The organism is Pantoea sp. SGAir0184 (assembly GCF_043544755.1).
The window spans coordinates 3,940,232-4,055,574 of the sequence record NZ_CP028050.1; the positions used below are offsets into that span (position 1 = coordinate 3,940,232).

At 58.8% G+C, this 115,343-nt stretch carries 90 protein-coding genes, 9 tRNA genes, 3 rRNA genes and 5 other RNA genes (2 of these 107 running past the window's edge); 25 read left to right on the top strand and 82 right to left on the bottom strand.

The window, feature by feature from the left end:
• From tuf to C1N60_RS18640, 5 genes are all read right to left on the bottom strand, one after another.
• Positions 1-1,123, bottom strand: partial view of an elongation factor Tu gene (gene tuf, locus C1N60_RS18620; protein WP_022547082.1) — the 5' portion only. Its footprint begins 62 nt before the window's first position; only the first 1,123 of its 1,185 coding nucleotides appear in the window; the start codon lies at positions 1,121-1,123; the stop codon falls past the left edge of the window.
• A gap of 106 nt (positions 1,124-1,229) precedes the next feature.
• Positions 1,230-1,305 (bottom strand) — tRNA-Thr (locus C1N60_RS18625).
• Between the two features lie 5 nt (positions 1,306-1,310).
• Positions 1,311-1,385 (bottom strand) — tRNA-Gly (locus C1N60_RS18630).
• A gap of 189 nt (positions 1,386-1,574) precedes the next feature.
• Positions 1,575-1,659: transfer RNA gene (locus C1N60_RS18635), tRNA-Tyr, on the bottom strand.
• A 7-nt stretch (positions 1,660-1,666) separates the two neighbouring features.
• A tRNA-Thr gene (locus C1N60_RS18640) sits at positions 1,667-1,742 on the bottom strand.
• Between the two features lie 396 nt (positions 1,743-2,138).
• On the opposite strand from C1N60_RS18640, the gene coaA reads away from it, so the two are divergent.
• Positions 2,139-3,089, top strand: coding sequence for a type I pantothenate kinase (coaA, locus tag C1N60_RS18645; protein ID WP_058759911.1), 951 nt, complete (start codon positions 2,139-2,141; stop codon positions 3,087-3,089).
• Between the two features lie 53 nt (positions 3,090-3,142).
• Here coaA and birA read toward each other — a convergent pair whose 3' ends face one another.
• From birA to pepQ, 10 genes are all read right to left on the bottom strand, one after another.
• On the bottom strand, positions 3,143-4,105 hold the full coding sequence (gene birA / locus C1N60_RS18650; RefSeq protein ID WP_021508689.1) for a bifunctional biotin--[acetyl-CoA-carboxylase] ligase/biotin operon repressor BirA: 963 nt from the start codon (positions 4,103-4,105) through the stop codon (positions 3,143-3,145).
• Positions 4,102-5,139 carry a UDP-N-acetylmuramate dehydrogenase gene (murB, locus tag C1N60_RS18655; protein WP_238561272.1) on the bottom strand — a complete coding sequence of 346 codons (1,038 nt, stop codon included), beginning with the start codon at positions 5,137-5,139 and terminating at the stop codon, positions 4,102-4,104. Before murB ends, birA begins: the two co-directional genes overlap by 4 nt.
• Before the next feature lie 150 nt (positions 5,140-5,289).
• A 5S ribosomal RNA gene (gene rrf, locus C1N60_RS18660) occupies positions 5,290-5,405 on the bottom strand.
• 222 nt (positions 5,406-5,627) lie between these two features.
• Positions 5,628-8,530: ribosomal RNA gene (locus C1N60_RS18665) — 23S ribosomal RNA — on the bottom strand.
• A 215-nt stretch (positions 8,531-8,745) separates the two neighbouring features.
• A tRNA-Glu gene (locus tag C1N60_RS18670) sits at positions 8,746-8,820 on the bottom strand.
• An 88-nt stretch (positions 8,821-8,908) separates the two neighbouring features.
• Positions 8,909-10,450, bottom strand: a 16S ribosomal RNA gene (locus C1N60_RS18675).
• The 16S, 23S and 5S rRNA genes sit together here with 1 tRNA gene alongside, the layout of an rRNA operon.
• Before the next feature lie 396 nt (positions 10,451-10,846).
• A complete protein-coding gene (gene hemG / locus C1N60_RS18680) occupies positions 10,847-11,395 on the bottom strand; it encodes a menaquinone-dependent protoporphyrinogen IX dehydrogenase (protein WP_058781596.1) in 549 nt (182 codons plus the stop codon).
• 17 nt (positions 11,396-11,412) lie between these two features.
• On the bottom strand, positions 11,413-12,864 hold the full coding sequence (gene trkH, locus C1N60_RS18685; protein ID WP_021506935.1) for a Trk system potassium transporter TrkH: 1,452 nt from the start codon (positions 12,862-12,864) through the stop codon (positions 11,413-11,415).
• A 27-nt stretch (positions 12,865-12,891) separates the two neighbouring features.
• On the bottom strand, positions 12,892-13,509 hold the full coding sequence (locus tag C1N60_RS18690; RefSeq protein ID WP_394521181.1) for an IMPACT family protein: 618 nt from the start codon (positions 13,507-13,509) through the stop codon (positions 12,892-12,894).
• Entirely contained in the window at positions 13,509-14,840 is a 1,332-nt protein-coding gene (gene pepQ / locus C1N60_RS18695) for a Xaa-Pro dipeptidase (RefSeq protein ID WP_058758128.1), read from the bottom strand. The genes C1N60_RS18690 and pepQ overlap by 1 nt, the downstream gene beginning before the upstream one ends.
• 185 nt (positions 14,841-15,025) lie before the next feature.
• Between pepQ and fadB the strand changes: the two genes are divergently transcribed.
• Together fadB and fadA are read left to right on the top strand one after the other, a co-directional pair.
• Positions 15,026-17,209: a fatty acid oxidation complex subunit alpha FadB gene (gene fadB, locus C1N60_RS18700; RefSeq protein WP_394521182.1), complete on the top strand. Its 2,184-nt coding sequence runs from the start codon at positions 15,026-15,028 to the stop codon at positions 17,207-17,209.
• A gap of 10 nt (positions 17,210-17,219) precedes the next feature.
• Positions 17,220-18,383, top strand: coding sequence for an acetyl-CoA C-acyltransferase FadA (gene fadA, locus C1N60_RS18705; RefSeq protein WP_141497098.1), 1,164 nt, complete (start codon positions 17,220-17,222; stop codon positions 18,381-18,383).
• Between the two features lie 88 nt (positions 18,384-18,471).
• Here the strand turns inward: fadA and fre are convergent, their stop codons facing one another.
• The 3 genes from fre to pepE all read right to left on the bottom strand — a co-directional run bounded on the left by fre (position 18,472) and on the right by pepE (position 21,494).
• On the bottom strand, positions 18,472-19,173 hold the full coding sequence (gene fre / locus C1N60_RS18710) for an NAD(P)H-flavin reductase (protein ID WP_021506940.1): 702 nt from the start codon (positions 19,171-19,173) through the stop codon (positions 18,472-18,474).
• 31 nt (positions 19,174-19,204) lie between these two features.
• Positions 19,205-20,689 carry a 4-hydroxy-3-polyprenylbenzoate decarboxylase gene (gene ubiD, locus C1N60_RS18715; RefSeq protein WP_021506941.1) on the bottom strand — a complete coding sequence of 495 codons (1,485 nt, stop codon included), beginning with the start codon at positions 20,687-20,689 and terminating at the stop codon, positions 19,205-19,207.
• A gap of 73 nt (positions 20,690-20,762) precedes the next feature.
• Complete coding sequence (gene pepE, locus C1N60_RS18720; protein ID WP_058758126.1) at positions 20,763-21,494, bottom strand: dipeptidase PepE; 732 nt, start codon at positions 21,492-21,494, stop codon at positions 20,763-20,765.
• Positions 21,495-21,703: 209 nt separating this feature from the next.
• Here pepE and rfaH point away from each other — a divergent pair, with 209 nt between their 5' ends.
• Entirely contained in the window at positions 21,704-22,192 is a 489-nt protein-coding gene (gene rfaH / locus C1N60_RS18725; RefSeq protein ID WP_394521183.1) for a transcription/translation regulatory transformer protein RfaH, read from the top strand.
• Here rfaH and tatD read toward each other — a convergent pair.
• The 10 genes from tatD to udp form a co-directional block, all read right to left on the bottom strand.
• The gene (gene tatD / locus C1N60_RS18730; RefSeq protein ID WP_058758125.1) at positions 22,189-22,971 is read right to left on the bottom strand and encodes a 3'-5' ssDNA/RNA exonuclease TatD; all 783 of its coding nucleotides are present in this window, start codon (positions 22,969-22,971) and stop codon (positions 22,189-22,191) included. The two genes, rfaH and tatD, sit on opposite strands and share 4 nt — an antisense overlap.
• Before the next feature lie 107 nt (positions 22,972-23,078).
• Positions 23,079-23,840, bottom strand: a complete 762-nt coding sequence (gene tatC, locus C1N60_RS18735; protein ID WP_021506945.1) for a Sec-independent protein translocase subunit TatC — start codon at positions 23,838-23,840, stop codon at positions 23,079-23,081.
• A gap of 2 nt (positions 23,841-23,842) precedes the next feature.
• Complete coding sequence (tatB, locus tag C1N60_RS18740; RefSeq protein WP_127833538.1) at positions 23,843-24,352, bottom strand: Sec-independent protein translocase protein TatB; 510 nt, start codon at positions 24,350-24,352, stop codon at positions 23,843-23,845.
• Between the two features lie 9 nt (positions 24,353-24,361).
• Positions 24,362-24,604, bottom strand: a complete 243-nt coding sequence (gene tatA, locus C1N60_RS18745) for a Sec-independent protein translocase subunit TatA (RefSeq protein WP_010618194.1) — start codon at positions 24,602-24,604, stop codon at positions 24,362-24,364.
• A gap of 110 nt (positions 24,605-24,714) precedes the next feature.
• Positions 24,715-26,352 (bottom strand): ubiquinone biosynthesis regulatory protein kinase UbiB, encoded by a 1,638-nt coding sequence (ubiB, locus tag C1N60_RS18750; protein WP_021506947.1) that lies wholly within the window; start codon positions 26,350-26,352, stop codon positions 24,715-24,717.
• Complete coding sequence (locus tag C1N60_RS18755) at positions 26,349-26,954, bottom strand: ubiquinone biosynthesis protein UbiJ (protein ID WP_058758122.1); 606 nt, start codon at positions 26,952-26,954, stop codon at positions 26,349-26,351. The genes ubiB and C1N60_RS18755 overlap by 4 nt, the downstream gene beginning before the upstream one ends.
• 6 nt (positions 26,955-26,960) lie before the next feature.
• Positions 26,961-27,719 carry a bifunctional demethylmenaquinone methyltransferase/2-methoxy-6-polyprenyl-1,4-benzoquinol methylase UbiE gene (ubiE, locus tag C1N60_RS18760; protein WP_125310335.1) on the bottom strand — a complete coding sequence of 253 codons (759 nt, stop codon included), beginning with the start codon at positions 27,717-27,719 and terminating at the stop codon, positions 26,961-26,963.
• Between the two features lie 75 nt (positions 27,720-27,794).
• Positions 27,795-29,306, bottom strand: coding sequence for a DNA recombination protein RmuC (gene rmuC, locus C1N60_RS18765; protein WP_021506950.1), 1,512 nt, complete (start codon positions 29,304-29,306; stop codon positions 27,795-27,797).
• Positions 29,307-29,423: 117 nt separating this feature from the next.
• Positions 29,424-30,695 carry a tetratricopeptide repeat protein gene (locus C1N60_RS18770; protein WP_031279608.1) on the bottom strand — a complete coding sequence of 424 codons (1,272 nt, stop codon included), beginning with the start codon at positions 30,693-30,695 and terminating at the stop codon, positions 29,424-29,426.
• A 100-nt stretch (positions 30,696-30,795) separates the two neighbouring features.
• On the bottom strand, positions 30,796-31,557 hold the full coding sequence (gene udp / locus C1N60_RS18775; RefSeq protein ID WP_021506952.1) for a uridine phosphorylase: 762 nt from the start codon (positions 31,555-31,557) through the stop codon (positions 30,796-30,798).
• Between the two features lie 301 nt (positions 31,558-31,858).
• Between udp and C1N60_RS18780 the strand changes: the two genes are divergently transcribed.
• On the top strand, positions 31,859-32,698 hold the full coding sequence (locus C1N60_RS18780) for a dienelactone hydrolase family protein (RefSeq protein WP_021506953.1): 840 nt from the start codon (positions 31,859-31,861) through the stop codon (positions 32,696-32,698).
• Positions 32,699-32,751: 53 nt separating this feature from the next.
• Here C1N60_RS18780 and metE read toward each other — a convergent pair whose 3' ends face one another.
• The gene (metE, locus tag C1N60_RS18785; protein ID WP_394521184.1) at positions 32,752-35,022 is read right to left on the bottom strand and encodes a 5-methyltetrahydropteroyltriglutamate--homocysteine S-methyltransferase; all 2,271 of its coding nucleotides are present in this window, start codon (positions 35,020-35,022) and stop codon (positions 32,752-32,754) included.
• 226 nt (positions 35,023-35,248) lie between these two features.
• On the opposite strand from metE, the gene metR reads away from it, so the two are divergent.
• A complete protein-coding gene (metR, locus tag C1N60_RS18790; protein ID WP_021506955.1) occupies positions 35,249-36,181 on the top strand; it encodes an HTH-type transcriptional regulator MetR in 933 nt (310 codons plus the stop codon).
• Positions 36,182-36,271: 90 nt separating this feature from the next.
• Positions 36,272-36,754: a YehS family protein gene (locus C1N60_RS18795; protein ID WP_021506956.1), complete on the top strand. Its 483-nt coding sequence runs from the start codon at positions 36,272-36,274 to the stop codon at positions 36,752-36,754.
• Here the strand turns inward: C1N60_RS18795 and C1N60_RS18800 are convergent.
• The gene (locus C1N60_RS18800) at positions 36,751-37,629 is read right to left on the bottom strand and encodes a carboxylate/amino acid/amine transporter (protein WP_088516577.1); all 879 of its coding nucleotides are present in this window, start codon (positions 37,627-37,629) and stop codon (positions 36,751-36,753) included. The genes C1N60_RS18795 and C1N60_RS18800 overlap by 4 nt on opposite strands.
• Positions 37,630-38,033: 404 nt before the next feature.
• On the opposite strand from C1N60_RS18800, the gene glpT reads away from it, so the two are divergent.
• On the top strand, positions 38,034-39,374 hold the full coding sequence (glpT, locus tag C1N60_RS18805; RefSeq protein ID WP_021506959.1) for a glycerol-3-phosphate transporter: 1,341 nt from the start codon (positions 38,034-38,036) through the stop codon (positions 39,372-39,374).
• Positions 39,375-39,408: 34 nt separating this feature from the next.
• Here glpT and yigL read toward each other — a convergent pair whose 3' ends face one another.
• Positions 39,409-40,209 (bottom strand): sugar/pyridoxal phosphate phosphatase YigL, encoded by an 801-nt coding sequence (yigL, locus tag C1N60_RS18810; RefSeq protein WP_058758117.1) that lies wholly within the window; start codon positions 40,207-40,209, stop codon positions 39,409-39,411.
• Positions 40,210-40,241: 32 nt separating this feature from the next.
• Entirely contained in the window at positions 40,242-41,237 is a 996-nt protein-coding gene (gene pldB / locus C1N60_RS18815; RefSeq protein WP_394521185.1) for a lysophospholipase L2, read from the bottom strand.
• 103 nt (positions 41,238-41,340) lie between these two features.
• Here pldB and rhtB point away from each other — a divergent pair, with 103 nt between their 5' ends.
• On the top strand, positions 41,341-41,964 hold the full coding sequence (gene rhtB / locus C1N60_RS18820) for a homoserine/homoserine lactone efflux protein (RefSeq protein ID WP_021506962.1): 624 nt from the start codon (positions 41,341-41,343) through the stop codon (positions 41,962-41,964).
• A gap of 81 nt (positions 41,965-42,045) precedes the next feature.
• Here the strand turns inward: rhtB and rhtC are convergent, their stop codons facing one another.
• From rhtC to pldA, 3 genes are read right to left on the bottom strand one after another with little or no spacing between them, the layout of a single operon-like run.
• A complete protein-coding gene (rhtC, locus tag C1N60_RS18825; RefSeq protein WP_021506963.1) occupies positions 42,046-42,669 on the bottom strand; it encodes a threonine export protein RhtC in 624 nt (207 codons plus the stop codon).
• Between the two features lie 12 nt (positions 42,670-42,681).
• Entirely contained in the window at positions 42,682-44,505 is a 1,824-nt protein-coding gene (recQ, locus tag C1N60_RS18830; RefSeq protein WP_058758115.1) for an ATP-dependent DNA helicase RecQ, read from the bottom strand.
• Between the two features lie 20 nt (positions 44,506-44,525).
• A complete protein-coding gene (gene pldA, locus C1N60_RS18835; RefSeq protein WP_021506965.1) occupies positions 44,526-45,404 on the bottom strand; it encodes a phospholipase A in 879 nt (292 codons plus the stop codon).
• Positions 45,405-45,568: 164 nt separating this feature from the next.
• Between pldA and C1N60_RS18840 the strand changes: the two genes are divergently transcribed.
• The gene (locus tag C1N60_RS18840; protein ID WP_031279610.1) at positions 45,569-46,039 is read left to right on the top strand and encodes a thioesterase family protein; all 471 of its coding nucleotides are present in this window, start codon (positions 45,569-45,571) and stop codon (positions 46,037-46,039) included.
• A 43-nt stretch (positions 46,040-46,082) separates the two neighbouring features.
• On the top strand, positions 46,083-46,982 hold the full coding sequence (gene rarD / locus C1N60_RS18845) for an EamA family transporter RarD (RefSeq protein ID WP_021506967.1): 900 nt from the start codon (positions 46,083-46,085) through the stop codon (positions 46,980-46,982).
• Here rarD and C1N60_RS18850 read toward each other — a convergent pair.
• The 9 genes from C1N60_RS18850 to C1N60_RS18890 form a co-directional block, all read right to left on the bottom strand.
• Positions 46,953-48,005 (bottom strand): AbrB family transcriptional regulator, encoded by a 1,053-nt coding sequence (locus tag C1N60_RS18850; protein WP_058775517.1) that lies wholly within the window; start codon positions 48,003-48,005, stop codon positions 46,953-46,955. The two genes, rarD and C1N60_RS18850, sit on opposite strands and share 30 nt — an antisense overlap.
• Before the next feature lie 255 nt (positions 48,006-48,260).
• Positions 48,261-49,214: a magnesium/cobalt transporter CorA gene (corA, locus tag C1N60_RS18855; protein ID WP_010617090.1), complete on the bottom strand. Its 954-nt coding sequence runs from the start codon at positions 49,212-49,214 to the stop codon at positions 48,261-48,263.
• Positions 49,215-49,535: 321 nt separating this feature from the next.
• Positions 49,536-51,698: a DNA helicase II gene (uvrD, locus tag C1N60_RS18860; protein ID WP_141497107.1), complete on the bottom strand. Its 2,163-nt coding sequence runs from the start codon at positions 51,696-51,698 to the stop codon at positions 49,536-49,538.
• A 173-nt stretch (positions 51,699-51,871) separates the two neighbouring features.
• Positions 51,872-52,588 carry a 5-amino-6-(5-phospho-D-ribitylamino)uracil phosphatase YigB gene (gene yigB / locus C1N60_RS18865; RefSeq protein WP_394521186.1) on the bottom strand — a complete coding sequence of 239 codons (717 nt, stop codon included), beginning with the start codon at positions 52,586-52,588 and terminating at the stop codon, positions 51,872-51,874.
• Positions 52,585-53,496, bottom strand: coding sequence for a tyrosine recombinase XerC (gene xerC, locus C1N60_RS18870; RefSeq protein WP_021506971.1), 912 nt, complete (start codon positions 53,494-53,496; stop codon positions 52,585-52,587). The genes yigB and xerC overlap by 4 nt, the downstream gene beginning before the upstream one ends.
• Positions 53,493-54,197, bottom strand: a complete 705-nt coding sequence (locus tag C1N60_RS18875) for a DUF484 domain-containing protein (RefSeq protein ID WP_058781631.1) — start codon at positions 54,195-54,197, stop codon at positions 53,493-53,495. Before C1N60_RS18875 ends, xerC begins: the two co-directional genes overlap by 4 nt.
• Positions 54,194-55,018, bottom strand: a complete 825-nt coding sequence (gene dapF, locus C1N60_RS18880; protein ID WP_031279612.1) for a diaminopimelate epimerase — start codon at positions 55,016-55,018, stop codon at positions 54,194-54,196. The genes C1N60_RS18875 and dapF overlap by 4 nt, the downstream gene beginning before the upstream one ends.
• A gap of 29 nt (positions 55,019-55,047) precedes the next feature.
• On the bottom strand, positions 55,048-55,254 hold the full coding sequence (locus C1N60_RS18885) for an LPS translocon maturation chaperone LptM (protein ID WP_022548017.1): 207 nt from the start codon (positions 55,252-55,254) through the stop codon (positions 55,048-55,050).
• Between the two features lie 125 nt (positions 55,255-55,379).
• On the bottom strand, positions 55,380-57,938 hold the full coding sequence (locus C1N60_RS18890; protein ID WP_021506974.1) for a class I adenylate cyclase: 2,559 nt from the start codon (positions 57,936-57,938) through the stop codon (positions 55,380-55,382).
• A gap of 317 nt (positions 57,939-58,255) precedes the next feature.
• Between C1N60_RS18890 and hemC the strand changes: the two genes are divergently transcribed.
• From hemC to hemY, 4 genes are read left to right on the top strand one after another with little or no spacing between them, the layout of a single operon-like run.
• Positions 58,256-59,197 (top strand): hydroxymethylbilane synthase, encoded by a 942-nt coding sequence (gene hemC / locus C1N60_RS18895; protein ID WP_031279613.1) that lies wholly within the window; start codon positions 58,256-58,258, stop codon positions 59,195-59,197.
• Positions 59,194-59,934: a uroporphyrinogen-III synthase gene (gene hemD, locus C1N60_RS18900; protein WP_394521187.1), complete on the top strand. Its 741-nt coding sequence runs from the start codon at positions 59,194-59,196 to the stop codon at positions 59,932-59,934. Before hemC ends, hemD begins: the two co-directional genes overlap by 4 nt.
• A gap of 23 nt (positions 59,935-59,957) precedes the next feature.
• Entirely contained in the window at positions 59,958-61,088 is a 1,131-nt protein-coding gene (gene hemX, locus C1N60_RS18905; RefSeq protein WP_058758109.1) for a uroporphyrinogen-III C-methyltransferase, read from the top strand.
• A gap of 2 nt (positions 61,089-61,090) precedes the next feature.
• Positions 61,091-62,287, top strand: coding sequence for a protoheme IX biogenesis protein HemY (gene hemY, locus C1N60_RS18910; protein ID WP_058775512.1), 1,197 nt, complete (start codon positions 61,091-61,093; stop codon positions 62,285-62,287).
• A gap of 627 nt (positions 62,288-62,914) precedes the next feature.
• Here the strand turns inward: hemY and C1N60_RS18915 are convergent.
• The 23 genes from C1N60_RS18915 to trxA all read right to left on the bottom strand — a co-directional run bounded on the left by C1N60_RS18915 (position 62,915) and on the right by trxA (position 79,354).
• A non-coding RNA gene (locus C1N60_RS18915) (RtT sRNA) lies at positions 62,915-63,044 on the bottom strand.
• 36 nt (positions 63,045-63,080) lie between these two features.
• Positions 63,081-63,210, bottom strand: a non-coding RNA gene (locus tag C1N60_RS18920) — RtT sRNA.
• 36 nt (positions 63,211-63,246) lie between these two features.
• Positions 63,247-63,376, bottom strand: a non-coding RNA gene (locus tag C1N60_RS18925) — RtT sRNA.
• Positions 63,377-63,411: 35 nt separating this feature from the next.
• Positions 63,412-63,541, bottom strand: a non-coding RNA gene (locus C1N60_RS18930) — RtT sRNA.
• Positions 63,542-63,578: 37 nt separating this feature from the next.
• Positions 63,579-63,708: non-coding RNA, RtT sRNA (locus tag C1N60_RS18935), on the bottom strand.
• A gap of 38 nt (positions 63,709-63,746) precedes the next feature.
• A tRNA-Pro gene (locus C1N60_RS18940) sits at positions 63,747-63,823 on the bottom strand.
• A gap of 36 nt (positions 63,824-63,859) precedes the next feature.
• A tRNA-Leu gene (locus C1N60_RS18945) sits at positions 63,860-63,946 on the bottom strand.
• Positions 63,947-63,962: 16 nt separating this feature from the next.
• Positions 63,963-64,038 (bottom strand) — tRNA-His (locus tag C1N60_RS18950).
• A 90-nt stretch (positions 64,039-64,128) separates the two neighbouring features.
• Positions 64,129-64,205, bottom strand: a tRNA-Arg gene (locus C1N60_RS18955).
• A 159-nt stretch (positions 64,206-64,364) separates the two neighbouring features.
• Positions 64,365-65,099 carry a lipopolysaccharide N-acetylmannosaminouronosyltransferase gene (gene wecG / locus C1N60_RS18960; RefSeq protein WP_021506979.1) on the bottom strand — a complete coding sequence of 245 codons (735 nt, stop codon included), beginning with the start codon at positions 65,097-65,099 and terminating at the stop codon, positions 64,365-64,367.
• 28 nt (positions 65,100-65,127) lie between these two features.
• Complete coding sequence (gene wzyE / locus C1N60_RS18965; protein WP_394521188.1) at positions 65,128-66,477, bottom strand: ECA oligosaccharide polymerase; 1,350 nt, start codon at positions 66,475-66,477, stop codon at positions 65,128-65,130.
• A complete protein-coding gene (locus C1N60_RS18970) occupies positions 66,474-67,544 on the bottom strand; it encodes a TDP-N-acetylfucosamine:lipid II N-acetylfucosaminyltransferase (RefSeq protein WP_058775511.1) in 1,071 nt (356 codons plus the stop codon). The genes wzyE and C1N60_RS18970 overlap by 4 nt, the downstream gene beginning before the upstream one ends.
• Complete coding sequence (gene wzxE, locus C1N60_RS18975; protein WP_394521189.1) at positions 67,541-68,794, bottom strand: lipid III flippase WzxE; 1,254 nt, start codon at positions 68,792-68,794, stop codon at positions 67,541-67,543. The genes C1N60_RS18970 and wzxE overlap by 4 nt, the downstream gene beginning before the upstream one ends.
• Positions 68,794-69,924, bottom strand: a complete 1,131-nt coding sequence (rffA, locus tag C1N60_RS18980; protein ID WP_394521190.1) for a dTDP-4-amino-4,6-dideoxygalactose transaminase — start codon at positions 69,922-69,924, stop codon at positions 68,794-68,796. Before rffA ends, wzxE begins: the two co-directional genes overlap by 1 nt.
• The gene (gene rffC, locus C1N60_RS18985) at positions 69,924-70,619 is read right to left on the bottom strand and encodes a dTDP-4-amino-4,6-dideoxy-D-galactose acyltransferase (RefSeq protein WP_394521191.1); all 696 of its coding nucleotides are present in this window, start codon (positions 70,617-70,619) and stop codon (positions 69,924-69,926) included. The genes rffA and rffC overlap by 1 nt, the downstream gene beginning before the upstream one ends.
• Entirely contained in the window at positions 70,597-71,478 is an 882-nt protein-coding gene (gene rfbA, locus C1N60_RS18990) for a glucose-1-phosphate thymidylyltransferase RfbA (RefSeq protein WP_021506985.1), read from the bottom strand. Before rfbA ends, rffC begins: the two co-directional genes overlap by 23 nt.
• 23 nt (positions 71,479-71,501) lie before the next feature.
• Positions 71,502-72,578 carry a dTDP-glucose 4,6-dehydratase gene (gene rfbB, locus C1N60_RS18995; RefSeq protein ID WP_394521192.1) on the bottom strand — a complete coding sequence of 359 codons (1,077 nt, stop codon included), beginning with the start codon at positions 72,576-72,578 and terminating at the stop codon, positions 71,502-71,504.
• On the bottom strand, positions 72,575-73,834 hold the full coding sequence (gene wecC, locus C1N60_RS19000; protein ID WP_394521193.1) for a UDP-N-acetyl-D-mannosamine dehydrogenase: 1,260 nt from the start codon (positions 73,832-73,834) through the stop codon (positions 72,575-72,577). Before wecC ends, rfbB begins: the two co-directional genes overlap by 4 nt.
• Before the next feature lie 2 nt (positions 73,835-73,836).
• Entirely contained in the window at positions 73,837-74,961 is a 1,125-nt protein-coding gene (gene wecB / locus C1N60_RS19005; protein WP_058758100.1) for a non-hydrolyzing UDP-N-acetylglucosamine 2-epimerase, read from the bottom strand.
• A 10-nt stretch (positions 74,962-74,971) separates the two neighbouring features.
• The gene (gene wzzE, locus C1N60_RS19010) at positions 74,972-76,021 is read right to left on the bottom strand and encodes an ECA polysaccharide chain length modulation protein (RefSeq protein WP_264249800.1); all 1,050 of its coding nucleotides are present in this window, start codon (positions 76,019-76,021) and stop codon (positions 74,972-74,974) included.
• 37 nt (positions 76,022-76,058) lie between these two features.
• A complete protein-coding gene (gene wecA / locus C1N60_RS19015) occupies positions 76,059-77,135 on the bottom strand; it encodes a UDP-N-acetylglucosamine--undecaprenyl-phosphate N-acetylglucosaminephosphotransferase (protein WP_021506990.1) in 1,077 nt (358 codons plus the stop codon).
• A gap of 280 nt (positions 77,136-77,415) precedes the next feature.
• Entirely contained in the window at positions 77,416-78,675 is a 1,260-nt protein-coding gene (gene rho / locus C1N60_RS19020; protein WP_021506991.1) for a transcription termination factor Rho, read from the bottom strand.
• Positions 78,676-79,021: 346 nt separating this feature from the next.
• Entirely contained in the window at positions 79,022-79,354 is a 333-nt protein-coding gene (trxA, locus tag C1N60_RS19025; protein ID WP_021313352.1) for a thioredoxin TrxA, read from the bottom strand.
• Between the two features lie 116 nt (positions 79,355-79,470).
• On the opposite strand from trxA, the gene rhlB reads away from it, so the two are divergent.
• Both rhlB and ppx read left to right on the top strand, forming a co-directional pair.
• Positions 79,471-80,766, top strand: coding sequence for an ATP-dependent RNA helicase RhlB (gene rhlB, locus C1N60_RS19030; RefSeq protein ID WP_031279615.1), 1,296 nt, complete (start codon positions 79,471-79,473; stop codon positions 80,764-80,766).
• A gap of 6 nt (positions 80,767-80,772) precedes the next feature.
• On the top strand, positions 80,773-82,257 hold the full coding sequence (gene ppx, locus C1N60_RS19035; RefSeq protein WP_031279616.1) for an exopolyphosphatase: 1,485 nt from the start codon (positions 80,773-80,775) through the stop codon (positions 82,255-82,257).
• A gap of 138 nt (positions 82,258-82,395) precedes the next feature.
• Here ppx and rep read toward each other — a convergent pair whose 3' ends face one another.
• Complete coding sequence (gene rep, locus C1N60_RS19040; protein ID WP_058758096.1) at positions 82,396-84,417, bottom strand: DNA helicase Rep; 2,022 nt, start codon at positions 84,415-84,417, stop codon at positions 82,396-82,398.
• A gap of 166 nt (positions 84,418-84,583) precedes the next feature.
• Between rep and ppiC the strand changes: the two genes are divergently transcribed.
• The gene (gene ppiC / locus C1N60_RS19045) at positions 84,584-84,865 is read left to right on the top strand and encodes a peptidylprolyl isomerase PpiC (RefSeq protein ID WP_058758095.1); all 282 of its coding nucleotides are present in this window, start codon (positions 84,584-84,586) and stop codon (positions 84,863-84,865) included.
• On the opposite strand, the gene C1N60_RS19050 is transcribed toward ppiC, so the two are convergent.
• Together C1N60_RS19050 and pdeH are read right to left on the bottom strand one after the other, a co-directional pair.
• A complete protein-coding gene (locus tag C1N60_RS19050; protein WP_058775505.1) occupies positions 84,866-86,926 on the bottom strand; it encodes an AsmA family protein in 2,061 nt (686 codons plus the stop codon).
• 61 nt (positions 86,927-86,987) lie between these two features.
• A complete protein-coding gene (pdeH, locus tag C1N60_RS19055) occupies positions 86,988-87,761 on the bottom strand; it encodes a cyclic-guanylate-specific phosphodiesterase (RefSeq protein WP_152391576.1) in 774 nt (257 codons plus the stop codon).
• Positions 87,762-88,044: 283 nt separating this feature from the next.
• Here pdeH and C1N60_RS19060 point away from each other — a divergent pair, with 283 nt between their 5' ends.
• Complete coding sequence (locus C1N60_RS19060) at positions 88,045-88,983, top strand: 2-dehydro-3-deoxygluconokinase (RefSeq protein ID WP_058775504.1); 939 nt, start codon at positions 88,045-88,047, stop codon at positions 88,981-88,983.
• A gap of 396 nt (positions 88,984-89,379) precedes the next feature.
• Complete coding sequence (locus C1N60_RS19065) at positions 89,380-90,252, top strand: alpha/beta hydrolase (RefSeq protein WP_058771051.1); 873 nt, start codon at positions 89,380-89,382, stop codon at positions 90,250-90,252.
• A 135-nt stretch (positions 90,253-90,387) separates the two neighbouring features.
• Here C1N60_RS19065 and C1N60_RS19070 read toward each other — a convergent pair whose 3' ends face one another.
• From C1N60_RS19070 to bcsE, 6 genes are all read right to left on the bottom strand, one after another.
• Entirely contained in the window at positions 90,388-91,902 is a 1,515-nt protein-coding gene (locus tag C1N60_RS19070; protein ID WP_058771050.1) for a M16 family metallopeptidase, read from the bottom strand.
• A 242-nt stretch (positions 91,903-92,144) separates the two neighbouring features.
• Positions 92,145-93,425, bottom strand: coding sequence for a dicarboxylate/amino acid:cation symporter (locus C1N60_RS19075; protein WP_031279619.1), 1,281 nt, complete (start codon positions 93,423-93,425; stop codon positions 92,145-92,147).
• A 232-nt stretch (positions 93,426-93,657) separates the two neighbouring features.
• Positions 93,658-95,670 (bottom strand): biofilm formation regulator HmsP, encoded by a 2,013-nt coding sequence (gene hmsP, locus C1N60_RS19080; RefSeq protein WP_021507002.1) that lies wholly within the window; start codon positions 95,668-95,670, stop codon positions 93,658-93,660.
• A gap of 204 nt (positions 95,671-95,874) precedes the next feature.
• Complete coding sequence (gene bcsG, locus C1N60_RS19085; protein WP_136547553.1) at positions 95,875-97,512, bottom strand: cellulose biosynthesis protein BcsG; 1,638 nt, start codon at positions 97,510-97,512, stop codon at positions 95,875-95,877.
• Positions 97,505-97,693 (bottom strand): cellulose biosynthesis protein BcsF, encoded by a 189-nt coding sequence (locus C1N60_RS19090; RefSeq protein ID WP_058781641.1) that lies wholly within the window; start codon positions 97,691-97,693, stop codon positions 97,505-97,507. Before C1N60_RS19090 ends, bcsG begins: the two co-directional genes overlap by 8 nt.
• On the bottom strand, positions 97,690-99,234 hold the full coding sequence (gene bcsE, locus C1N60_RS19095) for a cellulose biosynthesis protein BcsE (protein ID WP_394521194.1): 1,545 nt from the start codon (positions 99,232-99,234) through the stop codon (positions 97,690-97,692). The genes C1N60_RS19090 and bcsE overlap by 4 nt, the downstream gene beginning before the upstream one ends.
• Positions 99,235-99,432: 198 nt before the next feature.
• On the opposite strand from bcsE, the gene bcsR reads away from it, so the two are divergent.
• The 5 genes from bcsR to bcsC are packed head-to-tail and all read left to right on the top strand — an operon-like array spanning position 99,433 to position 108,644.
• A complete protein-coding gene (bcsR, locus tag C1N60_RS19100) occupies positions 99,433-99,627 on the top strand; it encodes a cellulose biosynthesis protein BcsR (RefSeq protein ID WP_394521195.1) in 195 nt (64 codons plus the stop codon).
• The gene (gene bcsQ / locus C1N60_RS19105) at positions 99,627-100,358 is read left to right on the top strand and encodes a cellulose biosynthesis protein BcsQ (RefSeq protein WP_088516562.1); all 732 of its coding nucleotides are present in this window, start codon (positions 99,627-99,629) and stop codon (positions 100,356-100,358) included. Before bcsR ends, bcsQ begins: the two co-directional genes overlap by 1 nt.
• On the top strand, positions 100,355-102,958 hold the full coding sequence (gene bcsA / locus C1N60_RS19110; protein WP_394521196.1) for a UDP-forming cellulose synthase catalytic subunit: 2,604 nt from the start codon (positions 100,355-100,357) through the stop codon (positions 102,956-102,958). Before bcsQ ends, bcsA begins: the two co-directional genes overlap by 4 nt.
• Positions 102,959-102,973: 15 nt before the next feature.
• Positions 102,974-105,271 carry a cellulose biosynthesis cyclic di-GMP-binding regulatory protein BcsB gene (gene bcsB, locus C1N60_RS19115; RefSeq protein ID WP_394521197.1) on the top strand — a complete coding sequence of 766 codons (2,298 nt, stop codon included), beginning with the start codon at positions 102,974-102,976 and terminating at the stop codon, positions 105,269-105,271.
• Positions 105,264-108,644, top strand: a complete 3,381-nt coding sequence (gene bcsC / locus C1N60_RS19120; protein WP_394521198.1) for a cellulose synthase complex outer membrane protein BcsC — start codon at positions 105,264-105,266, stop codon at positions 108,642-108,644. Before bcsB (C1N60_RS19115) ends, bcsC begins: the two co-directional genes overlap by 8 nt.
• Before the next feature lie 5 nt (positions 108,645-108,649).
• Here the strand turns inward: bcsC and C1N60_RS19125 are convergent, their stop codons facing one another.
• From C1N60_RS19125 to bcsB (C1N60_RS19150), 6 genes are all read right to left on the bottom strand, one after another.
• A complete protein-coding gene (locus C1N60_RS19125) occupies positions 108,650-108,952 on the bottom strand; it encodes a BrnA antitoxin family protein (RefSeq protein ID WP_058775497.1) in 303 nt (100 codons plus the stop codon).
• Positions 108,933-109,232, bottom strand: a complete 300-nt coding sequence (locus tag C1N60_RS19130; RefSeq protein ID WP_058771045.1) for a BrnT family toxin — start codon at positions 109,230-109,232, stop codon at positions 108,933-108,935. Before C1N60_RS19130 ends, C1N60_RS19125 begins: the two co-directional genes overlap by 20 nt.
• A 222-nt stretch (positions 109,233-109,454) precedes the next feature.
• Positions 109,455-110,459 (bottom strand): glycosyl hydrolase family 8, encoded by a 1,005-nt coding sequence (locus C1N60_RS19135; protein WP_031279620.1) that lies wholly within the window; start codon positions 110,457-110,459, stop codon positions 109,455-109,457.
• Positions 110,460-110,468: 9 nt separating this feature from the next.
• Positions 110,469-110,915, bottom strand: coding sequence for a cellulose biosynthesis protein BcsD (gene bcsD, locus C1N60_RS19140; RefSeq protein WP_058758083.1), 447 nt, complete (start codon positions 110,913-110,915; stop codon positions 110,469-110,471).
• Positions 110,915-114,718 carry a cellulose biosynthesis protein BcsC gene (locus C1N60_RS19145; RefSeq protein WP_394521199.1) on the bottom strand — a complete coding sequence of 1,268 codons (3,804 nt, stop codon included), beginning with the start codon at positions 114,716-114,718 and terminating at the stop codon, positions 110,915-110,917. The genes bcsD and C1N60_RS19145 overlap by 1 nt, the downstream gene beginning before the upstream one ends.
• A gap of 11 nt (positions 114,719-114,729) precedes the next feature.
• Positions 114,730-115,343 carry the 3' end of a cellulose biosynthesis cyclic di-GMP-binding regulatory protein BcsB gene (bcsB, locus tag C1N60_RS19150; protein WP_394521200.1) on the bottom strand. 1,906 nt of this gene lie beyond the right edge of the window, so the window shows 614 of its 2,520 coding nt (coding positions 1,907-2,520); its start codon lies beyond the right edge, outside the window; the stop codon is at positions 114,730-114,732.

The window sequence follows — 115,343 nt, forward strand, 5'->3', positions numbered from 1 at the left end:
AGCGCAGACCTTCGTCCATTGCGATTGGATGGATCAGGGTAACAACCATTTTGATGTTGTCGCCTGGCATTACCATCTCAACGCCTTCTGGCAGCTCTACTGAACCGGTTACGTCAGTGGTACGGAAGTAGAACTGTGGACGGTAGCCTTTGAAGAACGGAGTATGACGGCCGCCTTCGTCTTTAGACAGAACGTAAACTTCTGACTCGAACTGGGTGTGTGGCTTGATGGTACCTGGCTTAGCCAGAACCTGACCACGCTGGATCTCTTCACGCTTGATACCGCGCAGTAGAACACCACAGTTCTCGCCTGCCTGACCCTGGTCCAGCAGTTTGCGGAACATTTCAACACCGGTACAGGTAGACTTGGCAGTCGCTTTGATACCTACGATTTCTACTTCGTCGCCCACTTTCACGATGCCGCGCTCAACACGACCGGTAACAACGGTACCACGGCCAGAGATTGAGAATACGTCTTCGATTGGCAGCAGGAACGGCAGGTCGATAGCACGGACTGGATCCGGGATGTAGTTATCCAGGTGCTCAGCCAGCTCAACGATTTTCGCTTCCCACTCAGCGTCGCCTTCCAGCGCTTTCAGCGCAGAACCGCGTACGATTGGGGTATCGTCGCCAGGGAAGTCGTAAGCAGACAGCAGGTCACGCACTTCCATCTCAACCAGTTCCAGCAGCTCTTCGTCATCAACCATGTCGCACTTGTTCAGGAACACGATGATGTAAGGAACGCCAACCTGACGACCCAGCAGGATGTGCTCACGGGTCTGAGGCATTGGGCCATCAGTCGCAGCAACAACCAGGATCGCGCCGTCCATCTGCGCAGCACCGGTGATCATGTTTTTCACATAGTCGGCGTGGCCTGGGCAGTCAACGTGTGCGTAGTGACGGGTCGGGGTTTCATATTCAACGTGAGAGGTGTTGATGGTGATACCACGAGCCTTCTCTTCTGGCGCGTTATCGATCTGATCGAATGCACGTGCCTGGCCGCCGTAGGTTTTTGCCAGAACGGTGGTGATTGCCGCAGTCAGAGTGGTTTTACCGTGGTCGACGTGACCGATGGTGCCCACGTTTACGTGCAGTTTGTTACGTTGAAATTGCTCTTTAGCCATCGCTTGTCCCTCTAAGACACGGATATATCAAAGATATCGTCACATTAACCAGGCAAAACCTGATGTTAGTTTTACAGAGAGAGAATCAGGAGAGAGATAAAGGAAGTGGTGCTGATACCCAGAGTCGAACTGGGGACCTCACCCTTACCAAGGGTGCGCTCTACCAACTGAGCCATATCAGCACATCTGGAGCGGGCAGCGGGAATCGAACCCGCATCATCAGCTTGGAAGGCTGAGGTAATAGCCATTATACGATGCCCGCATCCTGGAACTCGGCTACCTGTTCTTTCTGTAGCTTATGAATAATAAAAGAAGACCTTCTATTATTCGAGCCAGTCAGAGTTTCTGACTGACGGTGATCACGCTACTGCGCAATCTGAATTCGAAGGTGAGAGAGTTGAACTCACCCATCAGACAAGCCTTTATCTGACGCTCAACCGAGAGGTTGAGATGGTGGTGGGAGAAGGATTCGAACCTTCGAAGTCTGTGACGGCAGATTTACAGTCTGCTCCCTTTGGCCGCTCGGGAATCCCACCTACTTGATGGTGCCGGCTACCGGAATCGAACTGGTGACCTACTGATTACAAGTCAGTTGCTCTACCAACTGAGCTAAGCCGGCATCAAGTGACGCGCATTCTAGGAAGACCGGGTTCAGGATGCAACAAAAAAATTGCTAAATTTGCACTACCGCTTACTATTTGTGCAAATCCTCGCAAAACGCCCCGCCAGCGCAGCAAAAAGCAGCAAACATGGTGTGTTTTTCCGCCAGCCCACAGCCTGATTATTCTTTGATACCGCGTTAGCCTCATACTGTGATTATAAAAATGCGGGCCTGCTTACGAAAGCGTGCTCAGGTTTATCATTTTACTTCTTTTTAAAGTCACACTGGTGTTACCCTCCTGCCCATTGTTCTCGTTAAATTACCCCTGTGACGTGCAACTGAGTTCGACACATCGCTGTATGCCTGTTGCTGCAAGGTGTTGATGAGCCAGAATTTGCGGTCAGATGCATGCTTATGAGTAAAAAAACGACGCCACTGACGACGCCCTACCTGCAGTTTGATCGCCAGCAATGGGCTGCGCTGAGAGATTCCGTACCGATGACGCTGGCCGCCAGTGAAATTGAACGGCTGCGCGGTATCAATGAAGATCTTTCGCTGGAAGAAGTTGCCGAGATCTATCTGCCGCTATCACGTCTGCTGAACTTCTATATCAGTTCAAATCTGCGCCGTCAGGCGGTGCTGGAGCAGTTCCTTGGCACCAATGGCCAGAAGATCCCTTACATTATCAGTATTGCCGGCAGTGTCGCCGTCGGTAAAAGCACCACCGCGCGCGTGTTACAGGCGCTGCTTAGCCGCTGGCCCGAGCACCGCAAGGTGGAACTCATCACCACCGATGGCTTTTTGCACCCTAATGCGGTGCTGAAAGAGCGCGGCCTGATGAAAAAGAAAGGCTTCCCGCAGTCGTATGATATGCATCGACTGGTGAAGTTCGTATCCGATTTGAAATCGGGTGCCAGTCAGGTCACCGCACCGGTGTATTCACACCTGATTTACGATGTCATCCCGGATGGCGATAAGGTGGTGCAGCAGCCGGACATCCTGATTCTGGAAGGGCTGAACGTCCTGCAGAGCGGTATGGATTATCCGCACGATCCGCATCATGTATTTGTCTCAGATTTCGTCGACTTTTCAATATATGTCGATGCGCCAGAAAACTTATTAGAGCGCTGGTACGTTAATCGCTTTCTTAAATTCCGCGAAGGTGCCTTCAGCGATCCGGACTCTTATTTCCACCACTATTCTCAGCTGCCTGAAGAGGAAGCAGAGAGTATTGCACGTGGGTTATGGAAAGAAATTAACTGGCTGAATTTAAAAGAAAACATCTTACCTACGCGAGAGCGGGCCAGCCTGATCATGACCAAGTCTGCGGATCATGCCGTGCAAAGCGTGCGGTTACGAAAATAGTATTAAAAACGCCCTGCTTTATCAGGGCGTTTAATGCGTCACTGTTTACTGTGTTAATTAGCGGGACGTAATGAGATCTCGCCACCGACCCAGGATTTAATCTCACCATCCTGTTCCAGCAATAAACCGCCCTGCTTATCAATTCCGCGCGCAATGCCATGCACTTCACGATCGCCAATCAGCAGTTTCACCGGACGATGGATAAAGTTATCCAGCGCTTCCCAGCGGCCGACAAACGGCGCCAGCCCATCCCGTTCAAATAGAGGTAAAGCTTCACGCAGACGGTTTATCAACCTGGCGGCGAGTTCGTTACGATTGATCTCGATGCCCGCTTCCTGCAGATTGATCCAACCCTGATTGATTTCCGCCGTGCCTTCGCCCCGCATCACCAGGTTGATCCCCGCGCCCATCACAATTTGCGCCGCATCGCCGGTTTTACCGGTGAGCTCAACCAGAATACCCGCCAGTTTACGATCCTGCAAATAGAGGTCATTTGGCCACTTAACGCGAACGTCTGCCGCGCCCAGCGACTGGATAACCTCTGCCATCACGATACCAATCACCAGACTCAGGCCCATTGCCGCAGCTGGCCCCTGCTCCAGTCGCCAGTACATGGACATGTAGAGATTGGCGCCAAACGGCGAGAACCATTTCCGTCCGCGCCGGCCGCGCCCGGCCTGTTGATATTCCGCGATGCACGCATAACCGGAGTTCAGCTGGTCCATGCGATCGAGTAAATACTGATTCGTTGAGTCAATAACCGGAATCACCGCCAGATCCGGCTGATGCAGATGCGCCAGTATCGCCTCTTCATTCAGCAGCTGAATCGGCGCTGGCAGGCTGTAGCCTTTCCCTGTCACGGTGTAGACATCCAGACCCCAGCTTTTCAGCGTCTGAATATGTTTATTCACGGCAGCGCGGCTCATACCGAGCGCTTCACCCAGCTGTTCACCAGAGTGAAATTCGCCATCGGCCAGCAGGGCGACCAGTTTTAATGGAACGCTATGATCTTTCATGAAATCACCTCGACGGCGTTACGCTCGCCCTGCGCGCCAATGAAACGTACTTCTGGCTCCAGCCACACGGCAAATTTTTTCCCCACCTCCTGACGCACATGATGGGCCAGGGCGACAATATCCTGCGGTGTGGCATTGTCTTCATTGATCAGTACCAGTGCCTGCTGCCGATGCACCGCAGCGCCGCCAAGACGATAGCCTTTCAACGCACACTGATCGATCAGCCAGCCCGCGGCCAGCTTGACCTCACCACTGTGCTGTGGATAGTGCGGCATAGCAGGATAGTGCGTGAGCAATGCCTCTGCCTGCTGAGTGGAAATCAGGGGGTTTTTAAAGAAACTGCCTACATTGCCTGTTATGCGCGGATCGGGCAGCTTACTTTGCCGCATATGGCACACCGCATTGAATACGTCCCACGCGCATACGGTAGCGGGATTGAGCTTCGCCAGATCGCCATAGCTCAGCACCGGTTTCCACTGCTTGGCCAGACGCAGACCGACGGCCACAATCACATAGTCGTGCTTCATCGCGTGTTTGAAGATGCTGTCGCGATAGCCAAACTGGCACTCATCACGGTGCAGACGCGTGACTGTGCTATCCGGCAGGTGTAACACTTCGACGTACTGGCAAATATCTTTAAATTCAACACCGTAAGCGCCAATGTTCTGGATGGGTGCCGATCCCGTCACGCCTGGAATTAGCGCCAGATTTTCCAGCCCGGTGAGGCCTTTCTTTAGAGTGTGCTCAACCAACTGATGCCAGTTTTCGCCAGCACCAACGTGCAGATGCCAGGCTTCGTCGTGCTCTTCCAGGGTGATGCCTTTAATCGCGTTAATCACCACGCAGCCGGCAAAATCTTCGAGGAACAGGACGTTACTGCCCTCGCCAAGCACCATAAACGGCTGATTATTTTGCTGGCTGGCGTGCCAGGCAGAGGAAATGGCTTCTGCGCTATCCGCAACAACAAGCTTTTCAGCCGCGATTGCAAGACCCAGTGTGTTGAACGCTTTCAGGGAAGTCTGAGGGCTGGACATGTTACGGCCTTTACTGATTAATCTGGCGGTAGTTTACCCGATTGCACGGTTTTACAGTGGGGAGTTTTCGCGTTTTTAGCGGTAAATTTGCTGAAGTACGGGCGCAAAAAAGCCCCGGACTTTCGTCCGGGGCTTCTTCACTGGTTTGATGCCTGGCAGTTCCCTACTCTCGCATGGGGAGGCCCCACACTACCATCGGCGCTACGGCGTTTCACTTCTGAGTTCGGCATGGGGTCAGGTGGGACCACCGCGCTGTTGCCGCCAGGCAAATTCTTTGTGCCCTGTCCCGCGTCTTTCGCACTGATGCCGCGTTGGCTGCGCTCGCAAAGTCAGTCACATACTCGTGTATGCTCCTTCCTTTCCTTCGCTTGCCGCCTCGCCTCAGCGCAAAATCCTCCGGACTCGCGTCCGCAGAACAAAGCTGATTCTTTATCCGTCACAAGCTGAAAATTCTCCGGTCTCTCGGACCAAAACGCCTCTGGCGTTGTAAGGTTAAGCCTCACGGGTCATTAGTACCGGTTAGCTCAACGCATCGCTGCGCTTACACACCCGGCCTATCAACGTCGTCGTCTTCAACGTCCCTTCAGGACCCTCAAGGGGTCAGGGAGAACTCATCTCGGGGCAAGTTTCGTGCTTAGATGCTTTCAGCACTTATCTCTTCCGCACTTAGCTACCGGGCAGTGCCATTGGCATGACAACCCGAACACCAGCGGTGCGTTCACTCCGGTCCTCTCGTACTAGGAGCAACCCCCCTCAATTCTCCAGCGCCCACGGCAGATAGGGACCGAACTGTCTCACGACGTTCTAAACCCAGCTCGCGTACCACTTTAAACGGCGAACAGCCGTACCCTTGGGACCTACTTCAGCCCCAGGATGTGATGAGCCGACATCGAGGTGCCAAACACCGCCGTCGATATGAACTCTTGGGCGGTATCAGCCTGTTATCCCCGGAGTACCTTTTATCCGTTGAGCGATGGCCCTTCCATTCAGAACCACCGGATCACTATGACCTGCTTTCGCACCTGCTCGAGCCGTCACTCTCGCAGTCAAGCTGGCTTATGCCATTGCACTAACCTCCTGATGTCCGACCAGGATTAGCCAACCTTCGTGCTCCTCCGTTACGCTTTGGGAGGAGACCGCCCCAGTCAAACTACCCACCAGACACTGTCCGCAGCCCGGATTACGGGCCTACGTTAGAACATCAAACATTAAAGGGTGGTATTTCAAGGTTGGCTCCACGCAGACTGGCGTCCACGCTTCAAAGCCTCCCACCTATCCTACACATCAAGGCTCAATGTTCAGTGTCAAGCTATAGTAAAGGTTCACGGGGTCTTTCCGTCTTGCCGCGGGTACACTGCATCTTCACAGCGATTTCAATTTCACTGAGTCTCGGGTGGAGACAGCCTGGCCATCATTACGCCATTCGTGCAGGTCGGAACTTACCCGACAAGGAATTTCGCTACCTTAGGACCGTTATAGTTACGGCCGCCGTTTACCGGGGCTTCGATCAAGAGCTTCTCCTTGCGGATAACCCCATCAATTAACCTTCCGGCACCGGGCAGGCGTCACACCGTATACGTCCACTTTCGTGTTTGCACAGTGCTGTGTTTTTAATAAACAGTTGCAGCCAGCTGGTATCTTCGACTGGCCTCGGCTCCGGGAGCAAGTCCCTTCACCTACGCGCCAGCGTGCCTTCTCCCGAAGTTACGGCACCATTTTGCCTAGTTCCTTCACCCGAGTTCTCTCAAGCGCCTTGGTATTCTCTACCTGACCACCTGTGTCGGTTTGGGGTACGATTTCGTGTTACCTGGAGCTTAGAGGCTTTTCCTGGAAGCAGGGCATCAGTTACTTCACCGCCGTGGCGGCTCGTCATCACGCCTCAGTGTTAAAGAAGACCGGATTTACCTGGTCTTCACACCTGCACGCTTAAACCGGGACAACCGTCGCCCGGATAACCTAGCCTTCTCCGTCCCCCCTTCGCAGTAACACCAAGTACAGGAATATTAACCTGTTTCCCATCGACTACGCTTTTCAGCCTCGCCTTAGGGGTCGACTCACCCTGCCCCGATTAACGTTGGACAGGAACCCTTGGTCTTCCGGCGAGCGGGCTTTTCACCCGCTTTATCGTTACTTATGTCAGCATTCGCACTTCTGATACCTCCAGCATGCCTCACAGCACACCTTCAGCGGCTTACAGAACGCTCCCCTACCCAACAACACATATTGTCGCTGCCGCAGCTTCGGTGCATGGTTTAGCCCCGTTACATCTTCCGCGCAGGCCGACTCGACCAGTGAGCTATTACGCTTTCTTTAAATGATGGCTGCTTCTAAGCCAACATCCTGGCTGTCTGTGCCTTCCCACATCGTTTCCCACTTAACCATGACTTTGGGACCTTAGCTGGCGGTCTGGGTTGTTTCCCTCTTCACGACGGACGTTAGCACCCGCCGTGTGTCTCCCGTGATAACATTCCTCGGTATTCGCAGTTTGCATCGGGTTGGTAAGCCGGGATGGCCCCCTAGCCGAAACAGTGCTCTACCCCCGAGGATGAGTTCACGAGGCGCTACCTAAATAGCTTTCGGGGAGAACCAGCTATCTCCCGGTTTGATTGGCCTTTCACCCCCAGCCACAAGTCATCCGCTAATTTTTCAACATTAGTCGGTTCGGTCCTCCAGTTAGTGTTACCCAACCTTCAACCTGCCCATGGCTAGATCACCGGGTTTCGGGTCTATACCCTGCAACTTAACGCCCAATTAAGACTCGGTTTCCCTTCGGCTCCCCTATGCGGTTAACCTTGCTACAGAATATAAGTCGCTGACCCATTATACAAAAGGTACGCAGTCACCTAACAAGTAGGCTCCCACTGCTTGTACGTACACGGTTTCAGGTTCTGTTTCACTCCCCTCGCCGGGGTTCTTTTCGCCTTTCCCTCACGGTACTGGTTCACTATCGGTCAGTCAGGAGTATTTAGCCTTGGAGGATGGTCCCCCCATGTTCAGACAGGATACCACGTGTCCCGCCCTACTCGTCGGACTCACAGCTCATGCATCTTCGTGTACGGGGCTGTCACCCGGTATCGCGCGACTTTCCAGACGCTTCCACTGATGCACAAGCTGATTCAGGTCCTGGGCTGCTCCCCGTTCGCTCGCCGCTACTGGGGAATCTCGGTTGATTTCTTTTCCTCGGGGTACTTAGATGTTTCAGTTCCCCCGGTTCGCCTCGTTAACCTATGTATTCAGTTAACGATAATGCACAAGTGCATTGGGTTTCCCCATTCGGACATCGACGGCTGTAGCGGTTCATATCACCTTACCGTCGCTTTTCGCAGATTAGCACGTCCTTCATCGCCTCTGACTGCCAGGGCATCCACCGTGTACGCTTAGTCGCTTAACCTCACAACCCACAGGCGTTTTGCAACGCTGTCTGTTGTAAGCATTTGAGAGACCCGAACGCATCGTAAATTTCATTCTTATTACGGAGAATGAATACGACGCGTCGTTTCAAATTTTCAGCTTGTTCCGGATTGTTAAAGAGCAATATCTCAAACACGACGTTACCGTCAGTTTTGAGATATTCTGTGGAGACACCTTTCACCTGTCACCAAGCAGTGGCGTCCCCTAGGGGATTCGAACCCCTGTTGCCGCCGTGAAAGGGCGGAGTCCTAACCGCTAGACGAAGGGGACACAAAGTGTCACGACTTCGCAGCCGTCCTGCTCGTTACTTTTCTATCAGACAATCTGTGTGAGCACTTCGCGGGAAGGTATCTTCAGGTAAGGAGGTGATCCAACCGCAGGTTCCCCTACGGTTACCTTGTTACGACTTCACCCCAGTCATGAATCACAAAGTGGTAAGCGCCCTCCCGAAGGTTAAGCTACCTACTTCTTTTGCAACCCACTCCCATGGTGTGACGGGCGGTGTGTACAAGGCCCGGGAACGTATTCACCGTAGCATTCTGATCTACGATTACTAGCGATTCCGACTTCATGGAGTCGAGTTGCAGACTCCAATCCGGACTACGACGCACTTTATGAGGTCCGCTTGCTCTCGCGAGGTCGCTTCTCTTTGTATGCGCCATTGTAGCACGTGTGTAGCCCTGGCCGTAAGGGCCATGATGACTTGACGTCATCCCCACCTTCCTCCGGTTTATCACCGGCAGTCTCCTTTGAGTTCCCGGCCGAACCGCTGGCAACAAAGGATAAGGGTTGCGCTCGTTGCGGGACTTAACCCAACATTTCACAACACGAGCTGACGACAGCCATGCAGCACCTGTCTCAGAGTTCCCGAAGGCACCAAAGCATCTCTGCTAAGTTCTCTGGATGTCAAGGCCAGGTAAGGTTCTTCGCGTTGCATCGAATTAAACCACATGCTCCACCGCTTGTGCGGGCCCCCGTCAATTCATTTGAGTTTTAACCTTGCGGCCGTACTCCCCAGGCGGTCGACTTAACGCGTTAGCTCCGGAAGCCACGCCTCAAGGGCACAACCTCCAAGTCGACATCGTTTACGGCGTGGACTACCAGGGTATCTAATCCTGTTTGCTCCCCACGCTTTCGCACCTGAGCGTCAGTCTTCGTCCAGGGGGCCGCCTTCGCCACCGGTATTCCTCCAGATCTCTACGCATTTCACCGCTACACCTGGAATTCTACCCCCCTCTACGAGACTCAAGCCTGCCAGTTTCAAATGCAGTTCCCAGGTTAAGCCCGGGGATTTCACATCTGACTTAACAGACCGCCTGCGTGCGCTTTACGCCCAGTAATTCCGATTAACGCTTGCACCCTCCGTATTACCGCGGCTGCTGGCACGGAGTTAGCCGGTGCTTCTTCTGCGGGTAACGTCAATCGGCGAGGTTATTAACCTCACCGCCTTCCTCCCCGCTGAAAGTACTTTACAACCCGAAGGCCTTCTTCATACACGCGGCATGGCTGCATCAGGCTTGCGCCCATTGTGCAATATTCCCCACTGCTGCCTCCCGTAGGAGTCTGGACCGTGTCTCAGTTCCAGTGTGGCTGGTCATCCTCTCAGACCAGCTAGGGATCGTCGCCTAGGTGAGCCATTACCCCACCTACTAGCTAATCCCATCTGGGCACATCCGATGGTGTGAGGCCCGAAGGTCCCCCACTTTGGTCTCGCGACGTTATGCGGTATTAGCTACCGTTTCCAGTAGTTATCCCCCTCCATCGGGCAGTTTCCCAGACATTACTCACCCGTCCGCCACTCGCCACCCAAAGAGCAAGCTCTTCTGTGCTGCCGTTCGACTTGCATGTGTTAGGCCTGCCGCCAGCGTTCAATCTGAGCCATGATCAAACTCTTCAATTTAAAGTTTGATTTGCTGCAACGAGTGCAGCGATGCTCTGTGAATTAAACTTCGTAATGAATTACGTGTTCACTCAGCAAAGACTTGATATTTTTTAAAGCCCGTAGGCTTGTGATATCAATCCTGCGAGTGCCCACACAGATTGTCTGATAAATTGTTAAAGAGCGGTGCGACGCGGCGTTCGGCCTGCTGTCGCGAGGTGGCGTATATTACGCTTTCCTCCTTCAGAGTCAAACACTTTTTTCAGCGTTTTTCTCCGGCGGGGTGAATCGCTTCACGCCCTGCTGAGCCGTCTGCGTTGCCGCTTTGCCGTCTCAGTGGTGGCGCATTATAGGGAGTTAATTCTGGCTGACAAGGGTTTATTGCAAAAAAATGATCGTTCGGCCTAAATTTCACCACTACGCGTTATTTTGCGGCAATTTGCCTGGTAACTGTGCGAAATCCTGGGCAAAACGCGTGACTTTCTCCCAGTCGGTGTATTCAACTTCCTTCGATGTATCCGTTTCGCCGCCGGTCATACGCATAATGAACTGAATCATGATGCGATCGAACCAGCGATAGCGTGGATAGCGCAGCGCACCGGCAAACACCGCACAGCGATCCGGTTGCCACGGTGACTGCGCCAGGAACTTACGCGTATAGGCATTGGTTTCCGGCGTGCACTTATCAGCTTTGCGCGCAGTAAGATTGACGCTGAAAAAGCCGCTGACGCGCTGCTGCAGTGCCGCCTTATGTTGCGTGACGAATTTCATCAGCTCGGGCTGGAAGTGACCATAGCGAATCGAGGCGCCAATCAGCACGCGATCATACTGTGCCCACTCCACCTGCGGTGCCTGCGCCAGATCCAGCACATCACACAACTGCTGCGGTGTCAGCGTGCGGGCAATACGCGCCGCGATTTCACGGGTTTGCCCGTCACGGCTGGAATAAAGAATTAACGCTTTCATCACTCATTCCTGTTTTATTATTCGCGCCAGAAGGTGGGCGTGAACAGCACCAGCAGCGTGAACACTTCAAGGCGTCCAAACAGCATGGTGGAGATTAAAATCCACTTGGCGACATCATTCATCGACGTGAAGTTATCTGCCACCACACCCAGCCCCGGGCCAAGGTTGTTCAGCGTTGCCGCCACCGCGGCGAAGGCCGAGAAGTCATCCACACCGGTGGCGATAATCGCCAGCATGCTGACCAGAAACACCAGCGCGTAAGCCGAGAAAAAGCCCCACACCGCTTCGAGAATACGTTCCGGCAGCGCACGGTTGCCCAGCTTAATGGTATAGACCGCATTGGGATGCACCAGGCGTTTCAGTTCGCGCGACCCCTGCTTGCACAGCAGCAGAATGCGAATCACCTTCAGGCCACCGCCGGTCGAACCCGCCATACCGCCGATAAAGGCTGAACACAGCAGCAGCACCGGCAGGAACAGCGGCCAGCGCGCAATACTGTCGGTGGTAAAGCCCGCCGTCGTCGCCATCGATACCACCTGGAAAAACGCCTGATTGAGGGTTTGCCAGCCGCTGGAATAGACATTATGGAACCACAGCACCAGGGTACAAATCAGCACCAGCGTCAGCTGCACGCCAATGAACATGCGGAATTCCGGGTCGCGCCAGTAGACTTTCAGGTTTCGCCCGCTGAGCAATGAGAAGTGCAGGCCGTAGTTACAGCCGGAGATCAGCAGGAAAATCGCCACGATGGTATTAATGGTCGGGCTATTGAAGTAGCCGATGCTGGCATCATGGGTAGAAAAACCGCCGATGGCGATGGTCGAGAAGCTGTGACCGATGGCATCAAACATCGGCATGCCCGCCAGCCACAGCGCCAGCGCACAGGCCACCGTTAGCAGCACATAAATCAGCCACAGGGTTTTCGCCGTTTCGGCAATGCGCGGGCGCATTTTGTTATCTTTCAGCGGTCCCGGCATCTCGGCGCGGTACAGCTGCATACCGCCGACGCCGAGAATCGGCAGAATGGCCACCGCCAGCACGATGATCCCCATACCGCCGAGCCACTGCAGCATCTGACGATAGAACAGAATCGCTTTGGGCAGCGAGTCGAGCCCTACTAACGTGGTGGCACCGGTGGTGGTTAAGCCAGAGAAGGATTCGAAGAAGGCGTCGGTCACCGACAGATGTGGCTGCTCGGCGAAGATAAACGGCATTGCCCCCACGCTGCCCAGCACGGTCCAGAACAGCACTACAATCAGAAAGCCTTCACGCGGTTTCAGCTCACTTTTTTGTTTGCGGTTGGGCCACCACAGCAGCGAACCGATGACAATCGCCATCATAAACGTCTGACTGAACGCGCGCCCGGCACCGTCGCGATAAATCAGGGCCACTAAGCCAGGCAGGATCATGGTTACCGAGAACAGAATCACCAGCAGGCCCACGATGCGGGTAATGGCGCGAAAATGCATTCAGCCGTTTCCTTTAAACAGATGCGGTTAGTTGTCCAGCGGGATCAGCGCCAAAGCGCCCCGGCTGTAATCAGAAAGGTTTTGCCTGAAGCCATCAATCTGCGGATGGGGCAACGCCAGACGTAGCGTAATGCGATCCTGATAATGGCTCTGTTCAATGCTACCCTCAAAACGCTGCAGCAGGCGCTCTATATCGCTCAGTTGCGCATAGTCACACTGCAGGGTGAAACATTGCATCAGCACTTTGCGCTGGCGCGCCAGCAGCTTCAGCCCCTGCTGCACGCCGCCACCGTAGGCTTTCACCAGCCCGCCGGTGCCCAGCATGATACCGCCATAATAGCGCACCACCACGGCGGTGATCTCGCCCACGCCGCTGCCCATCAGCTGCGCCAGCATCGGCTTACCGGCCGTGCCGGAGGGTTCGCCATCGTCAGAAAACCCCAGCTGTTGTGAATCATCGGGCGCGCCCGCCACCCAGGCCCAGCAGTGATGCCGCGCGGTCGGGTGTTCGTGCTTTACCTGCTGCACAAAGGCGCGCGCAGCGGCCACCCCATCGGTATGCGCCAGCAGGGTAATAAAGCGGCTCTTTTTGATGGTCTCCTCGCTGAGACTGACGGCCTCAGCGGGAATGTCGTAAGCGTCCATCAGGCCAGATGCAAGTCACGCGTCATGTTTTCGATGCGGCTGGCGTGAATCACCACATTATCCTCGATACGAATGCCCCCGTACGGCTTCAGGGCATCAATCGCCTGCCAGTCAAAGTGCTGACTGAACTTACCGCTGCGCAGCGGCGCCAGCAGTGAATCGATAATATAGAAGCCCGGTTCAATGGTCAGCACCATGCCCGGCTGCAGCACCCGCGTACAGCGCAGATAAGGATACTGCGATGGCGCCGCCAGATGCGTGCCGCTGTCGTCCTGCATAAACCCGGCAACGTCGTGCACCTGCAGGCCGAGCGGATGGCCGAGGCCGTGCGGCATAAACGGCCCGGTGAGATTTTCCGCCACCAGCGTCTCTTCGCTCAGCCCCTGCACCAGTTCAAACTTCAGCAGCAGACGCGCGATGCGCTGATGCATTTGCAGATGGTAATCGGTATAGCGCACGCCGGCTTTCAGCGTAGCGATCAGCGCCAGCTCTTCTTTATTCATCGCAGCAACCATTTCCGCGTAGCGCGTTTTGCTCTGCGCCGCGTAACTGCGCGTCAGGTCTGCCGCATAGCCAAGATACTCTGCGCCGGCATCTATCAGGAAGCTGTGACGTTTCGCCGGCGGCTGGTGATCAAGCCGGGTGTAGTGCAGCACCGCAGCATGTTCATTCAGCGCGATGATATTGCCATACGGTACATCAATGTCACGGTGGCCGGTGGCGGTCAGATAGGCAAGATTGATATCAAACTCGCTCATGCCGGAGAAGAACGCCTCTTTCGCTGCGCGATGGCCTGCCACCGCCAGCTTCTGCGCTTCGCGCATACAGGCCAGCTCGTAATCGGTTTTGATGCTGCGATGATAATGCAGGAAGTCGATGACGCCCTGGGGATTGATCCCCTCGCTGCGGATGCCCAGCTGGGTGGCGCGGGACGGTACCGGCCCGATATAGGCCACATTGTCGCGCTGTGCCGGCAACAGCTGAGCGATATCGTCAGCGTTTTTCAGGCCGATGACCTCGACATCCTGGGTCCAGAAGCTGTCCGGCAGTGGCTCGACGTTGTGCCAGTAATCGACTGGCGAGTAGAACCACAGTTTGGGTTTATTCACGCCATCGATCCACAGCCAGCAGTTGGGCACCTGGGTCACTGGCACCCAGGCTTTAAACTGGGGATTCACCTTAAACGGATAGTCATGATCGTCAAGAAATACGGTCAGCAACTCGCCTGAATGAATCAGCATGGCGTCCAGCTTAAAGCGCGCCAGCACCTGTTGCGCACGCTGCTGCAGCGTTGAGATATGCGCGTGATACAGGGTTTTCAGTGAATCCATGGACTTGTCTCCGATGTCGCGAAAGTGGCGGCAGTGTAGCACAGCCGCGCGGGGGATGCCGTGCTGCGCGCGCTGTGATCGCCGTATCAAATAAGCAAACTCTCGTTTGCAAAAAATTAACATGACACCCACACTCCTGATCATCTGGTATGACCAGATCATCTTTCGCGTTTCAGGAGACGGACATGCTCTACCAAGGCGATACCCTTTCAGTGCACTGGCTTGACGATGGCATCGCCGAGCTGGTTTTTGATGCGCCCGGTTCGGTGAACAAACTTGATACCAAAACTGTCGCCGCCTTAGGCGAGGCGCTGAGCGTACTGGAGCAGCAAAGCACGCTGCGCGGCCTGCTGCTCTCTTCCGCCAAACCGGCGTTTATTGTCGGGGCGGATATCACAGAATTCCTGTCGCTGTTTGATGCGCCCGCTGAGCAGCTCAGCCAGTGGCTGACATTCGCCAACAGCATCTTTAATCGTCTGGAAGATTTGCCGGTGCCGACCATCGCCGCCATTGACGGCTACGCACTGGGCGGAGGCTGCGAGTGTGTGCTGGCGACCGACTTCCGCGTGGCCACGCCCACCGCGCGCATTGGCCTGCCGGAAACCAAACTTGGCATTATGCCGGGCTTCGGCGGCAGCGTGCGTCTGCCGCGCCTGCTCGGTGCCGACAGCGCGCTGGAGATCATCGCCGCCGGCAAAGATATTGATGGCCCGGGCGCGCTGAAGCTCGGTCTGGTGGATGCGGTGGTCAGCAGCGAGAAGCTGCGCAGCGCGGCGCTGACCATGCTGCAGGATGCCATAGCCCAGGGAAGCTGGCAGGCGCGTCGTGCGCCGAAGCTGGCACCGCTTAAGCTCAGTCCGATTGAAGCCGCGATGAGTTTTACCCTCGCCAAAAGCATGGTGCAGCAAACCGCCGGTAAACACTATCCAGCGCCGATCGCCGCGGTGCGAACCATCGAAGCGGCAGCGGGCTTAGGTCGTGATGATGCGCTGAAGCTGGAAACCGCTGCCTTTGTGCCGCTGGCGCAGAGCGATGTGGCACGCGCGCTGGTCGGCATCTTCCTTAATGACCAGTACGTAAAAGGCCTGGCGAAGAAACACAGCAGCGCGGCCGGCACGCCAGAGCAGGCGGCGGTACTGGGCGCAGGCATCATGGGCGGCGGGATCGCCTGGCAGTCGGCCTGGAAAGGCGTGCCGGTGAAGATGAAAGACATTAATCCGCAGGCGCTGACGCTGGGCATGAATGAAGCCAGCAAGCTGCTTAACAAGCAGCTGGAGCGCGGCAAAATTGACGGTACCAGGCTGGCGAGCGTGCTGGCGAGCATTCAGCCGACGCTGGATTATAGCGGCTTTGATCGCGCCGATGTGGTGGTCGAAGCGGTGGTCGAGAACCCGCAAATCAAAGCCAAAGTGCTGGCTGAAACCGAGCAGCAGCTGCGGGATGATGCCGTGCTGGCCTCGAATACCTCCACCATTCCAATCAGCCAGCTGGCGCAGGCGCTGCAGCGTCCGCAAAATTTCTGCGGCATGCACTTCTTCAATCCGGTGCCGCGTATGCCGCTGGTCGAAGTGATTCGCGGTGCGCAAACTTCTGAAGCCACCATCAGCAAAGTGGTGGCGTGGGCCAGCAAGATGGGCAAAACGCCGATTGTGGTGAATGACTGTCCCGGCTTCTTTGTGAACCGCGTGCTGTTCCCCTACTTTGCCGCCTTCAGCCTGCTACTGCGCGACGGCGCGGACTTCCGCCAGATCGATAAAGTGATGGAGAAGCAGTTTGGCTGGCCAATGGGGCCGGCGTGGCTGCTGGACGTGGTGGGTATTGATACCGCGCATCATGCGCAACAGGTGATGGCGCAGGGCTTCCCGTCGCGGATGCAGAAAGATTACCGCGATGCCATTGATGTGCTGTTTGAAGCCAAACGCTACGGCCAGAAAAATGGCCAGGGCTTTTACCGCTGGGAACAGGATAAAAAAGGCAAAGCGCAGAAGCGCGCCGATGTAGAGGTCGATGCGCTGCTGGAGCCGGTATGTGAACCGAAGCGAGTATTCAGCGATGAAGAGATCGCCAACCGCATGATGCTGCCGATGCTCAACGAAGTGGTGCGCTGCCTCGAAGAAAACATCATCGCTTCCCCCGCCGAGGCGGATATGGCGCTGGTGTATGGCTTAGGCTTCCCGCCGTTCCGCGGTGGCGCGTTCCGCTATATGGACACGCTGGGCATCAGCAATGTCGTCGATCAGGCTAAACGCTACCTCGCGCTCGGCCCGCTGTACGCGCTGCCTGAGCTGCTGGTTCAGAAAGCCCACCAGCATCAGAGCTGGTATCCCGTCGCTCAACCGATTGACGCAGCGGCGCTGCAAACTGCCTGAGGTAATGAACATGGAAAACGTAGTGATTGTTGATGCCGTGCGCACGCCGATGGGCCGTTCCAAAGGCGGCGCCTTTCGCCAGGTGCGCGCCGAGGATCTCTCCGCCCATCTGATGCGCGAACTCCTCAGCCGCAATCCGGCCGTCGATGCCGCCGCGCTGGATGACATTATCTGGGGCTGCGTGCAGCAGACGCTGGAACAGGGCTTTAATATCGCCCGCAACGCCGCGCTGCTGGCGGAGATCCCGCATCGCGTGCCGGCCAGCACCGTCAATCGCCTGTGCGGCTCGTCCATGCAGGCGCTGCACGATGCGGCGCGCGCGATTATGGTCGGCGATGCCCACAGCTGTATTATTGGCGGCGTGGAACATATGGGCCACGTACCGATGAACCACGGCGTTGATTTTCATCCCGGCCTGGGGCGCACCGTGGCGAAAGCGGCGGGCATGATGGGGCTGACCGCCGAGATGCTGGCGCGCATGCACCACATCAGCCGTGAACAGCAGGATGCCTTCGCGCTGCGTTCACACCAGCGCGCTGCGGCCGCCACTCAGCGCGGTGATTTCAAACGCGAAATCGTCCCGACCTATGGCCACGATGCCGATGGCGTGCTGAAACGCTATGACAGTGATGAAGTAATTCGCGAGGACACCAGTCTTGAAGGCTTAGCCGCGCTGCGTCCGGCGTTCGATCCGGTCAACGGCACGGTTACCGCCGGCAGTTCGTCGGCGCTGTCCGACGGCGCGGCCGCCATGCTGATCATGAGCGAAAGCCGCGCGCGCGAACTGGGGCTGTCGCCGCGCGCACGCATCCGCAGCATGGCGGTGGTTGGCTGCGATCCGTCGATCATGGGTTACGGCCCGGTACCGGCCAGTAAGCTGGCGCTGAAGCGCGCCGGGCTGAGCGTGCAGGATATCGATCTGTTCGAGCTCAATGAAGCCTTCGCCGCGCAGACGCTGCCGTGCCTGAAAGATTTAGGGCTGCTGGAGCAGCTGGATGAGAAAGTGAACCTTAACGGCGGCGCAATCGCACTCGGGCATCCGCTGGGATGTTCCGGCGCGCGTATCAGCACGACGTTGCTGAATCTGATGGAGCGTCGCGATGCACAGTTTGGTCTGGCAACCATGTGCATTGGCTTAGGCCAGGGCATCGCGACGGTATTCGAACGGGTTTAATACGTTGACCACTACACTTGCACGTGTTCCCGCCCAACCGGGCGGGCTTTTTTTTGCAGCGGCACGTACATGCGCACCGTGTCACGCATCAGATAAAGGCAAACGCATCGCCATACATCTGCGCTTCTAACGCACCACGTTCGGCACAGAAGCGCTCGCGGGCAATTTTTGCCATCTCAAACCGGCCGGCAATGTAGATGTCGTGTCCACTCAGGCTGGCATAGTCCTGCATCACCGCGGTCAGCACCGTGCCGCTGCGCCCCTGCCAGTCCTCCGCTGGCTGCTCCACCACCGGAATCACTTTCAGGTTCGGATGCTTCACCGCCAGCGCATTGAGCTCATCCAGATCGTACAGATGTCTCAGCTCGCGGCCGCCCCAGTAGATAGCGATATCGCGATCCGGCTGCTGCGCCAGCGCGGTCAGCAAAATCGAACGCGCATAGGAGAAGCCAGTGCCGCCGGCAATCAGCACAATCGGCCGCGCGCTGTCTTCACGCAGCCAGGCGTCGCCGTGTGGCATATCTACGGTGATCTGCCGATCATTTTTGATGCGATCCATCACCGCCATGGCGTACAGGTTCAGCTCTGAGGCACCAATGTGCAGCTCAATGATGTCCTTTTCCATTGGCGTCGATGCCAGCGAAAACGGGCGCTTGTCGCGCTCATCCATCACCACCATCAGATACTGGCCGGCGCGGAAGCTAAAATCCGCCGCCGGAATTAACCGCACGCGGTAAACCGTGTCCGTAATTGCTTCAACCGAAGTCACTTTGCAGCTTAACGTCGTCATAGGTGCCCTTTTTTATGGTTCTCAGCCGCCATCAGCGCTGCGGCGGCTCGGCAAAGATCGCTAACTCATCCCAGATTGCATCAATACGCGCCGTAACCGCAGGATCTTTCACAATCGGCGTCCCCCATTCACGCTGGGTTTCACCCGGCCACTTGTTGGTGGCATCCAGTCCCATCTTCGAGCCAAGTCCGGAAACCGGCGAAGCGAAGTCGAGATAGTCAATTGGCGTGTTTTCTACCAGTACCGTATCGCGCGCCGGATCCATCCGCGTGGTGATGGCCCAAATCACGTCGTTCCAGTCACGCGCGTTGACGTCATCGTCACACACAATCACAAACTTGGTGTACATAAACTGGCGCAGGAACGACCACACGCCGAACATCACGCGCTTGGCGTGACCGGCATACTGTTTTTTAATCGTCACTACCGCGAGGCGATAAGAGCAGCCTTCCGGCGGCAGATAGAAATCCACAATCTCCGGAAACTGTTTGATCAGAATCGGCACCAGCACTTCGTTCAGCGCCACGCCCAGTACCGCGGGCTCATCCGGCGGACGGCCGGTATAGGTGGAGTGGTAAATCGGGTTGCGCCGCTGGGTCACGTGCGTCACGGTAAATACCGGGAAGCTGTCTACTTCATTGTAGTAGCCGGTGTGATCGCCGTACGGCCCTTCCGGCGCCATGTCACCCGGTTCGATGTAGCCTTCCAGCACGATTTCGGCGCTGGCCGGCACTTCCAGATCGTTCGAGACGCACTTCACCACCTCGGTTTTGTTGCCGCGCAGCAGACCGGCAAACGCATATTCCGATAGCGTATCCGGCACCGGCGTCACCGCACCAAGAATGGTGGCCGGATCGGCGCCCAGCGCTACCGCCACCGGGAAGCGTTCACCGGGATGCGCTTTGCACCACTCCTGGAAATCCAGCGCGCCACCGCGATGCGACAGCCAGCGCATGATCACACGGTTTTTACCAATCACCTGCTGACGATAAATGCCGAGATTCTGCCGCTCTTTATGCGGTCCACGCGAGACGGTTAAACCCCAGGTGATCAGTGGGGCCGCATCGCCCGGCCAGCATTTCATGACCGGGATGCGTGCCAGGTCGACCTCGTCACCGCTGAAAATCTCTTCCTGACACGGCGCATTACGCAGCCGTTTGGTCGGCATGTTCAGCACCTGTTTGAACTGCGGCATCTTATCGAACAGATCGCGGAACCCCTTAGGCGGCTCCGGCTCTTTCAGAAACGCCAGCAGCTTACCCACCTCGCGCAGCGCGCTGACCTCTTCCTGGCCCATACCCATGGCTACGCGCTTCGGCGTGCCAAACAGGTTGCATAGCACCGGCATGCTGTAGCCCTTCGGGTTTTCGAACAGCAGCGCCGGGCCACCGGCCCGCAGCGTGCGGTCGGCGATTTCGGTCATCTCGAGGACAGGATCGATCTCCTGAGTGATGCGCTTTAACTCGCCCCGCTGTTCCAGCAGCGCGAGAAAGTCTCGTAAATCCTGATATTTCATGCGGCGTTAGTCTTCCGGCCAGAGTGAAGCGTCATTATAAGTTTGTTCACGCCAGCGTGTTTGAGTTTCTGCGTCAGGCGGGCTGACAGGAAAACGGCACCAGCGACTGCAGGGCCAGCACATCGTGATAAGCGGCAATCGCTTCACCGTGACGGAACACTTTGAAATCTTCACCGCGCGCGCTGTAGTAGCGCAGACGGTTCTCACTGACGTGCAGGAAGCTGGCTTCACGCAGCGCAATCACCGACTCCTGCGGATTCACCGCGCAGAACTCGGCCAGACGCTCATCACGGGTTTCGCCCATATGGCCGCTGACGTGCGCATCAAGATAGTGAGGATTGATTTGCACCGGGAACAGCCCCAGCGCAGGCAGCACCACGCTGCTGCGTACCGGCATATCATTGGTGGTGCGAATCGACGGCGTCGCCACGTTGCAGCCCGCGCTCCAGCCAACGTAAGGGACGTCGCGCTCGCGCACTGCGCGCTGAATCGCCACGATCAGCCCCTGCTCGTGCAGCATCTGGTTCAGCAGCCAGGTATTGCCGCCGCTCACCAGAATCAGCTCCGCCTGCTCAATGGCCGCAACCGGTGTCTCGAACTCGTGTACCGTGCGCACCGGAATGCCCAGTGACTGAGACAACGCCTGCGCACGCTGGGCGTGATCGTCACGAATAATGGCGTAGGGCACCAGCACCGCCGAGGTGATGCCGCGCTGGGCAATCATCGCGTGCAGCTGCGGATGCGCATAGCTCAGCAGCGGCGCATCGTCGGCCACTTTGCCATTGCTCAGTAAAAACAGTTCCATCAGCCCGTCCTTTTTCTTCGTCTAATGGGTTGGCAGTCTGATACAGATGATCGCCAGACGTCAATTTTCTTGCTGAAAAGCGTTAGTTCGCCGCACCAATCGGATAATTCGTAGAGATTTTTCTTGTGTGACCGGGTTTCCGGCCGCCGATGCGCTATAACTCTGACAACAGGTTTGTTATTCTTAGCGTCCATTATTTGGGAGCAGTTATGGAATCCTGGTACTTACTCTATTGCAAACGTGGTCAGCTGTTGCGCGCGAAGGAGCATCTTGAGCGGCAGGAGGTGAATTGCCTCAGCCCGATGATCGCTCTGGAGAAGATTGTGCGCGGCAAACGCACCACCGTGAGTGAGCCGCTGTTTCCCAACTATCTGTTTATCGAATTCGATCCGGAAGCGATTCACACCACCACCATCAGCAGCACGCGCGGCGTCAGCCACTTTGTGCGCTTTGGTGCCATGCCCGCGACGGTGCCGTATGAAGTGATCGAAGCGCTGCAAACCGATGCGCCGCAGATCCTGCTGGATCCGGAAACGCCGCAGGTCGGTGATGAAGTGCTGATCACCGACGGCACCTTTGAAGGGCTGCGCGCTATTTTTGCCGAGCCCGATGGTGAAACCCGCTCAATCCTGCTGCTTAACCTGCTGAATAAACAGGTGATGCGCAGCGTGGACAACAAGCAGTTCCGTAAGATTTAAGCCAGCCTGAATAGCTGACGTGCGTTGTGGTCGACGCGTGCCGCCAGTGCGTCTGGCTGTTCACCACGCCAGTGCGCCACCTGCTGAACGATATGCGGCAGAAAGCAGGGTTCGTTACGGCGCGAGGTCGGACGCGGACGCATATCGCGCGGCAGCAGATAGGGCGCGTCCGTCTCCAGCAGCAGACGATCTGCCGGAATCAGCGGCAGCATGTCACGCAGTGCCATTCCGCGCCGTTCATCGCACACCCAGCCGGTAATGCCCACCGATAAACCCAGCGCCAGGCAGGCTTCCAGCTCGTCACGCGTGCCGGTAAAACAGTGCACCACCGCGCCCACCAGTTTCGGCAGCCACGGCTGCAGCACCGCCAGAAAACGTTCATGCGCCTCACGACAGTGTAAAAACACCGGCAGCTGCAGTTCCGCCGCCAGCTGGAGCTGCGCATCAAACGCGTACTCCTGCTGCTCGTGCGCGGAAAGGTTCCGGTTGAAGTCGAGTCCGCATTCACCAATCGCCACTACCTGCTCGCTGTCAGCCAGGCGGCGCAGCGTACTGGCGGTTTCCGCTGACCACTCGCTGGCATGATGCGGGTGCACGCCGGCGGTCGACCAGCAGTAGCCCGCATGCCGGGTCGCCAGCTGACGCGCCTGCTGGCTCTCCAGGGCATTGGTGCCGGTGATTAACAGGCCGGTGACGCCTGCTTCGCGCGCGCGTTTTACCACCTGATCGCGATCTTTTGCGAATTGCGTGCTGGTCAGGTTTACACCGATATCAAACATGTTTGCTCCCCATTCCGTCTTCAAGCGACGGATAGAAAAACCGCCCGGCAGTCGGGCGGTTAAGATTCATCATCACCCCATCAGCGGGATGCCCTGCATAAAAGACATCAGGCGTCGGGGTTCTGTTCCTCATCGTCTGCCGCCTGACGTCCTTTACCCACATAGTAGCGGGAGAAGAATACGCCGACTTCAAACAGGCAGTACATCGGAATAGCGAGCAAAGTTTGCGAGAAAACGTCCGGCGGTGTGAGCAACATCCCAACCACGAACGCGCCGACCAGAATATACGGCCGTTTCTTTTTCAGATCGTCCGGGCTGGTAATGCCGGTCCAGCACAGCAGCACGATGGCAATCGGCACCTCAAACGCCACGCCAAACGCCATGAACAGCGTCATGACAAAGTCGAGGTAGTTAGTGATGTCCGTGGCGATGGTGACGCCCTGCGGCGCGGTTTTGGCGAAGAAGCCAAATGCCAGCGGGAACACAATGAAGTAGGCAAAGGCCACGCCGACATAAAACAGCAGCGTACTGGAGAACAGCAGCGGCATCACCAGGCGGCGCTCATGGCGATACAGCGCGGGGGCGACAAACGCCCAGACCTGATAAAGAATCACCGGCACCGCAAGAAACACTGACACAATGATGGTCAGTTTGATCGGCGTAAAGAACGGTGAGGCCACGTCGGTGGCGATCATGCTGGCGCCGGCGGGCATCTGGCTAATCAGCGGCGCTGCCACCGCGTGATAGATGTCGTTGGCGAAGTAAACCAGACACAGGAAGATAACAAACACCGCGATGATGCAGTTCAGCAGACGCTTGCGCAGCTCAATCAGGTGGCTGATGAGCGGTTGGGTATCTTCAACGGCCATGTTTATCGTTCATCTTTTACGGGAGGAGTGGTCGCAGGCGCGACGGAATCGGTGTGGCTGGTGGCTGGTGCAGGCTGCGGCGCCTGCGCCGGGGCGCTGGCCTGATGTGCCGCGCTGGCCGGCGTCACGACGCTGTGCGGCTCTGCGGGCTGTGGCGCGGCAGCGGGCGGCTGATGAATGGTGTTGGCTTCATCTTCCGCTTTTTCGATATCGATGCTCTGCTGCACCGAGCGCTTCATGGAGTCCGCGGTTTTACGCAGCTCTTCCATGGATTGCTTCAGCTCCGGCGACAGCGTGCCGCGTCCTGCCTCTTCGACCTTTTTCAGGCTGTCCTGCAGCTCCTGCAGTTTCAGCTCCTGGGCCAGTTCGTTCTGCACATTAGCAGCCAGCGAGCGAATGGCCCGGATCCAGCCAACAACGGTTTTCACCGCAACCGGTAAGCGCTGCGGGCCCAGTACAATCAGCCCGATCACGAACACCAATACCAGTTCACTAAAACCAATATCGAACACAGTTTTACCTTACTTGTCCCGGGCGTCGTCTTTGCTCGCCGGGGTGTGCTGTTTGTCTGCCAGTTTGGCGTTGAAGTCAGCGTCCTGCTCTTTCGGTTGATCCTTTTTCTCGTCTTCATCGCTCATGGCTTTTTTGAAGCCGCGAATGGAAGAGCCTAAATCCGAACCCAGGTTACGAAGCTTATTGGTACCGAACAGAAGTACAACAATGACGGCAATGATTAACAATTGCCAAATACTGATACCGCCCATGAGATATGCCTCTAATATTCTGTGAAAAACGGTTAACTGTAACGCACAGAAAGTCCGTTTTTACCCGGACTTAAGCCTGCGACATTACGCGATTTGCACCAGGCAGACAATCAGTTTGTCTTGCGCCAGCCGATGAGCCAGGTGACGATGCCGGCGGCCATTAACAGCGCCGGGAAGAAGTCCCAGTCAGGCCGGCTCAACAGCACGGCGGTGCCACTTAATAACAGTGTAGCCCCGACGCCAAACAGATAACGTGCCTGATGATGACGGGTGCGCTGCGCGTTCAAATCGGTGACGAGTTTATCGACACTGTGCTGCAATAACTTGTGCTGGCGCATACTGTCGTAAAAAAGCTCCGGCAGCTCCGGCAGTTTCTCCGCCCAGAACGGCGCCTTCTCTTTCACCGCCCGCAGGATGGCCGGAATGCCAATCTGATCCTTAATCCAGTCCTCCAGGAACGGCTTGGCGGTTTTCCACAGATCGAGCTGCGGATAGAGCTGACGGCCGATGCCCTCGATGTACAGCAGGGTTTTCTGCAACAGCACCAGCTGCGGCTGCACTTCCATATTGAAACGGCGCGCGGTGTTGAACAGATTGAGCAGCACGTGACCAAAGGAGATTTCCGCCAGCGGCTTTTCGAAAATCGGCTCGCACACGGTACGGATCGCGAACTCAAAATCTTCCACGTTGGTATCCGGCGGTACCCAGCCCGAGTCGACGTGCAGCTCGGCCACTTTGCGGTAGTCGCGGTTGAAGAAGGCGATGAAATTTTCCGCCAGGTAGCGCTTATCTTCTTTGTTCAGCGAGCCAACGATGCCGCAGTCAATGCCGATATACTGCGGATCTTCCGGATGCTCGTAGCTGACGAAGATGTTGCCGGGATGCATATCGGCGTGGAAGAAGCTGTCGCGGAACACCTGGGTGAAGAACACCTGTACGCCGCGTTCGGCCAGCAGCTTCATGTTGACGCCGTGCTGCTCCAGCGTGGCAACGTCGGAGATAGGAATGCCGTAAATGCGCTCCATTACCAGCATGGTTTCGCTGCAGTAGTCGGAGAACACTTCCGGCACGTACAGCATGCGGCTCTGGTCGAAGTTGCGGCGCAGCTGAATCGCATTGGCAGCTTCACGCAGCAGATTGAGTTCATCAATCAGCGTTTTTTCGTAGTCGCGCACCACTTCCATCGGACGCAGACGGCGACCGTCCGGCAGCAGACGTGGCACCCAGCGCGCCAGGCGGTAAATCAGCTTCATGTCAGCTTTGATCACCGGCAGGATATCCGGGCGAATCACTTTGATCACCACTTCGCGGCCGTTGGATTTCAGCGTCGCGGTATGCACCTGGGCAATCGAAGCCGATGCCAGCGGTTTGATATCGAAGTCGTCGAACCAGGTTTCCACCGGGCCGCCAATCGAACGCTCAATCTGCGCCTTGGCTTTCACGCCGTCGAACGGCGCCACGCGGTCCTGCAAAATCGCCAGCTCATCGGCAATTTTCGGCGGGAACAGGTCGCGGCGCGTCGAGAGCATCTGACCGAACTTGATCCAAACCGGACCGAGTTGCTCCATGGCCAGACGCAGACGGATGCCCATCTCGGCTTCTTTGTGCCGGTTGGGGATCCAGAAAACACAGCGCCGCCACAGCCGCAGCGGCAGCGTGATGCGCATATGCGGAATCAGTTCATCCAGCCCGTAGGTCAGAAAAACTTTGATAATGAAGTATAAGCGCCGAATTTCTCCCAGCGTCATTTCGCCTCCAGCTGTGCCAAACGCGCCTCAAACGCATTAAGCGCACGTTCCATCGCTTCTACCTCCTCACAAAACCACGCCTGCTCCAGCGCCCCCGGTGCCACGCGCCACTCTTCGGTCAGCACCTGCCCCAGATAATCCTGACGGCGGGTGACCTGCTGTCTGAGCTGGGCCAGCGCACGCTGAGCGGCCTGGCTGATGCCCTGTGCCGCGATGTCGCCCACCCACGGCGCGAGATATTCGGCCGGATCGAGTTCAGCCAGATCCATCAGCGCGGAGAATTGCTGTACCACCTGCAGATCGCCTTCCACGTCCAGCTCACCGCTGCGAATCAGGCTGGTCAGCTGCTGACGATCGCGCAGCTTAGGCAGCGTGCTGAAACGCAGGCTGACGCTGCAGTCGCTGCGGTCCTGCCAGTCACTCAGCACATCCAGCTGGTTTTCACTGAACACCAGCACCAGCGGAAAATCCAGCTCCTGCAGGCGCAGCAGCAGGACTTTGCCGGCCAGACGCTGGCGTGCGGTTTTCAGGCTGCGATCGCGGTACAACACACGGTTCAGGGCGGTCTCAAGACCGCCGGTGATGAGAGGGGTAAAAGTCATGATTAATCAGAACTTAAAGCCACGATGCAGCGCCACAATGCCGCCGGTCATGTTGTAGTAGCTGGTATTTTCAAAGCCAGCGTCGTTCATCATCGCCTTCAGGGTTTCCTGATCCGGATGCATACGAATCGACTCCGCCAGATAGCGATAGCTCTCCGCGTCTTTTGCCACCAGCTGGCCGATGCGCGGCAGAATGTGGAAAGAGTAAGTGTCGTAGGCTTTGCTCAGCGGCTCGAAAACCGGTTTAGAGAACTCCAGCACCAGCAGACGGCCGCCCGGCTTGAGCACGCGGAACATCGACGCCAGCGCCTTCTCTTTTTCGGTCACGTTACGCAGGCCGAAGGAGATGGTGATGCAGTCGAAATAGTTATCCGGGAACGGCAGCGCTTCTGCGTTAGCCTGCACGTAGCTGACGTTGCCGGTTACGCCGAGGTTGCGCAGCTTTTCGCGTCCCATCTTCAGCATTGAGCTGTTGATGTCCGCCAGCACCACCTGACCGGTTTCACCGACCAGGCGCGAGAATTTTGCCGTCAGATCGCCGGTACCGCCGGCCAGATCCAGGACGCGCTGACCGCGGCGCACGCCGCTGCTGTCGATGGTAAAACGCTTCCAGACGCGATGGATGCCGAACGACATCAGATCGTTCATCAGGTCATATTTCGCCGCGACGGAGTGAAACACGTCCGCGACTTTATCGGCCTTTTCACTTTTGGCGACGGTCTGAAAGCCAAAATGGGTAGTTTCCTGCTGTGATTCATCTGCCATCGGTTTTACCTGTTCCACAAACAATACTTCCCGAAGTGTATCAGAGTCGGGCGATCCGAGCACGCCACCGGCGTGTTATTCGTTGATGCGGCGCAGGGAAGCGGCGGAAGAATCTGCCGCATTTTCAGCGGGCTCGCTGTCATCGGCCCATGTATCATCCGCCGCGTCGGGCTGCGCCTGCTCTGCCAGTTGCGGGTTGATGGGCCGTTTGATCTCTACGCCAAGCGCACGAAACGACTCGCTCTGGGCGATCAGGTTGCCGCGCCCCTGTGCCAGCTTTTTCATCGCCAGCTGATAACTCTGCTGCGCTTTGTCGAGGCTATGCCCGATGCCGCTCATGTCATCGACAAACAGCCGCATCTTGTCGTACAAGCGCGCAGCACGGTCGGCGATGCGCTGGGCATTACGGCTCTGATGCTCATAGCGCCACAGATTATTAATGGTGCGCAGCGCCACCAGCAGCGTGGTCGGGCTGACCAGCATAATGTTTTGCTGCAGCGCTTCGCTGATCAGCTCCGGCTGGCGGTCGATCGCCAGCAGAAACGCCGGTTCGACCGGAATAAACATCAGCACATAATCCAGCGAGCGTAAACCGGGCAATTGTTGATAATCTTTACGCCCCAGCAGCCGGATATGGCCACGCACCGCGTTGATGTGCTCCTGAATCGCCTGTTCGCGCGTCAGCTCATCGTCGGCGTTGAAGTAGCGCTCGTAGGCAATCAGCGTCATTTTGGCGTCAATCACCACATCTTTACCCTGCGGCAGACGCACAATCACATCCGGTTGCATACGGCCCTGCTGCTCCAGCTGCACGCTGACCTGAGTCTGATACTCGTAGCCTTCGCGCAGGCCTGAGGCCTCCAGCACCCGGCTGAGCACCACTTCGCCCCAGTTGCCCTGAATTTTATTGTCGCCCTTCAGCGCTTTGGTGAGGTTGATCGCTTCCTGCGCCATCTGCGCGTTGAGCTGCTGCAACTGGCGAATTTCGTGCGCCAGCGTGTGGCGTTCACGCGCTTCCTGGCCGAAGCTGTCGTTGACCTGGCGGCGGAAGCCGTCCAGCTGTTCGCGCAACGGGCCGATCAGGCTGTTGAGGCTCTGCCGGTTCTGCTCGTCGACGCGTTTTCCGCTGTTTTCGAAGATTCGGTTGGCGAGATTTTCAAACTGCGCACTCAGGCGCTGTTCGCTGTTGGTCAGCAGACGCTGCTTCTCCTCAGCTGCGAAACGCGTCTCTTCTAATCGAATGGTGACTTCCCGTAGTTCGGCTTCCTGCGCGCTGTTAACTTCCAGCTGATTACGCAGCTCGCGGCTGAGCTGTTCACTCTCGGCCCGCCAGTAATCCAGCTGCTGCAGGCGCTCCTGCGCGCCGCTAAGCGTGCCGTGAAGCTGGCGCAGCTCCTGTTCGCGCTGCTGCAGTTGCTGTTGCAGCTGTTCCAGCTGCTGCTGCTGACGCTGCTGCGCCTGTTCCAGCAGGCGGCGTTCAGTGGTGAAGCTGGCGTGCTGATGGCCGGCGCGCAGCTGGGCAATAATCCAGCCAATGCCCAAACCGGCCAGCGCCAGCGCGCCGCTGATGATAAGTTGCTGATCCATAATCCCCCCGCGGATCGTCTCGCTGAGGAGAAGGTAGAGCGCCACTGTATGAATGTCCAGAACATTCATGGCAACCCGCGGATTTTATCGCGGGCGCGATGGGCACCGTCCGGGCAACTACAGGGCGCGTACGGTCAGGTCGCCGGCTTTCCAGGCGTCAATCAGGAAAAACGGCATCGGCAGCACCCATTCGCTGTCGCTTTTCACCTTCGCCGGATAGCACCAGCTGTTGCCGCCGTAAGTCAGCTCCACCTGCTGCTGGCCATTTTCGGCGTTGGCCACTTTGCCGGCCATGCTGGCGAAACCGGCATTGCTGCCGACGTGGAAGCTGTCGGTCTGCCAGCGAATCGGCGCATGCGCCGGCCACGGCTGCGCGTGGTGGAAGTGAAAGATATCGTCGTGATTGAGGATGCTGTCGCGCACCGTTGGCCACAGCGCTACCTTGAGGAAGTACTGGTCGGTAAAGCGCTCGCTGCCGTCATACTGCGCGATAAAGTCGCGCATCTGCTGTTCCACGTTGTGAAACACGCCGTGACAGCCGCCCCACATGCCGGCCAGTAACAGCTCGGTGTGCGAGTAATAATCGCGCATGTGGTGGAACCAGAATGGCGAAGCCAGCCAGGCATCGACGGCCGCCACTTCGCGCTCTGACAGCAGCGAATCCGCATCGCGCACGATGTAGCGTTTTACGCTGGCATCGTCCATCACCAGAAAGCGCCACAGCGTAGGGAAAATGGTTTTCTCCTGCGACATATCCACCAGCTGGGTGTTTGGCTGGGTCAGGCGCTGCCACACGTGCTGCGGCACGCTATCGTCGAGATAAATGCGACACATCCAGTCCGGATAGAGCTCGCGCGCCACCTCAACGTTTTTAATCAGGGTTTCACAGTAGCGCGGCTGGCCGCCGTACAGGCTGAAGGAGATGATATTTTCTGCCGGATTGCTGCGGTTAATCGGCGCAGGTGCCGGTGCGGGAAAAGTCGCTTTCGCGCCCTGACTGAAACGCATGTCGGATTGGGTGAGCGATTCCAGGCCATAACGCGCCACTTCATCTGTCTTATCCAGCCAGCCACACACTTCCGTCAGGCCATCCAGCCAGGTTTCCGACGCCTGCGCGCGCTGCGCCGCCGGTGCCTGATAGATTTTCTGGTAAATCTTGTAGGATTTTTTATGTTCGCCGACGCGCATCAGCGTCAGCGCGTAGTCGCTGAGCACCTGCATCTGGTTAGGCATGACGCGCAGCACTTCTTCGCAGCACTGGCGCGCCAGAGGATAATCTGACGCGGCCATTGCCTGACGAAAGCGCGCGGCGGCACTCTCAACGCGGGCCTGCATTGCAGCAGGGCGGCTGGTAAAACCCGGACGTGGGACAGAGATCGTTTTGCGCATAGGAAATTTCTCAGAATCGGCTGAAATTGCGCGCATTCTAATCAGGCAATTGCTGAGCTCCCTATAAGCCTGGTCTCGAAATCATTCCCTGACTGGCGCGCTAAAGTAAGCGACGCGCGGCATCCACCACAATTTTCACCGCATCGCTTTCTGTCTGCTTCATGGTGGCCGCATCCGGGATCTCTTTTTGCGTGCGATTCACGATGACGCCAGCCACCATGCCGGCACGCAGTCCCTGACTGGCGCACATGGTTAACAGTGTAGCGGATTCCATTTCATAGTTAAGTACGCCCATTTGCTGCCACTCTTTCATCGAGCCCTGGAAGCGGCTCACTACGCGTCCGGAGAAGGTGTCGTAGCGCTCCTGGCCAGGATAGAAGGTGTCTGACGAGGCAGTGACACCAATATGCGTGGTCGCACCGCAGGCTTCTGCCGCGGCCACCAGCGCGGTGGTGCAGGCGAAATCAGCCACCGCCGGGAATTCCATCGGCGCAAAGTGCAGGCTGGCACCGTCCAGACGGACCGAGGCGGTGGTCACCAGCACATCACCCACGTTGATGTGTGGCTGAATCGCGCCGGTGGTACCCACACGCAGGAAGGTACGCACGCCCAGCTGCGCCAGCTCTTCAACGGCGATAGAGGTGGACGGACCGCCGATGCCGGTGGAACAGACAACCACCGGTTTGCCGTCGATCTCCGCCAGCCAGGTGGTGAATTCACGATGCGACGCGAGGTGCTGTGGATTCTCCATCAGCGCCGCGATTTTCTTCACGCGCTCCGGATCGCCAGGAACAATCGCCAGCGTGGCTCCTTTCAAATCGGCTTTGGTGATGCCAAGGTGGAAAACGTCAGACTGGGCCATATCAGACTCCTGGAAGATAAGGGGGAATAAGCGCGCCACTTTACGTCAGCGGCCCGGATAAATATGTGACTGAATTCACTATCAATAATGAAAGTTACATTGAACTAAAGATATTGTGTGACTCTAATCACATATTAGCGGTCTGCTGCGCTGAATTGCTACAAGCGGTGCTGTGTAACCGTAAAAGGCAGTGTTAATAGAGAAGCAGATCAGGTTAACCATCCCTCGTACCCTACGCCAGCCTTGCCGTAAGGCCAGGCTATAGTTACGTGATTGCGCACTTGCTAGCACGGAGAGAACCATGAAAACCGAAGACAATATGGCACAAAAATCCGCCACCGACGGCTTTGCGCCAGCGGTGCAGCCCACCGCAGCCAGCACCATCATTACCGCCAGCGATGCCATTCACGCGGGCGAGACGTCCGTGCCGAGCCAGGGTGAGAACCTGCCGGCTTATTATGCTCGTCCGCAACAGTTTAGCGGCACGCTGCCGGTCGTGCTGGTGGTGCAGGAAATTTTCGGCGTGCACGAGCACATCCGCGATCTGTGCCGCCGTCTGGCACTGGAAGGCTATCTCGCCGTGGCGCCGGAGCTCTATTTCCGCGAAGGCGATCCCAACGATTACAACGATATCCCCACCCTGTTCAAAGAGCTGGTGAGCAAAGTGCCGGATTCGCAGGTACTGTCGGATCTCGACCACGTGGCCAACTGGGCGGCGCGCCACGGCGGCGATATCCGTCGTCTGGCGATCACCGGTTTCTGCTGGGGCGGTCGCATCAGCTGGCTGTTTGCCGCCCATAATCCGCAGGTGCGCGCCGCCGCCGCCTGGTACGGTCGCCTGGAGGGCGAGAAAACGCTGAAGCAGCAGAAACATCCAATTGATATTGCAGTGGATTTGAATGCACCGGTGCTGGGCCTGTATGGCGGCCAGGATGAAAGCATTCCACTGGAAAGTATCGATAAGATGCGCCAGGCCCTGCACGCGGCTAATGCCAAAGCCGAGATTGTGGTGTATCCGGAAGCTGGCCACGCCTTTAACGCCGACTATCGTCCGAGCTACCACGCCGATTCCGCACAGGATGGCTGGCAGCGCATGCTGGCGTGGTTTAAGCAGTATGGCGTCGCGCCGAACGCGGAATAAAAAAAGGGGCGCCAGCGCGCCCCAACTCAACAATACAACGTATTATCCTGCTATTAAACGGTTTCGGCGCGCAGCTTCTGCGCCGCTTTTACCATGTTGGCCAGCGCCTGACGCGTTTCACTCCAGCCGCGCGTTTTAAGGCCGCAGTCCGGATTCACCCACAGGCGCTGCTGCGGAATACTCTGCGCCGCTTTGCGCAGCAGATCTTCCATCCACTCCACGCTCGGTACGTTGGGTGAGTGGATGTCATACACGCCCGGCCCGATTTCATTGGGATATTCGAACGCTTTAAACGCATCCAGCAGATCCATATCAGAACGTGAGGTTTCGATAGTGATCACGTCGGCGTCCAGCGCGGCGATCGAATCCATGATGTCGTTGAACTCGCAATAACACATGTGGGTGTGAATCTGCGTCTCGTCCTGCGCCACCGCGGCGTTGAGGCGGAACGCGTCCACCGCCCAGCGCAGGTAGGCTGCCCAGTCAGACTGATGCAGCGGCAAGCCTTCACGCAGCGCCGGTTCGTCAATCTGAATGATGCCGATACCGGCTTTTTCCAGGTCCTGCACTTCGTCGCGCAGCGCCAGCGCAATCTGTTTTGCGATGGTTTCGCGCGTCACGTCTTCCCGCGGGAACGACCAGCACAGGATGGTGACCGGTCCGGTCAGCATGCCCTTCACCGGTTTGTCGGTCAGCGACTGCGCATACTTTGCCCACTCGACGGTAATCGGCTGCGGGCGGCTGACATCCCCGATGATCACCGGCGGCTTAACACAGCGCGAGCCGTAGCTCTGTACCCAGCCGTTCTGCGTGAAAACAAAGCCGTCGAGGTTTTCGCCGAAGTACTCCACCATGTCGTTACGCTCGGCTTCGCCATGCACCAGCACGTCGAGCCCCAGACGCTCCTGCTCCGCAATCGCCTGCCGGATGTGTTCCGCGATACCGGTGCGGTAGTGGCCGCCGTCAATGTTGCCTTTTTTGAAGTCAAGGCGCAGGCCGCGGATCTCGGTCGTCTGCGGGAAAGAACCGATGGTGGTGGTAGGCCACGCCGGCAGGTTAAAGCGCTGACGCTGCGCCTGAGCACGCACGGTGTAGCTGCTGTTGCGCTCAGTGTCTCTGGCCTGGATTTGCGCCAGACGCTGCGCCACGGCGGGGTTGTGCACGCGAGCAGAGTTTGCCCGGGCACGAATCGGCGCGCTCCAGGCGTGCAGCGCAGCGGCATCGCGCTGGTTCAGCGCCTGACTCAGCAGCGACAGCTCCGTACACTTCTGTAACGCAAAGGCGAACCAGCTTTTTACCTCATCGTCGAGGCGGGTTTCGACGCTCAGGTCAATGGGGCTGTGCAGTAGTGAACAGGAAGATCCAATCCACAGCTGCTGACGCTGGCCGATCAGCGGCTGCAGGCGCTCAAACCAGCGGGTGAGATCGGCGCGCCAGACATTTCGGCCATTGATCACCCCCAGCGACAGCAGCCAGTCCGCCGGGATCTGCTGGTTGAGCTGCTGGAGATCGTCTTTGCCGTGCACCAGGTCAACATGCAGGCCCTGCACCGGCAGCGTTTTGATGACATCAAGATTCTGACCGATGCTGTCAAAGTAGGTGGTCAGCAGCAGTTTCACTTCGCCCTGTAGCGCGTCGTACGCCGGTTTAAACGCCTCGCGCCACGCCTGCGGCAGTTCCAGCGCCAGCGCCGGCTCATCAATCTGCACCAATTCGATGCCGCGCTGACGCAGTTCAGCCAGCACCTGACGGTACACCGGCAGAATGGCCTGCAGCAGTGACAGACGGTCAAAGGCGTCACCTTTCACCTTACCCAGCCACAAATAGGTCACCGGCCCCAGCAGCACCGGTTTGATGGCGTGGCCGAGCGCCAGCGCTTCATCCACCTCGTCCAGCAGTTGCGTCCAGCTGAGACGGAACTGCTGACCCTGGGTAAATTCCGGCACGATGTAGTGATAGTTGGTGTTAAACCATTTGGTCATCTCTGCCGCCGCCGCAGGCTCACCGCTGGGCGCACGACCGCGGCCGATACGGAACAGGGTGTCGAGGTCAATCGAGCCGTCTTTATTCTGGTGCCGTGCCGGTACGTTACCGAGCAGCAGACTGGTGGTCAGTACGTGATCGTACCAGGCAAAATCGCCGACCGGCAGCAGATCAACACCGGCGTCTTTCTGCTGCTGCCAGTGACGGGCGCGCAGTTCACGACCCACCGCCAGCAGTTCGTCCTGTGAGCTGTTCCCGGCCCAGTAGCTTTCCTGCGCTTTTTTCAGTTCGCGGCGCAGTCCGACGCGAGGGAAACCGAGAGTATGGTTCAGAATGGTCATGTGAGATTCTCCAGAAGTTGTTCGCTGTGCGACAGTCGCAGCAACCGATTTACGTTCATCCAGCGGGCAATCCTGCCGTGCGCTGAGCGTGTTAGCTGGACAAAGGTAAAGTGGCCGTCGCGTCTGTCTGAGATGTTTAGCCGTCCAGATGTTTACACCGCTATAATCTGCGGGTACTGTATGTGTCTCAAGCGCAATTTGTTCAATCTCGATGTGAAGGACTCTCATGATCGAACTCAAACACCTGCGGACGCTGCAGGCGTTACGGCACACCGGCTCGCTGGCTGCCGCCGCCGCCCAGCTTCATCAGACGCAATCGGCGTTGTCTCACCAGTTCAGCGACCTGGAACAGCGGCTGGGCTTCCGGCTGTTCGTGCGTAAGAGCCAGCCGCTCCGTTTTACGCCGCAGGGAGAGATTCTGTTGCAGCTGGCGGAGCAGATTCTGCCGCAGATCCAGCAGGCGCTGCAGGCCTGTCATGAGCCGCATCAGACCACGTTGCGCATCGCTATCGAATGCCACAGCTGCATCCAGTGGCTGACGCCGGCCCTGAACAATTTCCGTCAGAGCTGGCCGCAGGTAGTGATGGACTTCAAATCCGGCGTGACCTTTGATCCGCAGCCGGCGCTGCAGCAGGGCGAACTGGACGTGGTGCTGACGTCCGATATTCTGCCGCGCAGCGGTTTGTTCTATGCGCCGATGTTTGATTTTGAGGTGCGGCTGGTGCTGGCGCCGGATCACCGTCTGGCGCAACTGGCTCACATCACGCCGGAAGATTTGGCCGATGAGGTGCTGATGATCTATCCGGTACAGCGTCAGCGGCTGGACGTGTGGCGTAACTTCTTACAGCCAGCCGGCGTCAGCCCGGCGCTGAAGAGCGTGGATAATACGCTGTTGCTGATCCAGATGGTGTCGGCCGGCATGGGCATTGCCGCGCTGCCGCACTGGGTGGTAGAGAGCTTTGAGCACCAGGGGCTGGTGGTGACACGCACGCTGGGCGACGGATTGTGGAGCCGTTTATACGCGGCGATGCGCGATGGCGAGCAGCGGCAGCCGGTGCTGGAGGCCTTTGTGCGCTTTGCCCGTCAGCACGCCTGCGAGCACCTGCCTTACGTGCGCGATGCCTCGCGCCCCGGCTCCCTGCAGCCGGTCTCGTCCTGATGCCGCGGGCGGCCAATGGCGCCCGTGCTGTTATCCCTGCCCTGCCTGCTCTATAATGCGCCGCCTTAACCGCTACCGGAGAGTTTCACCATGACCAATAATGATGTGCTGCGCAGCGTGCGCTATATGCTGGATTTGAGCGACAGCAAAGTGGTGGAGATTTTTGCGCTGGCGGGCAGTGAAGTACCGCGTGAAGATGTGCAGGCGTGGCTGAAGAAAGATGACGATGAGGCGTTTCGTAAACTGCCGGATGTGCTGATGGGCTACTTCCTCAACGGTCTGATTTTCTACCGTCGCGGCAAAAGCGAAGACGCGCCGGCCCCGTCGGTTGAGCGCCGCATGAATAATAATATCTTTCTCAAGAAGTTACGCATCGCCTTCGCGCTGAAAACCACCGATATCCCGGATATCTTACTGAAGGCTAACTTCAAGGTGTCACAGGCTGAAATCGGCGCGATTTTCCGCAACCCGGATCATAAAAATTATCGCGAGTGCGGTGACCAGATTCTGCGTAACTTCCTGAAAGGCTTAACGCTGATTCAGCGGCCATCGACACCCGCGAAAAAAAGCTAAGCGCCTGAACTGCCGCTTTTGGCCGTGTGTCCCAGTACCCAGCGTTTATGCACGTACAGGGACGCAAAAATCACTATCGCCCCGGCGATAAAGCTCGGCCAGTGCGGCTTCTCCTGCCAGATCGCCAAATTCACCAGTAATCCTGCCGGCACGTGCATGTTGTTCATAATGCCCAGCGTCCCGGCATCGACCTGGGTCGCGCCGTAGTTCCACATGAAGTAACCCAGCCCGGACGCGGCCACGCCCAGCCATACCAGCACACCCCACTGCAGCGTGGTGGTCGGCAGCTTATGCGGATTGCCCCAGATGCACCAGGCGATCACCGCGATCAGCACCGCGCCAAGATAGAACCACGAGAACGCGGTGTGCTGCGGCATTGGACGGACTTCCTGCAGGCGCTTATAGCCCACCATGCCAATCGCAAAGCAGATGTTAGCCGCCTGCACCAGCAGCAGTCCGAACCAGAAATCATCGCTGACTTTGTCGTAGCGGATAATGGCCGCACCGAGCACCGCCAGCAGGGCGCTAAAGGCATAGCCAATGCGCAGCGGGCGCTTGCTGAGCAGGTCATAAATCAGCGTGACATACAGCGGCGTCATCACCGTAAACAGCAGGAATTCCGGCACGCTGAGATAGAGATAAGCCTCAAAGCTGATCAGATACATGATGCCTAATTGCAGCATGCCCACCAGCATATAGAGCAGCAACGTTGAGGCGCGGTAACCGCGCCAGCGCAGAAACGGCAGAAAGACCAGCGCCGCCAGGCCTAAACGCATCAGCACCGAGAACCAGGTATCCACCTGCCCCGCCAGATACTCCCCGATTAAACTAAAAGAAAAAGCCCACAGAATGGTGGTAACGATCAGCAACAGCACGGTTATGTATCCTAAAGTTCAACACTGGCGCTAGTGTAAACAAACTACAGCGCGCTGGCGGGATAATCTGGTTGACATGTGATGAAATTAAACACGATCGCATCTTCCCTGCCCGGTCAGCAGGCACGCGTCCGCATGGCGGGTTGACCGACGGGCGGCGATTTTTATGAGGCAGCGCGCCGTTTTCTCTGACAGAAATGCGCGAAATCCAACATTTACTGGTTTATATCGCTCTTTATTGCCATAAAACTGTAACATATGTGTCACACGTCACAGTAACTGCGCGTAACCATCACTATTCTGTGCGCGAAATGGAAAGGTTGCTTTCTGTTCGCTGTCGTACTTTTTTTGCCCCAACCTGCTGGGAATCGATAACTATATTGCGCCCTTGGAGGGCCATTCTGATGTTGAGTATTTTTAAACCTGCACCACACCAGCCCCAGGTGGCGGATGATCGCGTCGATCCGCTCTATCGTCGTCTGCGCTGGCAGATCTTCTTCGGCATTTTCTTTGGCTACGCCGCCTATTATCTGGTGCGCAAAAACTTTGCGCTGGCGATGCCTTACCTGGTCGAACAGGGCTTTTCCCGCGGCGACCTTGGCTTTGCCCTCTCCGGCATCTCCATCGCCTACGGTTTTTCCAAATTCATCATGGGATCGGTCTCGGATCGCTCCAACCCGCGGGTATTTTTGCCCGCCGGCCTGATTCTCGCCGCCGCCGTGATGCTGGTGATGGGCTTCGTGCCGTGGGCAACCTCAAGCATCATGGTGATGTTCGTGCTGCTGTTTCTGTGTGGCTGGTTCCAGGGCATGGGCTGGCCACCGTGCGGACGCACCATGGTGCACTGGTGGTCGCAGAAAGAGCGCGGCGGCATTGTGTCGGTATGGAACTGCGCGCACAACGTGGGTGGCGGCATTCCTCCGCTGCTGTTTCTGCTCGGCATGGCGTGGTTTAACGACTGGAAAGCTGCGCTCTATATGCCGGCGTTTGGTGCCATCCTCGTCGCCATCATCGCTTTTGCGCTGATGCGCGATACGCCGCAGTCGTGTGGGCTGCCGCCGATTGAGGCATGGAAGAATGACTATCCGCCGGATTACAGCGAGAACCACGAACAGGAGCTGACGGCGAAGCAGATTTTCATGCAGTACGTGCTGCCGAATAAGCTGCTGTGGTACATCGCGCTGGCCAACGTATTCGTTTATCTGCTGCGCTACGGCATCCTCGACTGGTCACCGACCTATCTGAAAGAGGTGAAGCACTTCACGCTGGATAAATCCTCGTGGGCCTATTTCCTGTACGAATACGCCGGGATTCCGGGCACGCTGCTGTGCGGCTGGATGTCGGACAAGGTATTCCGCGGCAATCGCGGTGCCACCGGGGTGTTTTTCATGACGCTGGTGACCATCGCCACCATCATTTACTGGCTGAACCCGCCGGGCAATCCGGGCATAGATATGATCTGCATGATCGTCATTGGCTTCCTGATCTACGGTCCGGTGATGCTGATTGGTCTGCACGCGCTGGAGCTGGCACCGAAAAAAGCGGCCGGCACTGCGGCAGGCTTTACCGGTCTGTTCGGCTATCTCGGTGGATCGGTGGCGGCCAGTGCGATTGTCGGTTACACCGTGGATTTCTTCGGCTGGGACGGCGGTTTCTTAGTGATGATTGTCGGATCGGTGCTGGCGGTGGTGTTACTGCTGCTGACCATGGTCAGCGAGCATCGCCACAAGCAGCAGCAGGCATAATCTGAGCGGGCCGGTGAATACCGGCCCGTTTTATTCAGGCGAGGAATAATTTACGCAGCGTCTGCGGCACCGCGTCATCGGCGTTGCTGCCAATCACTTCCAGCGTCGGCAGGGTATCTTTCAGGCGCTGATGGGCGTTACGCATGATGCAGCCTTTGCCCGCCATACTCAGCATCTCGACATCGTTCATGCCGTCGCCAAACGCGATGCACTCTTTCAGCGAATAGCCAAGCTGTTTCGCCACCGCTTCCAGCGCGTGCCCTTTCGAGACGCCGCCAGCCATCACTTCCAGACAGGTGGGCAGCGAGAAACTGACGTTAACCCGGTCACCCCAGCGCGCTTCAATCGCCTGTTCCAGCGGAACCAGATGCTCCGGATCGTCGCAGGTGAAGAACACTTTGCTGATGCCGTCGGTGGCCAGCATGCCTGGCTGATACACCTGATAGGTGAACACCGATTCCTGGAAAAACTCCGCTTCCTGCGGATTATGGCGGCTGATGTGCCACTCATCGTCGCGGTAAACGTGCGTCAGGATTTTCTCATCGTGATACTTCAGGCCATACAACTCGCTGGCGATATCGCTGTCCAGATTGTGGCTGAACACCAGTTCGCCGTCGGCGTTATGCACGCGCGCGCCGTTTGAGGTGATCATATACGCCGGAATGCCGAGCTTATCGCGCATCTGACCGACGTCGATGTAGTGGCGTCCGGTGGCAAAGATAAAATGCACATCGCGCGCCACCAGTTCCTGTAGCGTGGTGCGGGCAAACGGCGTCAGACGATGTTGCGGAGAAAGCAGCGTGCCATCCAGGTCGGATGCAACGATGTGGTACATGTAGGCCTCTGGTATTGATGTCTAAGAATACATTAGTCACGGTGGCGCTGATAAAAGTCGACCACCGCATTGAGCGCTTCGGCGCGCATGGCGTCTGTTTCAAACAGGATCTCGTGACGCGCGCCCTGAATGATGTAAGGCGTGGTGCCTTCCACCGCATGTCCCCCTGCCGCCATGGCTTCACAGAACAGATCCTGCGCGCGGTTATCCACCACGTCGTCTTCACTGGCCTGCAGCAGCAGAATCGGTGTCGTAATCTGCGCCACCTGATTAAGGATATGGCGTCCGGCCTGAATCCCTTCCCGCACCCAGTGATAGGTGGGGCCGCCGACGCGAATCGCCGGATCGTCGGCATAAAAACGCAGATTGCGACGATAACGTTCGCGACTGTGCGTCAGCCGGTTAATGCCAAACGGGCTGGCGCGCCAGCGTCCGGTGCCCAGCGCGTAGCCGTCGCGCAGCGCGGGCAGCTTTTCCGCCCAGTCGAGAATGCGGTGCGCCAGAAACGGCGGCAGCGGCAGCACGATACCAAACATCGGCGCACAAAACACCGCCGCGTGGAAGGCCTGCGGCTGACGCGCCAGAAACAGCGCCACAATTGCGCCGCCCATCGAGTGCGCCAGCACGTAGCGCTGCTGATAGTGATGGCTGACGATCTCTTTCAGATACAGCGTTTCCAGATCGTCGACATAATCGCTGAACTCCACCACGTGACCGCGATGCGAATCGGCCAGCAGCCGGTCTGAACGCCCCTGACCGCGATGGTCGATAATCACCACATCGTAGCCGCAGTGGAACAGGTCATAGGCCAGCTCGGGGTATTTGATGTAGCTTTCAATGCGTCCGGGCACAATCAGGATGACACGCCGGTGTTGCGGTGAGGTGAAGCGCACATAGCGAATGGTCAGATTGCCCACGCCGCTGAATTCACACTCTTCACGCTGACGCCAGAAGTCGAGCAGCGGACCGGTAGCAAAGGCTGAAAAAGCGTGCTCACGTCCGAGCCAACTCTGTTTATGCTGCTGCATCCGTCCCCCTGAAAAAACGTCAAACGCGGCTCTGCACTTAATAGCGCAGCGCGATTTTCTGGCGTATTGTGTCACACTTCACTCTCTTCAGGGAATGTCACCCATGACCATTGAATGGTGGTTAACCTACCTGTTAACCACGACCATCCTCAGCCTCTCGCCCGGTTCCGGCGCGATCAACACCATGAGCACCGGCATCAGCCACGGCTATCGCGGTGCGGCAGCCTCAATTACCGGATTACAGCTGGGTCTCGCCGTGCATATTGTGCTGGTGGGCGCCGGTCTGGGCGCGCTGTTTTCGCAGTCGGTGCTGGCGTTTGAGGTACTGAAATGGGCGGGCGCGGCCTATCTGGTGTGGCTTGGCATTCAACAGTGGCGCTCAGCGGGCGGAATCGATCTCAATGCGGTGGCCAAAGCGATGCCGCGTCGTCGTCTGTTTCAGCGCGCGCTGCTGGTGAATCTCACCAATCCGAAGAGCATTGTGTTTCTCGCCGCGCTGTTTCCGCAGTTTATCGTGCCGCACCAGCCGCAGCTGATGCAGTATCTGGTGCTCGGCGTGACCACCATCGTGGTCGACATCATTGTGATGATTGGTTACGCCACGCTGGCGACGCGCATTGCCGGCTGGATCAAAGGTCCGAAGCAGATGAAGCTGCTGAACCGGGTGTTTGGTGGCTTGTTTATGGCGGTCGGCGCACTGCTGGCCAGCGCACGTAAAATGGCGTAACGATTTGCACTGATCGTAGCGGCACGCTTTATCGCGCCCAGTTGAAACGCGCAATAAATTGCGCCGCTACGGTTCGGGATGTTATCGGGAGATGATGAGGTGAATACCAAATCCGGCAAACAGCACGCCCGCCATACCGTCCACCCACTTCGCCATCCGCTGATACTTATCGCGCATCCACGGCAGGGCAAAAATCGCCGCCACCAGGGTAAACCAGGCAAAGGTTTCACCGACGATCAGCAGGAACAGGCCCCAGCGCTCAATCGCGCCCACATCGTTGCCCACGAACAATGAAAACACACTGCCGAAGTAGATGATGGCTTTCGGGTTAGACAGGTTGGTGAGAAACCCTTTGAGGAAGCTCATACCACGCTTTGGCAGCTCAACCACCGGCGCTTCCGTATGAGGTTGCTTGTGACGCTGACGCGCCGAGCGCAGCAGCTGCCAGCCCATCCACAGCAGATACAGACCGCCACCGACCATAATGATTTCATGCAGCCACGCCATTTTTTCCAGAATCAGATGCAGGCCCATCAGCGCGACGCCGGCCCAAATCACAATCCCCAGCGTAATGCCGAGCACGCCCATCATCGCCTCTTTGCGCGAGCGGCTGGCGGCGGTCTGTGAGACAAAAAAGAAGTCCGGTCCCGGACTCATCAGCGCAACCAGATGCACCAGCGCGACGGTGGCAAATAACATCAGCATGGTTTATTTCCCTTATTCTTCATCAAGATGTTCTTTGATCATCAGCAGGAACGGCTTACCGAAGCGCTCCAGTTTGCGATGACCGACCCCGTTCACGCTCAGCATCTCTGAAGCGCTGACCGGCATTTGTTCTGCCATTTCAATCAGCGTGGCGTCGTTAAACACCACGTAAGGCGGAATATTCTCTTCGTCGGCGATGGCTTTACGCAGCTTACGCAGCTTGGCGAACAGCTTGCGATCGTAATTGCCGCCGTAGACTTTTGGCGCGCTGCTGCGGCTTTTCACCGTCACGGTGCGCGGTACCGCCAGCATCAGCGGCACTTCAGCACGCAGCACCGGGCGCGCGGCCTCGGTGAGCTGCAGCGCCGAGTGCATGGCGATGTTTTGCGTCACCATGCCCAGATGGATCAGCTGGCGCAGCACGCTGACCCAGTGCTCCTGACTCTGCTCGCGCCCGAGGCCGTACACCGGCAGTTTGTCGTGGCCGTTATCGCGGATGCGCTGGTTGGTTGAGCCGCGCAAAACTTCAACAATATAGCTCATCCCAAAACGCTGCCCGGTACGATAAATGCCCGACAGCGCTTTTTGCGCTTCGACCAGGCCGTCATAGCGACGCGGCGGATCGAGGCAGATATCGCAGTTGCCGCACGGCTGCTGGCGACCTTCACCAAAATAGTTAAGCAGCACCAGACGACGGCAGGTTTGCGCCTCGGCAAACGCGCCCATGGCGTTGAGTTTGTGGCGTTCAATATCCTGCAGCGGCCCTGGCGCTTTCTCTTCCAGACACTTACGCAGCCACGCCATGTCGGCCGGGTCGTACAGCATCATCGCTTCCGCCGGCAGACCATCACGCCCGGCGCGGCCGGTCTCCTGATAGTAGGATTCGATATTGCGCGGAATGTCGAAGTGCACCACAAAACGCACGTTGGGCTTGTTGATGCCCATGCCGAACGCCACGGTCGCGACCACGATTTGCAAATCGTCACGCTGAAAGGCTTCCTGCACGCGTGCGCGCTGCTCGCTGTCAATGCCGGCATGATAAGCGCCAACGCTGATACCGCGACTCTGCAGACGCGCAGCGGTGTCTTCCACTTTGGCGCGGCTGTTACAGTAGATGATGCCGCTTTTGCCGCGCTGATCCTGCACATAGCGCAGCAGCTGCTCGGTGGGCTTGAACTTCTCCACCAGCGTGTAGCGAATGTTGGGACGGTCAAAACTGCTGATCTGAATCAGCGGATCGTGCATCTGCAGCAGATGCACGATGTCGTTACGCGTGGCTTCATCGGCGGTGGCGGTCAGCGCCATCACCGGCAGCTGCGGAATGCGCTGGCGCAGCTGACCGAGCGCGCCATATTCCGGACGGAAATCGTGGCCCCACTGCGAAATACAGTGCGCTTCATCGACGGCCAGCATCACCGGATTCCAGTGCTGCAGGGTGTCGAGGAAGTTATCCATCATCAGACGTTCCGGCGCGATGTACAGCAGCCGCAGTTTGCCGCTGCGGCAGTCCGCAAACACCTGCTGCTGCTGCTCACGCGTCTGCGTCGAGTTAAGGCACGCCGCCGCCACGCCGTTCGCCAGCAGCTGATCGACCTGATCTTTCATCAGTGAAATCAGCGGCGAAACCACCAGCGTCAGCCCTTCGCGCACCAGCGCCGGGATTTGATAGCACAGCGATTTGCCGCCGCCGGTCGGCATCACCACCAGGCAGTCGCGCCCTGACAGCGCGGTTTCGATGATGGTTTGCTGACCCGGACGGAACTGCTGATAGCCGAAGGTATCCTGTAATACCTGCTGCGCCAGCATTTCCTGATTAAGCACTGCCGATGTTGCCACGGTAATCCTGTTTTGACTGGTTAGAACAGATCGTTAAGCGTTACGCCGACGCCAAGACGCGTCTGGCGATGGTTATAGTCAATAAGGGATTCACCATAACCGCTGAACAGCTGCGTGTAAAAGCGCACGTGTTCAGAAATCGGATAGCTCCACGCGAAGGTGGCACCGCCGTAGCCGCTATTCCAGTTGTAGTTGCCTTCCACGCTGAAAATGCTGTCGCCGAGCATATAGCCCAGCTTCGCGCGGTAGTAGCCCATGTATTTGGTGATGTCCGGGTTATCGTCGTTGCTGGCACTTTCCGGCAGACGATACCAGGGTTTGATTTCCGCCAGGAAGTTGCCATTCTCCGCCATCAGACGGGCGTAAGCGCGGTTCCAGCTGCGTGACGTGGGATCGCTGCGGCCATTTGACTGATGATTCAGACCCAGCTCGACGTCGCGTAATGTCCAGCCGCCCAGCGAATAGTCGGTGGCCCAGCCGAGAAAAATCTGCGGCTCATAGTTGGTTTCACGAAACGGTGATGAAGCCCCCCGGTTCGACAGCTGCCACCAGGAGCGCTGAGTATACGACGCGGCCAGCACCGAGTTGTCACCCAAAATGCCGCGCCACAGCGGAAACGCCAGGCTGAGCTGGAATTTTACTTCATCCTTTTTCGCTTTGTCTGCCCAGTTGTAAGAGGAAATCGCCTCTTTATTCATGTCGCTGGTGTAGGTGTAAAGCAGATAGTTATTTTCATAGGGATAAAGCACGAATGGGTTATCGTGTTTTTCCAGCAGGTTAGCGATAATACTGCCCTTCACTGCTGGTGCGTCATGAACCTCTTTCACGGTGGCTTCATCGGCCTGCGCCAGCGCAGGAACCATAAATGCCGCGGCCAGCAAGGCGTACTGCTTACGCATAGAATTCTCCAGAGCGCTGCAAAAGTTATCGTCGGGCGACGGTTCAAAAAGCACGCCATTCTACACGCAAACCCGGTGGTTGATTAGCGCGGATTTCTGAAACTGGAAAGCGGCGCGAACGCGGCATAATATACACAATTCTTTAACATCTTAAGGCAGGAAAAATGTCATCCCCGATGCTGACACAGCAGGAAGCGCGCCGGCTGATTGGCGAAATTTTTGTCTATCACATGCCGTTTAATCAGGCACTGGGCCTTGAGCTGGATCGCCTTGAAGCCGATTACGCCGAACTCGGCTTTGCCAATAAAACCATGCTGGTGGGTAACGCCGCGCAGCAGATTCTGCACGGTGGCGTGATTGCCTCAGTGCTGGATGTTGCCGCCGGGCTGGTGTGCGTCAGCCATGCGCTGTCGCGCCAGCAGAGCATCAGCGAAGAGGAGCTGCGTCAGCGCCTGTCACGCATGGGCACCATTGATATGCGCGTCGACTACCTGCGCCCGGGACGCGGCGAGCGCTTTGTCGCCACCAGCAGCCTGCTGCGCGCCGGGAATAAAGTCGCGGTTGCGCGCGTCGAATTGCACAATCAGCAGGGCGATTACATCGCCACTGCGACTGCGACCTATCTTATTGGTTAACTTCGTGCGGCCTGCCACACTCGCCGCTTTTCTGGAATAGATGATGGATACGCAACAAACGCGTCAGGGCATTTTTTATGCGCTGGGCGCTTACTTTATCTGGGGCATCGCACCGGCCTATTTCAAGCTGGTCAAAGAAGTGCCACCGACGGAAATTATGACCCACCGTGTGATTTGGTCGGCCCTGTTTATGCTGGGGCTGATTACCCTGAGCCGCAGCTGGCGTCAGGTACGCAGCGTGCTGGCCCAGCCGAAAAAAGTGCTGCTGCTGGCGCTGACCGCACTGACTATCGGCGGCAACTGGCTGCTGTTTATCTGGGCGGTGAATAATCAGCATATGCTGGAGGCCAGCCTCGGCTACTTTATCAACCCACTGATTAACGTGGTGTTTGGCATGCTGTTTCTGCGTGAGCGCTTCCGCCGTCTGCAGTGGCTGGCGGTGCTGCTGGCGGCCACCGGCGTGCTGGTGCAGCTGTGGCAGTTCGGTTCGCTGCCGGTCATCGGCCTCGGCCTGGCGCTGAGCTTCGCGCTGTACGGGCTGGTGCGCAAGAAGATTCAGGTTGATGCACAGAGCGGTATGCTGATTGAAACCGCGTGGCTGTTCCCGCTGGCGGCCATCTATCTGTTTGGCTTTGCCGACAGCGCCACCAGCCACCTCAGCGCCAATCCGCTCAGCCTGAATCTCAAGCTGATCGCCGCCGGCATCATTACCACCATTCCGCTGATGCTGTTCGCCGCCGCCTGCGCGCGCCTGCGCCTGTCGACGGTCGGTTTCTTTCAATATCTGGGGCCGACGCTGATGTTCCTGCTGGCGGTGCTGTTTTACGGTGAGAGCCTGACGCCGGATAAAATGGTGACCTTCGGCTTCATCTGGCTGGCGCTGGCGATCTTCATTCTGGACGCGCTGCTGTTTTCAGCCCGCACGCGCGTGCGCATAGCGTGAGATAAAACGGGCCATCGCCGGGCCGGTGAGCAGAATGGTAAACAGACGCAGCGTCTGCAGCGCCATGACAAACGCGATATCGACCCGGCTGCCAGCAGCAATAATCGCCACCGTATCCAGCCCGCCCGGGCTGGTTGCCAGATAAGCGGTCATCAGATCGACGTGCAGCACGCGCGTCAGCATCCACGCCAGCCCCCCGCACAGCAGCATCAGGCCGATAATCGAGGCGATCATTTGCGGTAGCGTGCGCAGCGCCAGCAAAAAGATCGGCCGGGTAAAGCGCAGGCCAACGCTCCAGCCGATCAGCGCATAGGCCAGTGCCAGCAGCCACTCCGGCACCTGCAGCGTCGCGACACCTGTTCCGTGCAGCGTGGCACCCATCAGCGCTGGCAGCAGCAGCGCGCCGGACGGGATACGCAGTTTCTGCCCCAGCCACGCGCCCGCCACCATCACCAGCAGCGTCAGCACGAAGCCACTGTGCAGCGGCGGCAGCCAGACAATGTGGGCAGCAGCACCGCTGCTGCCGAGGCCGATGCGAGCCACCACGGCCGCGGCGGTAGCAACAAACAGTACGCGCAGATATTGCATAAACGCCACCAGCCGCACGTCGGCGCCGAAATCGCCCGCCATCGCCACCATTGCGGACGCGCCGCCCGGCGACGATCCCCACGCGCCGGTCGGTCCCGGCAGCGAGCTAAAGCGCACCAGCAGAAAACCGGACAGCCCGCTGGCCGCCAGCGTCAGCAGCAGCACCGCCAGCACCACCGGCCAGTCATCGAGCAGCGGTGAGAGGATCGCAGGCGACAGGCTCTGGCCGATCATGCAGCCCAGCACCGCCTGTGCCAGCACGAACAGCCGTTTGTCGATGCGCACGGTTGCGCCGCTCAGACCCATAATGGTACCGACAATCATCGGACCGAGCAGCAGTGCAGCCGGCAGGTGCAACAGCTGCAACAGGCAGCCCAGCACCAGCGAAGCCGTCAGCAGCAGCGCCCACTGCTGCCGCAAAGAGAAACGCGCCATAAGGTGGAAATCAGAAAGTGAGTTGAGGCAACAGGTTAGCAGATTAGCGCTGGCGCGTCAGGGGTAAGGACACGGATAGCGATGGAGACGGTCGTCATGAATGACGACCCTACGACGGCCTGGCAGGTTGAACAGAACGCGCGCGTGAAGTTAACGGTATGTATGCACAACCGGTGCGTTAACCCGTGGGGTGCGCATTAATACACAATCGGTGCATTAACCCGTAGGGTGCGCATTAATGCGCACCAGGTAAACTTACAGCCAGTTCTTCCGTTTGAAATAGAGATACGGCGCCAGCCCGGCGAGAATCATCAGGCCAATCGCGCCGGGATAACCAAAGCTCCACTTCAGCTCCGGCATAAACTCAAAGTTCATGCCGTAGCTGGAGGCCACCAGCGTCGGCGGCAGGAACACCACGGACACCACCGAGAAGATTTTGATGATGCGGTTCTGCTCGATGTTAATAAAGCCCATCGCCGCCTGCATCAGGAAGTTAACCTTCTGGAACAGCGATTCGTTGTGCGGCAGCAGCGATTCGATGTCGCGCAGGATCTCGCGCGCCTGCTCCAGCTGATTGCCCGGCAGCCGCGCTTTACGCACCAGGAAGTTCAGCGCACGCTGGGTATCCATCAGGCAAAGACGCACTTTCCAGCCGATATCCTCCAGCTCCGCCAGGCGCGACAGCGCGTCGTCGTACTCTTCGCCCTGTTGCCCTTCCATAATCACGCGGCTGAGTTTTTCCAGCGCGCTATAGATGTTCTCGATCTCATCCGCCAACTGCTCGATTTTGGTTTCGAACAGATCGAGCAGCAGTTCGTAGGCGTTGCCATCGGTCAGCTGCTGATTGCGCGCGCGCATGCGGTACAGGCGGAACGCCGGCAGCTCACGCTCGCGCAGTGTGTACAGGCGATCTTCGCGGATGGTAAACGCCACGGTGGAGTTGCCGGCGTGATCTTCAGCATCTTCAAAAAAGAAAAAGGAGTGGATGTGCAGGCCGTCTTCGTCCTCGAAGAAACGCGCCGAGGCCTCAATGTCCTCCAGCTCGGGGCGCGTTGCCAGGCTCTGCCCCAGTTCCGACTGCACGCGCTCACGCTCGCTGTCGTCCGGCTCGATCAGATCGACCCACACCGAGGTGTTGAGTTTGTCGTTGTTGTCTTCCAGCTCGATGCGCGTCAGGCGATCGCGCTCCAGTTTAAATGCGCTCAGCATAGCAATACTCCCCATTGCAGACGACATGGGACAAGGCGGTGAACCGCAGTGCTGCTGGCACCACGGGCACGGCAAAGCCTGAACGCGGAAACTTTCGCTTCAAGGGTAAATCAGTGCTGACTCGTGCGACGGGATCAAAAAGGGAGGTCGCTGATAACCGCTAAGGCTACCCGCGTTAAAGAGGTAGCCTTAGAAATTGTCCCTGTTAACCAGGGTATAGAGCCAGCATCGACTGGGCGCGTCCAAGGCATTGTCCTCTCATGATAATAGTGCGCGCATGTTACGCTGAGACGAAAAAGTCGTCAAGGTAGCGCAACCGCGCTACACGGTTTCCAGCCGGGCGTAAGCCGCCACCAGCCACTTGATGCCCTGGCCCTGGAAGGCCACCTGCAGACGGCTGTGCTCGCCGCTGCCTTCCAGATTGATAATGGTACCTTCGCCGAACTTAGCGTGGCGCACGCGCTGCCCGAGCGCAAAGCCGCTGTCGCTCTTCGCCACCGGTGTGCCCATACGCTGATGACTCACCGGCCGGCTCACGCTGGCGCGCAGCCGCACCTCTTCCACGCACGCTTCCGGCAGTTCACCAATGAAACGCGATGGCCGGTGATACACTTCCTTACCATAAAGGCGGCGGGTTTCAGCGTAGGTGAGCGTCAGCTTCTCCATCGCGCGCGTCACGCCGACATACGCCAGGCGACGCTCCTCCTCCAGCCGGCCGCCTTCGTCCAGCGACATCTGGCTCGGGAACATGCCCTCTTCCATGCCGACGATAAACACCTGGCTGAACTCCAGCCCTTTCGCCGAGTGCAGCGTCATCAGCTGCACTGCATCCTGCCACTTGTCCGCCTGGCCTTCGCCAGCTTCCAGCGCCGCGTGCGACAGAAACGCCTGTAGCGGCATCAGATCTTCGTCTTCGTCCTGATAGCTGAACTGGCGCGTGGCAGTGACCAGTTCCTCTAAGTTTTCGATACGCGCCTGGCCTTTTTCGCCCTTTTCCTGCTCGTACATCAGCCACAGACCGGAGTCTTTAATCACCCGATCGGTCTGTACGTGCAGCGGCAGCTCAGCGGTTTCCGTCGCCAGCGCATCCACCAGCTCGCAGAAGCGCTGCAGTGCTGAGGCAGCACGGCCAGCCAGCGCTTTGGATTGCAGCAGTGCGCGCGTGGCCTGCCACAGCGTCAGCTGCTGCTCACGCGCGGTCTGGCGCACCACGTCGAGCGTGCGATCGCCAACGCCGCGCACCGGCGTGTTGACCACGCGCTCGAATGCCGCATCGTCGTTGCGGTTGGCCAGCAGCCGCAGATAGGCCAGCGCATCTTTGATCTCCTGGCGCTCGAAGAAGCGCATGCCGCCGTAAATGCGGTACGGCATACTGCCCTGCAGCAGCGCCTCTTCCAGCACGCGCGACTGGGCGTTGCTGCGGTAGAGAATGGCGCAATCCTGCAGCGCGTTGCCGTTTTCATGCCAGGTTTTGATGCGATTGACGACAAAGCGCGCTTCATCCAGCTCGTTGAACGCGCAATACAGCGAAATCTTTTCGCCGTCGCTGCCGTCGGTCCACAGCTCTTTCCCCAGACGGCCATTGTTGTTGGCAATCAGGGCGTTGGCTGCTTTCAGAATGTTATTGGTGGAGCGATAGTTCTGCTCAAGACGGATGGTTTCCGCGCCTGGGAAATCCTGCAGGAAACGCTGGATGTTCTCCACCTGCGCGCCGCGCCAGCCGTAAATGGACTGATCGTCATCGCCAACGATGATGACCCGGCCGCTGTCGCCTGCCAGCATGCGAATCCACGCGTACTGAATGTTGTTGGTGTCCTGGAATTCGTCCACCAGAATATTGCTGAAGCGCTCACGGTAGTGATTGAGAATCTGCGGCTTGTTGAGCCACAACTCATGCGCCCGCAGCAGCAGTTCGGCGAAGTCGACCAGCCCGGCGCGATCGCAGGCTTCCTGGTACGCCTGATAGATACGCAGCCACGTCTGCTCCACCGGGTTGCCGTAGCTTTCGATGTGCTTAGGCCGCAGCCCTTCGTCCTTTTTGCCGTTGATGTACCACATGCCCTGACGCGCCGGCCACTGTTTCTCGTCGAGGTTCATGGCTTTGATCAGGCGCTTGAGCAGACGCAGCTGATCTTCGCTGTCGAGGATCTGGAAATCCTGCGGCAGCCCGGCATCCAGGTGGTGCGCGCGCAGTAAACGGTGCGCCAGGCCGTGGAAGGTACCAATCCACATGCCGCCCTGGCTGGTACCGATCAGCTGGTCGATACGGTGGCGCATCTCCGCCGCCGCCTTGTTGGTGAAGGTCACCGCCATGATTGAGTAAGGCGAGCAGTTCTCTACCGACAACAGCCAGGCGATGCGATGCACCAGCACGCGGGTTTTACCGCTGCCTGCTCCGGCCAGCACCAGCAGATTGCTGCGCGGCGCGGCGACCGCTTCGCGCTGTTTGTCATTCAAGCCGTTAAGCAGATCGGAAACGTCCATAAGCACCGTTTTAAGCAAGTAGGATGCGTATCCTGCACCGTTCGCGTTGCCGCCAGGCGGCAAGGGCAGACATCTGCGAGGGCGTAATCAGCTAAGCGATCAGGCTGGTGACACACAGCCTGCACGGCCGCGCGTTGCAGAATACAGAATACGACTGGATAAATTTACAGCCATTATAGCAGCGAGGTCAGCGATGCCAACTGATGAATTTCCACGTGTGGCAGCAGGCGCGCGTCATCAATCTTCATCAGATTGCCGTCACGCAGGTTGATCCAGCACGCCTGCAGACCGGCGCGCAGCGCACCGGCGACGTCGGTGGTCAGGTCATCGCCGACGTGCAGAATATGCTGCGGCGCAATGTCCAACCGTCCGGCGGCCAGATGGTACATATCCTGCCACGGCTTGGCGCGGCCGTGCGGACCGGCGCGCAGCGCGAACTGGAAGTAGTGATCAATGCCGAGCTTTTGCGGGTCGGCGTTGCCGTTGGTGATCGCCACCAGCGGCACGCGCTCGCCGAGCCAGGCCAGCGTCTGATGCGTCTCTTCTGGCATCTCCACCGCACTGCGCCACTGGTGAAACACGCTCATCACGTCCCGGGCACCTGCGCTGGCTTGCGCGGCCGGCAGTCCGGCGTTGAGCAGCGCCAGCTCTACCGAGCGGCGACGCCACTCAGAGACATCGTGGTAAATTTCCGGCTCACGCAGCAGCAGTTCATCGCGCAGCGCCTGATAATCTTCCGGCGTAAACTCGCGCAGCGCCGGGTGATACGCCTGCAGTGCAGCGTGCGATTCCGCCGTGGTTTTACGGATCACCGGATAGTTGTCATACAGCGTATCGTCAAGATCGAAGGTGATGGCTTTGATCGGGCCCAGCGGGCGATAAAACTTCATTCAGACTTTCCTCGTTTGGCACGCGGGTGTGCCGCATCGTATACCGACGCCAGATGCTGGAAATCCAGGTGGGTATAGATTTGCGTGGTCGAGAGGTTGGCGTGGCCGAGCAACTCCTGCACCGCGCGCAGATCGCCGCTCGATTCCAGCAGATGGGTAGCAAACGAGTGGCGCAGCTTATGCGGGTGGATATGGCTGGCGACGCCCTGCTTAATGCCCCATTCGGCGAAGCGTTTCTGCACATTGCGCGCCGAAATACGGCTGCCGCGCGTCGATACAAAAACCGCATCATCCTGCGGCGCGAAGCTGTTGCGTAACGGCAGCCAGTGCTGCAGCCAGGTGACGGCGGTGCCGCCAATCGGCACGCGGCGCTCTTTGCTGCCTTTGCCCCGCACCCAGACTTCACCGCTCTCCAGGTCCAGATGACGACAGTCGATGCCCACCAGCTCAGCGAGACGTAAACCGCCGCCGTACATGGTTTCCAGCATGGCGCGGTCGCGCACCGCCAGCGGATCGTCGAGGTCGATCTCCAGCAGCTGGCTGACTTCATCGACATCCATATTTTTTGGCAGATGCCGTGCGTTGCGCGGCGTGGCGATGCCTTTCGCCGGATTGGCGCTCAGCATGCCCTGACTGACCTGCCAGTCGAGAAAGCTGCGCAGCGCCGACATGCGCAGGGCCAGGCTGCTGGCCCCGAGACCGCCGCGCCGGCTGCGCGCCGCCAGACTGCGTACCTGTGCCGGTTCCAGCTGCGACCAGGCGGTAATGTGCATGTCATCCGCCATGGCGATAAGCGCCTGCAGCTGGCGCTGGTAATTCTTTTGCGTCAGCGGGCTGAGCTGGCGTTCGACTTTCAGATAGCGCAGAAAGCCCTCAACGGCCGGCAACAGCGGGCTGGCGCTGCTCATGCGCGCTCAACCCAGCGAGACAGCAGGTCGGGCAGCATTTGTGCCAGGTGCTGCAGCAGCAGCGTGCCCATGCCTGCCTGATAGTGCTGGTTGTCGCGGCTGCTGAAGATCAGCACGCCGAGATCGCCCTGCTCGCCCATCAGCGACATCGCCACCGATCCGACGGCTTTTGCCTGCGGCAGCAGCAGCAGCAACTCCGGTCCGTTCAGGCTGCCAAGGTAGTGATGCTGCTGACCAAAGCGCTGGATGCGCAGCGGCTCAAACGCCTGGCGTGACAGACTAAGCTGGGTGAAATCGGAGGGTGCGCCGATGCGCCAGCGGTCGCTGAACAGCCGCACATTGGCGCCCGCCAGGCCAAGCTCGCGCGCCCAGCGATGCAGCCGCGTCAGCATCTCCTGCAGGCTATCGGCGGCCGCGAGATGGCTCTGCAACGCCAGCAGGCGATCGAACAGCTGATGATTGGCGGTTGCCTGCTCCATCAGCAGCGTAATCTCCTCTTCCAGCTGCTGGATGTGGTTGCGCTGACGCGCCATATGCCACTCCACCAGCGATACGCTGCCGCGCACCGGATGCGGCACCATCATTTGCTCAACCTGGCGCGCATTGCGAATAAAGAAATCGGGGTTGTGACGCAGCCAGGCGCTCACCGCCTGATCGTCCAGCAAAACCGCGCTGTCGGTCTGCTCTTCGATATTTTTCATAGATGAATAAACCCATCATAGACGTGTGTGGCTGGCCCGGTCATAAACAGCGGCTGACCGGCCCCTTTCCAGGCGATATGCAGCGTGCCGCCGGGCAGATCGACGCGCACTTTCTCCGCCAGAATGCCCTGCTGAATGCCGCAGGCCACTGCGGCGCAGGCGCCGCTGCCGCACGCCTGGGTTTCGCCCGCGCCGCGTTCATACACGCGCAGACGGATGTGTTCCGGATTGACCACTTCCATAAAGCCGACGTTCACGCGCTCGGGAAAGCGCTCATGGCTCTCCAGTGCCGGACCGAGCGTCTCCACCGCGGCGGTTTTCACGCTTTCAACCTGAATCACGCAGTGTGGATTGCCCATTGATACCGCGCCAAACATCACGGTCTGCTCGGCCACGCGCTGCAGATAGAGGTTTTCCGCCTTGTTAGCGCGCAGCGGCACCTGCTGCGGGTCAAAGTTGGGCTCGCCCATGTTAACGCGTACCAGCTCATCGCTGGTGACGCTCAGTACCATGCGGCCGGTCTGAGTGCTGACGCGAATGTCGCTTTTATTGGTCAGCCCTTTGAGGCGAACAAAGCGGGCAAAACAGCGCGCGCCGTTGCCGCACTGCGCCACTTCGCTGCCGTCAGCGTTGAAGATGCGGTAGTGGAAATCGAGATCCGGATCGTAAGGTGGCTCGACGATCAGCAACTGATCGAAGCCGATCCCCAGATGCCGATCCGCCAGGCGGCGAATCAGTTCCGGCGAAAAAAAGACGTTTTGCGTCACGGCATCGACGACCATAAAGTCGTTACCGAGACCGTGCATTTTCGAGAACTGCATTTTCTGCTCCGCCGGATGACTCATCGGGTTTAATTCGCCTGCACGCCAGCCGGTTTGCTGGTGACCAGGCCGCTGGTATCCGCATCCTGTGCCGCTTTCTGCTGCTGCTCAGTCACCGGCTGATTTTTCTGTTGCGGCCGATCGTTGGGCGGGAAATACAGCGGTCCTTTCAGGCCACAGCCTACCAGGCTGACCAGTGCCAGCGCCATACCCAGCTGGCTCATCACTCGTATCATTCTGTCTGCTCTTTTTATCCAAATCCCAACTGCTTATCATCGCAGTTGACGTTGTAAAAGCAACAGGAAATATCCGGCAGAAGGTTCAGAAACGGGGGCAGGCCACTGCGTACAGCGCAGCGGCTTTAGTGCATTTGGTAGCGCGGCTGGAAGTCGCCGTTGTCGTTATCCGGCTGGGTGGCGCACAGCTGCGTCAGCGTCTGGCTGCGGAACGGAATCACCTGAAAGCGATCGCCGGCGTGCACAATCTGATAGAACTGCGGCAGGTTGAAATTGATAAAGCTCGAGCCGTAGGTAAAGCGATCGTGCGACGACGAATAGAAACGGCTGACGTCACGCACCAGCTCTTCTTTGCTGCCTTCGCAATGGTGATACACCTCAACCCGGTTGCTTTCATCAAGGATATAGATGTTGAAGCCGCGATCGTCACTGGTGTCTTCAAAGAAGAACTGAATGATGCCTTCGCTGGCGTAGCCGTTGACCACCGGTGGCAGCGGCGTCTGGTTCGATTCAACTTTGATCGACAAACCGTGCAGCTTGTTGTTGGAAATCGCGCCGTAAAACTCGACCGCATTTTCCAGCTTCTGCACCGAAACGCTCATACGTTCGAAAAACAGACCCCAGGTCTGACCGGCCATGCGCAGCGCTTTAAAGCGGCCCGGCTCCTGACGCGTGCTCGACAGACGCAGCTCAATGCATTCCGACACCAGCTGCTGCACGCGGGTACGAATCAGACCGCGCAGATGCTGGCTGTAGCAGAATACTTCCACCGTGTCCGGCGGTGCGGCGTCCTGATGCATTTTGCCCAGAATGGTTTTCAGCGCTTCAATCATCGCCTGCTCGCCGCTGAAGTGCAGCGTACGCACTTCGTTCCACGAGTTGCGGTACAGCAGATCGATGCTGCCGATCAGGCACTGCTGCTGCTGACCAAAGCTGAATACATCCAGCTTTCGGAAGTCGAAGTGCACCACCTGATTGCGGAACGCCGAGGTCGGATCGTGTTCGAGGTTAACGATGATCGCCAGATGCCGGATTTCGCACGGGCTATAGAGCGCTTTCGGCGTCGGTGCCGGCAGACGCAGCGGGAAGTGGCTGGAGACATCGTTGACCAGCTCCTGCAGGCGCGGCAGATCGCAGAATTCGTTGCCCTTAATGTGCAGACGGGTTTTGCGCGTCAGCAGTCCGTTAAACCACGCCCATGCCACTAACTTGTTGAGATAACGGTTATATTCCAGCGGCTGATGGCTGATGATTGAGCTCATGTCCGGCGACTGGTTATACAGATACCAGCCGGCACGATTGGCGCGCCCGGCCGGCACATGAATAAAGGTCAGGTTCTCTTCCGACAGATCGGGCGAGATTTGCGGGTTCACCAGCGTGACTTTGCCCGGCAGCGCTTCAAACGCGGCGTACAATTTACGCGTCAGCACGCCGATGTCCTGCGGGCTGGCGCTGACGCTTAAATTGTTGCGACGGGCAAAACGGATCAGGTTGCGATAGCTCTGCATCATCGCATCCAGCAGCTCGTTGTGCGCCTCGCGCACCCGTTCGATTTTCCACTGCGCGCGATTATCCAGCACCGCCAGCTTCTCATCGTCCCAGCCCCACTCTTTCACCAGCTGCGACAAAATTTCACGCCGCCAGCCCGCGCGCGGATGCTGCTCCTCGCTGGAGAGTTTTTCGCACACTTTGAGGTAGAAACAGCGGCGCACCAGGTCGAGGCGCGCGGTGTCATCGACGCTGGTCAGGTAGCGCGTCACGCGCTCCAGCATCATGCAGTAGGGATCGAGACCGAAGCAGACAATTTCGCCGTCGTGCAGCCGCTGTTTGATATCCATCGCCAGCAGCTGCGTGTTTGGGTATTCCCAGCTGTAAGCTTCCAGCAGCAGGGTTTTCAGCACCGCTTTGTACGGCGAATCGATACTTTTATACAGCTGCCACAGGCTGGCACCGAAATACTCTTCCGCCGACAGCGTGCCGAGACCGCCGAGATCCAGCCACTCATTCGGCGTCAGCACGCCCTGTGAATAGAGCGACATCACGTAATCGTCGTAGTGATGTTCTTCTTCGCCAGGCACCATGTTCCACAGAATGCGTTTCCCCGCCATGCGCACGGCGGTACGGTAGAACTCATCCAGCAGTAAAATGTGTTGGGTAGAACCGCAGTCTTCACCGCCGAGGCTGCCGCTCTCATTATGGCGGAAACGGTTTTCGTCGATCAGGAAGAAGCTGACTTCCACACCCAGCGACACACACCATTTTTGCAGGAGCGTACACTTGCGCTGCAGATTGAGACGCTCTTCGTTATCCAGCCATGACTGATGGCATACCCAGATGTCGAGATCGGAGACGCTGTTCTGGCCGACGGACGAGGTGCTGCCCATCGAGTAGATGCCGGTGATAGGCAGTTCGCCCTTCACCGCGCTGCTGAGGTCGAGCGGATGGTCGCCCGCTAACTGTTGCAGCAGCTGCTGCTGGTTTTCATCAGGCGCAAAGAAGCTGACGCCATGGGGAACGCTACCTTCAAGGTAACCCGGCATCAGCGGATGATGATAATGCAGTAATGTTGGCAGCAGACTGTAGACGTGCTGGAAAGCAGGTCCCATGGCAGCCAGTGCGCGATCTACACGCAGCTGGTTAATCGCATCCAGTCTCTGTTTCAGTGTCTCAATGTAGAGGTACAAGACGTTTCGCCTGATTGTCCCAGTGTTAAGCACCCTGTTTCCAAAATCTGCCGCTTAATAATAAAGATGTCGGGCAAATTATTGCTGGAAACGTGATCAATCTAACACCTGGAAGATTGACCGTAAAGAAAGTTGCGCTACCTGACAGTTTAGCACGTTCCAAACGTAGCCCTGCATTTTCGGACTCCAGCCTCAGAATCTGACGCCGTAAAAAGCGGGCTCCGGTCTGAGATTGCAGCCTGGTCAATCCGTTGAAACTGACAGCATTCCCCTATCAATGATAGGATAATCGATGAACGATCAAAATGGTTAACAGCATGTTAAACAAAATTTTCAGAATTGCTACCAGGCAAAGCCCGCTTGCCTTGTGGCAGGCACAATATGTCCAACAGCGCCTGATGGCTGCGCATCCCGGCTTGCAGGTTGAGCTGGTGCCGATGGTCACCAAAGGTGATGTCATCCTTGATACGCCGCTGGCGAAAGTGGGTGGCAAAGGACTGTTTGTCAAAGAGCTTGAGCTGGCGATGCTGGAAAACCGTGCCGATATGGCGGTGCATTCCATGAAAGATGTGCCGGTCGATTTTCCCGACGGTCTGGGACTGGTGACCATCTGCGAGCGCGAAGATCCGCGCGACGCATTCGTCTCGAATCATTATTCCTCGATCGACGCGCTGCCGCAGGGCGCGGTGGTCGGCACGTCCAGCCTGCGTCGCCAGTGCCAGATTAGCGCACGGCGCCCGGACCTGGTGATTCGCTCGCTGCGCGGTAACGTCGGTACGCGTCTCAGCAAACTGGACGCCGGCGAGTATGACGCCATCATTCTTGCTGCCGCCGGGCTGAAACGCCTTGGACTGGAAGATCGCATTCGCCAGGCGCTGCCGGCGGAGTTTTCCCTGCCGGCGGTGGGCCAGGGCGCGGTCGGCATTGAATGCCGCCTCGACGATCAGCCGTTAATTACGCTGCTGCAGGCGCTGAACCACAGCGACACCGCCGTCTGCGTGCGCGCTGAGCGCGCCATGAATACCCGTCTCGAAGGCGGCTGTCAGGTGCCGATCGGCAGTTTTGCCGTGCTGGAAGACGATCAGCTGTGGCTGCGCGGCCTGGTCGGTGCGCCGGATGGCAGCCAGATGGTGGTGGGCGAACGCCGCGGCCCGCGTGAACAGGCCGAACAGATGGGAATTTCACTGGCCGAAGAGCTGCTGGATGGCGGTGCGCGTGACATTCTGCGTGAAGTTTATCAGGGACAGCCGCCCGCATGACTATCCTCGTGACCCGTCCGGAACCCGCCGCCAGCGAACTGGTCGCGCGCCTGCGCAGCCAGGGCAAACTGGCGTGGTCGTTTCCGCTGATTGAATTCACGCCGGGTCGCGATCTCCCCCAACTGCCGCTAAAGCTGGCCGCCCTGCAGCCCGGTGACCTGGTATTTCTGCTGTCGCAGCAGGTGGTGCACTTTGCCCAGCCCGCTTTACAGCAGCAGTGCAGCGCGTGGCCGGCATTTCTCGACTATTATGCCATTGGTCGCAGCACCGCGCTGGCGCTGCACACCGTCAGTAATCTGAAAGTTGACTATCCGCATGCGCGGGAAACCAGCGAAGAGCTGGTGCGGCTGAATCGCCTGCAGCAGGTCAGCGGCAAGCGTGCGCTGATTCTGCGCGGCAGTCCGGGCCGTGAACTGCTGGCGGAGACGCTGATCGCCCGCGGCGCGGACGTGCAATACTGTGAGTGCTATCAGCGCTGTGAAAAGCAGTACGACGGCGCGATTGAAGGCCGTCGCTGGCGCGATCGCGGTATTACCACGCTGGTGGTGACCAGCGGTGAAATGTTACAACAACTGTTTGCGCTGTTTCCGCCAATCGATCGGCGGGAATGGCTGCTGCACTGTCGACTGCTGGTCGTCAGTGAACGTTTGGCTACCCAGGCCGCCGAATTAGGCTGGCAGGAGATTGAGGTAGCCGATGGTGCGGATAACGACGCGCTGCTGCGTGCGTTACGCTGAACTTAACATTGGGATGAGCCACAATGACGGAACAAAAAGACTCCTCCGCCATGGTTGAAGAAACCACCCCTGCGGACACTTCCCCGACGCCAGCCAGCCAGCCGCCTCGTGCGAAAAAGAGCGACGGCAAGGTGCTGAGCGCGGTGGCAATTGTCATTGCACTGGCGATTGGCGCGGGACTTTACCTGAATGGGAAACACCAGGCCGACTTACAGGCTCAGACTAACCAGAACCTGAGCGAGCAGCTGAGCGCCCTGCAGCAGCAACTGGGCAGCGATAAACAACAGCTCTCGCAGCAGCTGGCGGATGCCAACACCGCGCTGCAGGAAGCGCGCAGCCAGCAGGATAACAGCGCCAAAGAGCTGGAGACGCTGCGTGAAAAAGTGGCCACTATTTCCGGCAACGATACCCGCACCTGGCTGCTGGCGCAGGCCGACTACCTAGTCAAACTGGCGGGTCGCAAACTGTGGAGCGATCAGGACGTCACCACCGCGGCAGCGCTGCTGAAAAGCGCGGACACCAGCCTGGCGGAGATGAACGATCCCAGCATCATGAACGTGCGCCGCGCGCTGACCCAGGATATCAGTTCACTGGCGGCGGTCAGCCAGGTGGACTACGACGGCATCATCCTCAAGCTGAACCAGTTGTCGAACGGCGTGGATAATCTGCGTCTGGCCGATAACGACAGCGATGAGTCGCCGATGGATGCCGACAGCGGTGAGCTCTCCAGCTCGCTGCACGAATGGCGTCAGAATCTGGTGAAGAGCTGGCACAACTTCATGGATGATTTCATCACCATCCGCCGCCGCGATAATACCGCGCAGCCGCTGCTGGCACCGAATCAGGATGTTTATCTGCGCGAAAACATCCGTTCACGTCTGCTGATTGCTGCGCAGGCGGTGCCGCGCCATCAGGATGAGATCTACAAACAGTCCATCGATGCGGTATCCACCTGGGTGCGTGCCTGGTACGACACTAACGATGCGGCAACCAAAGCCTTCCTCGCCCAGCTCGACGAGCTGAGTCAGCAAAGTATTTCGATGGACGTGCCGGACACGCTGGAGAGCCAGGCGCTGCTGGAAAAACTGATGCAAACGCGCGTGCGCAATCTGCTGGCGCAGCCATCGGCTGCGGCTGATCAACAGGGAGGCTAACCATGCTGAAAGTATTGGTGCTTTTCCTGCTGCTGATTGCCGGCATTGTGCTGGGACCGATGGTTGCCGGCCATCAGGGCTACGTGCTGATCCAGACCGATAACTGGAACATTGAGACCAGCGTCACCGGTCTGGCCATCATCCTGATTCTCAGCCTGCTGGTAATTCTGCTGGTCGAATGGATTCTGCGTCGCCTGTTCCGCACCGGCGCCCGCACCCGCGGCTGGTTCACCGGGCGGAAACGTCGCAGCGCTCAGCGTCACACGCAAAGCGCGCTGATGAAGCTGGCGGAAGGTGATTACCGTCAGGTAGAAAAGCTGCTGTCAAAGAATGCCGATCACGCCGATCAGCCGGTGGCGAACTATCTGCTGGCGGCGGAAGCAGCGCAGCAGCGTGGCGATGAAATCCGTGCTAACCAGCATCTGGAGCGCGCCTCTGAGCTCTCCGAGAACGATACCATTCCGGTTGAGATCACCCGCGTGCGCCTGCAGCTGGCGCGTAATGAAGATCACGCCGCACGTCACGGTATTGATCGCCTGCTGGAAGTGGCGCCGCGCCATCCGGAAGTGCTGCGTCTGGCCGAGCAGGCTTATATCCGCACCGGCGCCTGGGGCGCACTGCTGGATATCCTGCCCTCCATGCAGAAGGCGCAGATTAACGATGAGAACCAGCGTAACGCGCTGCAGCAGCAGGCGTGGCTGGGTCTGATGAATCAGGCCATGGCCGATCAGGGCAGCGAAGGCCTGAAAAAATGGTGGCAGAACCAGAGTCGCAAAACCCGTCAGGAGACCGCGCTGCAGGTGGCGATGGCTGAGCATTTGATCGAGTGCGACGATCCGGACACCGCGCAAAGCATCGTGCTGGAAGGGCTGAAGCGTCAGTATGACGATCGGCTGGTGCTGCTGATGCCGCGCATCAAAAGCGGTGACCCGCAGGCACTGGAGAAAGCGCTGCGTCAGCAGATTAAACAGCACGGTGCCACGCCGCTGTTGCACAGCACGCTCGGCCAGCTGCTGATGCGCCACGGTGAATGGCAGCAGGCCGCAGAAGCCTTCCAGCAGGCGCTGGCACAGCGTCCGGATGGCTTTGACTACGCCTGGCTGGCGGACGTTTACGATCGCCTGCATCGCCCGGAAGACGCGGCTAAAATGCGTCGCGAAGGTCTGTTACTGACGCTGAAGAACAATCCTGGCGCCTGATTTTACAGTTGTTATTTTTGTGCACGCCGGGCCAGTCCCGGCTTTTTTTTGCCTCAAAGAGCGTGCAGGGAATACGGCATCAATCCGTGAACGGCAGATAAAAAAACACCTGCCAGAAGCAGGTGTAAGATCAGGTCGGTAAGACAACTGATGGTATCCGACTCAACGTAATGTCCTTCTTACTGCAGTAGCGCGTGCACGTTACTGCCAGCTGGACAACGGATACCGTAAGGGGCTCTGCATCATTCCCAGGTTTATGTAGCATTAGCAAACATAAGAGGTGGAATGAGCATCTACGCTGAGATTATTGCACAAAGCGTGCCAGAATGGCATGAATCACGGGAAGTTATTTTATATCAGTCATTTAGCCAGCAGTAAGGGACAGAGCGCGGCAGCAACGTCGGGAATTTGCGACACACCTGCTTAAAGCTGTCTCCGCTGAGCGACAGGCTGTGCAAGGAAAGGTAAGACTATTAAAAATCAGCAGGTTATATGTCGCGTAATAGCGACAACTTCCCCGACTGCTCTTCCTTCGCTGCGCTCGGCTCAAACCTCCTTCGGAGGTTCTCATCCTCTTTTACTACGAACGAAAAAAGCCCGCTTTTTGCAAAGCGGGCTTTTCGAATATGGTCGGCGAGAGAGGATTACGCTTCTCTGCGAGAAGCGCCCTGCGGGCCGTTGCTGACGCAACGTTGTCTCGCTTCGCTCGGCTCAAACCTCCTTCGGAGGTTCTCATCCTCTTTTGCTACAGACGAAAAAAACCTGCTTTTTTCAAAGCAGGTTTCATGAATGATGGTCGGCGAGAGAGGATTACGCTTCTCTGCGAGAAGCGCCCTGCGGGCCGTTGCTGACGCAACGTTGTCTCGCTGCGCCCGGCTCAAACCTCCTTCGGAGGTTCTCATCCTCTTTTGCTACAGACGAAAAAAACCTGCTTTTTTCAAAGCAGGTTTCATGAATGATGGTCGGCGAGAGAGGATTACGCTTCTCTGCGAGAAGCGCCCTGCGGGCCGTTGCTGACGCAACGTTGTCTCGCTGCGCTCGGCTCAAACCTCCTTCGGAGGTTCTCATCCTCTTTTACTACGAACGAAAAAAGCCCGCTTTTTGCAAAGCGGGCTTTTCGAATATGGTCGGCGAGAGAGGATTACGCTTCTCTGCGAGAAGCGCCCTGCGGGCCGTTGCTGACGCAACGTTGTCTCGCTTCGCTCGGCTCAAACCTCCTTCGGAGGTTCTCATCCTCTTTTGCTACAGACGAAAAAAAACCTGCTTTTTGCAAAGCAGGTTTCTTAAATGATGGTCGGCGAGAGAGGATTACGCTTCTCTGCGAGAAGCGCCCTGCGGGCCGTTGCTGACGCAACGTTGTCTCGCTGCGCTCGGCTCAAACCTCCTTCGGAGGTTCTCATCCTCTATTTCCTACAGACGAAAAAAAACCTGTTTTTTGCAAAGCAGGTTTCTTAAATGATGGTCGGCGAGAGAGGATTCGAACCTCCGACCCACTGGTCCCAAACCAGTTGCGCTACCAAGCTGCGCTACTCGCCGATTTTGTACTGCCTGTTACTGCTTACTCGTTTTGCCTGGTGCGAAGAGAGGGACTTGAACCCTCACGTCCGTAAGAACACTAACACCTGAAGCTAGCGCGTCTACCAATTCCGCCACCTTCGCATGTCCCAGCAAAATCTGGGGTGGCTAATGGGACTCGAACCCACGACAACTGGAATCACAATCCAGGGCTCTACCAACTGAGCTATAGCCACCATAATTCTGGTGCGTAAGCGTAACCGCTTACTTAATGCACTGCATAACGCGGTTAAACCAACCACCGAAGCTCTTGCGCACAAACTAAATGGCGCGCCCGACAGGATTCGAACCTGAGACCTCTGCCTCCGGAGGGCAGCGCTCTATCCAGCTGAGCTACGGGCGCGTAGCGCCGTTGCGGATGGGCATACTACGTATTTGACTCCAGGCTGTCCAGTGCTTTTTCATAAAAAAATCGCGTTTGCTTACGCTTTGTGCATTCCGTCGATAAATAACGCAATTTGCCTGCTTAACCTGCCGGAATTACAGCACTATTCCTGCCGCGTTACAGATCGCCGCGCCAGTGATAGCGTAAATATTTCAGCAGTTTTAACTGACGGCGCCAGCGTGACGGCTGGCGTATCAGGCGATACAGCCACTCCAGCCCTAATTGCTGCCAGATGCGCGGCGCACGCGTGACGTGGCCGGTAAAGACGTCATAGGTGCCGCCGACGCCCATATACAGCGCGTGCGGCCAGTGTTCGCGGCAGTCGCGCATCAGCAGCTCCTGGCGCGGCGATCCCTGCGCCACGGTCACAATCTGCGCCCCGCTGGCGGCAATGCGCGCAAATAGCGCCTCGCGTTCGGCTGGAGCGAAGTAGCCGTTCTGGCTGCCCACGATGTTGACATTCCACTGACGGCGTAATTTATCGCAGGTTTCCTGCAGTACCTGCTCACGCCCGCCGATTAAAAACACCGGAATACCGCTGCGGCCCGCCTGTTCCATCAGCGCTTCCCACAGATCGGCGCCGGCGATGCGGTTCACCGTCAGCTGCGGGTATTTTTTACGCAGCGAACGCACAATGCTGATGCCGTCCGGGTATTTGATCTCCGCGGCGGCGATCAGCGCGCGCAGCTGGGCATCCTCTTCCAGCGTCAGCATCTTTTCAGCGTTGATCGCCACCAGCGTGCCGCTGCGCGGCTTGCCGTCCGGCAGCAGAAAGTGAAGAAAGCTCGCCATATCGGCGAAAGCGTGTAAATCGATGCCGCGCAGGGTATAACGCGGATGATCGGTTTCCATGGTCGGTATTTCCCGTCAGGCCCGGAGGTTAAGCAGAGCGCGATAAAACTGGCTCCGCGCGTGGGCGAATCAGCCCGGCACGCGCTAACAGCCAGAAAAGTAACTTCGCCAGCCCAACGCAGGCGGCGAAAATCAGGCAAAAGAACACCACGCGCGAGCCGAAGGCATCCAGCCCTTCGCGCGCCAGCACGATCATATTGAACACCGCGCCAAAGCAGAAGCTTTGCAAAATGGCACCGCTGTAGCGGTTGCCGGCTTCGCGCCCCTGCTGGTAGAGAGAATCAAACCCTTTCATCAACAGCCCGACCGCTATCGCCCCAAGGGGAATAAAGCCTGCGCCGCCCATGATCAGCAGCGAACCGAGCAACGTGGGCGAAATCGCCAGCCCGGAGTGATTATTCAGCACTTCCCAGGTGAAATAGTTGGCGCTGTTGAGCACCATTGAGGGCCGATCCGGCCACAGCCAGCCAGGGATAAACACGTAGAAATCACGCCAGATCGGTGCCAGCCCCTGAAAATCGATTTTGTCGTAATTCTGCAGCAGCAGCGCAAGGTTTTCCCACGGCGAAAAGGTGTCGCGCGTCAGATAGAGAAACGTGTAAAACGCTTCATCGCCCACCACATCCAGATTGTAACGACGCAGCGCCAGCCAGAACATGCCGCCAATCGCCATCACGCCGGCCCCCACCAGCATCCACAGCGTAATCCAGCCGCGCGTAATGCCGATGAACAGGAACAGCGCAAAGGCGATGATGATATTGGCGCGCGTCCCGCCCACCAGCGCATAGGTCAGCAGACCAAACGCCACCGTGATCAGCAAAAACAGCAGCCACTGGCGCTGGGTAGGATTAAGGAAATAGCGGATCAGCATCGCCGGAATGAAGAAGTAGAAAAAACGCTTGAGCGCCACGCCGGACACTTCGCTGGAGAAGATCTGGTTATAGGCCGACAGCCGGAACAGCAGCAGGCCGTTATGCATAAAGAACACCGTGACGGTTCCCACCGCCACCAGCGCCAGCAGCAGGCAGGTCAGATGGGTTTCCACCCGGTTCATCGTCAGCCAGGGTTTGCGCGGCGCCGCCTGCGCAGGCCGCAGCCGCAGCCGCACTTTGTAGCTGACGTAATAGATGGCGTAGAAACTGGTGGCGGCCAGCAGCGCCTGCAGCAGATAGTCTGCCGGCACCACGCTGACGTTAAAGCGGAATACCAGCACGCTGGTCAGCGGAAAGCCAAAGTAAAAGGTCAGTAAAAACAGCAGGGTAAAGAACAGGTGGAAATTAAAACGCACCCGTTTAAATTCGCGCCAGGTCAGCGTCAGAATGAAGCCCAGCGAAAACAGATACACCACCAGCAGACCACTAAACTGCAGCAGGCTCATGTCGACTCCCTTTCACTCTCCGCCAGGGCGTGGCGCCATCCCGCCAGATAGCCCGGGGCAAAAAAGGCGATAGCGGAACGATCGCACTGCGCCAGCTGACGCTGCGCCTCCGCCACGCGCGTGCGATCCAGCGCATCAGCGCTAAATAACACCGGCAGCCCCTGCTCGCTCAGGTCACGCCAGAACGGATTCTTACGGTTAACCACAAACGGAATGCCGGCCTGAATCAGCAGGCACAGCGTACCGATGCCCTGCTGACGCTCGAACATAAAATAACCGAGCTGACAGCGACTCAGCAATTGCAGATAGGCAGTGAAGTCGATTTTGTCGCGCAGCAGCGTCACCTGGCCGCGCGGAAACAGGCGCTGCGCGGCAGCATCAATCTCATCGATGTACTCATAGTTGCTGGCCGGATAACCGAGCGGGATCACCACGTTAACCTGCTCACCAAACTGGCGGCGAATCGCCTGCAATCCTTCAATGTGCCGGTTGCTGCGATCGCCCGAGTTGCCGAGCAGAATGGTAAAGCTGTCGCTGGCGGCAGGTGCGGGTATCGCGGCCTCCGGCATACGCGTTGGAAAATAGAGCAGCGAAGTGGGCACGCGCGGATGGCGCTGCTGGAAAAAGTGCAGATCGCCGCGCGTGGCAAACACCTGCGCCATGCGCCCCTGGGCGATACGCCGCAGCAGATAAAACAGGCGGTACTTCAGCCCGGCGCCCTCTTCATAGAGATCGGCGCCCCAGACGTGCCAGAACGCCTGCTGTCGCCGCAGCTTGCCGCTGAGCAGCGCCAGCCACAGGCGCGGATTGAACTGGCCATGAAAGAAGAAGCGCTGACGGCGATCGGCGGCGCGTGCGATCACCGCCTGCGCCAGCGCGCGCTTGCTGGGATACACGTCGATCTGCAGCTGGGGATAGGCCAGCAGGGTATCCGGCGCGGCCGATACCACCATAAACTGACGCGGCGCGTCGGCTGGCGATTCAACGCTCATGACGTCGTTAAAGAAGCGCAGCAGCGTGTGATTGTGATGCGGGATATCGGAGCCCAGCACGTGAAATAGCGTCATTTTTTCCGGCAATAAATCAAGAAAGCGCCACAGCAAAGGGCAAAGTAGAGCACGTAGGTCGCCATGTAAGCCTGCGCCGCGCCCGCCGTTCCGTGCAGTGGGATCAGCCAGTACGCAAAGGCGGTCAGCAGCACAAACTGGCTGATTTCCGTGAGAATATAAAAGCGCAGTGAGGCTTTGGCGATCACCAGGTATCCGAAAACATAGGCGCCTACTTTAAAGACGTCACCGCACAACTGCCAGACAAAAAGATCGCGCATTGCGCTGAACTGCGGGGAAAACAGCAGCCAGATGGCGACATCGCGCAGCAGCCAGACGCAAAAGCTGGCCACCGCCACCGCCGGCAGCACAAAGCGCAGTGCGCGGCCAATTTCGCGCGCGATGTCAGCTTTATGCTCCAGCCGCGCCAGCGTTGGCAGCAGCCAGACGCTGAACGTGGCGGTGATAAATTGCAGATACGCATCGGAGATGCTGGTGACGCCCTGCCACAGACCGACCTGTGCCCAGCCCTGCTGCTGCGCCAGCAGATTACGCATCATCACCCAGGCTACCGGCAGGGTCACGGCCGTCATCAGCGCCATCAGGGTAAATTTGGCCAGATTACGCGCCAGCGCCGGCTGCCACTGTGGCATCAGCCAGCGCAGCGGCAGTTCCTCGCGGTGGCGTCGCAGCATCCACAGCGCCGGCCCGACCAGCAGCGCCGGCACCAGCGCCAGCCCGACCAGCGCACCGGCATAGCCACCCAGCCACCAGCACAGCACATAACCCACCACGCCGATCAGGCTGCCGGCGATCAGCGCCAGCGCGTTACCGCGCGCATCGCGAAAACCTTTCAGCAGCGCCAGTGTCAGGTTGGCCCAGGCAATGCCCAGCTGCAAAAAGGCGACGATACGCACCACGTTTTGCCAGGCGGCGTGACCAAACAGCGCCTGGCTGATGGGCTCCGCCGCCAGCAGAAACAGCAGCGCCAGCAGCGTGGAAAACCCCAGCACCATTGCTGACGCGGTGCCGGTCACGGCACGCAGCTGCGCCGGCTGCTGGCGGAACTGCGCAACATAGGTGGTTACGCCGTTAAAGATACCCGCGCCGGCCAGCACGCCGAGCACGGTAATCAGCTGGCGAAAGTTACCCGCCTGGCCGACGCCCTCGGGGCCGAAGCTCACCGCCAGCAGTTTCACCACCAGCAGGCCAGCGACAATTTTCACCAGCGTGGACGAGGCGGTCCACACTGAGGCTCTGGCTAACGACATCAGGCAAAGAAGCTCAGCAGCGAACTGATTACCGTACGCTGGTTGTTGTCCGACAGGTTGTAGAACAGCGGCAGCCGCAGCAGGCGCTCGCTCTCGCGCGTAGTGAACGCATCCATACCGTGGAAGCGGCCAAAACGCGTGCCGGCCGGTGAGGAGTGCAGCGGGATATAGTGGAACACGGTGAGGATCTCCGCTTCCTTCATCCAGTTAATCAGCGCCTGGCGATCCTCGCTATCGCGCAATTTGAGATAGAACATGTGGGCGTTGTGACGGCAACTGGCCGGCACCGCCGGTAACGCAATGCGTCCGCTGGCCGCCAGCGGCTGCAGCGCGTCGTAATAGTTTTGCCACAGGCGCAGACGCTGCTGGTTGATGCGTTCCGCCGCTTCCAGCTGTGCCCACAGATAAGCCGCCTGCAAATCCGCCATCAGGTAGCTGGAACCAATATCGCGCCAGGTATATTTATCCACCTGTCCGCGGAAGAACTGGCTGCGGTTGGTGCCTTTTTCGCGGATGATCTCCGCACGCTCGATCAGTTTCGCCTCGTTGATCAGCGTAGCGCCGCCTTCACCGCCGGCGGTGTAGTTTTTCGTCTCATGGAAGCTAAAGCAGCCAATATGGCCGATGGTGCCCAGCGCGCGCCCTTTGTACTGCGACATCACGCCCTGCGCCGCATCTTCAATCACATACAGCTGGTGCTTCGCCGCCAATGCCATGATGGTATCCATCTCGCACGCCACGCCCGCGTAATGTACCGGCACGATGGCGCGCGTTTTCGGCGTGATTGCTGCTTCAATCTGCGTTTCGTCGATATTCAGCGTATCCGGACGCACGTCGACGAACACAATGGTGGCACCGCGCAGCACGAAGGCGTTGGCGGTGGAGACAAAGGTGTAGCTCGGCATGATCACTTCATCGCCGGGCTGGATATCGATCAGCAGCGCGGCCATCTCCAGCGAAGCGGTGCACGAGGGCGTCAGCAGCACTTTTTTGCTGCCAAAATGCTGCTCCATCCACTGCTGACAGCGCCGGGTAAAGCCGCCGTCGCCGCACAGCTTGCCGCTGGCCATCGCCGACTGCATATAGTCAACTTCGGTGCCCACAACCGGGGGCGCGTTAAATGGGATCATCAGGCTTTCCTGTAAAACCAGTAGGCGGTGCTTTCCAGCCGGGCACCGCTGCGTAAATAGAGGCGCATCGCCGTAAGATTGCTGAGTTGGGTTGCGACCCGCAGACGCTCGAGCTGGCGCACCCGGCCCCAGTCGGCAGCTGCCAGCAGCAAACGCTGACCGACGCCGTTGCCCTGCGCCGCCGGCAGCACCGCCAGCAGACCGATACGCGCATCACCGGCGACTTCGCGCATGGAGACGAAACCCTGCAGCGCGCCCTGCTCGTCGCAGGCGATCAGACACTGGTGATCAAAAGTGCCGCGCACCGCGTTCTCAATCCACTGTGCGTAGAAGCGGCCGCTGTCTTCAGCGTCAAACCAGGGGGCACGAAAACGGCTCTGGCTAAACGCCTGGGCCGCTGCCGCGCGCAGCTGCGGGATCTGCGCTTCGCGCGCGATGCGCACGCCGGTCTGCCGTTCGGTGCGTTTGATATTGATCGCCAGATCCGCTTCGCCTTCCACCAGCTGGAAACCGTGCTGGCTCAGCGCATCTATCGCCGCGCTGTCCTGCGCCGGCACCCTAACCTGCCACAGCGTGTAAGGCTGCTGCAGCGCCTCGGCCAGCGGCACATCGCCATCCAGCGTCAGCCGCGCCGTGGCGCAGCGGAAGAAGTCGCTCTCCCACGCAAGGGGATCAATACTGACGCGGACGGGCATGCAGAATATCCAGCAAATACTGGCCGTAGCCGGTTTTGGTCAACGCCTGTGCCGCTGCCAGCAGCTGCTCATCGCTCAGCCAGCCGTTGCGCCAGGCAATCTCTTCAAGGCAGGCAATTTTAAAGCCCTGGCGTTTCTCCACCGTTTGCACGAACACGCTGGCCTCAATCAGGCTGTCGTGGGTGCCGGTGTCCAGCCAGGCAAAGCCGCGCCCCAGCAGCTCCACCGCCAGTTCGCCCTGCTCCAGATACATCTGGTTGATGGCGGTAATTTCCAGCTCGCCGCGCGCCGAGGGCTGCACCTGCTTCGCAAACTCCACCACGCGGTTGTCGTAAAAGTAGAGGCCGGTGACTGCCCAGCGCGATTTCGGCTGCTGCGGCTTCTCTTCAATCGACAGCGCGTTGAAGTCGTCATCAAACTCCACCACGCCAAAACGTTCCGGATCCATGACCTGATAGGCAAAGACCGTGGCACCGTGGCTGCGCGCGGCCACCTTTTTCAGTTTCGGACTGAAGCCCTGGCCGAAGTAGAGATTGTCGCCCAGCACCAGACAACAGCTGTCGTCGCCAATAAAGGATTCACCGATGATAAAGGCCTGCGCCAGGCCATCCGGGCTCGGCTGCTCGGCATACTGCAGCTGCAGGCCAAATTCACTGCCATCCCCCAGCAGCCGCTCAAAATGGGCGCGATCATCCGGCGTGGTAATAATAAGAATGTCGCGAATCCCCGCCAGCATCAGCACCGACAGCGGATAGTAGATCATCGGTTTGTCGTACACCGGCAGCAGCTGCTTGGATATCGCCCGGGTTATCGGGTGCAGGCGCGTGCCCGAGCCACCGGCTAAGATGATACCTTTCATCGTTGCTCCTCCTGCATGCGCGCTTAACGCGGGGTGGCTAAGCCCAGACGCTCGCCGCGATAACTGCCGTTGAGAATCGCCTGCCACCACTGCGGATTGGCCAGATACCACTGCACGGTTTTGCGGATGCCGCTGTCGAATGTTTCCTGCGGCGTCCAGCCCAGTTCACGGGCGATTTTACTGGCATCAATGGCATAGCGCAGGTCGTGGCCGGGACGATCGTGAACAAAGGTGATCAGTTCCCGGTAGCTGCTCAGCCCGGCAGCGCGCTGTTGCGGTGCCAGCTCATCCAGCAAATCACACAGCGTCTCCACCACCTCAATATTGCGCCGCTCGTTGTGGCCGCCAATGTTGTAGGTCTCGCCCACTTTGCCGCTGCTGACCACGGTGTACAGCGCGCGGGCGTGATCTTCCACATACAGCCAGTCACGAACCTGGCTGCCGTTGCCGTACACCGGCAGCGGCTTACCGGCCAGCGCATTGATAATGGTGAGGGGAATCAGTTTTTCCGGGAAATGGTAAGGCCCGTAGTTGTTGGAACAGTTGGTGACCACCACAGGCAGTCCGTAGGTGCGCAGCCACGCGCGCACCAGATGGTCGCTGCTGGCTTTGGTCGCCGAGTAAGGGCTGCTCGGGGCGTACGGCGTGGTTTCGGTAAAGAAATCTTCCGTGCCGTGCAGATCGCCAAACACTTCGTCGGTGGAGATATGGTGCAGGATGAAGCCCTTCTTGCGCTCATCCGTCATGCCGTTCCAGTAATGGCGCGTCGCCTCCAGCAGCTGGTAGGTGCCGACAATGTTGGTTTCGACAAAGGCGATTGGCCCGTCAATCGAGCGGTCCACGTGACTCTCTGCCGCCAGATGCATGATGCAGTCCGGCTGGTACTGCGCCAGCACGCGATCCAGCGCGGCGCGGTCGCAGATATCAACCTGCTCAAAGGCAAAGCGCGCATCCTGCTCAACCGGCGCCAGCGACGCCAGATTGCCGGCATAGCTCAGCTTATCCACCACCACCACACGATGGTCGGTGCTGGCAATCAGGAAGCGCACCAGCGCGGAGCCAATAAACCCGGCGCCGCCGGTGACTAAAAACTGTTTCATCGCCAGACTCCTTTGGTATCGACAATCCACGGCTGCGTCACCTGCTCTGCGGCCACGGCGCGGAACTGCGCATGATCGACCAGCATCACCAGGATATCAGCGTGCTGCAGCGCCTCAGCCATCGACACCAGCGTAGCGCGATCGGCGAGCTGCGGCGGAATGTCTGCCACATGCGGCTCGACCACCCAGCTGCGGCCGCTGTGCCAGCCCGCAATGCGCTGCGCCACCGCCATCGCCGGGCTTTCGCGCAGGTCGTCAATATTGGGCTTGAAGGCCAGACCGAAGCAGGCGATGGTCACGTCGGCGGCACGCTTGCCGCTGGCGGTCAGGCACTCGGCCAGCGCCTGTTTGACCTGCTCCAGCACCCAGCCCGGTTTGGCATCGTTGACCTCACGTGCCGTGCGGATCAGCCTGGCCTGCTGCGGGTTTTGCGCCACGATAAACCACGGATCGACCGCAATACAGTGGCCGCCGACGCCCGGCCCCGGCTGCAGGATGTTGACGCGCGGATGGCGATTCGCCAGCGCGATCAGTTCCCACACGTTGATCCCCTGTTCGGCGCAGATCAGCGACAGTTCGTTGGCAAAGGCGATATTCACATCGCGGAAACTGTTTTCCGTCAGCTTGCACATCTCCGCGGTGCGCGCGTTGGTTTCCACGCACTCGCCGCGCAGAAAAATGCGATACAGCTCGCTGGCGCGCGCCGAACAGGCCGGCGTCATTCCGCCGATCACGCGGTCATTTTCCAGCAGCTCGACCATCACTTTCCCCGGCAGCACGCGCTCGGGGCAGTAAGCGATAAACACGTCAGGCTGCTCGCCGTGCTGCGGGAAGCGCAGATCCGGGCGCGCCGCCGCCAGCCATTGCGCCATCTGTTCAGTGGCGCCCACCGGCGAGGTTGATTCGAGGATCACCAGATCGCCGGCCTTCAGCACCGGCGCAATCGACAGCGCGGCCGCCTGCACGTAGCTGAGATCCGGCTGATGATCGCCGACAAACGGCGTCGGCACGGCAATCAGAAAGGCGTCGGCAGCTTCAGGCTGGGTGGTGGCGCGCAGGTTGCCGTTGTGCACCGCTGCACGTACTACGTCACCCAGTTCAGGCTCGACGATATGAATTTCGCCGCGATTAATGGTTTCCACCGCGCGCGCATTGATATCCACGCCGATGACCTGTTTCCCGTGCGAAGCAAAAACGGCTGCCGTCGGCAGCCCAATGTAGCCCAGTCCGATAACGGAAATGGTTGAAAAACGCATAGTTAAACTCTGTGTTGTTTAAGTGCCTGCAGGATGCGCGCGCAGGCATGGCCGTCGCCATACGGATTGTGCGCGCGGCTCATCGCCTGCCACGCCTCGTCGTCCTGCAATAGCAGGCTGACTTCAGCAACAATTTTATTCACGTCGGTGCCGACCAGCTTCACCGTACCGGCCGCGACCGCTTCCGGCCGCTCGGTGGTTTCACGCATCACCAGCACCGGTTTGCCCAGCGACGGCGCCTCTTCCTGGATACCACCGGAATCGGTAAGAATCAGCCAGGCGCGATTCATCAGCCAGACAAACGGCAGGTACTCCTGCGGCTCAATCAGAATGATGTTGTTGATACCGCTCAGAATACGGTTCACCGGCTCGCTGACGTTAGGGTTGAGGTGCACCGGATAGACAATTTGCAGCTGCGGATGCTGACGCGCCAGCTGCGCCAGCGCGCTGCAGATGCGTTCAAAGCCTTCGCCAAAGCTTTCGCGCCGATGGCCGGTAACCAGAATCAGCTTTTTACCGGCCTCAAGGAACGGGTAACGCGCCGCCAGGCGGGCATTGAGATCGGCATCATCCAGCACCCGATCGCGTACCCACAGCAGCGCATCGATCACCGTATTGCCAGTGACGAAAATGCGCGCGTCGGGCAGATTTTCGCGCAGCAGGTTTTGCCGCGAATTTTCTGTCGGCGTGAAGTGATAGCTGGCGAGATGGCCGGTCAGGGTACGGTTGGCCTCCTCCGGCCACGGTGACATCAGGTTACCGGTCCGCAGACCCGCCTCAACGTGGCCCACCGGAATCTGATGGTAAAACGCGGCCAGGCTGGCGGCAAAGGTGGTAGTGGTATCGCCGTGCACCAGCACGACATCCGGCTGGAAGTCTGCCAGCACGGTCTTCATACCCTGCAAAATGCGGCTGGTGATCTCGGTCAGCCCCTGCTCGGGCCGCATAATATTGAGGTCATAGTCGGGCTGCAGCCGGAACAGGCGCAGTACCTGGTCAAGCATTTCACGATGCTGTGCCGTCACGCACAGGCGCGATTCGAAGGCAGCATCCTGCGCCAGTGCCTGCACCAGCGGAGCCATTTTGATCGCTTCAGGGCGCGTGCCAAATACAGTCAGAACTTTCACGCGGATTCTCTTAGTGACGGTTGGCGAATGTTGCACGCGGACGACGCACCAGCGCTACGCCGGCACCCACCAGCGCACCGATCGCGCCCCACATCACCATCATAAACAGACGACGTGGGCTATCGCGGCTGACCGGCTCTTCCGGCGTGCGCAGGTAACGGTAGGTCTGGAACGGTTTATCCAGGCGCGGCCCGGCCTGCAGTGTGTTGAGCATCGCCCTGTTTTGATCATAGCTTAAATCGTAAGCAGGTCCGCTGGCTTGCAGAGTATCCAGCTGCGCCTGCAGCATCTGCTGCCCCAGCAGGAAGCGATCGCTGTCCGGCAGCGCTTCACCGCTGACCGGCGCGCGGTTTTCTTTAATGCCCTGCTGGCTGGCTACTTTCAGCGCCTGCTCGATGCGCTGGCGACGGCGATCAAACACCGCCTGTGCCACTTCCTGCTGACGACTGACCTGCGCCTGCAGCTGCACGCTGCGCGCCTGCCACGCACCTTTGAGCTCATCGTTGAGATGGCGCGCGGCGCGTTCGCTGGCATAGGCAATGTACTGCCGCAGCAGATTGTTGGCGTCGCCGGCGGTCTCCGCGATCAGCTTAATGTTATCCAGCGTATTGTGGGTGGCATCGGCCGGGGTGAACTGAATGTTGGTGATCAGATCGTCGAGCAGCGCGGCATCATTGTGCGCATTACCGCTTTTGCGGCTCTTATAGTAATCAGTCTGCAGCCAGAAATCGCGACGCGTATCCCACGACGCCAGCTGCATGGTGAACTCCTGATAGACCTCATCCATCACCGTCGGTGCTGGCGTATTCAGGCTGACGGTCTCGTTGCGCACATCCAGATTATTGAGGAACTGCTGCTGCACAAAGAATGCGCCCAGCATATTCACCGTCGGCCGATCGGTCACCGCGGTGGCGCTCCAGGATTGCTTCATTAACATGGAAGCCAGCCACGCCAGCAGCGCAAACATCAGCGCCAGGCCAATAATCCAGCCTTTGCCGCGCCACAGCGTGCAGCCGAGGCCGCGTACATCCAGTTCGTTCTCCACAACGACAGAGGTCATAACAAAAGTGTCCTTATCCGGGTACTTATCTGGGTAATTATTTTTTCTCTTCGCCGCTGCTTTGCCAGCGACGTTTGATACGACGGATTTTGCGCGCGACGCGCCATGCATGTTTCAGGCAATAACCGTAAAGGAGGAAAGCAGCGAGGAACAGCGCCAGCATGACCCACTCGGGAATAAATGCCAGATATTCGCCCAGCACGCCAATCCCGGCCAGCAGCGCGGCGGCCACGGTAATCAATAAAAATGCCTGGCGGGAGGTAAAACCGGCCCGCATGATCAGGTGATGGATATGCTGACGATCGGCCGAGAACGGGCTCATGCCCTTGCGCAGGCGACGATACATGATCGCCACCATGTCCATCAGCGGAATAGCAATCAGCCACAGGGCGGTGACTGGCGTAATGGGATGGCTGAGGCCCTGTGTCGTTTCCAGCAGAATCCAGATGATGGTGAAGCCGATCATGGTACTGCCGGCATCACCCATAAACACTTTATAACGGCGGCCTAAAAAGCCGAGATTAAGCAGAATGTAGGGAATAGTGGCGGCGATCATCGCGAAGCACCACATCGCCAGGCTGGTCTGTCCGTCAAAGTAGAGGATGATGCCCATCGCGGCGAAGGTGACGCAGGATAAGCCACCCAGCAGACCATCAATACCGTCCACCATATTGAAAGCATTGATCGCTGCCCATACCGCGAACAGCGTCAGCACATAGCCGAAAGGCCCGACGATCAGCTCGACCGGACCAATGATAAACCCCAGGCTCAGTAAATAGAGTTTTGCCCCGACCATCATCACGATGGCAATCGCCGCCTGAACCACGGCACGGATTTTGACGCTGATATCAAAGCGGTCATCGAGCGCGCCGACCAGCACCAGTACCCCGGCGCAGAAGAGGTACAATACGGCGTGCGGCAGGTAATAATTTGAGATGGCAAAGGCGAAGCAAATCCCCGCATACACGGAGATACCGCCGACTAACGGAATGGCGCCATGGTGTCGTTTTCTGGAATTCGGCGTGTCCACAAGCCCAATTTTTTTAGCCGCTTTACGAGCAAAAAACAGGAACGCTAAAGAAAAAAGAAAAACTAAACCAAGCTCAGTACTCATAGTGAGTAAATTCACGTTAACGCTCTCAGCTAAAATCATGGACAACAATAAGCAATTTTCCCGCCATTGCTGTATATCCCTGGTCTAAATTCTGTCGCAGCGCGTGCGTTTGCTGAAAAAACCGCCGCTTTGCTGCCTCAGTCAATATGTCTGCTTCCTGACAGGCATAATCCTAATGCCCACAAATGAAAAACGCCACGTTAAGACGTGGCGTTAGTCATAAATCCTGGCAATTTGTGCCGTTAGCCGGCTGGCTCAGGCCGTTACCGGCGGCAACAGATTACGAGCGTTTCATCATATCGAAGAATTCGTCGTTGGTTTTGGTCATTGCCAGTTTATTGATGAGGAACTCCATCGCGTCGATTTCACCCATCGGATGGATGATTTTGCGCAGGATCCACATCTTCTGCAGCTCTTCCTGAGAGGTGAGCAGCTCTTCTTTACGCGTACCGGAACGGTTGTAATCGATAGCCGGGAACACGCGCTTCTCAGCGATTTTACGTGACAGGTGCAGTTCCATGTTACCTGTACCTTTAAACTCTTCGTAAATCACTTCGTCCATCTTCGAACCGGTATCAACCAGCGCGGTGGCGATGATGGTCAGGCTGCCGCCCTCTTCCACGTTACGTGCCGCACCGAAGAAACGCTTCGGACGATGCAGGGCGTTGGCGTCAACACCACCGGTCAGGACTTTACCCGACGCCGGCACTACGGTGTTGTAGGCGCGCGCCAGACGGGTGATGGAGTCCAGCAGGATGATAACGTCTTTTTTGTGCTCGACCAGGCGCTTAGCCTTCTCGATCACCATCTCTGCAACCTGCACGTGACGCGAGGCCGGTTCGTCAAAGGTAGACGCGATAACTTCGCCTTTCACCAGACGCTGCATTTCGGTTACTTCTTCCGGACGCTCGTCAATCAGCAGCACCATCAGCACGCAGTCAGGATAGTTGTACGCGATGCTCTGCGCGATGTTCTGCAGCAGCATGGTTTTACCGGCTTTCGGCGGTGCGACGATCAGACCACGCTGACCACGACCGATTGGCGATGCCAGATCCAGCACGCGCGCCGTCAGGTCTTCGGTCGAACCGTTACCACGCTCCATGCGCAGACGGTTGTTCGCGTGCAGCGGCGTCAGGTTTTCAAACAGAATCTTGCTACGGGCGTTTTCTGGCTTGTCGTAGTTAACTTCGTTAACTTTCAGCAGCGCAAAATAGCGTTCACCTTCTTTCGGTGGGCGGATTTTGCCAGAAATGGTGTCACCAGTGCGGAGGTTGAAGCGGCGGATTTGGCTGGGAGAAACGTAGATATCATCGGGACCGGCGAGGTAGGAGCTGTCTCCGGAGCGGAGGAAACCAAATCCATCCTGCAGTATCTCCAGCACACCATCACCGAAGATGTCTTCGCCGCTCTTCGCGTGTTGTTTCAGGATGGCGAAAATAATGTCCTGTTTGCGCATACGCGCCAGGTTTTCCAGCCCCATATTTTCGCCGAGAGTAATCAGCTCAGAAACCGGCGTATTCTTTAATTCGGTAAGATTCATAGTGATGGGTTCTTAAACTCGGGGTAATTCTCGAAATGTTTGTCGTGAATGGTATGGCAAAAATTCCATGCCTGTTAATGGCTCTTTTTCAACGCTGCTCGACGGTTATCGTCAGATGTGGCGATAGGAAGCGAGGAGACGGTCGAAAGGTGATGCCGAATGTGCTAGCCGTCAGATTGCCAAACCACGAAAACGTTCAATGCGAGCTGGGTCTGACAAGGGAAAACTTTAGATGCAAACTACAAGGTAAGTGCGTAATGCAGTGAGGTCAACTTAACACGCCTGAAGGGAGACGTCCAGCAGTGGCGAAAAAATTCACCACTGCCGAACAAACACCGCGCCGGGCTTAGGCCAGGTTAGCGTTCAGGAACTCTTTCAGCTGACCTTTAGACAGCGCACCCACTTTGGTCGCCGCCACTTCGCCGTTCTTGAACAGCAGCAGGGTCGGGATACCGCGAATACCGTATTTTGGCGCAGTACCTGGGTTTTCATCAATGTTCAGCTTGGCGATGGTAAGCTTACCGTCGTACTCTTCTGCGACTTCGTCGAGAATCGGGGCGATCATTTTGCAAGGACCACACCATTCAGCCCAGAAATCTACCAGCGTCACACCGTCGGCTTTCAGCACGTCAGTGTCGAAACTGTCATCGGTCAGGTGAACGATTTTATCGCTGCTCATGTTTAACTCCAAAGATTATGCCTGGCGAATTGGCGTAAAATATACCAACGTAGGTTGACTTTATTTCATCGGATACGCTTTCGTAAAGCGATAGTAAGCTGATATTCTACCACACTATGAGCAAAACACACTTAACAGAACAGAAGTTTTCCGACTTCGCCCTGCACCCACAGGTAGTGGAAGCCCTTGATAAGAAAGGCTTTCATAACTGCACGCCGATTCAGGCGCTCGCGTTGCCTTTTGCGCTTTCAGGGCGTGATGTCGCGGGTCAGGCGCAAACCGGTACCGGCAAAACGATGGCGTTCCTGACGTCAACGTTTCATTATCTTCTTTCTCATCCTGCTGCTGAAGGCCGCCAGGTTAATCAGCCACGCGCGCTGATCATGGCACCGACGCGTGAGCTTGCGGTGCAGATTCATGCCGATGCCGAGCCGCTGGCGCAGGCCACCGGTCTGAAGCTGGGCCTGGCCTATGGCGGCGATGGCTATGACAAGCAGCTGAAAGTGCTGGCAGACGGCGTCGATATTCTGGTGGGCACCACCGGACGCCTGATTGACTACGCCAAACAAAATCACATCAACCTCGGCGCCATTCAGGTCGTGGTACTGGATGAAGCAGATCGCATGTTCGATCTCGGCTTCATTAAAGACATTCGCTGGCTGTTCCGCCGCATGCCGCCGGCCACCCAGCGCCTGAGTATGCTGTTCTCGGCCACGCTTTCTTATCGCGTACGTGAACTGGCGTTCGAGCACATGAACAACGCCGAATACGTTGAAGTTGAGCCCGAGCAGAAAACCGGCCACCGCATTAAAGAAGAGCTGTTTTACCCTTCGAACGAAGAGAAGATGCGTCTGCTGCAGACCCTGCTGGAAGAAGAGTGGCCGGACCGCGCCATCGTCTTCGCCAACACCAAGCACCGCTGTGAAGATATCTGGGGCCACCTGGCTGCCGATGGTCACCGCGTGGGCCTGCTGACCGGCGACGTGGCGCAGAAAAAACGCCTGCGCATTCTGGACGACTTCACCAAAGGTGATGTGGATATCCTCGTTGCCACCGACGTCGCCGCGCGCGGCCTGCACATCCCGGCAGTTACGCACGTCTTCAACTACGACCTGCCGGACGATCGCGAAGATTACGTGCACCGCATTGGCCGTACCGGTCGTGCTGGCGCCAGCGGTCACTCCATCAGCCTGGCCTGTGAAGAGTACGCGCTTAACCTGCCGGCGATTGAAGAGTACATCGGTCACGGTATTCCGGTGAGCAAGTACAACAGCGACGCCCTGCTGAGCGACCTGCCGCCACCGAAACGCCTGCAGCGTAACCGCTCGGGCAACGGTCCACGTCGCGGTGGCAACAACAGCAACCGTCGCGGCGGTGCCCCGCGCAACAACAACCGTAAACGTTCGGGTTAAGCACACATGCTAAGCGCATCGTCACTTTATGCTGCGATTGATTTAGGTTCTAACAGCTTTCATATGTTGGTGGTGCGCGAAGTGTCCGGCAGTATTCAGACCGTCGCGCGAATTAAACGCAAGGTGCGTCTGGCGGCAGGTCTTGATGCGGCCAACCATCTCTCGGCTGAGGCGATGCAGCGCGGCTGGCAGTGCCTGCGTCTGTTCTCCGAACAGTTGCAGGACATTCCCCCGGAACAAATCCGCGTGGTGGCAACCGCCACGCTGCGCATTGCCAGCAACGCGCAGGATTTTCTGACTCAGGCGGAACAGATTCTCGGCTGTGCGGTGAACGTCATCAGCGGCGAGGAAGAAGCGCGCCTGATCTATCAGGGTGTTGCGCACACCACCGGCGGCTCTGACCAGCGCCTGGTGGTCGATATCGGCGGCGGCAGCACCGAGCTGGTGACCGGCGAAGGTGCGCACGCCACGACGCTGTTTAGCCTGTCGATGGGCTGTGTGACCTGGCTGGAGCGCTTCTTCAGCGATCGTCATCTCGCCAAAGAGAACTTTGCCCAGGCCGAACAGGCCGCACGTGAAATGATCCGTCCGATTGCGCCGGCACTGCGAGAGAAAGGCTGGCAGATTTGCGTGGGCGCGTCCGGCACTGTCCAGGCGCTGCAGGAGATCATGGTGGCGCAGGGCATGGATGAGCGCATCACCCTGAGCAAACTGCAGCAGCTTAAGCAGCGTGCCATTCAGTGCGGCAAGCTGGAGGAGCTGGAGATTGAAGGGCTGACGCTGGAGCGCGCGCTGGTGTTTCCCAGCGGCCTGTCGATTCTGATCGCCATTTTCCACGAGCTGAGCATTGAGAGCATGACGCTGGCCGGCGGCGCACTGCGCGAAGGGCTGGTGTACGGCATGCTGCATCTGCCGATTGACCGCGATATTCGCAGCCGCACGCTGCAGAACGTTCAGCGTCGTTTCGCCATTGATGTTGAGCAGGCGGGCCGCGTGCGCCAGCTGGCAGAGAGCTTTTTCCGTCAGGTGAGCAGCAGCTGGAAGCTGGATCAGCGATGTCGCGATTTACTCCTCAGCGCCTGTTCAATCCACGAAATTGGCCTGAGCGTCGATTTCCGCCAGGCACCGCAGCACGCCGCGTATCTGATTCGCCATCTCGATCTTCCTGGTTTCACCCCCGCACAGAAAAAAATGCTGGCCTGCCTGCTGCAGAACCAGAGCGGCAGCATTGATCTGGCGCTGCTGACGCAGCAAAACGCCGTGCCGCCGCGCATGGCAGAGCGGCTGAGCCGTCTGCTGCGGCTGGCAATCATCTTCTCCAGCCGGCGGCGCGACGACACGCTGCCGGCGGTGCGTCTGCAGGCGGATGATGATGCGCTGCATCTGACGCTGCCGGCAGGCTGGCTGGCTGCGCATCCGCTGCGCGCCGAGCTGCTGGAGCAGGAGAGCCATTACCAGTCGTATGTGCACTGGCTGCTGACGATTTCCTGATCGAACCTGCTGCTGCATTGAAAAACGCCCGGCAACTGCGCTTTTACGCGAGTGAAATTTGCTTTGCCGGGCGCTTTGCCTCTGCGGCGCGCGCAACAGATTTCGCCACAGGCCAGGCTTGCGGCTGTGACGAAACCATTACCCCTTCTTCGCGTTCTCCAGCATCGCACGTAAGCCGGCGACACGCGTTTGCCCGGTTTTCACCCGCTCTTCGGCGCTGATCACCTTTTTCTCACGCTCCCACGCCACATCATCCTGCGGCAATTCCAGCAGGAAGCGGCTTGGTTCCGGACGCACCAGCTCGCCGTACTGACGGCGCTCGCGGCACAGGGTAAAAGTCAGCTCTTTCTGCGCGCGGGTGATGCCCACGTAGGCCAGGCGACGCTCCTCTTCGATATTGTTCTCATCGATACTGCTCTGATGCGGCAGCAGCCCCTCTTCCATGCCCACCAGATAGACATAGGGGAACTCCAGCCCTTTCGAGGCGTGCAGCGTCATCAACTGGACCTGATCGAGCTCTTCATCGCTCTCGCCGCGCTCCATCATGTCGCGCAGGGTAAAACGTGTCACCACCTGCGCCAGCGTCATCGGCTCGTTAAGTTCGTCGCCCTCCAGCATTTCGGTCATCCACTGAAACAGCGTATTGACGTTCTTCATGCGCATTTCCGCCGCTTTTGGGCTGGGGGAGGTTTCGAACAGCCAGCTTTCGTAGTCGATGCCGCGAATCAGGTCGCGCACCGCATTCACCGGTTCACGCTCGGTGAGCTGAACGATTTCATTCAGCCAGTGGGTAAAGCGCTGCAGATGCTCCAGCCCGCGCCCGGAAAGCGTCTGTTCCAGCCCCATATCAAAGCTGGCGTTAAACAGGCTTTTGTTGCGCAGATTGGCCCATTCACCCAGCTTCTGCAGCGTCGCGGGGCCGATCTCGCGGCGTGGCGTGTTCACGATGCGCAGAAACGCGCTGTCATCTTCCGGATTGGTCAGCACGCGCAGATAGGCCAGCAAGTCCTTGATTTCCGGCCGCGAGAAGAACGACGTGCCGCCGGAGATGCGATAAGGAATACGGTTCTGCATCAGCAGCTTTTCAAACACGCGCGACTGATGGTTACCGCGATAAAGAATCGCGTAATCTTTGTACTGGGTTTTATTAATAAAGTGATGGGCAATCAGCTCGCCCGCCACGCGCTCGGCTTCGTGATCTTCGTTGTTGGCGCTCAGCACTTTCAGCTCGCTGCCCTCGCCCAGCTCAGAGAACAGCCGCTTTTCAAACACGTGCGGATTGTTGGCGATGAGGATATTGGCGCATTTAAGAATACGCTGCGTCGAGCGGTAGTTCTGCTCCAGCTTCACCACTTCCAGCGCCGGAAAATCCTCTTTCAGCAGCACCAGGTTCTGCGGCCGCGCGCCGCGCCACGAGTAGATAGACTGATCGTCATCGCCGACCACGGTAAAGCGCGCCCGGGCGCCGACCAGCAACTTCACCAGCTCATACTGGCTGGTGTTGGTGTCCTGATACTCATCCACCAGCAGATAGCGGATGCGCTGTTGCCAGCGTTCGCGCACCTCCTGATTCCGCTGCAGCAGCAGGGTCGGCAGCAGAATCAGATCGTCGAAATCCAGCACGTTACAGGCTTTCAGATGCTGATCGTACAGCGCGTAGCAGTGGGCAAAAATCTGGTCGCGCTGCGATTTGGCGAGGCCGGCCGCGCCCTGCGGGTCGACCAGGTCGTTTTTCCAGTTGGAGATGGTGGAAATCAGCTGCTGCAACAGGGTTTTATCTTCTTCCAGCCACTGTTTGGTCAGGTCCTTAAGCAGCGCCAGCTGATCCTGATCGTCGAACAGCGAGAAGGTCGATTTCATGCCGAGCGCTTTGTATTCGCGCTTGATGATCTCCAGGCCCAGGGTGTGGAAGGTTGAGATCATCAGGCCGCGCGCCTCTTTGCGTCCCAGCGTTTGCGCCACACGTTCTTTCATCTCGCGCGACGCCTTGTTGGTGAAGGTCACCGCCGCGATATGGCGCGCCTGATAGCCGCATTCACGGATCAGATGGGCGATTTTATTGGTGATCACGCGGGTTTTACCGGAACCCGCACCGGCCAGCACCAGACAGGGACCGGTGACAAATTCGACAGCACGTTGTTGGCCGGGATTAAGACGCATAGAAAAACATCACTCAATTTAATCAGACAGGAAGATTTACATCGCGCCGTAGGGTGCGCATTGATGCGCACCTGAGCGCAAAGGTCGCCATCAATGGCGACCCTACAACTGACGCGCACTACGCTATAATGCGTCGAATATTATACATACATAACGGAACACCATCATGGCGAAAACCGCGGCGGCTTTACATATCCTGGTGAAACAGGAAGCGCAGGCGAAAGCGCTGCTGGCGCAGCTGGAAAAAGGCGCGAACTTTCAGCAACTGGCAAAAAAACATTCGACCTGCCCGTCCGGGCGCAACGGCGGCGATCTGGGAGAGTTTCGTAAAGGACAGATGGTGCCGGCGTTTGATAAAGCGGTGTTCACCTGCCCGCTGCTGCAACCTTACGGACCGGTGAAAACCGCTTTTGGCTACCACATCATCAAAGTGCTGTGGCGTAACTGATCACTTTTTGCTTTTCATCTGCTGGAGTACGTTGCTGCACTGATTGTCATCGGTGTCGCTCGGTGAAATCAGCGCCAGCAGTGCGGCCGCCGGCGCGACCACCGCCCCCAGCGCGACGGCTGCGGCACCGCGCGCCAGCAGCGGACCGGCTTTGACTCCGGCATCCGGATTTTTGAAGGTGCCGCGCACATACAGCGGCGAACGCAGCGTAATGATACGAATGCCCTTGCTCTCCGGATTGATCGACAGATCCAGTCGCTCATTAGCAAAGTTAGCGTTGCCGGTAACGTTGATCACCGCGTTCTCGGTATCGAACACGAACAGCCGCGGCGTCGCCAGTCCCTGTCTAATATTCAGGTCGGTCGCGGCACAGTTGATGCGCACCTCATCGTCGCCAAACAGTTTACCCACCACATAGTTACCGACGTTCAGCCCGGCGATTTCCATCAGGCTGCGGCTGATCAGGCCATCGTTCATCAACAGTTTCAGCTCACCGTTGCTGGTGCCCAGCAGGTCGGCCACCGAATTGCCGGTGCCGGTCAGGCTGGCATCCCCGTTGAGCTGGCCGAGACTACGCTGCATGGCGGTGACATCCGGGAACAGCTGACGCAGCTGCAGCTTGCGCGCATGCAGGTCGGCGCGGCCGCGCATCGGTGAGCGATCGCCCTCCAGATGGATGGTCGAATTAATGCTGCCGCCGGCCATGCCGAAGCGCAGCGGATCCAGCAGCAGGTCGCCATTTTTCAGCTGCAGATGGGTATAAAGATCGCTGAGCGGCAGCTTGCTGCTGTGCTCGATACGCTTGCCGCTGAACTTCACGTCAGCGTCCATCACATCCCAGTTTTTGGTATCGAACTTGTCATGTGGCAACACGCGATCCGCCGGCTGGGTGCTGGCCTCACCGCGCTGCGCTTTGGCCTGCGCCGTTTTTTCACTGCCCTTGCCGGAGTTAACCCCAATCAGCGGCCCAAGGTCCGCCATACGCAGCTGGTTCGACGTCAGCTCGCCGCTCAGCGTCGGACGCGGTTTGCCCTGACGATAGCTGAGCGAGCCGTGAATATCGCTGTCACCAATATGACCGTTGAATTTTTCGTAGCGGAACAGCGGCCCTTTCTCTTCATTGAAACGCGCAATCAGATGGCCGTCAGTTTCATACGGTGGCGTGTCCGGCAGCAGCACGCCGGTTAAGCCGTAAAGATTTGCCAGCGTGTCGCCGGAGAAGCGCAGCCGCACATCCAGCCCGCCGAGATTGAGCGGATCCTGCAGGGTGCCATCCACGCGCACACGTGTGGTGCCATTGCGTACGTCGAGCTGCAACGGGAACGGCGTGGTTTTGCTGCGCAGCGACAACATACCGCCAATCTTACCGTCGCCGTCGAGTTTCTGATTGTTGTAGGTCCCGCTTGCCTGCCAGCCAAACACAAAATCGCCGGCCCCTTTTTGCTGGTCGTTACCGCCCGCGACCTGCGCGTACGGCACCGGTTTGCCCAGCGGATTGATCTTCACCGTGACATCGGCTTTGTTGATGGCGTCGCGATAGCGCAGCTGTCCCTGATCGAACAGGATATTATCAAGGCGGAATGACCATGCCGAAGGCGGCGCGTTGGGATCGCTGTTTTCGCTGCTGGCGAGGTTGAAGGTCCAGTTATTTTTCTTATCGGCGGTCTGCACCAGTCGCGCATCCGGCTGCTGCATCTTAATCCACGGCAGGTAAATCTCTTTGTGCAGCAGCGCCAGCGGCGCCAGCGTGGCTTCCACCCGCTGCAAATGCACCATTGTCACTTCCGGCACGCTGGGTGGATTACCGAGCATGACATCGTCAGCGTGCACCTGCGGCCACGGCACCCAGCTGCGCCAGCCTGGCTCTTCGCGATTGCGCACCCAGGCAACGCCAAGATCGCCGCGAATAGCGAACGGCCGGTTCAGTTCTGCCGAGACTTTCTGGTTGATGGTTGGCTTCAGGCGGTTCCAGTCAAAGGTGGCGATAATCACCACGACCACCACAACCAGCAACAATAAAATCCCGACCACCCAGCTAATTATTTTTCCTGTACGCGACATTTTGCCTCCTCCTTGCCCTTCCACGTCTCCTTAAAGATAGTCGAGACGCGGCAGAACGGAATCACGGAAGCTCAAGTACCAGGTTTTCCAGCTGGTTAAACGGCAGCGGACGTGAAAAATAATAGCCCTGTGCGGCCAGGGCGGGCGAGTTGCGTACCTGCTGCCACTCCTCCTCGTTTTCCACCCCTTCGACGATCACGCCGTTACAGTAACGGTTGATCAGCGCCAGCAGCATCGAGAACAGCGAGCGGCCCTCATCACTGGCGCGCAGCAGCATAAACAGCTCGCGCGAAAGCTTGATGTAGTCGTAGCGCAGTTCGGTCAGCGCGGAGAAGTTGGCCATGCCAGACCCAAAGTCATCCAGCCACAGCGGGCCCAGCTCCGGCATCTGCGCCACCATCTCTTCCTGCGGCAGCGCGTGATGCTCGGTCAGTTCGAAGCGCACCCACGGCAGCTGGACGATCAGCGCGCGCACGGGCGCATGCTGCTGAATGGCCAGTAACGTGGGACCATCAATATTGACGGAGGCCACCAGTTGACGCTGGCTGAAGAAGGAAGCCCACTGTAATAACAGTTCAAGCTGCTCCTGGACGATGTCGAGACGCTGGGCAATGGTCAGCGCCTCGAAATAGTCTTCGGGTGACACGTTTTGCTCAGGTGCGGCGGGATGCACCACGGCGGTAAGCAGTTCAATAGCCAGTAAGCGGCCAGAAACCTGGTAAATCGGCTGGAAAGTGTAGCACCGTTGGCACTGCTGCCAGTAGAGACGGGTTTCCTGTTGTTGCTCAAGTTCGGGAGAAAAAGGCAGCCGATGACTCAAATTCTTCATCACCATGGTGTTTTCCTGGTTGGTATTGAGTGCCTGCAAATAGCATCTCAGTGGCAAGTATCGGCTCTCCCCTGGATAACTTTATTGGTCTGCGCAGCCACACGAGCTGTTGAGTCTAGCAGCGTGTCTGCGGCTTAATCGGCAAAACAACCCCCGGTTTGGCCGCTAAATCGGCGCAGAAGCGCGGTTTTACGCCTTAAGGCAAATTAAAACAGCGTTTTAAAAAGCATTGACGACTGCCATACCAGACGCGAGACTAGAGCGCAGCATTCATTACAGGCCAAACACCATGACGCAGAAAACCATCGCCATTATTGGCGAATGCATGATTGAGCTGTCCGAAAAAGGTGAGAACATCAAACGCGGCTTTGGCGGCGATACGCTGAATACCGCGGTCTATCTGGCACGGCAGAGCGATTCCAGCCAGCTGCGTGTGGAGTATGTCACCGCGCTTGGCACCGACAGCTTCAGCGACCAGATGATCGCGGCCTGGCAGCAGGAGCAGGTGCACACGCAGCTGGTGCAGCGCCTGCCGGACAAAATGCCCGGGCTTTACTTCATCGAAACCGATGCCCACGGCGAGCGCACCTTTTGGTACTGGCGCAGCGATGCAGCCGCGCGCTTCTGGCTGGATAGCCCGCAGGCCGGGGCCATCTGTCAGCAGCTGGCGCATTACGACTATCTCTACCTGAGCGGCATCAGCCTGGCGATCCTGCCTCAGGCCAGCCGCGAAAAGCTGATGGCGCTGCTCAGTGCCTGCCGGCAAAACGGTGGCACCGTGATTTTTGACAACAACTACCGGCCGCGTCTGTGGGCGGATAGCGCCAGTGCGCAGCAGGCGTATGCGGCGATGCTACGCCACACCGATATCGCCTTTCTGACGCTGGATGATGAACACCTGCTGTGGGGCGAACAGCCGCTGGCGGACGTGATTGCGCGCACGCGCGCCGCCGGCGTGCAGGAGATTGTGATCAAACGTGGTGCTGACTCCTGCCTGGTGGCGCGCGGCGACGAGCCGCTGCGGGACATTGCGGCCATCAAACTGGCTCCGGCGCAGATTGTCGATACCACCGCCGCAGGTGACTCCTTCAGCGCTGGTTATCTGGCGGTGCGCCTCGCGGGTGGCAGCGTGGAGCAGGCCGCAGCGCGCGGCCATCTCACCGCCAGTACGGTGATCCAGCATCGCGGCGCGATTATTCCGCACAGCGCGATGCCAAAAACCGTTTAATACCGCACACGAGTGTCGCGCCGCGCTGCCTGCTACGCGTCGCGACAATTTCCCCTCTGCCCTGACGGCAAATTGATTATTACGCTGAAAAATATCACCGCGAAAATTTGGCTTAATGACGCAGATTCACCGGGCAATTTTTACTAATGACGCACGCCATCCAGCCTCCTCTCTGCCTGACGCTCACCACTTAAATGCCGCTAATCAGACTGATTTAAATTCAATGCATTACGACGATAAACCCGACCGCCAGGCATAGTCCGAAACTGGCGACGCCGGCGGTTTTCGGCTGGACGATCGCGCGAAAAAAGACCATGTTTTAATCAACCACAGCAGGAAGCTGTCAGGTCGACCGCGAACACAATAACGACAACATGACTCGCTCAGGACAGATTTATGCACACAGAAATTATCAATATCTGGCCGCACGGCGACGCGCCAGGCGCGAGTGACTCGCGCGCTCAGCCGCAGATCGTCGATTTGGCCAGAGAGTTCGAACCTTACGACCGCGCCGCCACCGGCGTGCGCTGCCCGGAGATGGCGATCTGGCATCCGGAAACCTCAAACGGTATCACCCTGCTGGTGGCACCGGGCGGCGGGTATCAGCGCGTACTGATCGACCGCGAAGGCAGCGCCCTCGCCACCTTTTTCACCTCGATGGGTTACACACTGGCGGTAATGACCTATCGCCTGCCGTACGACGGCCATCATGAAGGACCGGATGCGCCGCTGGCTGATGCCCAGCGTGCGGTGCGCGTGCTGCGCGAGCGCTCACAGCGCGGCCTGAACGGAAAGTACATCGTGATGATGGGCTTTTCGGCCGGCGGGCACGTGGCCGCCAGCCTCGGCACCCGCTTTGGCGAAAAAATCTATCCGCTGCAGGATCAGGCCGACAGCCTGTCACCGCGGCCTGATGCGATGGTACTGCTTTATCCGGTCATTAGCATGCGCGACGGTCTGGCGCATGAAAGTTCACGCACCCGCCTGCTGGGCGCGTGGCCGGATCAGAAAAGCATTGAGGCTTATTCGCTGGAGACGCGCGTGCACGGCCAGACGCCGCCGACGCTGCTGATCCACGCCGCTGACGATGAGACGGTTTCCGTTAATAACAGCATGGTGTTTTTTAGTGCCCTGCGTGAGCACAAGGTACCGGCGGAAATTCACTTTTATCAGAAAGGTGGCCACGGCTTTGGGATTCGTGGCGTGGCGGATCTGCCGCTGGCCAGCTGGCCGATGCTGGTGACCGAATGGCTGCGCGCAAAGACCTGATGCCCCTGCTACGTTGAACCGCAGCGGCGCTGGCGGCGCGCGTTCATCCCGGTCACTTACGTAAGCTCCTGAGGATGAACACCCGTGCCGCCTTGCTGCTGCGCACCTTATTGCGGGGGATTTATGCGCCCTGTGTTATGACGAGGGTTGAGCCGGATCGGTCGCGCTCGCGCTACCATTATTTTCGGGTTTAGCCTCATCCGGGGTAGCGGCGGCGGCAGGCGCATCCGGAACCTTCATCACCTTGTCCCAGCTGTCCTGCAGCATCCTGACGTTGGTTTCGGGCTCACCCTGCGGCTGAATCAGCACCATGGTCAGCTCCTGCGTTAACTGCTGGCGCAACTCCTGGTTGAGCTGGTCGCGCGTTAACTCACTGAGAAACGCCTGACGCAGTTTCTGATACTGCTCCGGCGCGATATCCACCACGGAATTCTGCTGCGAGCGCAAACGTTGCCCCATCAGAATATCGGTGTCGGTGCGCGCGTAGGTAGCAAACAGTTTGTTCAGTTCCAGCAGCTTTTGCGCCATCAGCGCATCAAACTCCTCCTGCGGCAGACCTTTGTCACGCACGGTGGCCAGCTCACGCGCCACCTGGTTCAGGTTCTGCGCCAGCGACGCGTTAGGCGAATCCATGTTAATGGCGCACTGCGCACGCTGATACAGCACGCGACAGTCGAAGCCAACCTGCACGTTTTGCGCTTTGCTGTCGGCCAGCGCGCGCTGGACGTGCCAGAACAGCGCTTCACGCGCCAGATCGCTCTGCCAGTAGCGCTGCAGATTCTGCGAGTCGCGGATCGGCTGCCATGGCGTATCCCACACCAGCGACAGGCGATCCTGCATCATGCCGCCGTTAACCAGGTTGATTGGCTGATGCGGCAGCGGCGACAGCGTGGGCAGCGCCGCGGGCGCCACCCGTTTGCCTTGTAGTGGCGAGAACGCTTTGTTGATCTGCTCCGCCATGCTGCGGCTATCCACGTTGCCCACCACGTACAGCGTCATGCCGTCCGGTGTGTACCACTGCTGGTAAAAGGCATTAAGCTGCGCGATATCCACTGGCGCGCGCGGCTGTTCGCCCGGATCATGCGCCAGCATGGTCGACCCTTTCAGGCGATAGCGCCACCACACATCCTGCGTATTGGGCGGCCAGGTCGCGATGGGATCGGTGGCGGTCAGTGCGGTCGACACCACCTGCTCATTGATGGTCATTTTACCGGCGGTGGCCGCCAGCCAGCTGAGCGCCTCTTTCAGCAGCTCCGGCCGGTTGTTCGGCAGGCTAAGGTTGTATTGGGTGAAATCATAAGACGAGATGGCCGGCGGCAGCGGTCGCTGCGGATCCATCGCCTGTTGCCACAGTGCGCGCTGCTGATTGGTATCCAGCGCGGTGTTATGTACCATCGCCAGACGCGGTAAAAGATGGCTGAACCCGGTTTGCTGGGCGCTTTCCACCAGCGAACCGGTATTAACAATCAGGCGCAGCTCGATGCGATCGCTTGGACGTTGTGGTGTGGTCAGCAGCTGCCAGCTGAAACCATTGTCCAGTTTGCCTTCCTGCCAGGCGGGATCAGGCTGAAGTGTTTCGGCGTGGACGCCGAAGCCAGATGCCGCAAGCAGCCATCCGCCAACCAAAAGCCGAATTCTGGTGCCCTGCATGTGAACCCCTACTCAAACAGATAAACGCTCGTGCGCGCCATAGGCGGCCGCTTTTCAGCGAACCACGGCGGCAGGCTGCCGCCACGTTTATTCAACGACAGACTCTTTGACCACAGGAAGGCCAGGATGTCGCGCGACGAGGAAAAAAATCGGGAAAAAAATCAATGGGGTTATTATGCAAATGCCCGCTGTCAGGGCAAGCGACAGCGGGCATTTCACGACAAATTAACGCAAATAGAGGGTTACGCGCTGGTCTGTGAAGCGTTATTGACCTTTTTCGCTGAAGAAAGCGTCGCTTTCATCTGCGCTTCATCGAGCTGGCCGACCCACTTCGCCACTACCACAGTCGCCACACCGTTACCCACCAGGTTGGTGAGCGCACGGGCTTCCGACATGAAGCGGTCAATCCCGAGAATCAGCGCCAGACCGGCCACCGGCAGATGTCCCACCGCCGACAGCGTAGCCGCCAGCACGATAAAGCCACTGCCGGTCACCCCTGCCGCGCCTTTGGAGGAGAGCAGCAGCACCACTAACAGCGTGATCTGGTGGAAGACATCCATGTGGGCGTTGGTCGCCTGAGCGATAAACACCGCCGCCATGGTCAGGTAAATCGACGTGCCATCGAGGTTGAACGAGTAGCCAGTTGGAATCACCAGCCCGACCACCGATTTCTTACAGCCCAGCTTCTCCATCTTATCCAGCATGCGCGGCAGCGCCGACTCGGAAGAAGATGTACCCAGTACAATCAGCAGCTCTTCTTTGATGTAGGCAACAAACTTAAAGATGTTGAAGCCGGCCCAGCGGGCAATAATCCCGAGCACAATCACTACGAACAGTACGCAGGTGATGTAGAAGCAGATAATCAGCTGACCGAGCTGCACCAGCGATCCGACACCATATTTACCGATGGTGAACGCCATGGCGCCGAACGCACCAATCGGTGCCAGACGCATGATCATGTTGATCACGCCAAAAATCACCTTCGAGAAGCTCTCGATGACGTTGAACATCACGGTGCCGGCGTTACCGAGGCGATGCAGCGCAAAGCCAAACAGGATAGCGAACAGCAGCACCTGCAGGATGTTACCGCTGGCGAAGGCACCGACCACGCTGTTCGGGATCACGTCCAGCAGGAAGGCAATCACGCCCTGCTGCTCAGCCTGCTGCGCGTAGACCGCAACCGCTTTGGCATCCAGCGTCGCCGGATCGACGTTCATTCCCGCGCCCGGCTGGATCACGTTGACCACCACCAGACCGATAATCAGCGCGATGGTGCTGACAATTTCGAAATAGAGCAGCGCTACTGCGCCGGTCCGTCCAACTGCTTTCATGCTCTCCATGCCGGCAATACCGGTCACCACCGTACAGAAAATCACGGGGGCGATGATCATCTTGATCAGCTTAACGAAGCCATCGCCAAGCGGCTTCATTTGCGCGCCTAACTCAGGGTAGTAGTGGCCTAACAGGACGCCGATGCCGATGGCAACCAGTACCTGAAAGTAGAGGCTTTTGAACAGTTTCATAACAGGTGTCCAGGTATAGACGGCATTCACCGCCATTGTTATGGAGAAACGCATGCGGCAAGCCGCCTGGAAGCGTATGACCTTACCGATGGCGAGGAAAATAACACTCTGTTAACAGGATTAGTATACCCTTACATTCCTTACAAAAGTTACAAAACTCTAACTATGAACTGAAACGCTTCAGCACCCCATAACGGTGCAATTCTGCAAGGAAAATCAATAAATAAGGTGATTATTCAGATGGTGACGAGCTGGCCAGCCAGCGCTGGTTAAACACCGATAACGGCAGGGCTTCAGCATATAAGTAGCCCTGCCCAATGGTAATTCCGCGCGCCAGCAGCCAGTCGCGCTGCTCGGCGGTTTCGACGCCTTCGGCAATCACGTCGAGGTGGATGATATCGGCAATCGCCGCCACGATGCGCACCATGGTGTCATCATCCGGCAGCGCGGCGACAAAACTGCGATCCATTTTCAGCTTATTGACCGGCAGCGCTTTGAACTGATGCAGGTAGTTGAGGTTGGAGTAGCCCATGCCGAAATCATCCAGCGCGACCGCCACCCCGGTTTGCTGCAGCGAGCGCAGCAGCGCCATCGCCTGTTCAGCATCGCCAATCTGCGCGGTTTCGGTGATCTCCAGCACGAAGTTACCCGGCGCAATGCGGTGGCGCTCCAGCAGCCCCTGCAGATGGCTCACCACGCTGGCATCGCGCAGCTGTACTGCGGAGATATTCACGCTGAGCGGCAGATTGATGCCGTGGCGCTGCCAGCCAGCGATAATGCGGCACGCCTCTTCAAATACCCAGCGGCCGAGCGCGGAGATGACGCCAATCTCTTCGGCGCTGGCGATGAACTCTTCGGATAAACCATAGCTGCCGTCCGGCATTCGCATGCGCAGCAGCGCTTCTGCGCCGGCCAGCTCGCCGGTGGCCATATTGATTTGCGGCTGAAGATAGAGCGCAAACTGGCCATCCTGCAGGCCCTGCAGGATGTCGTGCTCCTGGGTTAAGCGCTTCTGCGCCCGCTCGGTCAGCGCCGGGTCAAAGAACAGAATCTGGTTTTTACCCTGATGGCGCGCCGACATCATCGCCGACGTGGCGCGCGCCAGCTGTTCGCCTGCGGACACGGTGTTGTCATCGTGCAGCGCCAGGCCAATGCTGGCGTTAGGGCGCAGCTGCAGCTGATACAGGTTCACCGGCTGGTTGATGCGTAGCATCAGGTTGCGCGCCAGCCGCATGGCGCGAAACGGGTTGTGCGCACGCTTCATCAGTAGCGCAAAGTCACTCGGTCCGGTCTGTGCCAGCAGCGTATGGTCATCAATGGTACTGCGGATTTTTTCCACCAGCGTCAGCATCAGCGTATCGCGCTGCTCATCGCTCAGGACGCCATTGGCTTCCTGCAGGGTTTCGATGCGGATCACCATCAGCCCCCACGGCTGCTGGCTGTGGCGATGGCGGATGTGCTGATCAAGCAGCGCCAGAAACAGCGCGCGGTTGGGCAAATCGGTCACCGCGAAATGGGTGGTCAGCCGGCTCATCTCATCGTGAATCGACTCCAGCACCTGCTGATTGCGGTTGTAGCTGCGAATCAGCATGCCGATCTCATCGTCGCGATGATTGTGCGGCAGCGCCAGCTTATGGGTGAGAATGGCGGGCGGCGGCAGCTCCTGCAGCTCACGCGAAATATTACGCAGCGGATGCACGATCAGCCGGTTGATACACCAGCTGATCGCCACGGACAGAATCAGCGCCAGCAGCAGATAGGTGGTGATCATGGTGGACAGCGTGCTGAGCAGGAACTGATAAACGCGCGACGAATCAGCCTGCAGCACCAGATAGGCAATCGGCTTCGGCAGCCCGCTGCGCTCGACCGAATAGAGCGGCAGCGTAATCTGCACCGGCAGTTCGAACAGCCGGGCGACAAAGCGCGGCACCGGTTTCTCCGGCGCGAAGTCGGCGTGCAGCGCCTGGAAGGCGTTCGGCAGCACCACATCGGCGCGCGACAGAATGCCCGCCGGCTTAAGGGTATTCAGAATGCGTTCGGCCTGCGGGATATCGGCTTTGAGCACCGCTTCGGACAGCGGCTGACGCACGGTATGCGCGACGTTCTCCATCTGCTGGGCGTAATCCACCCTGCGCTGCTGCACAAAATGGAATAACTGGATGACGATAAAAATACAGATGGTGACCAGCGCCACGGCGGACACGGTGGCCATCTGCTTTATCGTTAACGAACGACTGACGCGCAACAAAACCTCTCCTGGCCGCCGGGGGCCGTGACAGTTGCCGGAATGCGCAGCAAGTATATCCCAGGTCAGCATTTTTTTGCGCCGGGATAAAGGCGAAAATCACGCAACTGCCCCGCTTTGCGCGCTGTTTCAGCATTTTGTCAGCCATTAGCGGCGCAGAGACAAAACGGTGCGCGCCAGCCCGCACCGTTTGCCGCTCAGGTTTTACTGCGGATAGGCTACCCAGTCGCCGCCGTTAAGGCGAATCCACGGTTTGCCCTGATACATCATCACGACGGCGTTATCATTTTCCGACACCACCGGCGTCTGCGGCAGGTTATCCGCCAGCACCGACATGTTGACGTTCGGTGCGTTGAAGACCTGACCGTCCACCACCCGCGACACCAGTTCCGAGATGGCCAGCAGGCTGAGCGGCGTATCAATGGTCAGCGGCTGGCCCTGATGCGGGGCTTTCATGCCGACGAATTTGATGCCAACCGGCACGTGGGTGATCCCCGGGCTGGGAATATCGCGCAGCCCGGACATCTGCATTTTATCCCCCTGCAGTGCCGCACCGTGCTCCGGCACCACCAGCACCATCACCCGGCGTCCCGACTTCTCCAGATTGGTCAGGAAGGTATCGAGCTGGTCGAACAGCACCCGTGCGCGCGGCTGCCACTCGGCGGTGCGGGTGCTGCCCAGCTCGCGCGTACCGTCGTGCAGCGGAATCAGGTTGTAGAAGGTGGCGCTGCGCGCATCGCTGCTTTTGCTGCGATCATCAAGCCAGCGCTGCATCAGCTGCCCGTCGTTGTACACCGGCGAACCATCAAAAGACGTCAGCTCTGGCGCAATCCCGGCCTGCGACATCAGCGGCGCCTGCATGTTGCCGTCCTCGCGCAGCTCTTTCAGGTAGTTACCGAACACGCCGGTATGGTCCATCATCAGCTGCTGCTTAAAGCCCAGCTTCGCCAGATTATCAAACAGATAGCAGCGCTGGTCGGTGGCTTTATACAGGTTACTGTGTGAGGTCTGGCCGCAGCTGGCGCGCAGCAGGCGAATACCGGCCGGGCCGCTGTAGCCGGTGGCGGAGTTATAGTTGTTCAGCACGATATCAAAGTGCTTCCACAGCGGATGGTCACGCAGCTGCGCCACATCAATGTCCGACCACGCCAGCGAACAGATGTTGATCACCAGAATATCGAACGGCTGCGAATCGGCGGGCAGCGCATCAGGGAAGTGCGTGACGCGCTGGCGTTCGCTATCGTAAAAGCGATTCAGCCACGCGGTGAGGTTGGCGCTGGTGGGCGGCGCGCTTTGATCGAGTCCCGCCGCGGCCGGGCTGGCGGCCGGTTTGTCATTCAGCGCCACCGGCGGTGCGGCGGCTTTGCTGGGCAGCAGGCTGACCGCCGGGCCGGCGAGCGTCAGTACGTTCAGCCAGATCAGCGCCAGTGACACCAGCACGGTGACGCGAATCCACTGCGCCACGAACAGGTAAATCACCAGCAGCACAAAGGCCGCGCCGATCATCTCCCAGTTAATAAAGCGCTGCAGCAAATCCAGCAGATAGGCCGGCGAGAATCCCGCCACCTGGCTGCCCTGGCTGAGCAGCGAGTTCAGACCCGGCAGCCAGGTATCGTGCCAGAACAGCGCGAAGCCAATCGGCAGCGAAACCCACTGGCGCAGACGATGCAGCCGCGCTGACGGCAGCGGAAACAACAGCCATGCCAGAAACACCAGATTACTCAGTGCATGGAAGTTGAGATAGCCGTACCACAACAGACCAAATTTGATCAGAAAGTAAAAGTTCCAGCCGCCGAGGCCGCGCCAGCGCGCCGCGTGCAGCGTCGAAGGTGTGTTATCCATGTTTATCCGTTTTGGTCGATTGGCGTTGCCACTGCCCTTCCGATTTGAGGGCGCGGGCAGGTAACAGGCGCATCAGCAGGCTGGTGCTGCGCTGCGGCAGCCAGCGTCGCCACAGCGATTTCAGGAACAGCAAAATCAGTAACAGCAGGATCGCCACCTGCACACCATCCATCAGCATCATACGTGCGGCTCCCCGAGGTCGATGATGATTGGCTGCGGCGTCTGAGGGTTGCGCGGCGCGGCCGCTGCCGGCGCGGCTGGTTGCGCAGCGGCCGGTACCCTGAGCGGTTCGAACTGCGCCAGTGGCGTCAGCTGCCGCACTTTATTCACCTCCGACAAAATCTGATTGTCGGCAAACCACACCATGCGATTACTGAACAGCTCGTCGTGCGGCAGGGAAAATATCGATTTCAGGGCAATGTCCAGGTCGTTAAAGCGGCAGGAAGAGAGGAATAAATAGAGCCGATCGTCAACCAGCGTCACCAAATCGCCAAAACGACGTGGTTTACACAGCGTCAGCACCTGCGGCGGCGACAGCTGCGGCACCGGGCGCAGCGCCACCATCAGCCCTTTGTCGTTTTCCGGCAGCAGCGTATTGTTCATCAACTGCTGTACCGCTGCACAGAAACGCTCCAGCGGCAAATAGCCTTTCTGCTGCAGCGGCTGTAGCGCCTGCACTAGCGCCGGCAGATCGGCCGGCACGTGGCGGGTAAACTGCTGGCCCTGCACGCCTTCCAGTGCAGTCAGCAAGCGCGACAGCGGCGCCGCCGTTGGGACAATGCTGTTAACGCCGCACGCCAGTAGCAAACGTTCGTCACTGTAGCGCAGGCTGGTGCCGAGTTCCCGCACCACGATTTTCAGCGCGTTGCCGCGCGATCGCCGCAAACCATGGACCATGCTGGCCAGAGTCGGCACATCCTGATTATGGGCCAGGCTAAAGATGACCGTGGCGGCGTTAGCCTGCTGCCCGCGCGCATACACGCTCTCGTTATCGCTGAACAGTTGCCACTGTGCGGAGAGCGGCGGCGCCCCTTCCAGCACATCCTGCTGGGCCAGAAACTGGTTTTCATCATTGAGGCTCAGCGGCTGCGACGCGGCGGCTTCAGCCTGCGCAATAAACTGATTATCAATACAGTTCAGGCGGATAGCGCGGTCGGCCAGCAATTTATCGGCGGAGTACCACCAGTTAATTCGATATTGCCAGCTATCCTGCTGAAATTCTAAATGAGCGACACCATCAAGCTGACGAAAATAACGCTGCAGATGATTGCGCAGGGGAATAATTGCGGTTCCGCAGGTGATCATTAGCAGCGTCATTTGTTTTTTTAACAGAACCCGGCGCAAGCCTTTTATCCACACGGTCAGTTCATCCGGGGATAATTTGTTCCACAGCGCCGCCTGACTATAAAACATGACCAGACCGCTACGTTTATTCATTACGCGCGCCATATCGCTGGCCAGATGTTGCAGGCTGGCTTTATTGGCAGGCAGCGAAAATAAGGGAATACGCGCCGGACCGCCGGGCGGATCGGGCGTTAACAGCGCCTGCGGGGGTTCATCCGCGCTCACCAGCGTGGCCGCCTTTTGCTGGCTAACCACCTGACGTAACAGCGTTCGCGCGTCTTCGGGCCGCTGGCAGGTTATCCAGTAAAATCCCGGCGACTGCAGGGCGATTAATTCCTGTTGTACCTGCTGCAGGCCAAGCGTATAAAGATTTTTCATATTAGCGTCGCGATCTGTACAATCCAGGCTAGTTTAATATAGACGGCAACGATTGGAACTGCTGAAATAAAAAAAGCTACGCACGCGCCAGACTGTTTGACTTTGCCGGGCCAGAAATCGCTGGCTGCGGTTTTATACGCGACAAGAAAAATATCACCCCTCTTTATCCGTTGTCGTTTCTTTGGTGGCAAAAAAGTAATGAAAACTGAAAATGCTTTTTCACTGATCGCTGTCGGCAGCGAAGATCAGGATGATATTAACGCCCTGAGTGACGCCTTTTCCCTGAAGGCGTTTCGCTATATTGATATTGCCCGTGAAGCGCGTCTGCAACAGCTGCTGTCGCGCTGGCCGTTGTTGCAGGAATGCACGCAGGAACCGGAGTCACCACGCTAATGCCGGTTCTCGCCTTACAGGGGCTGCGTGGCGGGTGCGGCGCGACGGCACTCAGTGCCGCGCTGGGCTGGGCGCTAAACGCGCTGCAGCAGTCGGTGTTGCTTATCGACCTTTCGCCAGCCAACCAACTGGCGGCCCACTTTAATCTGCCGCTCGACACGCCGCACGGCTGGCTGCGCGCCCAGCTGGATAACCAGCCGTGGCAGCACAGCGCGCTGCGCTATCAGCCGGGGCTGGATTTCCTGCCGTCTGGCACGCTCACGCATCAGCAGACCTTATCCTTAACCGCAGCGACAGCGGAAATTGCACAACCGCTGCTTAAGGCTTTGCCGGCCCTGAAACAGCGCTATCAGTGGATTATTTTCGACCTTCCGGCGGATCTGCTGCCGTGGCAGCAGGCGTTCATCCCGGCCGCCGATCGGCTGCTTCAGCTGCTAACGCTGGATGCCAACTGCCAGCTGCGCCTGCACCGCGCGCACTTTTCGCCGCAGACGCTGTTTCTGATTAACCAGTTTAACGCCAATAGCCAGCTGCAGCAGGATCTGCATCAGCTGTGGCTGCGCTCGCTTAAAAACCTGATTCCACAGGTGATTCATCGCGATGAAGCGCTGGCGGAAGCGCTGATGATGAAACAGCCGGTGGGCGCCTGGCGTCCGCATGCGCTGGCCAGCGAAGAGATCAATACGCTGGCCAACTGGCTGCTGCTGCATGTTGCCGGAGGTGGCGCATGAATGCGCTGCGCTGGCTGCTGGTGCCGCAGGCCTCGCAGGCATTGCAGCAGCGCGCGCACCTGGCGCGTCAGCACGGCGCCGGGCGGTTAACGGTCGCGCTGCATCTGCTGTGGTGCGTGCTCGCCTGGTCGCTGCTGCGGCTGGAAACGCCGGCGTGGCGGCGCGTGCTGCAGCAGCGTCAGCGCTACTTCCCGCATATCTCTCCGCTGCGCCCGCGTCCGCTCGATATTGTGCGCTATGCACTCCAGAGCCTGTGGCTGCTTATCATGCTGCCGCTGGACGGCAGCGCGCGCAGCGAGCGTAAACGTTTTAACGCCTTTGGCTCGCTGTTCCGCTGGCGCCAGCAGCTGTATCAATGGCTGGCGCGGCTGGAGCACAGCGGCGTGCCGCAGCGCAGCGAACGCTGGCTGCAGCGCCTGCCACGGCGCGTGCGTCAGCTGCTGTTCATCGTAGTGGCGATCGCCGCCAGCCTGCTGGCGCTGCTGTGCATCTCGCAGCCGTTTGATATCACCACGCAGTTTGTGTTTGTGCTGCTGCTGTGGGCGCTGGCCATGCTGGTGCGCCGTATGCCGGGCCGGCTGGTGACCATCATGCTGATTGTGCTGTCGCTCACCATCTCCTGCCGCTATCTGTGGTGGCGCTATACGGAAACCCTTAACTGGGACGATCCGCTCAGCCTGACGTTTGGCCTGCTGCTGATTGGCGCGGAAACCTACGCGTGGACGGTACTGGTGCTGGGCTATTTCCAGACGCTGTGGCCGCTCAACCGCCAGCCGGTCTCCATGCCGCCGGAGATCGCCAGCTGGCCCAGCGTCGATATTCTGGTGCCGACCTACAACGAGCCGCTCAGCGTGGTCAAACCCACCATCTATGCTGCGCTGGGCATCGACTGGCCGCAGGATAAACTCAACATCTATATTCTTGATGACGGCACGCGCGAGGAGTTCCGCGAGTTTGCTGCCAGCGTGGGCGTCAATTACGTGGTGCGCCCCAGCCACGAACACGCCAAGGCCGGCAACATCAACCATGCGCTGAAAACCACCTGCCGCAGCGAATACGTGGCGATTTTTGACTGCGACCACGTGCCGACGCGCTCGTTTCTGCAGCTCACCATGGGCTGGTTCCTGAAAGATCACCGGCTGGGCATGCTGCAGACGCCGCACCACTTCTTCTCGCCAGACCCGTTTGAGCGCAACCTCGGCCGTTTCCGCCAGACGCCGAATGAAGGCTCGCTGTTTTACGGTCTGGTGCAGGATGGTAACGACACCTGGGATGCCGCCTTTTTCTGCGGCTCCTGCGCAGTGCTGCGCCGCAGCGCGCTGGATGAGATTGGCGGTATCGCGGTAGAGACGGTAACCGAAGATGCACACACCTCGCTGCGACTGCACCGCCGTGGATACACCTCAGCCTACATCCGCATTCCACAGGCCGCCGGGCTGGCGACCGAAAGTCTGTCAGCGCATATTGGCCAGCGCATCCGCTGGGCGCGCGGCATGGTGCAGATCTTCCGTCTCGATAATCCGCTGTTTGGCAAAGGGCTGAAGCTGGTACAGCGACTGTGTTACGCCAACGCCATGCTGCACTTTCTTGCCGGTATTCCCCGGCTGATCTTTCTGCTGGCGCCGCTGGCGTTTCTGCTGTGCCATGCCTACATCATCTATGCGCCCGCGCTGGCCATCGCCATCTACGTGCTGCCGCACATGGTGCATACCAGCCTGACCAACTCGCGCATCCAGGGGCGCTGGCGCCACTCGTTCTGGAGCGAGGTGTATGAAACCGTGCTCGCCTGGTACATCGCCCGCCCCACCACGGTCGCGCTGTTTAATCCGCACAAAGGCAAATTCAACGTGACCGCCAAAGGGGGCCTGGTAGAAGAGCGCCATCTCGACTGGGTGATCACCAAACCCTACATGCTGCTGGTGCTGCTGAACATTGCCGGTATCGGCATGGGCTTCTGGCGCATGGCGCATGGCCCGGCCAATGAGCTGCTCACCATCTGGGTCAGTCTGGTGTGGGTGGTTTACAACATGATTATTCTCGGCGGCGCGGTGGCGGTGTCGGTGGAAGCGCGTCAAATCCGTGAAGCGCACCGCGTGGAGATCGCCATGCCGGCGGCGCTGGCACGCGCCGATGGTCATATGCTGCCGTGCACGCTGCGCGACTACTCTGACGGCGGCGTGGGCGTCGAACTGCGCGAGCCGGATGCACTGCGCGAGAACGAAAGCGTCTCGCTGCTGCTGCGGCGCGGACAGCAGGAGTTCAGCTTCCCGTGCCAGGTACAGCGCGTATTTGGCCGCCGCGCAGGTATCCGCCTGCACCAGCTCTCCACCCGCCAGCACATCGAATTCATTCAGTGCACCTTTGCGCGCGCCGATACCTGGGCGCTGTGGCAGGACGGTTTTCCGGAAGATAAACCGGTGCAGAGCCTGGCGGACATTATGCTGCTCGGCTTCAAAGGCTATTTGCGGCTGGCGGAGTATGGTCCGGCACCGCTGCGCCGCCTGTTCCGTGGCCTGACCGCCGGACTGCACTGGCTGGCAACGCTGTTGCCGCATAGCGTCCGTCCGCGACCGGCAACGCTCAACACTGATTTTACCTAAGCTGATGATATGACCATGACGAGAAAACTGAGTTGGTTCACCGCCCTGCTGCTGGGCACGGCGTCTCTGGCGCAGGCGGCACTTCCGGCGGCGCTTCCTGATGCACCGCCTGCGGCAACCTCTGTGCCGCTGCCCGACGTGAACCAACCGCTCGATGCCAGCGCCCCGCTGCGCGATAGCCAGCTGCTGTTTACCCAGGTGGCACCGCCGCCGGGTAGCATGACGCTGCGCGGCACCGTCCCCACCAGCCAGATTGAGTTCGGCGTGCGCAGCGACGAGGTGGTCACGCGCGCGCTGCTGACGCTCAACTACCGGCCTTCGCCGGCGCTGCTGCCGACGCAGTCGCAGCTCAAGGTGTATCTCAACGATGAACTGGTGGGACTGGTCACCGTCACCGCCGATCAGCTCGGCAAAGAGAACCAGACTCAGCTGGCGATCGACCCGCGCTACATTAGCGACTTCAACCGTATCCGCCTGGAACTGGTCGGCCACTACGCCAACGTGTGTGAAAATCCGGCCAACAGCACCATCTGGCTGGATATCGGTAAAGCGAGCAAACTGGACCTGACGCTGCAGAAGCTGCCGCTGAAAAATGATCTCTCCCATTTCCCGGAGCCATTCTTTGACGCGCGCGACAACCGGCCGCTGCAGCTGCCGATGGTCTTCAGCGGCCAGCCGGATGTGCAGCAACAGCGTGCGGCAGGCCTGCTGGCCTCGTGGTTCGGTAGCCAGGCGCAGTGGCGCGGCCAGTCCTTCCCGGTGCTGTATAACCAGCTGCCGGAAGGACAGCACGCGGTGGTGTTCGCCACTAACGATCGCCGGCCTGACTTCCTGCAAACGCTGCCGCCGGTGGACAAACCCACCGTGGAAATGATCAGCCAGCCGGACAATCCCTATCAGAAGATGCTGCTGATTCTCGGCCGCGACGATAACGATCTGATCACTGCAGTAGAGGGCATTGCGCAGGGTGAACTGCTGCTGCGCGGCGAGCGCGCCACCATCGACAGCGTGAAACTGCTGGCCCCGCGCCAGCCGTACGATGCGCCAAACTGGGTACGCACCGATCGCCGCACCACCTTTGGTGAACTGACGCAGTATCAGAACCAGCTGCAGGCTGATGGCCTGCAACCCAACCCGATTAGCCTGACGCTCAACCTGCCGCCGGATCTGTTCCTGGTGCGCGCACGCGGCATTGATATGGACCTGATCTATCGCTACACCTCACCGGTGCAGCAGGACGGCTCACGGCTGGCGGTGCATCTCAATAACCAGTTCATGCAGGATTATCCGCTGACCAGTAAAGATGGCGCGGGCCAGCAGCTGATGCGCATTCCGCTGATGCAGGGCCTGCAGGACAACAGCCGTCAGCTGACCATTCCGGCACTGCGTCTCGGTGTGGTGAACCAGCTGCGCTTTGATTTTGACTACGCCAATACCTTTATCGGCGGCACTGCCGATGGCCGCTGTGAAACCGTCACCCCCGTCGCGCATCATGCGGTGATCGACGATCGCTCCAGCATCGATTTCTCCGGCTATCGTCACTACATCGAAATGCCTTCGCTCGGCGCGTTTGCCAGCGCTGGCTTCCCGTTCAGCCGCTACGCCGATCTGGCGCAAACCCTGGTGCTGGTGCCGGCAAAACCGGAGAGCGGCGAAGTCAGTACGCTGCTTGACGCGCTGGGGGCGATCGGCGCCCAGACCGGCTATCCGGCACTGCGCGTGCAGATGAGCGATGACTGGCGCAACGCCAAAGACCACGATGCCGATCTGCTGCTGATCGGCAGCATTCCGCCGGATCTGCAGGCGGACACGGCGATCAATCTGCTGGTGGATCGCACGCGCAGCACCCTCAACATGCCATCGCGCCCGGGCAGCGCGCCCAACGTGCCACTGTCAGCCAGCGAGCGCACCGCCGAAAGCCAGACCGGCATCAGTTCGCGCGGTCCGCTCGGCGCTCTGGTTGGCTTCCAGTCGCCGTTCCACGATCAGCGCAGTGTGGTGGCGCTGCTGGCTGACAGCCCACGCGGCTGGGAGTTGCTGAACGGTGCGCTGCGCGACAGCGGCAAACGCGCGGCGATGTTCGGTTCTGTCAGCATCGTCCGGGAGTCCGGCGTCAACAGCGTGCGCGTGGGCGATACCTACTTTGTCGGGCATCTGCCGTGGTGGGAGCGGCTGTGGAATCTGCTGGCCACCCATCCGGTATGGCTGGCCGTGTGTGCCGTGCTGGTGGTGATCCTGTTCGCCCTGATGGCCTGGCGCCTGATGCGCATGGTGAGCCGTCGTCGCCTGGCTGAGCTGGATGACGATGAATAAGTTACCGCTTGCGCTGCTGATCGCTAGTGCGCTGGCTGGCAGCGTGGCGGCCGCGCCCGGTCCGCAGGTGGCGCCGGTCGCGTGGCTGCTGATGCAGATTCGTACCGGCGAATCCACCAACAAATACGATTTGGTGCAGCAGTCGCTGTACCGGCTGGAAAAAATCGATCCGGATAACCCGCAGGTGCTGGCGGCACGCATTCGTATGGCGCTGCGTCAGGGCGATCAGGCCAAAGCGCAGCAGCTGTTCGATGCGCTGCAAAAGGCTGCGCCGGATGACGCCGCCACACGCGAATCTGCGGCAGGTTTGCGCCTGATGAGCCCCGAAGGACGTCAGCAGCTGCAGCAGGCGCGGCTGCTGGCCACCGCCGGACGGCTGCCGGAGGCCAAAGCAGCGTGGGATGCGCTATTTCACGGCGTCTTTCCCGATGTAAACACCGAACTGGAGTACTGGCGACTGGTGGCGCGCCTGCCGGGCCAGCAGCCGCTCGCCTGGCGTCAGTTGCAGGCGCTGGAGCAGCGTTATCCGGGCAATATCGGCGTCGAGCTACAGCTGGCGCGCATGGCGTTTGATAATAATCAGCCGGATCAGACGGTGACCCAGCTGCGTCAGCTGGCCAACCGCGACGGCGGCCGCGATGCCGCGTCTGAATTGTGGCTGCAGCAGATCCAGAACCAGCCGGTGAGCGAGCGCAGCGTTGCCAGCCTGCAGCAGTATCTGCAGGTGTTCACCAGCGGCGATGCGCAACAGCGCGGAGCGGATGAGCTGGCGCGTCAGCAAAAAATGCTGGCCGATCCGGCCTTCCGCCAGCGCATGCGCGGCCTGGCGCTGGTCGAAGCTGGCGGCGGCGCAGCGGCAATCGGCGCATTACAGGCGGCGCTGAAGGCCAATCCGGACGACGCCGAACTGCTCGGTGCCATGGGCCAGGCGCAGGCGCGTGCCGGTCACCGTGCCGCCGCCATCAGCTGGCTACAGAAAGCGATTCAGGCGGGCCAGGCCAGCACGCAAATCGGCAAGTGGCAGTCCCTGTTACAGACCAATCGTTACTGGCTGGCCATCGACAGCGGCGACGCAGCGCTGAAGCAGGGGGATTTATCCGGCGCTGAACGGCAGTACCGCAGCGCGCAGGCCATCGACAGTAATGACAGCTGGGCGCTCATCGGCCTCGGTGATGTGGCGCAGGCGCGTAAAAACAGCGCGTTAGCCCGGCAGTACTGGCAGCAGGCGCTGCGCCTTGACCGCAGTAACGGCACGGCGCAGCAGCGCCTGAGCAATTTACGTATTGAGAGCCTGCTGGCCGACGCGGATACGCTGGCGCAGCAGCAGCAATGGCCGCAGGCGGTAGCGAAATACCGTGAGGCGGCTCAGGCGCGCCCGGATGATGTCTGGCTGGCCTGGCGGCTGGCCAATGCGCTACGCAGCAGCGGTGACAACCAGGCAGGCGCGGCGGTAATGGCCGCGATGGTGCGCCAGCAGCCGCAGCAGCCAGCCGCGCTGTATGCCACGGCACTGTGGCAGTCATCCGGCGACGACGATGCCGCCGCGCTGGCCACGCTGCACCGTTTACCCTCCGCCCGCTGGGACAGCAACATGCATGAACTGGCGGACCGCCTGGCGCAAAACCAGGCGTTCGGGCGTGCCGGGGAGCTACGCGCCCGCGGTGATGAAGCCGCCGCCATCCGCTTGCTGCAACAGCAGCCGGCCTCGCCGCGCCGCGACATTACGCTGGCCGACTGGGCGCTGGAGCGGGGCGATGCCACAACAGCGCTGGCCGGTTATCAGCAGGTGCTGCAGCAGGACGCCAGCAACAACGATGCCGCGCTCGGCCGCATCGAGGCGCTGCTGGCGCTGCAGCGCACCACCGAAGCGCGCGCAGCGCTGCACAGCCTGCCGGACAGCGTGGCGCAGCAGAGCCTGAACAGCGGCCGGCGTGTGGCGCTCGCCTGGCAAAACAGCGGCGATCTCCTCAAAGCGCAGCAGCTGTTCAGCGCGCTGAAAACCCGCGCCGCCGCTGTCGCGCCGTCACAGGAAAAAGCGCTGGTGCTGCGTGATGCCGCGCGGCTGGAGAGACAGCAGCGCCAGCCCGCGCTGGCACAGCAGGATTACCGCGCGGCGATGGTCGCCAGCGGCATCACGCCTGCGCTGCCAGACGATAACGCCCGCTATACCCGGCTGACGCGCACGCAGGCCCAGGACGACTGGCTGAAGCGCAGCATTCGCAGCGACGCCGCTGACCTGTATCGCCAGCAGGACACCACCGTGACGCTGGAACAGGACTACTCGCGCGATAAGGGCAACGGAGGCACCTCCGACTTTACCGCCCATACCACCATGCTGCAGGCGGAAACCCCGCTGGCCGATGGCCGCAGCTTTGTGCGCGTTGATCACGTACAGGTTTCTGCCGGAACATTTTCCACCACTGATGGCAGCCATAGTGAACAGTTCGGCAGCTGTAACGACGCCAACGCCGGGGGCTGCCGGCGCGATTTCACCCAGCGGGACGAAGGCACCGCGCTGGGCGTCGGCTGGCACAACGATCGCTGGTCAGCCGATATCGGCACCACGCCGCTCGGTTTTACCGTCACTAACTGGGTCGGCGGCGTAAGCTGGAAAACTGACATCGACGATCTCGGGGTGACTTTTACCGCTTCACGTCGCCCAATCTCCAGTTCGCTGCTGGCTTACGCCGGCGCGCGCGATCCGGCCACTAACGGCGGCAAAAACTGGGGCGGCGTCGTCGCGACCGGCGGCGGCATCGGCCTGAGCTACGATCGGGGCGGCGCGCACGGGGTGTGGGCCGATCTCAGCGCCCATCAAATCAGCGGTGAAAACGTGGCGGACAACAGCCGCGAACGGCTGATGGCAGGCTATTACTACAAGCTGATCAATAGCGACAACCAGCGCGCCACCATCGGCCTGAACAGTATGCTGTGGCACTATCAGAAAGATTTGAGCGACTACACCTTTGGCCAGGGCGGCTATTACAGCCCGCAGCGCTACTTCTCGCTGGCGGTGCCGCTGACCTGGCGTCAGCGCACGGAAAACTGGTCGTATGAACTCGGCGGTTCGGTGTCGTGGTCACAGTCAACCACCGACGCTCAGGCGCGCTACCCGGTGAATCCAGGCTTTACGCTGGCCAGCAATCCGTCATCGGACAGCAGTTCCGGACGCGGTTTCGGCTATACCGTGCAGGCGTTGATAGAACGGCGCATCACGCCGCACTGGTCGCTGGGTTTGGCCATGGACATTCAGCAGGCGAAAGATTACACCCCAAGCCACGGGCTGCTGTATGTGCGCTACTCAATGGCCGGCTGGAACGGCGACATGGATATGCCACCACAGCCACTGGAACCGTATGCGGATTTTAAATAAGCACACTATTTACCCTGCAGTTCTCTTAGCATCGCGGCTCGCAGGATCGCGTTGAGGCGCGTCTGGTAACCTTTGCCAGGCGCCTTTAACCACTCAAGAATATCCGCATCGATTCTGATCGAAGCCTGGGTTTTTACCGGGCGGTAAAAACGCCCCCGTTCGGCAGCCTGCCAGAAACTGTCGTCTAACGGCGCAATATCATCACACTGGATGTCGCTGTCCTGTTTCCGGCTCAAAGCATCCAGCTCCGCCTGTTGCTTATCGGTGAGCGGCGGTAATTCACTGCGTTTAAACCTGACTTTGCTCATAGCGCCTCCTCTCAATACGCGTTGCATGGCGTGCGCTGATAATCCTTATTCGCTCAACATCTGTTTCGAAGCGCACCGTATGGGCCACCAGAATGACCACATGCCCCATAACATTACCAATGGTTTGCCAGCGATATTCCCCATTTTCATAACGATCCTGCACCGACAGGTGGAAAGGATCCTCAAACACGCGGGCTGCAACTTCAAAGCGGATACCATGCTTGCGGAAATTTGTTTCCGCCTTGGTGGTATCCCACTCAAACTCCGGTTCCGTTTGCATTTATCATACACTTTTGTCTATACATTTTAGCATGACAAATTGCGTGTAGTACGCGCTGATGGTGTTGATCGGGCGCAATAGCTGCGCGGTCAGTACAGGAATGAAATGAAATACAGACAGGTCTGGAATCGAGTGAAACGGTGGAACAGGGTTTGAAGCCAGGCGGGCGGGCCTGATGGTGATCGGCCGGACGGAAGGTTGATTCCGTCCGGCACAGAGAGGCTATCGCTTCTCCTGATAAGCCAGCCAGGTCAGCAGTTGCAGGCTGGCGGAGAAATAGTTTTGCTCCGGCGCTAAGCGGTCGCTGAGGTAGCCGGTTTGGTTGAGCGTCAGGTCGCGCACCGCGGTCAGGCCACCTTCCATATTGTAAGGTGCCGGGGTATTGGCCAGCACATCAAACCACGCTGGCGTGGTGTCGCGCGCGTAGCCCTGCCAGACGCGCTGGAAGGGCACCAGCCGCAGGCTTTGCGGATCGTACCACCAGATATTCAGCGGAATACGGATCGCGTCATAGCTGAAGCGGTTGGAATAGCCGACCGCCGGCGCGACGGAGCCATCGGCGTTCAGCGCCACCCAGTCCAGCGGCAGGCCGGTTTTGCCAAACTGCATGTCGCCCAGCAGCGCAAGGCCATCATCAATCAGCGTGTTCCACACGCGCAGATGGCTGTGCTGCGCAAACTCCTGCCATGCGGCGAACAGGAAATAGGAAGGGTTAAGCACCACATAGCTGGTTTTATTGAAGCCCTGCGCACCCGGCAGCATAACCTTGCGGCCGGCGTAGTCGATCACCGTTAGCTTGATGACCGCGCGCTGAATGCGATCCGACGCCTGCTGATAATCACCGCCCCACTTCTGCGCCGCGCGCTGCAGCGCCCAGGCGATCAGCACATCCCCGTCCGAAGCATCATTTTTATCGGCGATGGGATCGGCTGCGCCCGGCGTATAGCGCCAGTAGAACAGGTCATTCTGCGGATTGCGCAGATGGGTACGCGTCCACTGCCACAGCAAATCAAAGGTGGCGCGATCGTTATACGCCACCGCCAGCAGCATGCCGTAGCCCTGGCCTTCGGTGTGGCTGACGTTGTTGTTGGCCGTATCGCTGATGCGGCCGTCGCTGCTCATAAAGCGGCTTTTGTAACTGCTCCAGCCATCGGCCGCCGCCTGAGCACTGAAAAATATCACCATGAAACACAGCATCCACTGACGCCAGAACCGCATCACTCTCATCACAGCTTCCTATTGGTATCGATAATGCAGCGTGCCGCCGTCGATTTTTTCCAGCGTCAGCGGTACCGCCGCGCTGCCACCCTGCGCACGTAGCCACTGCGCGTACACGCCGGCCAGCACTGCGCTCAGCGCCAGCTGCCAGCGTTCTGCATCAAGCTGGCTGTCGCCCTGCGGCAGGGCATGGTGCTCAAGCATAATCGCGTTCTGCTGCGGCTGCAGCTGAACAAAGCCCCAGTTAAAGCGCGCCAGCTGGAGATTAATTTCGCGCTCCAGATCCTGCACGGTGCGCGCCTCCGGCAAAGGATAGCGCGTTGCCAGCAATTCGCCCACGCCGTTGAGGAAGGCTTCCGCCTCCGCGCCAGCGTTGTCCAGCATGCTCTCAATCATCACGCTGACCAGATCAAACCAGCCCGGCTGATACGGATGGCTGATGCGTGCGCCCGGTTGCTCACTCATTAGTTGTCTCCAAACAGATAACGGAAGTACAGATTGGCTGTGCTTTCGTTGTAATCGCCAAAGGTGTCATAGCCGAGCTGGCCGCCGATGGTGACATCTTTATTAATCTTATAATCGGCACCGGCGTGCAGGTTATAGCCGATGCCGTTTTTGCTCTCACCGCTGTAGTAGGCGCTTTTGACAAAGCCCTGATCGGCGAGGCTTTGCAGCTGGGACTGCAGCGACGGATCGTTGGGGAAATACGCGCTCTTGTCCTGGCTGTACGACTGATAGCCGACCGAACCGCCAACGTTGACTTTCAGATCATCAAACTTGCGGCTGAAGTCGATGGGGAACGACACCGCGGCATAATTCTGCGGACTGAAATAGCCGCCCTGACCGTAGCTGAAGTAACTCAGGTTTTTGGAGAAATCCATCCACGACAGGCTCATGCCGACCTTCAGCTCGCGGTCGTCGTAGTGGTAAGGCCGCACGTAAGCGCCCGCAGTGGCCTGCACGCTGTTATTGCTCGCCACGTTCTCGCCCAGATAGCTGTAAGCGCCGCCGCCGACATAGAAACCCGCGTCGCCGTTATCGAAGCTCAGCATGGCATTGCCGCCGTTTTTGGTGACGCGCCCCCAGCGCTTGCCGCTGGTCTTGTCCTCTACGCCAACGTACGACAGCAGGCTGTCGGTCATGGCGCGGCGTTCACCGGTGAGGATCAGCGTCAGGAAATCGGTCAGCTTCGGCGACCACTGCACGCCGCCCACCAGCGTACTGAGATCCTGGCCGAGCGGCGTGCTGCCGAGGTCGATTTTGTAGCTGCCGCCCTTCAGCGCCATATTCAGTTCCACGCCGGTGGCCTTTTGCGAATCGGTCGACGAAGACGGCGTATCGTCTATTTTGGCCGCGCCGGATGCCACCACATTGCCCTGCACCAGCGCGTTGCTGCCGAAGCGACGCCACGCATCACCGGCCGCACTGCCAGCGGTGAGCGACACCGGCGTCATAGTAAAGTCGAAGCGTGACTCGCCGAACGGCACGGTCGAGAAGGTCAGCGGCGCTTTGGCTTCGGTCAGCTTGCTGAGGCCCGATTCGCCGTCGCGTCCGCGCACCTGCATCTGCCCCTGTACCCAGGTGCCGGTTTTCTCCTGCAGATTGTCCATCATTTCGTCAATCTGGCGCAGCGTCTGGCTCTGCCGGACCGCCGGCGTGGTGCTCGCCAGCGTGACGTCCTGCGCGCTGCTGCTGGTGGCCGGTGCCGTTTGCCACGGCATTACCGTGCCATAGCTGGAAGGCGAACCGGACACCGGCGAGGTGCTGCGGTTGATAAACGGATTGTCCGCCAGCGCCAGGCCGCCGACGGTCGGCACGCTGCCGCTCTGTGCGCCCTGCAGACCAATCAGCTGGCCGCGCGCGCTGCGCAGGTAGCTCATCGCCTGGCTGTGCTCGCCGTTGGCTTCCGCCACGCGTGCCAGCAGTAACAGGCGATCCGGCGTCTGCTCATTGCGCAGGCCGCGGGTTAAGGTGTTCGCTTTGTCGACGTCGTTCTGCGCCAGCGCCACATCAATAGCACCGGTGCGCGCATCCTGAGTGGGCGTATCCTGCGTCAGCAGATAGTCATACACCACGCCCGCTTCTTTGTTCATCTTGCCGGACTGATACAGACGCGCCATGGCAAACATCAGATCGCGGTTCTGCGGATCGTGCTGCAGCGCACCCACCAGCTTGTCATAGGCGGCGGCGTACTGCTTCTGCTCGCGCAGGCGATCGACTTCATTGATGACATAACCGTTGCGGATGCCGGCCAGCTGCGTGGGCGTACTGCGCGCCTGCAGCTCCGGACTGCTGAGGAAGCTCTGCGCTTCGGTCGTCAGTCCCGCCTGATTCAGCACCGCCACCTGCGCGGCGTAATCACCGGCGTTGCCCTGCACGCCACGCTGCATGTTGCCGCGCACCACCGTCACCGCCGTGGTGAGATCGCCGGCTTTGGCCAGTTTCTGCGCCAGATTACCGGCATCGACCGGATTGGCTGGCGGCGTGGCGGCCAGCGCGCGCAGCGTATTGGCCGCTGCCGCGTCAGAACCCTGCGCCAGATAGCGATCGGCGGTGGCCATTTGCAGATTGAAATTCACGCGCTGCGCCAGTTCGCGCATCTCGCTGTTCTTGCTGCCGTTGGGAATGCGCGCCAGCAGCTGGCTGGCCTGCTGCCAGGCACCGCTCTCGCTGGCGTTAAGCGCACCGGCGTACAGCTCGCTGGTGCTGGCACCGCTGCGCAGGGTCGGTTGCATGACGTTGGCGGCCAGTAAACTATCGCCCTGCGCGCGGTAGATGCGCGCCAGATCGAGTCGCAGCCAGCCGTCGCTGGGATAGCGCTGAATGGCGCTGTTCAGCGTGGCGATGGCCGCACTGCGGTTGCCTGCCGCCAGCTCGCGTTTTGCCTGCGCACGCAGCGGATCGCTGCTGTTACCGCGCGGTGCCACGCTCTGGCGCACGCTGTCGGGCAATGATGCCAGCAGGGTATTGGCTTCGGCGCTGCGGTTTTGCTGGCGCAGCACGTAAAACAGCCCCTCTTTGGCGCTGCGGTTATCGGCATCGCTCTGCAGAATGGCCCGGTAGGTTTGCTCCGCCTGCTGCAGCTGATTGCTGCGGCGCAGCACATCAGCGCGGAACAGCTTCGCCGATATACCTTTTTCGCCCTCAGCCTGCGTCAGCGGCTCACTCAGCGCCAGCGCCTGCGCGCTGTCACCGTTTTTCAGCGCCTGCTGGGCATTCGCCAGCTGCGCGTAAAAGCGGGCGTCGGCCGCCTGCTGCTGACGCTGCTGGCTCTGATCGCCGCCCAGCTGTGCGGCGCGCGTCAGATAATCGGCGGCTTCGGCGTAGCGTCCGGCGCGCTGCGCCACGTAGCCCATACCGGCCAGCGCATCGGCGTCCTGCGGGTTGGCCTGCAGCACTTTTTCAAAGTTGTTCTGCGCACCGCTGACGTCGCCGCTGTTCAGCGCGCTAAAGCCCGCGCCCTTCTCCGCGCCGCCAACATTTTTGCGGTAGTAATCCACCACTGCGCTGTCCTGCGGATGGCGCTGCTGCCAGGTCTGGTACAGCGCGGCGTCCGACGCCTGCGGTGCCAGCCACAGCAGCGCCTGACGCAGCGAGCGATCGGCCTCTTTATTACCGTCCGCCATGCTGGCCAGCACATCAATGCCCTGGCGGCGCGTCGCTTCCTGATAGGTCAGCGCTTTGCCCAGCGCCAGCTGAGCGCCGGTATCCTGCGGATGGTCGGCGGCAAACTGCCGCAGCGCCTCCACCGCCTGGGGCAGCAACGTGCGGTCGCCGGCCATGGTCAGATAATATTCTGCCGCCACGCTCGGCGGCGGCTCGTTGCCGCTGAAGGTGTTGCGCCAGGTTTGCAGCGCGGCGGCGATATTACCGCTGCGCGCCTGCTGACGCGCCAGCGACAGCTGCGCCTGCGGAATGCTCTGCAGCTGCCGGGCGTTGTCCAGCTCCGTCAGATGCGGATCGTTGGGCGATACCGCACTCAGGCGGGCGCGCCACTGTGCCGCATCGGCCGCGCTGCCGCTTTGCTGTGAATAGAGCGCCAGCAGATACAGCGCCTGGGTATTGTTCGGCTCCACCATCAGGATTTTTTGCAGCGAGGCTTTCGCCAGATCGTCATGCGCTTTCTGATGCCAGTAGGCCGCCTGGTCGAACAGTGCCTGTAACGCCGGATTGGTGCTCTCCGCCGCCAGCAGCGGCTGTGAGAAGGCCAGCGCGCCGCCCAGCAGCAACGCCTGACGAATACCGGCACTTATCAGCTGTTTTTTCATTATTTTTATCCTTACTTCCGGCCGGAGTGACTATCGTCTTTCGGGTGGAGACGGCGCCACGCATGACGCTTCAGCATCACCCAGGCCGCACTGCCGATCAGCGCCGACAGCAGCAGCGCCGCCAGCGCCATCAGTACCGAGTGCTGGTTGGCATACCACACCACCATCATGTACCACGGCATTTCACCGCTCGGGAACTGCGGCCCGACGCGGAAGCTGCGGATGCCATTCTCATCGGTGATGATGGCGGTATCACCGCGGATGCCGGCGTTGATGCGCGCCGAATTCAAATCATCGTGCAAACGCAGCAGCTGCTGATCGCTGGTGGCGACCGTCATCACCACCAGACGATCGGCGCTCCACGGTGAGCGATAGCTGACAAAGCCGCGCCACGCTTCATTTGAGGAGAAGTAGCGATCGGCATCCAACTGCTGGCGAGACCAGTCACCGGTCAGCCAGCCGCGCAGCTTATCGACGGTGGTCGGCTCTTTGACGCCCAGCGTGTTGCCACTGGTCTGGTAAGCGGTGCCGGCCAGCATCTGCTGCGTGAAGGCGCTGTGCTGCATGGTACTCACTGCCAGCACATCGCTGTGCTGCAGGCGCGTCAGATTGGTGCCGCCGTTCG

Bases quoted from the DNA above. Each gene is read 5' to 3' on its own strand.
- rfaH (WP_394521183.1), top strand. From the start codon at position 21,704: ATGGAATCCTGGTACTTACTCTATTGCAAACGTGGTCAGCTGTTGCGC.
- bcsG (WP_136547553.1), bottom strand. From the start codon at position 97,512: ATGGATAACACACCTTCGACGCTGCACGCGGCGCGCTGGCGCGGCCTC.
- hemD (WP_394521187.1), top strand. From the start codon at position 59,194: ATGACTATCCTCGTGACCCGTCCGGAACCCGCCGCCAGCGAACTGGTC.
- C1N60_RS18755 (WP_058758122.1), bottom strand. From the start codon at position 26,954: ATGACTTTTACCCCTCTCATCACCGGCGGTCTTGAGACCGCCCTGAAC.
- rhtB (WP_021506962.1), top strand. From the start codon at position 41,341: ATGACCATTGAATGGTGGTTAACCTACCTGTTAACCACGACCATCCTC.
- ppiC (WP_058758095.1), top strand. From the start codon at position 84,584: ATGGCGAAAACCGCGGCGGCTTTACATATCCTGGTGAAACAGGAAGCG.
- rffC (WP_394521191.1), bottom strand. From the start codon at position 70,619: ATGCCCGTCCGCGTCAGTATTGATCCCCTTGCGTGGGAGAGCGACTTC.
- C1N60_RS18840 (WP_031279610.1), top strand. From the start codon at position 45,569: ATGTCATCCCCGATGCTGACACAGCAGGAAGCGCGCCGGCTGATTGGC.
- C1N60_RS18875 (WP_058781631.1), bottom strand. From the start codon at position 54,197: ATGAAAAATATCGAAGAGCAGACCGACAGCGCGGTTTTGCTGGACGAT.
- C1N60_RS18885 (WP_022548017.1), bottom strand. From the start codon at position 55,254: ATGATACGAGTGATGAGCCAGCTGGGTATGGCGCTGGCACTGGTCAGC.
- C1N60_RS19135 (WP_031279620.1), bottom strand. From the start codon at position 110,459: ATGAGAGTGATGCGGTTCTGGCGTCAGTGGATGCTGTGTTTCATGGTG.
- rep (WP_058758096.1), bottom strand. From the start codon at position 84,417: ATGCGTCTTAATCCCGGCCAACAACGTGCTGTCGAATTTGTCACCGGT.
- trkH (WP_021506935.1), bottom strand. From the start codon at position 12,864: ATGCATTTTCGCGCCATTACCCGCATCGTGGGCCTGCTGGTGATTCTG.
- bcsD (WP_058758083.1), bottom strand. From the start codon at position 110,915: ATGAGTGAGCAACCGGGCGCACGCATCAGCCATCCGTATCAGCCGGGC.
- wzyE (WP_394521188.1), bottom strand. From the start codon at position 66,477: ATGAGCCTGCTGCAGTTTAGTGGTCTGCTGGTGGTGTATCTGTTTTCG.
- pepQ (WP_058758128.1), bottom strand. From the start codon at position 14,840: ATGGATTCACTGAAAACCCTGTATCACGCGCATATCTCAACGCTGCAG.
- pldA (WP_021506965.1), bottom strand. From the start codon at position 45,404: ATGCGTAAGCAGTACGCCTTGCTGGCCGCGGCATTTATGGTTCCTGCG.
- wzzE (WP_264249800.1), bottom strand. From the start codon at position 76,021: ATGACCTCTGTCGTTGTGGAGAACGAACTGGATGTACGCGGCCTCGGC.
- C1N60_RS19070 (WP_058771050.1), bottom strand. From the start codon at position 91,902: ATGCAGGGCACCAGAATTCGGCTTTTGGTTGGCGGATGGCTGCTTGCG.
- bcsE (WP_394521194.1), bottom strand. From the start codon at position 99,234: ATGAAAAATCTTTATACGCTTGGCCTGCAGCAGGTACAACAGGAATTA.
- C1N60_RS18690 (WP_394521181.1), bottom strand. From the start codon at position 13,509: ATGGACGCTTACGACATTCCCGCTGAGGCCGTCAGTCTCAGCGAGGAG.
- wzxE (WP_394521189.1), bottom strand. From the start codon at position 68,794: ATGTCGTTAGCCAGAGCCTCAGTGTGGACCGCCTCGTCCACGCTGGTG.
- hemC (WP_031279613.1), top strand. From the start codon at position 58,256: ATGTTAAACAAAATTTTCAGAATTGCTACCAGGCAAAGCCCGCTTGCC.
- ppx (WP_031279616.1), top strand. From the start codon at position 80,773: ATGCTAAGCGCATCGTCACTTTATGCTGCGATTGATTTAGGTTCTAAC.
- metE (WP_394521184.1), bottom strand. From the start codon at position 35,022: ATGACCATTCTGAACCATACTCTCGGTTTCCCTCGCGTCGGACTGCGC.
- C1N60_RS19060 (WP_058775504.1), top strand. From the start codon at position 88,045: ATGACGCAGAAAACCATCGCCATTATTGGCGAATGCATGATTGAGCTG.
- tatD (WP_058758125.1), bottom strand. From the start codon at position 22,971: ATGTTTGATATCGGTGTAAACCTGACCAGCACGCAATTCGCAAAAGAT.
- bcsC (WP_394521198.1), top strand. From the start codon at position 105,264: ATGAATAAGTTACCGCTTGCGCTGCTGATCGCTAGTGCGCTGGCTGGC.
- C1N60_RS19050 (WP_058775505.1), bottom strand. From the start codon at position 86,926: ATGTCGCGTACAGGAAAAATAATTAGCTGGGTGGTCGGGATTTTATTG.
- wecG (WP_021506979.1), bottom strand. From the start codon at position 65,099: ATGGAAACCGATCATCCGCGTTATACCCTGCGCGGCATCGATTTACAC.
- xerC (WP_021506971.1), bottom strand. From the start codon at position 53,496: ATGAGCAGCGCCAGCCCGCTGTTGCCGGCCGTTGAGGGCTTTCTGCGC.
- C1N60_RS19090 (WP_058781641.1), bottom strand. From the start codon at position 97,693: ATGATGCTGATGGATGGTGTGCAGGTGGCGATCCTGCTGTTACTGATT.
- rarD (WP_021506967.1), top strand. From the start codon at position 46,083: ATGGATACGCAACAAACGCGTCAGGGCATTTTTTATGCGCTGGGCGCT.
- bcsQ (WP_088516562.1), top strand. From the start codon at position 99,627: ATGCCGGTTCTCGCCTTACAGGGGCTGCGTGGCGGGTGCGGCGCGACG.
- C1N60_RS18795 (WP_021506956.1), top strand. From the start codon at position 36,272: ATGACCAATAATGATGTGCTGCGCAGCGTGCGCTATATGCTGGATTTG.
- glpT (WP_021506959.1), top strand. From the start codon at position 38,034: ATGTTGAGTATTTTTAAACCTGCACCACACCAGCCCCAGGTGGCGGAT.
- C1N60_RS19145 (WP_394521199.1), bottom strand. From the start codon at position 114,718: ATGAAAAAACAGCTGATAAGTGCCGGTATTCGTCAGGCGTTGCTGCTG.
- rhlB (WP_031279615.1), top strand. From the start codon at position 79,471: ATGAGCAAAACACACTTAACAGAACAGAAGTTTTCCGACTTCGCCCTG.
- pdeH (WP_152391576.1), bottom strand. From the start codon at position 87,761: ATGGTGATGAAGAATTTGAGTCATCGGCTGCCTTTTTCTCCCGAACTT.
- hemG (WP_058781596.1), bottom strand. From the start codon at position 11,395: ATGAAAGCGTTAATTCTTTATTCCAGCCGTGACGGGCAAACCCGTGAA.
- bcsR (WP_394521195.1), top strand. From the start codon at position 99,433: ATGAAAACTGAAAATGCTTTTTCACTGATCGCTGTCGGCAGCGAAGAT.
- ubiE (WP_125310335.1), bottom strand. From the start codon at position 27,719: ATGGCAGATGAATCACAGCAGGAAACTACCCATTTTGGCTTTCAGACC.
- fadB (WP_394521182.1), top strand. From the start codon at position 15,026: ATGCTCTACCAAGGCGATACCCTTTCAGTGCACTGGCTTGACGATGGC.
- hemY (WP_058775512.1), top strand. From the start codon at position 61,091: ATGCTGAAAGTATTGGTGCTTTTCCTGCTGCTGATTGCCGGCATTGTG.
- rmuC (WP_021506950.1), bottom strand. From the start codon at position 29,306: ATGGATCAGCAACTTATCATCAGCGGCGCGCTGGCGCTGGCCGGTTTG.
- yigL (WP_058758117.1), bottom strand. From the start codon at position 40,209: ATGTACCACATCGTTGCATCCGACCTGGATGGCACGCTGCTTTCTCCG.
- C1N60_RS18970 (WP_058775511.1), bottom strand. From the start codon at position 67,544: ATGACGCTATTTCACGTGCTGGGCTCCGATATCCCGCATCACAATCAC.
- rfbA (WP_021506985.1), bottom strand. From the start codon at position 71,478: ATGAAAGGTATCATCTTAGCCGGTGGCTCGGGCACGCGCCTGCACCCG.
- tatC (WP_021506945.1), bottom strand. From the start codon at position 23,840: ATGGCCGTTGAAGATACCCAACCGCTCATCAGCCACCTGATTGAGCTG.
- rho (WP_021506991.1), bottom strand. From the start codon at position 78,675: ATGAATCTTACCGAATTAAAGAATACGCCGGTTTCTGAGCTGATTACT.
- rffA (WP_394521190.1), bottom strand. From the start codon at position 69,924: ATGATCCCATTTAACGCGCCCCCGGTTGTGGGCACCGAAGTTGACTAT.
- rfbB (WP_394521192.1), bottom strand. From the start codon at position 72,578: ATGAAACAGTTTTTAGTCACCGGCGGCGCCGGGTTTATTGGCTCCGCG.
- C1N60_RS19125 (WP_058775497.1), bottom strand. From the start codon at position 108,952: ATGAGCAAAGTCAGGTTTAAACGCAGTGAATTACCGCCGCTCACCGAT.
- C1N60_RS18780 (WP_021506953.1), top strand. From the start codon at position 31,859: ATGAAAACCGAAGACAATATGGCACAAAAATCCGCCACCGACGGCTTT.
- corA (WP_010617090.1), bottom strand. From the start codon at position 49,214: ATGCTGAGCGCATTTAAACTGGAGCGCGATCGCCTGACGCGCATCGAG.
- C1N60_RS18770 (WP_031279608.1), bottom strand. From the start codon at position 30,695: ATGCGCAAAACGATCTCTGTCCCACGTCCGGGTTTTACCAGCCGCCCT.
- coaA (WP_058759911.1), top strand. From the start codon at position 2,139: ATGAGTAAAAAAACGACGCCACTGACGACGCCCTACCTGCAGTTTGAT.
- C1N60_RS18850 (WP_058775517.1), bottom strand. From the start codon at position 48,005: ATGGCGCGTTTCTCTTTGCGGCAGCAGTGGGCGCTGCTGCTGACGGCT.
- rhtC (WP_021506963.1), bottom strand. From the start codon at position 42,669: ATGCTGATGTTATTTGCCACCGTCGCGCTGGTGCATCTGGTTGCGCTG.
- fadA (WP_141497098.1), top strand. From the start codon at position 17,220: ATGGAAAACGTAGTGATTGTTGATGCCGTGCGCACGCCGATGGGCCGT.
- pepE (WP_058758126.1), bottom strand. From the start codon at position 21,494: ATGGAACTGTTTTTACTGAGCAATGGCAAAGTGGCCGACGATGCGCCG.
- uvrD (WP_141497107.1), bottom strand. From the start codon at position 51,698: ATGGACGTTTCCGATCTGCTTAACGGCTTGAATGACAAACAGCGCGAA.
- wecA (WP_021506990.1), bottom strand. From the start codon at position 77,135: ATGAGTACTGAGCTTGGTTTAGTTTTTCTTTTTTCTTTAGCGTTCCTG.
- udp (WP_021506952.1), bottom strand. From the start codon at position 31,557: ATGGCCCAGTCTGACGTTTTCCACCTTGGCATCACCAAAGCCGATTTG.
- C1N60_RS19065 (WP_058771051.1), top strand. From the start codon at position 89,380: ATGCACACAGAAATTATCAATATCTGGCCGCACGGCGACGCGCCAGGC.
- murB (WP_238561272.1), bottom strand. From the start codon at position 5,139: ATGTCCAGCCCTCAGACTTCCCTGAAAGCGTTCAACACACTGGGTCTT.
- hemX (WP_058758109.1), top strand. From the start codon at position 59,958: ATGACGGAACAAAAAGACTCCTCCGCCATGGTTGAAGAAACCACCCCT.
- dapF (WP_031279612.1), bottom strand. From the start codon at position 55,018: ATGCAGTTCTCGAAAATGCACGGTCTCGGTAACGACTTTATGGTCGTC.
- bcsA (WP_394521196.1), top strand. From the start codon at position 100,355: ATGAATGCGCTGCGCTGGCTGCTGGTGCCGCAGGCCTCGCAGGCATTG.
- trxA (WP_021313352.1), bottom strand. From the start codon at position 79,354: ATGAGCAGCGATAAAATCGTTCACCTGACCGATGACAGTTTCGACACT.
- birA (WP_021508689.1), bottom strand. From the start codon at position 4,105: ATGAAAGATCATAGCGTTCCATTAAAACTGGTCGCCCTGCTGGCCGAT.
- wecC (WP_394521193.1), bottom strand. From the start codon at position 73,834: ATGCGTTTTTCAACCATTTCCGTTATCGGACTGGGCTACATTGGGCTG.
- ubiB (WP_021506947.1), bottom strand. From the start codon at position 26,352: ATGACGCTGGGAGAAATTCGGCGCTTATACTTCATTATCAAAGTTTTT.
- pldB (WP_394521185.1), bottom strand. From the start codon at position 41,237: ATGCAGCAGCATAAACAGAGTTGGCTCGGACGTGAGCACGCTTTTTCA.
- metR (WP_021506955.1), top strand. From the start codon at position 35,249: ATGATCGAACTCAAACACCTGCGGACGCTGCAGGCGTTACGGCACACC.
- C1N60_RS19130 (WP_058771045.1), bottom strand. From the start codon at position 109,232: ATGCAAACGGAACCGGAGTTTGAGTGGGATACCACCAAGGCGGAAACA.
- bcsB (WP_394521197.1), top strand. From the start codon at position 102,974: ATGACGAGAAAACTGAGTTGGTTCACCGCCCTGCTGCTGGGCACGGCG.
- tatA (WP_010618194.1), bottom strand. From the start codon at position 24,604: ATGGGCGGTATCAGTATTTGGCAATTGTTAATCATTGCCGTCATTGTT.
- C1N60_RS19075 (WP_031279619.1), bottom strand. From the start codon at position 93,425: ATGAAACTGTTCAAAAGCCTCTACTTTCAGGTACTGGTTGCCATCGGC.
- ubiD (WP_021506941.1), bottom strand. From the start codon at position 20,689: ATGAAATATCAGGATTTACGAGACTTTCTCGCGCTGCTGGAACAGCGG.
- fre (WP_021506940.1), bottom strand. From the start codon at position 19,173: ATGACGACGTTAAGCTGCAAAGTGACTTCGGTTGAAGCAATTACGGAC.
- yigB (WP_394521186.1), bottom strand. From the start codon at position 52,588: ATGAAGTTTTATCGCCCGCTGGGCCCGATCAAAGCCATCACCTTCGAT.